The sequence below is a fragment of the Actinoallomurus spadix genome, from assembly GCF_024055725.1.
Lineage (GTDB): Bacteria > Actinomycetota > Actinomycetes > Streptosporangiales > Streptosporangiaceae > Actinoallomurus > Actinoallomurus spadix.
This window is the reverse complement of record NZ_JAMXMX010000006.1, coordinates 56327-166987: the sequence shown is the minus strand read 5'-3', so window position 1 is coordinate 166987 and position 110661 is coordinate 56327. Positions and strand designations below refer to the sequence as shown.

Genomic DNA, 110661 nt, shown 5'->3' with positions numbered 1-110661 from the left:
GTTGCGCAGCCGGTCCTCCAGCGTCACCAGCTGCTTCGGCGCGCGGTCGCTGGAGATCACGATCTGCTTGTTCGCGTTGTGGAGGGTGTTGAAGGTGTGGAAGAACTCCTCCTGCGTCTGCTCCTTGTTCTCCAGGAACTGGATGTCATCGACGAGGAGGATGTCGACGTCCCGGTAGCGGCGGCGGAAGTTGTCCGCCTTGCCGTCCCGGATCGCGTTGATGAAGTCGTTGGTGAACTCCTCCGAGCTGACGTACCGCACCCGGGCCCCGTTGAACAGGCTCTGGGCGTAGTGGCCGATCGCGTGCAGCATGTGGGTCTTGCCCAGGCCGGAGTCGCCGTAGATGAACAGCGGGTTGTACGCCTTGGCCGGCGCCTCCGCGACCGCCACCGCCGCCGCGTGCGCGAACCGGTTGGACGAGCCGATCACGAACGTGTCGAAGGTGTACTTCGGGTTCAGCCGCGCCGGCTCGCTCGTCTTCTCCGCCGGGTCCGACGAGGGCCGGGACTGCCACCCGCCGCCGGGCACCGCCCCGGGCGTCGGCACGAAGGGATCGCGCCGGCCGCCCGGGACGTTCGGCATGCCCTGCTGGTCGGGCCGGCGCTGCGGGTCCTGTGGATACGAGCCGCCCGGCCCGCCCTGCCCTCCGGGGCCTCCGTGGCCGCCCGGAATCCCGGGCCCTCCGTGGCCGCCTGATACTCCGGGGCCTCCGGGGCCGGCCGGCGGGCCGTACTGGTCGCGGTAGGCGTCGCCGCGGTACGGGCCGCCGCCGTACTGCTGATCCGCGCGGTACCGGTCGGAGCCGTACCGCTCGCCGCCGTACTGGTCACCGCCGCCGTACGGGCCGGCTCCCCGCTCCGCGTAGCCGCCGGCACCCGGCCCGGCACCGCCCGGGTCGCCGTATCCGCCGGTGTTCGGGCCGGCGGGGGCCTGCCCGTCACCGTACGAGGCGGCGTCGGTGTAGGAGGCGGGGGCGGAGTCGCCGTACGAGGTGGCGCCGGGGTCGCCGTACGAGGCGGGGCCCGGTTCACCGTAGGGCCCGGGGTCGCCGGCCGGTCCGCGCTGCGGCCCTGTGGAGAACCGCGGGCCCTCGAGGCGGTAGCCGCCGGGACCGTGGGCCGGCTGCTCGTGATCGGTCTCCGGCTCGGCGGGGACCTGGCGCTCGGCGGACGGCGCCGGGTCCGGCTGCACCGTGACCACCACGCGGATGTCCCGGCCGAGCTGCGCCGACAGCACCTCCGTGATGAACGGATGCAGGCGGTTCTCCAGGACCTCCTTGGCGAACTCGTTCGGCGTCGCGAGCAGCGCCGTGTCCTCCACCAGGGCCAGCGGCCGGGTCATGGAGAGCCAGGCGCGATGCTGTGGGGGCAGATCGGTGGGCAGGGCCTCCAGGGCTCTCGTCCACACGAGCGCAAGATCCAGCCCGTCCATATCCTGGTTCCCTCCCTCGAAGCGGCCGGCGCCCGGCAGTGGGCGTTGTCCTCCCGCGAAGCGTCAGACGAACACTCTCTCACGCGTCATCCACAGGGTTGTCCACAACTTGTGCACAAGCCCCGGCGTTATTGGGGATATGTGTGTTCGGTTTGACCGGAGGGCGGCGCAGACCGTAACGTACGACGGTCGAGTCGCATCGACGGCGGTGCTGCGCGCCCGCAGGTCGCCGATTCCCCTCACCGGGGTCACGGCGCCCGATGCGACATGTGCACGTTGACCGCAGCACCCCACTGGAGTCTCGAGTGAGCAAGCGTACGTACCAGCCGAACAACCGCCGCCGGCACAAGAAGCACGGCTTCCGGCTTCGTATGCGCACCCGCGCGGGGCGGGCGATCCTGTCGTCGCGCCGCCGCAAGGGCCGCGCCAGCGTCGCGGTCTGAGCAGCGGCGGCTGTGCTGCCGTCCGGACACCGGATGCGGCGGCGAGAAGAGTTCACCTCGGCCGTTCGGCGCGGCGATCGTGCCGGACGGCCTAATCTCGTTCTTCACCTGCAGTTCCGGGATGACGTCGACGAACCCGCCCGGGTCGGCTTCACCGTCGGCCGCCAGGTCGGTGCCGCCGTCGTACGGAACAAGGTCCGTCGCAGGCTCCGGCATATCGCGCGAGAACACCTGCATCGCCTCGCACCGGGTAGCCTGCTTGTCGTGCGGGCCAACGCCAAGGCGGCGACCGCACGCCACGAGGAACTCGCCGCGGATCTCGACGCGGCACTCGACCGGCTCCTGCGGCGACAGGTCAAGAGGCGGACATGACGGACAAGCCGACGCTCGCGGCCCGGGCCCTGATGGTGCCCATCGTCTTCTATCGTCGGTTCATCAGTCCGCTCCTCGGCCCGGTCTGCCGCTACCAGCCGACCTGCAGCGCCTATGCCCTGGAGGCGCTTCGCACCCACGGCGCCCTCCGCGGTGGCTGGCTCGCGGTGCGTCGCATCGCCCGCTGCCACCCCTTCCACGCCGGCGGATACGACCCCGTCCCGCCGCAGAAGGACCGAGCACCACAAGACCTCACGCCGCGTCAGAGCGGCACTGTTTCGGAGAGCACATAGGAGCCAGCCGGTGAGTCTCAGCTTCCTCGATCCGCTGTTCAAGGCCGTCGCGTGGGTGATCGTACAGATCCACGCCGGCCTGAGCCTGATCTTCCCGGCGGACAGCGGATGGGCGTGGGGCCTGTCGATCTTCCTGCTGACCGTCCTCATGCGGGTCATCATCTTCCCGCTGTTCGTGAAGCAGATCCACGCGTCCCGCAAGATGCAGGACCTGCAGCCGCAGGTGCAGGCGCTGCGCAAGAAGTACAAGAAGGACAAGCAGCGCCTCAACCAGGAGATGATGAAGCTCTACCAGGAGGCGGGCGCCAACCCGCTGTCCGGGTGCCTTCCGCTGCTGGTGCAGTTCCCCATTTTCATCTCGCTGTACAACGTGCTGCGCGCCATCTCCACGGCGAAGCCGGGCGAGTCCAAGTACGGCATCTCGGCCAAGCTGATCTACAGCGCTCAGCACGCCCACATCTTCGGCGCGCACATCCCCTCGACGTTCAAGGACGCCTTCTCCGACGGGCACGTCGGCGCGATGATCGTCACCGGTCTCGCCGTCGTGATCAGCTCCACGACGACGTTCTTCACGATGAAGTCGAGCGTCGGCCGGTCGATGCAGAGCATGACGGCCGACAACCCGATGATGCAGTCGCAGAAGTACCTCGTGTACCTCTCGCCGCTGTTCGGCCTCTTCGGCCTCACGCTGCCGCTGGGCGTGCTGATCTACTGGGTCACCACCAACTCCTGGACCCTGGCCCAGTCCCACTACGTCTACAAGAAGTACCCGATGCCGAAGCCCGGCGAAGAGGGCAACGGCGCCGCCGCCACCGCCAAGCCGGGAGCCAAGCCGGCCGCCGGCGCCAAGGCCGGCGCGGCGAAGGCCGGTACGAAGACCACCCGCACCGCGGTGCGGAACGGTGCCGCGAAGCCCGCGACGGGCAGCGCCCTCGTGGGTAAGGCGAAGAAGAAGGAGCCCGAGGCGGAAGCGCCGGTGGACGAGGTGGACGACGACACGCCGAAGGCCGTACGGCACCAGCCGACACGCCAGTCGCGGAGCAAGAGGAAGCGATAGCGTGACTTCTCAGTCCAGCCGCAGCACGCAAGAGGAGCCCGGAGTGAGCCAAGCCGAAGCCGAGACCGCGGAGACCGCGGAGGCCGTGAAGGTCGACATCAAGGCGCTCGAGCAGGAAGGCGAGATCGCGGCGGACTACATCGAGGGCCTGCTGGACATCGCCGACCTCGACGGCGACATCGACATGGACGTCGAAGGCGAGCGGGCGCTGGTGTCCGTCGTCGGCGCCACGCTGGACGAGCTCGTCGGCCGTAAGGGCGAGGTGCTGGAGGCCCTCCAGGAGCTGACCCGTCTCGCGGTGCACCGCCAGACCGGGGAGCGCAGCCGGCTCATGCTCGACGTCGGCGGCTTCCGGGAGCGCCGTCGGTCGGAGCTGTCCAAGCTCGGCACCGAGGTCGGGGAAGAGGTCAAGCGCACCGGCGAGCCGAAGGCCCTGTCGCCGATGACGCCGTTCGAGCGCAAGGTCGTCCACGACGCGATCGCCGCCATGGGGCTGCGCAGCGAGTCGGAGGGCGAGGAGCCCAACCGGTACGTCGTCGTCTACGCCGAGTAGCCGACCGGCCGCGCCCATCAGCATCAGCTAGAAGGCCCCGCCACTCACGATGGAGTGGCGGGGCCTTCGTCTGTTCTGACTGGTGTGGCCGGTCAGCCCACGGCGGGTCGTGTCGGCTTATTCCGGCTCGTACCTCGTAACGTCGCGGCGGCTCCCCGAAATGGGGCGGGGGCGGACCGGCGACTCCGCGCGGTTGGCAGGCTCCTGGACGATGACCGTGGGGCTCTCCTCCCGGGTGACGTACAGCGGATCGTCCTCGACGATCTGCGCCACCTGCCGGCGGCGGCGCGGGCGCGTGTAGGCGAACGTGATGGCCAGCCACGCGGCGCCGACGAACATCAGGATCCATCCGATCATCTGGATGTCGATCCCGCTGACGTGGAAATTGAAGGCGAAGGCGAGGATCGCTCCGATCGCGATGAACGCCAGGCCCGTTCCGATGCCCATCTGAGACGGCTCCTTCCGGGGATGGATCGGCCAGCGGGAGACGTACCCGGTCCACGCGAGATATGCACAGGGCCGTGTTTTCCTTGCGGGGCGGGAGAGCCGATGGAGGAAGGACCGGCCCCTCCGACGACGACCAGGCGATGGGTGACGGCCCCTCTGGCGCGTCAATGCCGTCCGCGCCGCCACGGAACCGTCGCCGATGCCCGGACCGGCCGGCGGGATTCTTGCCGGCACTTCGGGAGTCGCCGTCACGGCTGCACCGATCCCGCCATTTCCTCTTGTTTCACGCGTCAGTGCACACGGCACCCACGGATCCTGTCCTCCTCCGCCACCGGCCCATGGCCTCCGGGCACCTCCCGGGCGACGGCCATCGCGGTGGACGGGCCGGGTCGCGCGGGTCGGCGTTCCCGCGAGGCCATGCGATGTGGAAGCATTCCAAAACTGTGGGGACCCATACGACGTTTCTGAGCCGCTGAGCCATGCCACTACTTCCTGCGCCGTCGATCGCCCGCGAGATCTTCGCCGACGCGCTGCCTTCCGCCGAGAGATACGCCGAGTTCCTCGCCGGTCCCGGAGTCGAACGCGGACTCATCGGCCCGCGTGAGGTCGATCGCCTGTGGGAGCGGCACCTGCTCAACTGCGCCGTGATGGCGGAGGTGATCCCGGCCGATGCGACCGTCATCGACATCGGCTCGGGCGCCGGGTTGCCCGGACTCGTGCTCGCCATCGCGCGCCCGGATCTGTCGGTGACACTCCTCGAGCCGCTCCTCCGCCGGACCGTGTTCCTGCAGGAATGCGTCGACCTCCTCGGGCTGTCGAACGTGGAGGTCCGCCGGGCGCGGGCAGAGGAGGTCGCCGGCGAGTTCGCCGCCGACGTCGTCACGGCGCGGGCGGTCGCGCCGCTGGAGCGGCTGGCGGGCTGGGCGCTCCCCCTGCTGCGGCCGGGCGGTGAGCTCCTGGCGCTGAAGGGCGAGCGCGCGGCGGCCGAACTCGAACAGGCGAGCGCGATCCTGAGTGAATTCGGCGTTCGCGACACGGAAGTCCTTCAGGTGGGTCACGGTAAAGTCGAGCCCCCGGCGACGGTCGTCCGTGTCGTCGCCGGCAAGGCTCCGCGACCTTCGGGGAGACGGACGAGTTCTCGTCGCGGCGGGCGCCGGCGCGGCGAACGGAAGAGGTGACGAGCCTTGACGACAGCAGAGGGCTTGGGCTGGCCGGACCGTACGGGAGCGTCCGCACGGCAGTCCTCCGGACTCGGCTGGCCGGGTGCGTCGGCGGCCGCACCTCCATCCGCGGCGGTGGCGGCGGACACCAGGCAGTCGACTATTCCTCCTGTGACGACCACTCCCGCGGCGGTGTCTCCTGAGCCGAAGACGTCCACAGAGCCGGAGTCTCCAGTAGCGGCGGCGTCTCCGGCGGTGGCAGAGTCTCCGGCCGTGGTGGAGAGGGCGCCGGTCGCTGAGTCTTCGGGTGGTCCTGCCTCACTTCCGGAGGGGGCCACCACCGCTGAGCCGGAAGAGCCGGTCGTCGTGGCCGCCGCCGCGGAGAGCTCGCCCGCTGTTGATCCTGTCAATGAGACGTCGCAACGTGTCCCGGTCCATGGGGAGTCGAAGTTGGTAAGTGAGGCACTCAAGTCGGCCGATGTTTCACGTGAAACAGCGCAACCGATGGTGCGGGCGACGGCGGCCGCGTTCAAGGCGGTCGCGAAGCGGGATGAGAAAGAGTGGCCGAGGCCGCCCAAGTGCCGCATCATCACGATCGCCAACCAGAAGGGCGGCGTCGGTAAGACGACCAGCACGGTGAACCTGGCGGCCGCTCTGGCGATGCACGGTTCACGGGTTCTCGTGATCGACCTCGACCCTCAGGGGAACGCGTCGACCGCCTTGGGCGTCGAGCACCATGCCGACATCCCATCCGTGTACCACGTCATCCTTGAGGGCGGCCCGTTCGAGGACATCGTCGTCCCGGCCGAAGGGCTGTCGAACCTCTACTGCGCGCCGGCCACGCTGCACCTGGCGGGTGCGGAGGTCGACCTCGTTCCGATGGTGGCGCGAGAGTCCCGCCTCCGCCGGGCGCTGGAGGCGTACGACACCGGCAAGTTCGACTACGTGCTGATCGACTGCCCGCCGTCGTTGGGATTGCTCACCGTCAACGCCCTGACGGGAGCCGAAGAGCTGCTCATCCCCATCCAGACGGAGTACTACGCCCTGGAGGGGCTCACGCAGCTCCTGCACACGGTCGACCTCGTCCGGCAGCACCTGAACCCGAACCTCGCCGTGTCGACGATCCTCCTGACCATGTACGACGCGCGGACCCGCCTGGCCGCGCAGGTGGCCGACGAGGTGCGGAGCCACTTCGGCGACCTGGTGCTCAGCACGGTCATCCCGCGGAGCGTCCGGGTCTCCGAAGCGCCGAGCTACGGTGAGTCGGTCCTGACGTACGACCCGAGTTCCAGCGGTGCGCTGGCCTACACGGAGGCAGCCCGTGAGATGGCCTACCGGGGTGCGGAGACCGGCGCATGACGAGCAGCAGGGCACCGAGGCGCGTCAGTGCCTCGGCCGCGACGGATGACGCTTCACAGGGACGCAGCGCTAGGGAAGGTATGAAGTGAGCCAGCCACGCCGAGGTCTGGGTAAGGGCCTGGGCTCGTTGATCCCGACGGCACCCGCGCAGCCGGCGTCACCGCCGACCGGAGTCGCCGACTCAGGCCCGCTCGACGGAACGCCCCAGCCACAACCGGTGGCGGGCGCGCACTTCGCCGAGCTGCCGATCGAGGAGATCACCCCGAACCCCCGGCAGCCGCGGAGCACCTTCGACGAGGTCGCGCTGGAGGAGCTCGCCGCCTCGATCAAAATCGTCGGCCTCCTCCAGCCGGTCGTCGTCCGCGAGCTCGGCCCGAATCGCTACGAGCTCATCATGGGTGAGCGGCGGTTGCGCGCGTCCAAGCTGGCGGAGCTGGAGAAGATCCCGGCGATCGTCCGGGATACCGGTGACGACGACATGCTCCGTGACGCCCTCATGGAGAACCTCCACCGGCAGCAGCTCAACGCGCTGGAGGAGGCCGCCGCGTACCGGCAGCTGCTCGACGACTTCGGTGCGACGCACGAAGAGTTGGCCGCCCGGATCGGGCGTTCCCGGCCGCACATCACCAACACTCTGCGGCTGCTGAATCTGCCGCCCGTCGTCCAGCGGCGCGTCGCCGCCGGAGTTCTCAGCGCCGGGCATGCTCGGGCGCTCCTCGGCCTGGAGAGTGCCGAGCAGCAGGAGTACCTCGCGAAGCGGATCGTCGAGGAGGGCCTTTCGGTCCGGGCCGTCGAAGAGCTGATCACCCTGGGCGAGGGTGGCGAGACGAAGCAGGCGGCTCGACGGAAGGCGCCGAACCGACCCGATAATCCCCGCATCCGAGAGCTCGCCTCCGAGCTCTCGGAGCTCTACGAGACGAAGGTGCGCGTCGACCTCGGCCAGCGCAAGGGCAAGATCGTGGTCGAGTTCGCCACCCTCGAGGACCTCGAACGGATCGTCGACGCGATGACGCCGGACAGCCGTCCACGCGCCTAGCGCCCCTCGGGCGGATGGTTTCACGTGAAACACCGCCGGCCACCCGCTCGGGGAGAGGTCGATCGAACCAAAGCTCTAAGCTCCCGCTGAGCGGGAATAGGTCTCGGGGAATGAAAGCGCTCCGCCCAAGAAGGGGGCCTGGCCGGTGTCGCGTCGTTTGGTGAACATCACGCTCGACAATCTTGATGATCTGCCGTCACGGTGTCGCAGTTGCGTGTTCTGGGAGCTCGATCCGGTGAGTAAACAGCGGGCCGAGGACTGCGGGAACACGGAGCTGGAGAAGGAGGCGTGGATCTCCGCCACGCTTCTCGAGTGGGGAAGCTGCGGCAAGATCGTCTACGTCGATGGCGTTCCTGCGGGCTACGTCCTGTTCGCGCCGCCGCTGTACGTTCCGCGCTCCGTCGCCTTCCCGACGAGCCCCGCCAGCGCCGACGCCGCTCTCCTCATGACCGCCCACATCCTGCCGGAGTTCCAAGGCGGCGGGCTCGGGCGGATGCTCGTCCAGGGGGTCGCCAAGGATCTGACCCGACGGGGCATCCGGGCGATCGAGGCGTTCGGTGACCTCAAGTGGGAGAAGCCCGGCTGCGTCCTGCCGGCCGAGTACATGCTGGCGGTCGGTTTCAAGACCGTACGGCCGCATCACCGATACCCGCGCCTGCGCCTCGAGCTCAAGTCCGCCATTTCGTGGCGCGAGGACGTCGAGGTCGCTCTGGAACGGCTCCTCGGCTCCATGTCCCCGGAAGGTGCCCTCCGCCCCGTCTGAGGGCGCCTCACGCCCGCCACCGGTCAGCTCCGTCAGCCGGGCCACGCACGCGCCAGAACCGCAGCGGCGACGAGGGCGCGGGACGCTGCCGGCATGGCTGATCGATCCTCTCGGACCAGGAGGCCGCAGCGGAGCGCCGAGGGGTTCGGTGGTCGACACAACCGAAACCCTCGGCGCGTCATTGCCGGCGGCGTTGGCCACGGGCCTTCGATGCCGCCGCGCGCCCAGTTCGATCGGCGCTGTCGCAAGGTCACCGGATGTTCGGTCGGGGGAGAGTGTGGCGTACCGCGCATGCGAGTTCGCTGCGGCCCCGCGTTCGTGCCTCAGCCTCCGATCAGGGTGCGTTCGAGGAGGGGAAGCAGGCGATCCCAGTGGCGTTGCAACCCGGAAGGGTTGAAGGCGTCGGTATCGGACATGGTGAAGCCGTGAACGGTGCCGGGGTAGATCTCGGAGGTGTAGTCGACGCCCGCGGCATCCAGGGCCTGGTTGAGCTCGCCGAGGGCCTCAGGGGTGATGTCGGTTTCGGCGTGGCCGAAGTGGATCTGAGCGGTGAGCGTGGAGAGACCGTCGGGTCCGACGGCCCCCACGGGACCGTGGAATCCCGCGACCGCGGCCACCTCGCCGGGATGGGCTGCGGCCGTGCGCACCGCCAGGAGGGCGCCTATGCAGTAACCGGTCACCGCGACCGGCCCGGCGCTGACCTCGGGCTGGGTGGTGAGGAATCCGAGGTAGGCGTCGGCGTCGCTCAGGACGCGTTCGGTGGTGTGCGCCTCGATCAAGGGCATCACTTGGGCGAGGACCACGGGCCGGGCCTCTTCTCCGATGTACTCGGGAAGCTCGACCACCGGTGCCGGGCCCTCGCGGTAGAAGAAGTTGGGGACGAGCACGTAGTACCCGTGCCCGGCCAGTTCGCGGGCCATCTCCCGCAGTACGGGCCGGATGCCGAAGCCGTCCGCGTACATCAGCACCCCTGGGTGCGGGCCGCCACCGTCGGGGAGAGCGGCGAAGGCGTCGGCCTGGCCGTCGGTGGTGGGGATCTGCAGAGTCTTGATGGGCATGACTTCTCCTGTCGTGGTTGATGTGTCGAGCGTGTGATCAACACGACGGAGGCGGAGCCCGTGCGGCAGCGCAAGTTCCTCGATTGAATGGCGGGCGCGCACCGGCCCGTACGGCGCTCAGGAGGGCACCGGGTCACCAATCCGTGTGTGGCGCAATGCCGTCCCGGTGATCATCGCCGGACAGCGTAGCCCACCGGATAGAGCGGCGCACCCCGGCGTGGTCTCTCTGGACCTGGCCACGCTTGACGAGCTCGGTCGTCAGGGCTGGGAGCGCTTCCGGTGTACAGACGGGTGCGGAGACCTCGGCTGGACGGTAGGTGGCGCGCCCCAGCCATGGCTCCACGCCGATGAGGTACGTGACGAGGACCGCGACCACGATCCAGCCGGCGACGGTGATCTGGCGCTGGGCCGACTGGCGAGGGCACGGAAGGTCATGGCGCAAGGCGACACACCGCGCATTTCCGGATCACCCCTGCTTTCGACTGCTCTGAGGGACGATCGAAGGGGGCCTCGAGCGCCCGAGGAGCCTTCTGGGGTCTGAGAGGGCCATGGGGCGCCCAGACCCCCGGATTGAGCCCATCACACTAGGGCGGCGACGTTCGCCCGCCAGCGGGGCTGTGGCGAGTTTTCGCAGGCCAGGGGCATGAAATGGCGGTGGCCCCCTGTGAGAACACGGGGCCACCGCCGACCGGGCCGCAGGAGGCCGGTAGATCTGATGAGATCAGGCGCCGAGGAGCGGCACGGAGGAGGAGAACTGCTGCGGGGTCAGCTCCGCGAGCCCCTCCTCTTGCAGCCAGTGCTCCGCGTCGAGCGCCGCCGCGGCGCCGGTGCCGGCCGCGGTGATCGCTTGGCGGTAGCGGTGGTCGACGACGTCCCCGGCGCCGAAGACGCCAGGGATGTTGGTGTGGGTCGTCGGCGCCGCGACGCGGAGGTACCCCTCCTCGTCCAGTTCCAGCTGGTCGGCGAACAGCTCGGTGCGCGGCTCGTGGCCGATCGCGATGAACAGGCCCGACAGCTCGAGGGTGCTCTCCTCACCCGTCGTCACGTCGCGCAGCCGGACGCCGGTCAGCTTCTCCTCGCCGAGAATGTCGGCGACCTCGCTGTTCCACGCGAACTTGATCTTCTCGTTGGCGAACGCGCGGTCCTGCATGATCCGGCTGGCGCGGAGCGTGTCGCGCCGGTGGATGATGGTGACCGAGCGGGCGAACCGGGTCAGGAAGATCGCCTCTTCCATGGCGGAGTCGCCGCCGCCGACGACCGCGATGTCCTTGTCGCGGAAGAAGAAGCCGTCACAGGTGGCGCACCAGGAGACGCCGCGGCCGGAGAGCTGCTTCTCCTTCGGCAGCCCGAGTTCGCGGTACTTCGAGCCGGTGGCGATCACCACCGCCTTGGCGTGGTAGACGTCGTCGCCGACCTTGACGACCTTCGGCGAGGCGTTCAGGTCGACCTCGGTGACGTCGTCGGCGACCAGTTCGGCGCCGAAGCGTTCGGCCTGCTTGCGCAGGTTGTCCATGAGGTCGGGACCGATGATGCCGTCGGGGAAGCCCGGGAAGTTCTCCACGTCGGTGGTGTTCATCAGAGCGCCACCGGCGGTCACGGAGCCTTCGAAGACCAGCGGCTTCAGGTCTCCCCGGGCCGCGTAGATCGCTGCGGAGTATCCCGCCGGCCCCGAACCGATGATGATCACGTTCCGGACGTCGCTCACCACAGTGCCTCTCTCTGATCGCGTCCGCGGAACCGTGCCCCGGCCGGGGTGGCCCGGTCGGCTCCGCTCGCAGTGCCCTAAACCGATCCTAGGGCGCGGGCATTCCCGGTCGCGCACGCACGCGGCATCGCGGCGGGACAGGCCGTCCGGGACGGCGGTGCGGCGGGACCGATCGTCGTACGGCCGTACCGCCTTGGGCAGGCGGCACGGCCGTACGACGCCGGGCGATCAGCGGGTGATCTGCCGGTGGGCGATCAGGTCCGGGTCATCGGCGGAGCACTTCGCTCCGACGATCCAGACGTCGGCGTGCCCGGTGTCGGCACCCGGCAGTGCGATCACCGTCGCCGGACGGCCGTCGTAGGTGGCCGAGTCGACGAGCAGTGGCGCCTTGCCGCCGCTCACCCGGCCGACACAGTCCGCCAGCGATCCGGGTGCCACCGCGTTCAGGGCGCGGTTGGCGGCGGTCGACGTGGACAGTGCCGAGGTGACCTGCGACTCCAGGTCCGCCGAGGTGTAGCGCGTCCCGCTCCGTACGGCGGTGAACGGAACGGAGCGTTCCGGCCGTGGCTGCGCCCGGGTGCCTCCCGCCCGCGGGCGGGAGGGATCCTCCACTGGTCGCTGGGAGACCGTCGCGCTGTTGGAATCGCCGTTCTCCAGGACGGTGCGGGCGATGACGCCCCCGCCGCCGACGACCACCACCGCGGCCGCCGCCGCGGCGAGGACTTGAAACCGGCGGGCGTGCCGGTGCATCGGCACGTGGGACGCCGCTTCGGCCGCGATCACCGCGTCGAGTCGCTCGACGAGGTGAGCGGGCATCGGCGGAGTGGGTGCCTCCGCGAGCACGCGGGACACCTCCGCGACCTCTGTGGCCCGATCACGACATTGGGCGCACTCGGTCAGGTGTTGTTCTGCGGATGTGGCCGTGGCTTCGTCGAGAATCCCCTCGGCGAGGTCGGCCAGCGCATCGTAGTCAAGGTGTGCGGCAGTCACGCGGATGTGCCACCTCCTTCCTCCGCAGATTCGACGCCCGAGCCGCGTCCCTGGTTCCTCAGGTGCCCGAGAAGCGGTGCGAGGCGGGCCCGGCCGCGTGCGCACCGGCTCTTGATGGTGCCCGGCGGGACCTCCAGGACCCTGGCGGCCTCGTCGACGGCGTACCCCATCATGTCGACCAGGACGAGCGCCGCCCGCTGTTCGAAGGGTATGCGCTGCAGCGCCTCGCTCACGTCGAGGGACAGTTCGTGTGCGGAGGTGGGATCAGGGTTCTTCGGCGCGACGGAGTCGAGTGTGGCGTCATCGCCCATCGGCACGACGGGCCGGATGGTGCGTCGCCGGATCCGGTCGAGGCAGGCGTTGACGACGATCCGGTGCAGCCAGGTGGTGACGGCGGCGTCGCCGCGGAACCGGCCGGCCGCGCGGTACGCGGACAGGAAGGCGTCCTGGAGGGCGTCGGCGGCCTCCTCATGGTCGCCGAGCGTGCGGAGCGCCACCGCCCACATGCGGTCGCGGTGCCGCTGTACGAGCTCGGAGAACGCGTACGGATCGCCATTCGCGTGCCGTGACAGCAGCTCTTTGTCCGGGACGGTCTCGACTGATTGTCCCCCGCGCATGACCGCCATTTTCGTCAGCCCGCTCCGTAACCGGCGACCCCGCCGATGATGTATCGCCTTCGTCCAGCGTGTCCCCCCGAGTCCCCCTTCCGGTGCTGCCACCGTGGCCGGCGCACAGGTGTTCTCCCGGTGCGGGGGGCCTCGACACGTTCACGATGGTAGCCGTCTCGGTACCGTCGCGTCCCCTCTGAGGGAATCATCCCCGTCCGCTCCATTCGGCGGTGCTTTCACCGGGGATATGCGGTGACGGTCACGTCCTTCCGGAAGCGCGCTCGGCACCGAGCCGGACCAGCCTGATCAGGCCGTTCCATACACGGTGACGTCTTTCACCTTGACCTGGAAAACGCCGATGGATGGCAGCTTGCTGAACCAAAGGGTGACGTATTGGCCCTTGACATGCTTCCCCGTCAAGTCGAAGTTGCCGACCGCGTCACCGGTGTCCTGAGTCTGGGACGCGGAGGACTTCCGGGAGTCTCCGACCCGGAGCTCGACCCGGCCGGGCGTCCCGTCCGGCATGCTCACGGCGACTTTGTCGACGGTCACGGTCCTGCCCATGTCGAGGACGAGGCCGATGCCCTTGCGCTGCCCGCCGAAGTCGGCGCCGTAGTAGTGCTGGGTCGTCCAGTAGCTCGACTTGCTGGAGTCGGTGGCCTTGTCGAGATCTCTCGGCGCGGTCGTGTCCACGTGCGGCGGGTCATTGTCCAAGAGGACACGGTCCACCTTGAGCTCGCCGACCTTGGGCGTCGGAGACGCGGCGGCGCTGGACTGCGTCCCGCCCTTGGCGTTCTTGTTGTCGTCGTCGCCGCCCATCTGGGACACGGCCCAGCCGCCCACGGCGACCACGACGAGCACGACGACGACCACGACGGCCAGGAGGGCCTTGTTGGAGGACCCCTGGCCGCCTCCGCCGCGTGAGCCGCCCGAGGAGCGCATCTCCGCTCTGGAGTGCTGCGGCGGCTGGGGCGGCTGCGGAGGGCGCATCCGGGCGCTGTCGGGCACCGTCTGCACGGGAGGGATCGGCTGGGACGCCGCGGGGGACATCTTCGCCGTGCCGTCCGGGTTGCTGTCGGGCCGCGGCATGACCGCCGGGGGCGTCGAGCCGACGAGGGGCACGAAGGGCAGTGGCGACCGGGGGACCTTGGCGAGGGCGTCGGCGAAGGCTCCGGGGGAGTCGAACCGCTCGGGGGCGCCCCGGACGGCGAGGCCCAGCGCCCGGCCGGTGATCGCGTCGAGGTTATGCGGGATGCCCGCGCGGACCTGGCTCGGCAGGAGCGGCAGCCCGTCGGCCCCGCTCGGCGCGGGCGGCAGGACGGTGCCCTCTCCCCCCGGCCAGTGGCCGGTGAGCGCGGCGTACAGCATGGCGCCGAGGCCCTGGACGTCGTCCAGCGCGGGAGTGTCGGACTCCGCCCCGGACAGGACGGCCTCGACTCCCAGGCCGGTGATCTTCACCGTGCCGCCGCTGGTCCAGACGAGGTTGTGCGGGGTGAGGCAGAGGTGGGCGAGGCCGGCGGCGTGCGCGGAGGTCAGCGCCTCGGCGGCCTCGAGCAGGAACGCGGCGGCCCGGTCGGCCTCCATGGGGCCCTGGGCGAGGAGGTCCTCGAGGGTCTCACCGGTGACCCACTCGCTGACGACGTACGCGCGCTCGCCGCTGTCGTCGGCGTCGAAGACCTGGGTGAGCCGCGGGTCGGTGAGGCGGCTCGCGGCGCGGGCCGCGGTCACGACGTCGTTCACCCGGGGGAAACCCGGGGCGAAGGTGAGCACCGCCACCGAGCGGGCGAGGATCTCGTCCGTCGCCTTCCAGAATGTGGAGCCGCCCGCTTCGCTGACGCGGTCGTCCAAGCGGTATCGACCGGCCAGGCGGGTTCCAGGTTCGATGACGGACGTGCTCAACGCGGCGTCCGGCGTAGGTGGTCGCATCCCATCATCAGTGCCGTGGCTCCCTTACGCCTTCGACCCTCCCTCGTTCCCTTATGGACGGAGGAAGACTTCATCACAATCCCGCCCGATCGTAGGACGCTCGAGGAGCGTCGCTGGATTACTACCCGGCGCGAGTCGCGCTCTCCCACCTTACGGGCAGTGCCTCCTAACTCGCCCCACGACCGGGCAATCTGGCCATCACGGTTCGCTGCAGCGATTGCAACTCCGGAATGCGCAGAAGGCGCGCGACCAGGAAGTACAGCACCATGGCCCCGCCACCGCCGACCACCAGAACGCCCAGCGACGAGATGAGGTGGTAGTAGAACAGCTTGTAACCGAGCAGATGAACGGCGAGCGCGAACCCCAGCGCCGGAACCGTCGCGACCGCGATCTTCACGTGCGACGTGACGATGTGCCGGGCGCCGAGTCCGTTCAGCCGGCGGCGCAAGATGAGGGCGGCGACGACACAGCCGAACGTCCAGGACACGCCCAGGGCGATCGAGATGCCCTCCACGATCTGGTCCGTGGGCAGCGTCTTGTAGCCGATCACCCCGAGCGTGATGCTGATCGCGACGTTGAAGACGGCCATGAACGCCGGCGTACGGGTGTCGGCGAGCGCGTAGAAGACCCGCAGCAGCAGCTGGTAGATCGCGAAGGGCACCAGCGCGAACGTGAACGCCTGCAGCACGTTCGCGATCATCAGCGCGTCGGAGACCTTCGTGTGGCCGTGCGCGAAGAACACCGTGGTCATCTCCGGCGCCAGCGCGAACAGCAGCGCGGCGGCCGGCACGATGACCACCGAGGACAGGTTCAGCGCCGACGACATGTCCTCCCGGACCAGGTCGAAGCGCCGCTCGGAGGCATGCCGGCTCATCTGCGGCAGCAGCGCCGTGACCACCGAGACGCCGACGATCGCGTACGGGAGCTGGAACAGCAGGTACGCGTTGCTCCACGGCGTGAGCCCGACGCCGTACGAGATGCCCTCGCGGGCGCCCTTGTCACCGGCGCCGTTGGCGATGTTGGTGTTGACGACGAAGCCGATCTGCTGGATCGCGACGTACAGCAGCGTCCACAGTGCCATGCCGCCGACCGGTGCCAGCTCCTCGCGGCGGAAGTCGAACCGCGGGCGGTACCGGAAGCCGACCTTGCGGAGGGACGGCCACATGGCGATCGTCTGGATCACGATGCCGAGAGTGGTGCCGCCCGCCAGGAGCACGATCTCGGTGTGGCTGATGTTCCCCGGGCCGACGTCCTGGCCGGCCACGAAGAGGAACGCGATGCCGACGACGATCACGACGATGTTGTTGAGCACCGGCGTCCACATGGGCGCGGCGAAGCTGCCGCGGGCGTTCAGCGACGCGCCGGCCAGCGCCCCGACGCCGTAGAAGAAGATCTGCGGCAGGAAGAACAGCGCGAAGATGACCGCCAGGTCGTGCTTCTGCTTGTCGTACGAGCCGGCGTACAGGTCGACGAGGAGCGGCGCGCACACCATCGCGATCGCCGTCAGCGCCAGGAGCGCGCCGAGGACGAGCGTCAGCAGGCGCGCTTCGTACTCCTCACCGTACTTGCGGTCCTTCTCCAGGGCGCGCACCAGCATCGGGACGTGCACGGCGGTGAGCACGCCGCCGAGGAGCAGGTCGTAGATGACGTTGGGGAAGGTGTTCGCCGTGTTGTAGACGTCACCGAGCGCGAGGGTGCCCAGCGCCATGACGAGCACGGCCGTGCGGACGAAGCCGGTGAGGCGGGACGCGATCGTGCCCAGGGCCATGACGGCGCTGGACTTGAGCAGTCCGCTGACGCCGCCGCGGCGGCCGGGCTCCTCGGCGGGCTCCTCGGGGGAGATCGCCGGGAGATCGACCCGGGTCACCGCGGCCTCGGGGCCTGGTTGTGCCTCAGTCACCGGTCGTGCCCTCCGCTTCGTCGCCTCGGCGCCGTATCACGCGATATCCGACGCCGACGAAGAGTACGGCAAGTGAGATGCCCGTGATGAGCAGCGCGGTTCGCCCGTACGCGGTCGCGCGGACCTGGAGCACCCTGGTCGTCGTGAACGGCTGGTCGTCCGGGCCGAGCAACTGGAGGTAGACCTGAGCGGGGCCGTTGGCCGCCGCCTTCATGTAGAGGTTGACCGTCTCCTTGTGGCCGGCCTCGAGGGTGATCTCGCTCTGCTTCGACCCGGGGCCCTCGACATGGAGCCGGGTGTCGTTCTGTGAGACGGCGCGCAGCCTGATCTTCACGGTGCCCTGCTCGAGCTCGTTGGAGACCGTGATCGGCACCTGCCCGGACTTGCCCGCCAGGTCGAAGTGGTCGTTGAGCACCTTGATCTTGTTCTGGGCGGTGCTGAGCCGGCTCTCCATCGTCTGCCGCAGCCTCAGGCCCGTCCGGGTCTGGTCGCCCCAGGCCGACGACTCGAGCCGCAGGGCGCCGAGGGTGAACCCGCTCGCCGGTGGCTGGAAGATCATGTCGAACCGCCAGGCCTCCCGCCTGAGGTCGTGCACCGGCTTCAGGTAGCGCTTCGACAGGCCGGTCTGGCCCTTCTGCGGCAGGAAGGTGCGCGGCTCCGGCTTCTGCTTGAGGGCGGTGCGGAGCTGGACGGGGCGCATCCAGGGCGCGTGCTGGGTGAGCTGGAGCAGGTCCTTGGCGAAGGTCGCGCCCGGGCTCCAGCGGCGCGGCGGCACGACGACCACGGTGCGCGGGTTGTACGGCTGCTCGTTGGTGATCATGGCGGTCTCGGCGAGGAACCGCTGCTCGGCGAGCGCGACTCCGCCCGGCTCGTCGGTCTCCGCGGCGAGGACCTTGTTGATCGTGTCGTCGTACGCGACGAGCTTGACGTTCTTGCCGTCGATCCGCTTCTGCGCGACGGGGTCGGGGGTGTGGTTCTGGGCCTGCAGGTTCGGCAGGACGGTGCTGTTCAGCAGGATGGTGCCGGCCCCCGCCTTGACGAGGTCGGTCAGGGTCCGCTGGTCGACGGGGCCCTCCGGCGGCACCGCCACCGAGGTGTTTTGCAGCGGCAGGTTGGCCCGGCCGAGGGCGGACCCCACGGCGGTCACGGCGGTCTTGAGGTCCTGGCCCATGCCGGCGCGCGACAGGGCGACGACGTCCGGGTCGGCGTACGGCGTGGCGATGGCGGTCTTGCCGGCGAGGGCGGTTCGCAGGGACGCGAGCCATGTCTCCGCGGGGGCGCTCTTCGGCTTGCGGGCGTCCTTGACGGTGTAGCCGTCCTTGCCGGCCATCTGCGCGGCGTCGTCAGCCAGCGCGGGGTCGACGAGCCAGCTGACCCACTTGTACCGATTGGCCGCCGCGACGAGGTCGTTCAACCGGCCTCCGGCGGCCAGCGCGCGTTCCAGGCGGTCGTCCGTGAACGTCGAGTCGTCGGCGCGGTGCGGCTGGTCGACCACGGGCCAGACCCACGAGACACGGGTCTTCTGGGCCGAGGTGGTCCGCGGGAAGTAGGTGATGAACGTGCGCTGCCGGGTGACGACCTGGTTGACGGAGTTCAGCACCTCGACGGCGAGCGGGTAGACGCCGAACCCGGGCAGGCGCATCCGGCTGACGGGCACCTTGAGGGACCACGGCTGCTTGCCGCCCGGTTGTGCGGCCGCCGGCACCGACTGTACGGCGCCGGCGGTGTACGGGTCGGGGCCCTTCCCGTCGGCGTACAACTGGAGCGCGCCGCGGCTCAGCTCGGGCTGCGCGGAGTAGACGAGGCGCACGGTGAGCCGCTGGTAGGCGTTGTCGGACTGGTTCTGCACCTGCCCCCAGAGTTTCAGGGTCTGGGAGGACTGCCGCAGGTAGCTCGGGGTGATCCCGTCGATGACGAGGTTGACCGGCGACTTGGTCGCGGGCTGTCTCTCGCGGGACGCCCGTTCGGAGGTCGCGGCGCGGGTGGTGTGCGCGGCGTGGGTGCCAGGGTGGGGCGGGGGGCTCGCGGCGAACGCCGGGCCTCCGGTGAGCGCCAGCGGGACGACGAGGGCGAGCAGCCGCTTCATACGGTGCCCGCGAGCAGCTCGGGCACCTTGACGACGAGGGCTCGTTCGTCGGCGTAGGCGAGACGGTCGGTGACCTCGTCGAGCGGGACCCAGGCGACCTCGGCGACCTCCGCGTCACCGTCCGAGAGGGTCCCTCCGACGGCGATCAGCAGATGATGGTGCACGGTCTTGTGCACCCGTCTCCGGTGGGCGGAGAACCAGTAGTCCACGCTGCCGAGTGGGGCGAGGATCCGGCCTCGGATGCCGGTCTCCTCCTCGACCTCGCGCACGGCCGCCTCCTCGATCGTCTCGTCGGCCTCGAGATGCCCTTTCGGCAGCGACCACAGAAGCCTGCCGTCTCGGTCGTACCTGGCGATCAACGCGGCTCGCGGGGTGCCCGCCGTGTCGACGACCAGTCCGCCCGCCGACGTCTCCTCGCGGTGACGGCCCGAGGGGCCGGCGGTCCGACGAGTTGGTCTGCGCGGGCGGGACACGGCCGCAATCGTAGTAGCCGTAGGTGCGTCCTCGGTCAATGATCGGTGGGACGCGGGGCGTCGTTCGCGCCCGTGCAGGGGATCGGTGTGGGTTTCGCCTCGCAGAGCGCGACCAGGTCGACGGTGTGAATCCCGAGGGCGGTCCACGGCTCTCCCGTGGTGGTGTAGACGACCTCGTCGGTGTACGTCGTCCGCTGGTCCACCAGCATGGTGACCTCGGAGGGCAGCAGGAGGGGCGCCACCAGGTCCGCCGCGTAGTCGGTGACCGCGTTCACCAGATCGACCGGTGCCGGGCGGATCTCCGGAACGCCGACGACGTCGGCGACGACGGACGGCGCGGGCCGGCTCCCCGCGGGAACGATCACCGCGATGAGGGGATGGTGCTCGGTGTAGAGCCGGCCGGGCTCGTACGGGAGGTAGATCCGCGTGCACAGGCAGCGGGAGGAGGGGAGGCCGAGCACCTCTGGGAGATCGTCCGCGCAGCTGATGTGTCTCGGCAGGCGTACGATCTCGTGTGCCGTCTGGCGCTCCAGCAGGAGCCGATGGATGGAGAGTGCGTCCTTCATCGTGGTCCCCGTGCCCGTTCAGGTGGTTTACCCCGATTCAGGGGTCTTAGCGGATCACCCGAGGGGTGATTCGCGTTTTGCCCGGCACCTGCGAGGACTTAGGCTCGATTGCCGTGCCGAACGACCATGACGTGACCTCCGACCAGCACGTGGCAGTCAGCGAGCTGCTGCGGCGTGTGACGCCCCTCGCCGACGAGCTCGGCCGGCGCTTCGCGGACGCGGGCCACCAGCTCGCGCTCGTCGGCGGCCCCGTACGCGACGCCCTGCTCGGGCGCCCGGTCAACGACCTCGATTTCGCCACGGACGCCCATCCCGACCGGGTCCTGCGGATCGTCGAGCGCTGGGCGGACGCCGTCTGGACGATCGGCATCGAGTACGGCACGATCGGGCTCCGCAAGGGCGACCTCCAGCTCGAGATCACCACCTACCGCAGCGAGTCCTACGACCCCGGCTCCCGCAAGCCGGAGGTGACGTACGGCACCTCCCTGGAAGGCGACCTCGCCCGCCGCGACTTCGCGGTGAACGCCATGGCGGCCCGCCTGCCCGGACACGAGTTCGTGGACCTCTTCGGCGGCCTGCGCGACCTGAAGCAGAAGATCATCCGGACGCCCGGGCGCCCCGAGGACTCCTTCGACGACGACCCGCTCCGGATGATGCGCGCCGCCCGGTTCGCCGCCCAGCTGGGCTTCACCGTCGCCCCCGAGACAGTCGCCGCGATGAAGGCGATGGCCGACCGCATCGACATCGTCTCGGCCGAGCGCGTCCGCGACGAGCTGTCCAAGCTGATCCTCGGCGCGCACCCGCGCGCCGGCCTCACCCTGCTGGTCGACACCGGGCTGGCCGAGCGGGTGCTGCCCGAGCTTCCCAAGCTCCGGCTGGAGATCGACGAGCACCACCGGCACAAGGACGTCTACGACCACACCCTGATCGTGCTCGAACAGGCCATCGCCCAGGAGGAGGACGGCCCGGACCTCGTGCTGCGGCTGGCCGCACTGCTGCATGACATCGGCAAGCCGAAGACACGCTCCTTCGTCGACGGCGGCCGCGTGACCTTCCACCACCACGAGGTCGTGGGCGCGGCGATGGCCAAGAGCCGCCTCACCGCGCTGCGCTACCCCAAGGACGTCGTCGCCGACGTCTCCCGCCTCGTCGAGCTGCACCTGCGCTTCCACGGGTACGGAACGGGCGAGTGGACCGACTCGGCGGTGCGCCGCTACGTCCGCGACGCCGGGCACCTGCTGCCGCGGCTGCACAAGCTCACCCGCGCCGACTGCACGACCCGCAACCGGCGCAAGGCCACCGCGCTGGCCCGCACCTACGACCGGCTCGAAGAGCGGATCGCCCGGTTGCAGCAGGAGGAGGAGCTCGCGAAGATCCGTCCCGAGCTGGACGGCAACGAGATCCAGCAGATCCTCGGCATCGGGCCGGGCCCGGCCGTCGGCAAGGCGTACAAGTTCCTGCTCGATGTGCGGCTCGACCGCGGCCCGATCGGCAAGGAGGCCGCCGCCGAGGCCCTCCGCGAGTGGGCCCGCGAACAGGGCTGACGAGCGGAGCGGAGATCCCCGCCCCGGGCCGTCGTCGTTCCCCGCCCGGGGCCGTCGCCGAGATCGGCGCCTGAGACCGTCACGGCTGCCATCATGGGGTCGCATGGGCCCTGAGGAACTCCTCGCGTACGACCGGGAGCACATCTGGCACCCGTACGCCCCGATGCCGGCGACCACGCCGGTGCATCCGGTCGTCGCCGCCGAGGGAGTCCGGCTGACCCTCGCCGACGGCCGCGAGCTGATCGACGGAATGTCGTCGTGGTGGGCGGCGATCCACGGGTACGCCCACCCCGTCCTCGACGCGGCCATCACCCGGCAGCTCGGCGCGATGGCCCACGTGATGTTCGGCGGCCTCACCCACCCGCCGGCCGTACGCCTCGCGGAGCTCCTGGTCGACTGCACGCCGGACCCGCTCACGAAGGTGTTCTTCGCCGACTCGGGGTCGGTGTCCGTCGAGGTCGCGATCAAGATGGCGCTGCAGTACCAGCGGTCGCGGGGGCGTACGGACAAGACCCGGCTGTGCACCGTGCGCGGCGGGTACCACGGTGACACGTTCGGCGCGATGGCCGTCTGCGACCCGGTCGGCGGCATGCACCACCTGTTCACGGACCTGCTGCCCGCCCATGTCTTCGCGCCCATGCCCCCGGCGACGTACGAGCCCGCGTACGCCGCGGAGCTGGAGAGCCTCGTCGCCGCCCACGCCCACGAACTGGCCGCCATCATCGTCGAACCCGTCGTCCAGGGCGCGGGCGGCATGCGCTTCCACGACCCGGCGTACGTCCGCCTGCTGCGCGAACTCGCGGACCGGCACGACGTCCTGCTGATCCTCGACGAGATCGCCACCGGGTTCGGCCGCACCGGCACGCTGTTCGCGTGCGAGCGGGCCGGGATCAGCCCGGACATCATGTGCGTCGGCAAGGCGCTCACCGGCGGCTACCTCACGATGGCCGCGACGCTGTGCACCGACCGGGTCGCCCGCGGCATCGGCGACGGCGAGGCCGGCGTGCTGATGCACGGCCCGACGTACATGGCCAACCCGCTCGCCTGCGCGGTCGCCACCGCGTCCATCGGGCTGCTGCGGGAGCGCGACTGGCGGGCCGAGGTCGCCGGGATCGAGAAGCTCCTCACGGCCGGTCTGGAGCCCGCCCGTGGCATGGCCGGCGTGTCCGACGTCCGGGTGCTCGGCGCGATCGGCGTGATCGAGCTGACCGACCCCGTCGACGTCGGCACCGTGCAGGACGCCGTCATGGCCGAGGGGGTGTGGCTCCGGCCGTTCCGCAACCTGATCTACACGATGCCGCCGTACGTCTGCGCGCCCGACGACGTCGACCGGATCACGCGGGCGATGCTCGCCGGGGCACGCGCGGCGGCGCGCTGATCATCGACGGCGCGGGAAGGGCCGGTCCGCCGGCATAGCCGTGAGCATCCGGACGCGTCTCAGGGGCTGACGCACTTCGGAGGTGGACATGGTCGCCGTGACCGCCGCAGCCCCGACCGGGCCGCGACCCGACCCAGCAGGACCCGACCCGGCAGGACCCGACCGGCCGGACGTTCCGGAGGCCGGCCGCCCCGGATTCCTCCGTGGCCTCCTCGACCTGATCACGCTGCTCCTCGCGCCCGAGCCGGACCTGCACGCCGGCGACGACGGGCACGCCCTCGACGAGGAGGGCGAGCCGGACGCCCTCTGAGCCCCCAGCTTCCGGCACCGATTTCGCCTGGCGCGGCATAGCCACCGCGCCCCGGAGGCGTCTAACGAGATCGACGCACTTCGGAGGTGACGATGGATGCCGCGGCGGAGCGACATTTTCACGAGTTCGTGGTAGCGCGATCACCGGCGCTGATGCGTCTCGCCTACCTGCTCACCGGCGGTGACCAGCAGACGGCCGAGGACCTGCTCCAGGTCGCGCTCGTGAAGACGGCGGCCCGCTGGCGCACGATCGAGGACCCCGACGCCTACGTGCGGCGCGTGATGTACCACCAGCAGGTCAGCTGGTGGCGGCTCCGGTGGCCGCGCCGGGAGACGCAGGTGGCGACCCTCCCGGAGACGGCGCGGGACGACGACACCGCCGTCGTCGACCTGAGGATCACCGTACGGCGGGCGATGGCGCGGCTCACCGCCCGGCAGCGCGCGGTCCTCATCCTCCGCTATTTCGAGGACCTGTCCGAGTCCGAGGTGGCCCGGATCCTCGACTGCAGCGTCGGCACCGTACGCAGCACGACGCACCGGTCCCTGGCCCGCCTACGCCGGCTCGCCCCCGAGCTGGCCACGCTGGAAACCCTGACGGAGGTCCACCAGTGAAGCTCGAGACGCTGCTACGGCGATCACTGACGGAATGGTCGGCGGAGGCCACGGTGCCGGCCGGGCTGGCCGAGCGTGCGCTGCGCCGCCGCGTCCGGCGGCGCGTCCGTACGGTCGCGCTGGCGACCGGCGGGGCGGCACTGGCCGCGGCGGTGGCGGTGACGGCGGGCCTAGAACGGAAACCGGCGTCGCCGCCGGCGCCACGACCGGCGACCCGGCCGACTCCGGCGGACACCAGCCTGCACGCCGACCCGGCGCACTCTCCGCCCGTACGGCTCGTCGCCGCCGGCCGGATCGCGATGTCGGCCTACTACGTGACGCACCGGGCGAAGAACGGCGTGACGGCCTCGTCGCAGCGCACCTGGTACGTGTACGACCCGGCGGTCGGCCGCTACCGGGAGACGCCCTGGGCGTATCTGACCGTCGCACCCGGCCTGCGGCAGGCGGCCGTGCTCGAAGGCCCGTTGCCGGTCGCGCGGGTCGGCCTGCTGGACACGCGCACGCGGAAGGTGACCCGGTGGATCCCGCTCGATCACCGGGCCGGCGGTCTGTCCTGGTCCGCGGACGGGCGGCGGCTCCTCGTGACGGCGTACGCCCAGAACCCGGACCTGGCCAACGGGCCGAGATCCAGCACACGGACCGGCTTCTCCGTGGTCGACGCGAAGACCGGCCGTCCGGGCCCCTTCCGTGCCCTCCCCCCGGTTACGAACAATCCCAACACCAGGCAGGATCTCGGATGGAGCCGGACGGGCACGCTGATCTGGTCACCGACCGGCACGGTACCCAACAGGATCTTCTACGACCTGCAGGGGAGGCCGCAGGCGGCACCGCCCCACGAGGCGGAGGGCGACCAGGAGGCCGGGTTGTCGCCGAACGGCCGGTACGTCGCCAACCGCAACCCCGGTTCCGGCCCCGGGCCCCTGACCGCCGTCAAGGACGTCACGACCGGGCGTACGGCCGGCCTCCAGCCCGTCGAGCAGCTGCGCGCGTGGGCCGACGACGGCCATCTGATCGCGCTGGCCTGCGAGCCGAAGGCATGCATGGGCAAGGGTGAGTTCCACAACCGGCTGGTCCTGGTGAGCGTCAACGGCAGGAAGATCACGCCGCTCACCGGCTATCAGCATTCGGACCGGTCCGGCGCCTGGGTCCCGGTCTTCACGCCCCGCTGACCGCAGCCCAGACTGCGGGACGCACGTTGGTCCCTGGCGGGTGCTGCCGGTAGAGCGCGGTATCCGCCAGGGATCAAGCTCTCGGCCGCACGCCGTCGGCTGTGGTGACGCTCGAAGGAGTACCCGCCGCCAGGCGGTAGCACAGGGCCGACAGGGCGTAGCCGACGCCGATGAGGGCGAGGACGCCGTAGGACTTGCCGTCGGCGGGGAGGAGGGCGGCGGCGACGGCGAAACCGGCCACGTACATCCCGTTGAAGAGCATGTCGTAGACGGCGAAGATCCTGCCGCGGAAGGCGTCGGCCACGGTCGTCTGGACGATCGTGTCCACGCAGAGCTTCACGCCCTGCGCCACCAGGCCGAGCACGAAGGCGCCGAGGACGAACGGCACCGGCGAGAACGGCGCGGCGAGTATCACCTCGGCCACGGCGGCGAACGCCAGCTGGATCGCGATCCACACCTCCTTGCGGATCCGCTCGGTGACGAGCGGGGTGGTCACGGCCGCCAGGAAGTAGCCGATCCCGGACACGACGAGGACGACCGCGAACCCGCCGAGACCGGCCTCCGCGCTGCTCGCGAAGTAGTTGCGGAAGAGCAGCACCGTCATGATCGTGGTGATGCCGTACAGGAAGCGGTGGGCGCCGATCGCGCCGAGCGCCGCGGCGGCCGGCCGCCGGTCCCGTACGTGCCGGACGCCCTCGATCAGGCCGTGCAGCACCTGCCCGAGCGCCTCGCGGGTGCCGGCCCGCACCTCGCTCTGGTCGGGTCCGAGCCGGTCGCGGCCCAGCCGCGTGGCGACGAGCGCGGTGACGGCGTAGAGGACCGCGGAGGCGGACAGGACGGCGGCGGTGCCGGAGTGGCCGGCGCCGAACAGCACGCGCAGGACGTACCCCACGCCGGCGCCGGCGAAGGTCATCATCGTCCCGGAGGTGACCGACACGGCGTTGGCGGTGATGAGCTCCTCGGCTCCGACCACGCGCGGCAGAGCCGCCGACAGCGCGGACAGGAAGAACCGGTTCACCGCGAACACGACGAGCGCGGCGAGGAAGAACGGGACGCCGTCGTCGCCGCGCGTCAGCAGCAGCGCGGTCACGGCGACGGCCACGGCCCGGATCAGCGGGGCGTGGACGAGGATCTGCCGGCGCCGCCAGCGGTCGATGAAGACGCCGGCGAACGGGCCGAGCACGGAGTACGGCAGGAGCAGCACGGCGGCCGTGACGGCGGCCTCCGTCGCGGTGGCCTGCTGCTCGGGGGAGAACAGGACGTACCCCGCGAGGCCCACCTGGAAGACGCCGTCGGACAGGGCCGAGACGACCCGCGTGGCGAACAGGCGGCGGAAGTCCTGACCCCGGATGACCAGGCGCAGGTCGGCGGCGTAGGACACCGCCCAAGCGTAGAACAGCGGAACGGCCGGTCGTCCCCGGGGGGACGACCGGCCGTTCGGACCGCCGGAGCTCCGTCAGTCGACCCGGACACGCGGGTCGAGGAAGGAGTAGCCGATGTCGACGATCAGGTTCGCGACGACCACGAACAGCGCCGTCAGCAGCGTGACGCCCAGGATGACCGGGGTGTCGCCCTTGACGATCGAGTTGTAGACGAGCTGGCCGATGCCCTGCAGACCGAACACCTTCTCGGTGACGATCGTGGACCCGATCAGCGCGCCGATGTCCACGCCGAACTGGGTGACGATCGGCGTGAGCGCCGCCCGCAGGCCGTGGCGGTAGATGACGCGCCGTTCGGACAGGCCCTTGGCCCGGGCCGTACGGATGTAGTCCTCACCGAGGACGTCCATCATCGAGCCGCGGGTGAGCCGCGTGTAGGTGGCCACGATGAGGAACGCCAGCGCGAGCCACGGCAGGATCATCCGCTGCAGGAATAGCGTCGGGTCCTCGAACGGCGAGACGTACTGCCCCGTCTGGAACCAGGTGATGCCGATCTCGTGGATGAACAGGAACGGCAGGAGCAGCGCCATCAGGAACGGCGGGATCGACAGGCCCAGCAGGACGAACCCGGTCGAGGTGCGGTCCAGCAGGCTGCGGGCCTTGGTGGCGCTGAGCACGCCGGTGGTGATGCCGCCGACGAACCACAGGACCGCCGCGCCCAGGACCAGCCAGAGGGTGGCCGGGAGCCGGTCCGCGATGATCGAGGAGACCTTCGCCTGGGTGACGTAGGAGTAGCCGAGGTCACCGGTGAAGGTGTCCTTGAGGAAGCTCCAGTACTGGACGAGGAACGGCCGGTCCAGGCCGAGGTTGTGCCGGATCAGGGCGACCGTCGCGGCGGACGCCCGCGGCCCCGCGATCATCTTCTCGACCGGGGTCGGGGAGATGTGCAGCAGGCAGAAGACGGTCGTCGTCACCAGCCACAGGACGAGGATCCCGAAGAGCAGCCGCCGGATGATGAATCGAAACATCGTCAGGTCCTACTTTCGGGTGATGAGTCGCTCGCTGCGCGGGTCGAACGCGTCGCGGATGCCGTCGCCGAGCAGGTTGAACGCCAGGGTGGTCAGGAGCAGCAGGCCGCCGGGCACGAACAGGAGCCACAGTGAGCTCCGGTAGTCGGCGTCGTTGAGCATGCTCCCCCAGCTGGGCATCGGCGGCTGGATGCCGACCCCGAGGAAGGACAGCGTCGCCTCGAACACGATGGAGGTCGGGACGAGCAGCGAGGAGAGCACCGTGACCGGCGCGACGAGGTTCGGCAGGATGTCGACGAACATGATCCGCATCCGGCCGGCGCCCAGGGACCGGGCCGCCTCGATGAACTCCTTCTCCTTCAGCGAGATGACCTGGCCGCGGACGATGCGGGCCATCGCGGCGAACGAGAAGATCGCGATCACGGTGATGGTCAGCAGCAGGCTGAGCCAGGTGGAGTGCGGGCGGAACGTCGTGGCGATGACGATCGCGACCAGCAGGTACGGGAAGGACAGCACGACGTCCATGAACCGCGCCAGGATGGCGTCCACGGCCCCGCCGATGTAGCCGGCGAGGACGCCGATCACCACGCCGATGAGGGTGGCGAGGACGGTCGCCGCGATCCCGACGAACAGCGAGATCCGCGCGCCGTACGCCGCCCGGACGAGCACGTCGCGGCCCAGCGGGTCGGCGCCGAGCCAGAACTGCTTGCTCGGGCCCTTCGGCAGGCCCCAGGAGTCGCGGGCGATGTCGGGGTACTGCGCGCCGTACGGGTGGCCCGTCCACGAGGCGAGCAGCGGCGCGCCGATCGCGAACAGGATGATCAGGACCAGCACGACGATGGACGCGACCGCCATCTTGTCGTGCATCAGCCGCGACATGGCGAGCCGGAACGGGCTCCGCCCCTGGATCTTCCGGCCGCTCGGTTCGGCGTCGGCCGGAACGGCGTCGGCGGCGAGCTCCGTGAGACTCATTCGGACACCCCCAGAGTGGGCTCGGTGGACTCCTGGGCGATGCCGGCCCGCGCCTGGGTGAGATGCTCACCGAGCTGTACGGGGAAGTGGCACGCGGTCAGATGGTCGGGCAGGTCGCCCTCACGCGGAACCAGGGGCGGCTCCTCGGTGGAGCAGATCGCCTGCGCCTTCGGGCAGCGGGGGTGGAACCGGCACGCGGGCGGGGGGTTGATCGGCGACGGGACGTCACCGGTCAGGATGATCCGCTCGCGCTTCTCCGCCTCGTCCGGGTCGGCGACGGAGGCCGCCGACAGCAGGGCGTTGGTGTACGGGTGGCGGGGCTTGGCGTACAGCTCCTCGGCCTCGGCGTTCTCGGTCACCTTGCCGAGGTACATGACCGCGACCCGGTCGGAGACGTACTCCACCACCGACAGGTCGTGCGCGATGAAGATGTAGGTGAGGCCGAGCTCGTCCTGCAGGTCCTTCAGGAGGTTGATCACCTGGGCCTGGATCGACACGTCCAGCGCGGAGACCGGCTCGTCGCAGACGATCAGCTTCGGCTTGAGCGCGAGGGCACGTGCGACGCCGATGCGCTGCCGCTGACCGCCGGAGAACTCCGCCGGGAACCGGTTGTAGTGCTCGGGGTTGAGGCCCACGAGCTCCATGAGCTCCTGGACGCGCCGCTTGCGCTCGGCGCCGTCCGCGATGCCGTGGATGTCGAAGGGGTCACCGATGATCGACCCGACGCGGCGGCGCGGGTTCAGCGAGCCGTACGGGTCCTGGAAGATCATCTGCACTTCGCGCCGGAACGCCTTGTCCGGCGTGGGGCCGACCTCCTTGCCCTCGAAGAGGATGCGCCCCTTCGTCAGCGGGTGCAGGCCGGTGATGCAGCGGGCCAGCGTCGACTTGCCGCAGCCGCTCTCCCCGACGATGCCGAGGGTCTCGCCGCGGCGTACCTCCAGGTCGACGCCGTCGACCGCGTGGACCCGCGCGACCTCGTGCTTGAAGATGATCCCCTGCTTGATGGGGAAGTGCTTGTAGGCACCTTCGACCTTGACCAGCACGTCCTCACTCATGCGCCCACCTCCGTACGGCCCTCTGCCACGGCACTCTCGCGCAGCTGCTCGGCCTCGGGACCGAGACCGAGCGCGTCCTTCGGCAGCCAGCAGGCGGACCCGTGGCCCGCGGCCACCTCCCGCAACGGTGGCTCGTCGACCCGGCACGTGTCCATGACGTACGGGCAACGAGGATGGAACGAGCATCCCGAAGGCGGGCTGATGAGGCTCGGCGGCTGCCCGGGGATGGGGATCAGCCGGCCGCCGCGGCCGCCGGCGCCGCTCGGGATCGAGCGGAGCAGACCGGCGCTGTACGGGTGGTGGGACCGGTAGTACAGCGACCGCCGGTCGGTCTGCTCGACCGGTTTGCCGGCGTACATCACGAGGACGTCGTCGGCGAGGTCGGCGATGACCCCGAGGTCGTGCGTGATCATGATGAGAGCGGTGTCGAACTCGCGCTGCAGGCGCAGCATGAGGTCCAGGATCTGGGCCTGCACGGTGGCGTCGAGCGCGGTGGTCGGCTCGTCGGCGATGATGAGCTTCGGGTTCAGCGCGAGCGCCATGGCGATCATCGCGCGCTGGCGCATGCCGCCGGAGAACTGGTGGGGGTAGTCGTCCACGCGGCGGTCCGGCTGCGGGATGCCGACCATGCCGAGCAGCTCGACGGCGCGCTTGCGGGCGTCGGCCTTGGAGACGTTCGGCTCGTGCGCGCGGATCATCTCGACGATCTGCCAGCCCACCTTGTACAGCGGGTGCAGGCTGGACAGCGGGTCCTGGAAGATCATGGAGATCTGCGGGCCGCGGATCCGGCGAAGCTGGTCGGGGGTCATCGAGAGCAGGTCCTGGCCTTCGAAGAGGGCCTGGCCGCTGACCTTCGCACCCGGCGTGAGGCCCATGAGGGTCTGGGTGCTGACGCTCTTGCCGGAACCGGATTCGCCGACGATGCCGAGCGTCTTGCCGCGGTCGATGCTGAAGGTCATTCCGCGAACCGCTTGTACGACGCCGTCCGAGGTGTTGAAGGAGACCTTTAGGTCTGTGACCTCGAGAAGGCTCATGTCCTCCCCTTCGAGAACTGAGTTAGGGGTTACGCGCCAGGGCGAGTTCCATCGAAGATTACCCAGGGTGAGTGTGTGATAGGGACATCGTCCCGGCACGATGACGGCCGGGCACGCCTCGTGCGGGGCGCACCCGGCCGTCTCATTGGGGTTCGAGCTACTTCTGGCGGTTCTGGTTACTTCTTGGCCAGCCAGACCAGGCTGTAGTCGTAGGTCTGGAAGGCGGGCAGGAACAGCGTGTCGCGGACCCGCGCCGACTGGTAGGTCGAGAACTTCTGCGTGATCAGCGGAACGATGGCGGCATCGTCCATGACCAGCTTGTTGACCTGCGCCCACGCCGTCTGGGCCTCGGCCTGGGTCTGCGCCTGGTTCGCCTGGTCGATCAGCTTGTTGACCTGGTCGTTGTTGTAACCGCCGTAGTCCGGGGAGTTCGGGCCGTACATGCGGCCGTCGAACAGCGGCTGCAGGCCGGAACGGCCGTTGTTGCCGTACCAGTCCGGGCCCCAGCCCGGAGCGGCGATGTCCCACTTACCGGCCTTGGCGTCCGCCGGCGTGACCAGCGTGGTGCCGTAGAAGTTGCCGTTGGTGTCCGGCGACATCTGGACGGTGATGCCGCACGCCTGCAGGTTCGCCTGGATCGACTGCGCGTTGCGCGGGTGGTTGCTGTTGGTCCGGTACGGGAACTTCAGCGTGAGGCCGTTCGGGTATCCGGCGGCCGAGAGCATCTGCTTGCACTTGGCCGGGTCGCCCGAGTCGTTGTTGGTCGGGTACGGGTTGTAGTTGGCGTCGTAGCCGACGTTGCCCGGGGCGACCGCGGAACGGACCGGCTGGGCCACGTTGACGCCGCCGTAGTTCTTGGCGATCGCGACCTTGTCGATCGCGTACTCGATGGCCTGCCGCACGGCCTTCTTGCCCAGCGCGCCCTTGTTGTTGGGGCTCAGGGTGTTAAAGACGATGTACGGGTTGACGCCCGGGTTGTCCTGCAGGCGGAACCGCTTGTCCTTGGCCTGCGCGAGGCGCGGGATCGCGGAGGTCGGCACCGGCTGGTCCCACGCGAGGTCCGCCGTGCCCTGCTCGAGCTGCTGCTCGACCTGGTCGGGGGAGTCCTGGCCGAGGTCGATCTCGATCCGGTCGACGTACGCCTTGCGGAGCTTGTCCGAGGCGGCGTCCCAGTTCGGGTTGCGCTCCAGGACGAACTTCTTGTCGCTGTACGACGTCATCTGGTACGGACCGTCGGAGACCGTGTGCTGACGGAACTCCGGGCTGTCAGGGATGTAGTTGTCGTACTCCTTCGGCGCGGCCGAGGCGAAGGACATCCCGATGATGTTCAGGAAGTCACCGGCCGGCTGCTTCAGCTTGACGACCAGGGTCTTGTCGTCCTTGGCCGTGTAGCCGGAGACGTCGTGGCCCTCCTGGTAGTCACCCATCGCCTTGGCGGACTTGGCGTCGACCTTGCCGTAGCCCTTGCAGAAGTCGTCCATGCCCTCGATGAGGTCCGTGTAGTACGGCGCGCCGGCGGGGCTCGCCGGGTTGCACGTCCGCTTCAGCCCACGCACGAAGTCGGCGGCCGTGACCGGGCGGGCCGGGTTCGTGTTCCACTTCAGACCGTCACGCAGCTTGATCGTGTAGGTCTTGCCATCCGCGCTGATGCCGCCGTTCTCCTTGGTCGGGAGCTCCGCGGCCGCGTCCGGGTAGTTCGGGATGGTCTCGTTGAAGTTGTTCGAGGCCTTGTTCGTGAAGAGCGTGAGCGCCCAGTTCCGGGAGAAGCCCTGGTTGACCGTGCTGTAGGCGCTCGCAGGGTCGATGTGGTCCGGCACCGACGAACCCGCGATCTTCAGGGTCCCGCCTTTTTGGGGCGTTCCCTCATCGGAGCCGCCGTTCGAACCTCCGCCGCCGCAGGCGGCGAGGGCGACGGCGAGCGTGCCGATGGCGGCCGCTGCCTTCAACCCCGTCTTCTCGACTGACATGAACGCCCTCCATCCGGCCCTAGGGCCGTGTTGCGCTAGTTGTGATGCGTTTGTTCGCAGGCGTGCCGGGTTCTCGACACGTCCCCGTGGGAGAACACCTTTGGGTCCAGGTCGCTGTCCAGCTCAGATCGGTAAAGATTCGGACGAGTTACTTAACTGTGCAGTAGGTGAGACAACCTCGTGATGAGACCCTCACTAGGTGTGATACGGGCATCGCGGCACGTATCGCATTGACCGCCAGTCGGCGTCACCTTCCCGCCTCGATGATCTCTTCCTCTTCTTCGCCAGGAGCGCCCGAACCGGCCCTGGGCGGGGGCCGTCGTCCGCCTGCGGCCCAGCCTCGCACCGGGGACTCCCCGCGGCACACCACCGAGCCGACGTAACAGTATGTGCTTACCGTAACCACGACGAAATCCGGGGTCCGGTCCTGAGCAGGCCAAAAGGCGAGGGGCCCGCGCGCCGTAGGCGCACGGACCCCTCACCTGGAGTGAATCGTTCAGCGCTGGATCAGCGCTCGGCTCAGCGCTCGGCTCAGCGCTCGGCTCAGCGCTCCTGCTCCATGGTCGCGTGAGTCTCCTCACTCGCTTCGCGGGCGGCTCGTACCTCACCGCCCACTCCGCTCGCTCGTCGACTAGCGCTCCACCTCACCGCGGATGAAGGACTCCACGGCCTCGCGGGCCTGGTCGTCGCTGTACTGCACCGGCGGGGACTTCATGAAGTAGGAGCTCGCCGACAGGATCGGGCCGCCGATGCCGCGGTCCTTGGCGATCTTCGCGGCGCGGACCGCGTCGATGATGACGCCGGCGGAGTTCGGGGAGTCCCAGACCTCGAGCTTGTACTCCAGGTTCAGCGGGGTGTCACCGAAGGAACGGCCCTCCAGGCGGACGTAGGCCCACTTGCGGTCGTCGAGCCACGGCACGTGGTCGGACGGGCCGATGTGCACGTCGGCCTTGGCCATCTCGTGCGGGATCTGCGAGGTGACCGACTGCGTCTTGGAGATCTTCTTCGACTGGAGGCGCTTGCGCTCCAGCATGTTCATGAAGTCCATGTTGCCGCCGAAGTTGAGCTGGTACGTGCGCAGCAGCTCGACCCCGCGGTCCTCGAACAGCTTGGCCATCACGCGGTGGGTGATGGTGGCGCCGACCTGGGACTTGATGTCGTCACCGACGATCGGGACACCGGCGTCGGTGAACTTCTGCGCCCACTCCGGGTCGCTGGCGATGAAGACCGGCAGCGCGTTCACGAAGGCCACACCGGCGTCGATGGCGCACTGGGCGTAGAAGCGGTCCGCTTCTTCCGAGCCCACCGGCAGGTAGGAGACGAGAACGTCGGCCTGAGTGTCCTTGAGCACCTGGACCACGTCGACCGGCTGGTCGTCCGACTCCTCGATGATCTCGCGGTAGTACTCGCCGAGACCGTCGAAGGTGTGGCCGCGCTGCACGGTGACGCCGGACGGCGGCACGTCGCAGATCTTGATGGTGTTGTTCTCACTGGCGACGATCGCCTCGGACAGGTCGCGGCCGACCTTCTTGGCGTCGACGTCGAAGGCGGCGACGAACTCAAGGTCACCGACGTGGTAGTCGCCGAACTGAACGTGCATCAGACCAGGGACACGAGTCTCAGGCGAGGCGTCCTTGTAGTACTCGACTCCCTGGACGAGCGAGCTCGCGCAGTTGCCGACTCCGACGATGGCCACGCGCACTGAACCCATCCGGATGCTCCTTTGCTCTCTGGTGCGGGGGACGCCTTGCGCCCTCAGCCGTTCTTCTCATCTGCTTGTTGTGCGCGTTCGCGGCCGATGAGCTCGTTGAGCCACCGGACCTCGCGCTCGACCGACTCCAACCCGTGCTGCTGGAGTTCGAGCGTGTAGTTGTCGACACGCTCGCGCGTGCGGGCCAGGGCGGCGCGCACGCTCTCCAGCCGCTCCTCGAGCCGGCTGCGCCGGCCTTCGAGGATCCGCAGCCGTACGTCGGCTCGGGTCTGGGCGAAGAAGGCGAAATGCACTCCGAACCCCTCGTCCTCCCAGGACGCGGGACCGGCTTCGGAGAGGAGCTCCTGGAGGCGCTCCTTCCCGTCGGCCGTGAGCTTGTAGACGATTTTCGAGCGCCGGGTGCCCGCCGGGCGTGCCGGGACGGGCTCCTGGTCGTCCTCCGCGATCAGCCCCTGCTCGAGCAGGTCCTTCAGGCAGGGGTAGAGCGATCCGTAGGAGAACGCGCGGAACATGCCGAGCAGGGTGTTCAGCCGCTTGCGCAGCTCGTACCCGTGCATGGGGGCCTCGTGGAGCAGCCCGAGCACGGCGAGCTCCAGCACGCCGGCCTTGCTTCTCATGGCCCCCTCCTCTCGACCGCTCGACTCGATGTATCGCTCGAATGTATCGACTCGATACATCAGGAAGATACGGTCCCCCTCCCCTCATGGCAAGCCGGGGTGTGAACGGACCGTGAAATGACGGCCGTGTTCAGGAAGGGCGCACGGAGGGTGCCTGGAATGTCACGAATTGGGGATTGCGGGTCGTCGTAGTCTGCAGACATGTGGTCCCAGCGACTGGTCGTCGACTACGGGCTCGCCCGGCGGGCCACGCTGGCCGAGCTGTCATCCGGCGGCCTGACCGTCGCGGACGCCTGCGACGCGCACCCCTACCTCCTGCGAGCCGCGAAGTATCATGGCGAACCCACCGATCGACCCTGCCCCGTATGCCGGAAGGAACGGCTCACGCATGTCACGTACGTGTACGGCGACGAACTGGGCCGGTACGCCGGACGGGTCAAGGCGACGGAGGAGCTCCAGGAGATGGCCCGGGAATTCGGTGAATTCCGGGTCTATGTGGTTGAAGTGTGTCAAGGTTGTTCCTGGAACTACTTGACGCAGTCCTACGTCCTTGGCTATGGAGAAACAACTCCTGACCAGGGCCGTAGCGTCCGAGAGTAGCCGCGCGAAGGCACGGTGTCCCCGGCAGGCGGTCCCCGCTCACTTGCCTACACAGTACTGTCGGACGGATTGAAAAGCCGTACCCGAGTGAACGAGGTCGCGTGAGTTACAGCAGCGATTACGGGCCAGAGTACGGTCGATCGGGGTCTGCCGGACCTGCCCCGACCCGGCCGCAGCCGCAGGTCGACGGGTCTCACCTCCCTGCGCTCCCCAGCCGGCCCCACCCTGGTGGCCCCGGCGGCCCCGGTCGTCCGGGCGGCCCCGGAGGCCCCGGCGGTTCCGGAGGCTCAGGTGGCGGCGGCGGCCCGGGTCGCCGGCGCCCCGGCGACGGCGACGGCACGCGGCGCGGCTCCGGCAAGAAGAAGGCGAAGCGCGCGGGCTGGCGCCGCCTCCTGTCGTGGAAGCTGTGGCTCGCCGTCTTCGGGATCGGCACGCTCGCGAGCATCTGCGGGGTCGGCGTCGCCTACGCGATGGTGAAGGTGCCCGCGGCGCCCAACGCGGACGTCATGAAGCAGGGCACCACCGTCTACTACCGCGACGGCAGCCGGATGGTGCAGATCGGCAGCTCCCGGGTCATCAAGCCGCTCAACGAGATCAGCCCGAACATGCAGTGGGCCGCGATCGCGATCGAAGACCACAACTTCTACAACGAGGCGGCGATCTCGCCGAAGTCGATCGGGCGCGCGGTCTACAACAACCTCACGGGCGGCAGCACCGAGGGTGGCTCGACGATCACCCAGCAGTACGTCAAGAACGCCTACCTGACCCAGCAGCGGACGTTCAGCCGTAAGTTCAAAGAGATCTTCATCGCGATCAAGGTCGGCCAGCAGGAGGACAAGAAGACCATCCTGCAGCACTACCTCAACACGATCTACTTCGGCTACGGCGCGAACGGCGTCGAGGCCGCCGCGCAGACGTACTTCGGTCCGAAGGTGCACGCCGGCAACCTCACCGTCCCGCAGGCGGCGGTGCTCGCGGCCAACATCAAGCAGCCGCAGTACTACGACCCGCGGAGCACGGGCCAGCGGCACGTCGACGCGGTGAACCGCTACAACCTCGTCCTCGACCAGATGCGCAAGATGGGCAAGCTGTCCGAGGCGGACTACGCCAGGTTCAAGGACCACCCGCCCAAGACGATGAAGCAGAAGGACAGCGAGCTGTACCGCGGGCAGCAGGGCTACATGATCCAGCGGGTCAAGAACGCCCTGCACGGCATGGGTTTCAAAGACGAGGACATCGACAACGGTGGTCTGCAGGTCTACACGACCTGGGACAAGAACCTCCTGCAGCAGGCGAAGGAGACGGTCGAGGCCGACCTGCGCGCCCATCGCATGCCGAAGGACACCAACGTCGGCCTGGTCACCATCAACCCGCTCAACGGGGAGATCCTCGCCGCCTACGGCGGTCGTGACTACCTGAAGCGCGCGGTGGACGACGTCTTCTACTCCACGGCGCAGGTGGGATCGTCGATCAAGCCGTTCGTCCTCGCCGCCGCCGAGAAAGAGGGCATCGGGCTGAAGAGCACGATGGACGCGACGGCTCCGGCCTACATCAACACGGACGGCGACCGGGTGTCCCCGAGCGATCCGAGCGGCCACAAGTTCACCAATGACGAGGGCAACCCCCGCCAGCCCGTCGTCAACATGGTCACCAGCCTCGCGCAGTCGTACAACACAATCTTCGTGCCGCTGGGCTACAAGGCCGGGACCTCCAACGTGGTGAAGCTCGAGAAGGACGCCGGTCTTCCGGAGGAGGCCCTCAAGCGCGGTAACCCCGGTGAGGGTGGTTTCTTCCTGGGCCAGTCGGACATGCGCCCGCTCGACCTGATCACCGGATACGCCACGATCGCCAACGACGGGGAGTACGTCACCCCGCACAGCATCCGGAAGGTCATCGACAAGGACCACAAGGTGCACGAGCCCAAGAGCGTCACCGCCCGGCATGCCTTCAACGCGCAGATCGCGCATGACGTGCAGTACGCCATGCAGCAGGTCGTCCGGAGCGGTACCGCGCGGCGAGCCCAACTGGGGAACCACGAGGTGGCGGGCAAGACCGGAACGACCAGTGAGAACAAGGCCGTCTGGTTCTCCGGTTTCACGCCCAAGGTCACCGGTGCCAAGGACCTGCAGTACGTCACGACGGTCGGCATCTGGCGGTTCCACGCGGCGAAGAAACACCAGAAGGCGGAGTACCTGCCGCTGCAGAACATCGGTGACTACACCCACATCAACGGTGGTGACCTGCCCGCGCAGATGTGGCACGACTACATGACCAAGGCGCTGGAGGGCAAGACGACCGAGCAGTTCCCGCCGCCCGCGTACTACGCCCCGCCCAAGGCGTTCGCGACGCCGAGCTCGACGCCCACGACGTCGTCGCCGACGCCGACGCCGCCGTGTCAGGAGGGCCAGATTCCGGCGCGTGACCACTGCAAGGCGCCCAAGACGCCAAACCCGGGCCACAGCGGAATCTGCGACCGGAGGCCGGATCTCCCGCAGTGCCAGAACAACGGGTCGCACAGCCCGGACCCGACCCACACCTGCAGGGCGCCGTGGGACGTGAACTGCACGCCTTCCTCGACGGGGCCGGCCAAGCCGCCCGGCAACGGGAACGGCGGCGCGGGCACGAACGCACAGGATCAGGCCGCACGGCCGCTGAAGGAATAGCCTGCTGGCATGCCGGAGTCACAGTTGGTCGATGGGGCCGGGGGAGCGGCGAACTCCCCCGGCCCCGCCGGTGTCCGTACGGGCCTCCGGCAGGTGCTGCCGATGCTCGTGTCCACGACCGCGGTCGTCTCGGTCCTGGGCTACCTGGAGAAGGTCCCGTGCAAGCGGGCGGGCTTCGACTTCATCCCGACGGTGCGCAACGCCTGCTACACCGACATCTACCCGCTGTACTTCGGCCGGGGCCTGGCCGACGGCAAGGTCCCGTACCTCGACAAGATCCCCGAGCCGGTGGAGTACCCGGTGCTCACCGGCGGCCTCATGCAGGTCGCCGCGACGGCGGCGCGCTGGTTCGGCGGTGACGACGCCGTCTCGCGCGGCATGTGGTTCTTCAACCTGACCGCGGTGGTCCTCGTACTGTGCGCGGCGGTCACCGTGCTGGCGACGGCGCTGGTCGCCGGCGGGCAGAACCGCCGGGTCGGGCTGATGGTCGCCGCGTCGCCCGCGCTGCTCCTCACCGCGTACATCAACTGGGACCTGCTCGCCGTGGCCCTGGCCGCGCTGGCGCTCGCCGCCTGGGCGCGCCGCCGCCCCGGCGTCGCGGGCGTCCTGCTCGGCCTCGCCGTCGCGGCGAAGTTCTATCCCCTCGTCCTCCTCGGGCCGCTGTTCCTGCTGTGCCTGCGCGCGGGCCGGTGGCGGGAGTTCGGCCGGCTGCTGGCCGGCACCGTCGTCGCCTGGCTCGTCGTCAACCTGCCGATCATGGCGGTGGCCTGGGACAGCTGGAGCCGGTTCTACACGTTCAACCAGGAGCGCCCCGTCGACTGGGGCTCGATCTTCTTCCTGGCCGAGCGCAAGGGCCTGTCGTCCGTCGACAAGGTGCCGACCCTGAACCTCATGGGCGAGGCCGGATTCGTGATCCTCGCCCTGGGCATCGCGCTGCTCGTGCTGCTGGCCCCGCGCCGGCCGCGGCTGCCCCAGGTGATGTTCCTGACGCTCGCGGCCTTCCTGCTGACCAACAAGGTCTGGTCGCCGCAGTACGTCCTGTGGCTGCTGCCGCTGGCGGCGCTGGCCCGGCCCAAGCTCCCCGCCTTCCTGCTGTGGCAGGCCGGAGAGATCGTCTACTTCTTCGGCATCTGGTGGTACCTCATGGCCGGGGCCAAGCAGAATCCCGGCGTGGGCCTGTCGGCCACCCTGTCCGCGGTCTTCGCGGGGCACGCCCCCGCCGCCGGCATCGACGACGGCGTGTACTTCATCGCCCTGCTGGCCCGCTTCCTGACGGTGCTGCTGCTGGCCGTCCTCATCGTGGTCGACATCCTGGTGCCCCGCCTCGACACCGTACGGGCCGGCGGCGCCGACGATCCGGCCGGTGGGGTCCTCGACGACGCCGAGGACCGCTTCGTCCTGCTGCGCCGCCGCGCGCCGCGGCCCGCCTGAGCCCATGGCCGCGGAGGACCGCTCGGACGGCGTCGGCGCGGAGCGGCTCCGCCCCGGCGACCGGCTCGCGCTGCGCGCCTGGTTCGGCACCCGGGCGGCGGTGGTGGGGATCTCGCTCCTCGCCTCGGCGCTGTGGTCCCACGGTGACCTGCACGACTCCTTCCTCGGCCGGTGGACCCAGTGGGACGTCGACCACTTCGTGGAGATCGCCCGCTACGGCTACGGGGGAGACCCCGCGCATCCGCCGGACCCGGGGCTGCCCGCGTTCTTCCCCGGACTGCCCCTCGCGCTCCGGATCCTCCATCCGCTGATCCCGAACTGGCAGTTGTCGGCGCTGCTGGTCAGCCTCGTGGCCGGCGCGGGGGCGGTGGTCGCGCTGGCCCGGCTCGCCGAGCACCCCGCGGAGGGAGGCACGGCGCCCGGCGCGCACGCCGCCCGCCCGGGGCTCGGCGCGCACGGCAGCGCCGGCTCGGCAGGACCGCGCGCGGTGTTCGCACTGCTCCTCAGCCCGTACGCCGTGTTCCTGTTCGCCGGCTACTCCGAGACCCTGTTCCTGGCGTTCGCGCTGCCCGCCTGGCTGCTGGCCCGGCAGCGACGGTGGCCGGCCGCCGTCCTGTGCGCCGCGGGCGCGTCCTGCGTACGGGTCACCGGTCTGTTCCTGGCCGCCGCGCTGATCGTCGAGTTCCTGACGGCGGACCGGCGATGGCGGTCGGCGCCGTGGCTGGCCGTGCCGTTCCTCCCCGTGCTGGGCTACACCGTGTACCAGTGGCGGCGCACCGGCGACTGGTCCGCGTGGCAGCACGCGCAGGAGGCGGGCTGGGGCCGCTCGATGGTGTGGCCGTGGACGTCCTTCCAGACGACGTGGCACGCGGCCTTCGGCTCGCACGACCAGTTCACGACGGCCTTCCGCGTCGAGCTGATCGCGGCGGCCGTGGGCGTCGCGCTGACCGTCTGGCTGCTGTGGCGGCGGCAGTGGGCGGAGACCGTGTACGTCGGGCTGCCGCTGATCTCGCTGCTGACCTCGGCGTACTACCTGTCGATCGGCCGGGCGACGCTGCTGTGGTGGCCGTTGTGGCTGGCGATCGGCCGGAGCCGGCGGCCCGCGTACCTCTTCTTGATCGCCCTCTTCGTGCCGCTGATGACGGCCGAGGTGGTGACGTACAACTCCGGAGGATGGGCCGGCTGACCCGAACGGGTGTAGGCGGGATCCTCGACGGTAGGAAGCGAGCGACGGACCGCCCGACGCGCGAACGAGGGTGACGAATGATCGCGGAGATTCTGACCGGACACCGGCCACCGGGCGTGTACACCTGGCCCGTCGGGCGGAAGGAGGCCGTCCGTGGCGCCGCCGAGGCCGAGCGCCGCGGTCGCCGCGTCTTCTGGATCGACGTCCAAGACGTGCGCGACAAGCGGGCGCTGCTCGCGCGCTGCGCCGACGAGTTCGTCCTGCCGTCGTACTTCGGGCACAACTGGGACGCGCTCCAGGACGCCCTCCGTGACCTGTCCTGGGTTCCGGCGAACTGCGGCTACCTGGTGTTGTACGACCACTGGCGGGAACTGGCCGACGCCGATCCGGCGGTCCACCGGACGCTGCTGGACGTCTTCACCGCGGCCGTCGAGCACTGGCGGGACACCACGACGCCGCTGTCCGTCCTCATCCTCGTGACGGAGGAGGATCGGGAGCACGGACCCGTGGGGCTCCCGGACGCCCTCCCGGACGAGTGAGCCGCGTCCCGTTTTCCACAGGCTGTGGACGGCCGGGGGGGTCAACCCGCCGGAAACCAGGGCCCACCCCGGCGTGAGTTCCCCACAGCCTGTGGATAACTCGGGGGTTCAGAGGTGCTCGCGGAGCCAGGCGATGTCGGCGGCCTGACCATCACCGGGCGTCTCCACGATCACCGGGGCGCCGGCCGCGCGGACGACCGCCAGGATCAGCTCCGGATCGATACGGCCGTCCCCGAGGTTGGCGTGCCGGTCGGCGCCGGAGCCGAACGCGTCGCGGCTGTCGTTGCAGTGCACCAGGTCGATCCGGCCGGTGATGGCCTTGATCCGCTCGACCACGTCGACGAGGTCCTCGCCCGCCGCGTGCGCGTGACAGGTGTCCAGGCAGAACCCCACGTCGAAGCCGTCGAGGGCCTCCCACAGCCGGGCGATCCGGTCCAGCCTGCGGGCCATGGCGTTGTCGCCGCCCGCGGTGTTCTCGATGAGGACGGGGACGGGGTGGTCCTCCATGCGCTCGAACACCTTGCGCCAGTTGTCGAAGCCCGTCTGCGGATCGTCGTTCTTCAGCACGTGCCCGCCGTGCACGATCAGACCCTTGGCCCCGATCTTCGCGGCGCCCTCGAGCTGCTGGGTGAGGATCTTGCGGCTCGGGATGCGGATGCGGTTGTTGGACGTCGCGACGTTCACGATGTACGGCGCGTGGATGTACACGTCGACGTCGGAGTCGCGGATCGCCTCGTGGTCCTCGGGCAGCACGGGCGCCTTCCAGCCCTGCGGGTCGCCGAGGAAGAACTGGACCGCCTCGGCCTTCTTCGCCGCCGCGGCGGCGAGCGGGTCCGTGCGGTCGACGTGAGCTCCGATTCGCAGCATGCGACGAGCCTACGCGCGCGGTCGGACGGCCCTGGACCGTTCGGACGACCCTAGACCGTGAAGCCGCCGTGCGACAGTCCCAGGCCGAGCCCGACGAAGGCCATGCCGATGCCCAGGATGTTCAGCCAGCGCTCGGCGGTGGTCGCGGAGACCAACTGGGAGTACAGGCCGAAGAGGAACGTCGCGATGCCCAGGATCGCGGCGATGAGGTGCGTCGCGTGGATGGTCCCGAGGATGAAGGTCGCGAGGCCGGCGGCCACGGTGACGAGGGCGAGGGAGTTCTCCAGGGGATGCGTCTGCCGTGCCCTGAGGCGGCGTGGGATGGCGAGCGGTGACATGACGATCGGTCACCTCCTCCGAGGGACGGTTCTCTCTCCGAGTGTTCCCCGCCGCGGTGCTGGTCAAAGGCGTCGCCGGGGTGTCCGGGGTGACGAGCGTTCTGTCGGTCCCAGGCGGTAGTGTCGAACGTGGTTTCGAACGGAGGACGCCATGACGATGATCACTCGTGACCTGGCCGGCATCGACGACGCCGAGTTGATCGAGGAGTTGTCCATGCTGACGACCCAGACGGCCCGCATGCGGTCGCGGATGGCCGACATCATGTCCGAGCTCGACCGCCGCCGGGGCCGCTGAAGTCCCGCTTCCGGCCGATTGAGCTGCCGGTTGTTGATAGCCTTTGTCGGTCCCGCGCATCCGAGGCGCGGGGCGACGCAAGAGCCCTCCTGTCACGGAGAGACCGTGACCGCACCAGTCCAAAGGAGGTTGGGACCAGCATGCGTCGTTACGAAGTCATGGTCATCCTCGACCCGAACACCGAGGAGCGCACGGTCCAGCCGTCGCTCGACCAGTTCCTCACCGTGGTGAAGGACGGCGGTGGCAGCGTGGAGAAGGTCGACGTCTGGGGCCGCCGGCGCCTGTCGTACGACATCGCCAAGAAGTCCGAAGGCATCTACGCGATCATCGACCTGACGGCAGAGCCCGCCACGGTCAAAGAGCTCGACCGGCAGCTGAACCTGCAGGAGTCCGTCCTGCGCACCAAGGTCATGCGCCCCGAGGCCCACTGACCGTTCCCCGGTCAGCCCCACGACACGTACCGATCTGTAACCGGAGAGCCGCATGGCAGCAGGCGACACCCAGATCACGATCGTCGGCAACCTGGTCGCCGACCCCGAACTGCGCTTCACCCCGAACGGGCAGCCGGTCGCGACCTTCCGCGTGGCCTCCACCCCTCGCTTCCGGGACCAGCAGTCCGGTGAGTGGAAGGACGGCGAGAGCCTCTTTCTCACCTGCAACGTCTGGCGGCAGGCGGCCGAGAACGTCGCCGAGAGCCTCCAGCGCGGCATGCGGGTCATCGTCCAGGGCCGCCTGAAGCAGCGGTCGTACGAGACCCGCGAGGGTGAGAAGCGCACCGTCTTCGAGCTCGAGGCCGACGAGGTCGGCCCGTCGCTGCGGAACGCCACCGCCAAGGTGAACAAGTCCCAGCGCTCGGGCGGCGGAGGCGGCTTCGGCGGCGGTGGAGGCGGCGGCTTCGGCGGCGGCGGTGGCCAGGGCGGCTACGGCGGCGGCCAGGGCGGCAACTTCGGTGGCGGTCAGGGCGGATCGGGCGGCGGCGGCTTCGGCGGAGGCGGCAACGCGCCGGCCGACGACCCCTGGGCGACCGGGGGCGGCGGCTTCTCCGACGACCCGCCGTTCTAGGCCCGTACGGGCATCACTGATCATCCGACCGACCATTCCCGCGTGAGCGGGGCTCTCTTCTAAGGAGCACCACGATGGCGAAACCGGCACCTCGCAAGCCGAAGAAGAAGGTTTGCCTGTTCTGCCAGGAGAAGCTCTCCTACGTCGACTACAAGGACACGGCGCTGCTGCGCAAGTTCATCTCCGACCGCGGCAAGATTCGCGCGCGCCGGGTGACGGGTAACTGCACCCAGCACCAGCGTGACGTCGCCACCGCGATCAAGAACGCCCGCGAGATGGCGCTGCTGCCGTACACCAGCACGGCTCGCTGAGAAAGGAGTCACTCTTCATGAAGCTCATCCTGACTCAGCAGGTCGCCGGTCTCGGCGCCCCGGGCGAGGTCGTCGAGGTCAAGGACGGCTACGGCCGCAACTACCTGATCCCGCGCGGCTTCGCGATCCAGTGGACGCGCGGCGCGGAGAAGCAGATCGACTCGATCCGCAAGGCCCGCGCGGCCCGCGAGATCGCCAGCGTCGAGCAGGCCGAGGCGATCAGCAAGGACCTGCAGAAGCTCAAGGTCCGGCTGCGGACGCGCGCCGGTGACAGCGGCCGGCTGTTCGGTGCGGTCACCCCGGCCGACATCGCCGGCGCCGTGAAGGCGTCCGGCGGTCCGGAGCTCGACAAGCGCCGCATTGAGGTGAAGAACCCGATCAAGACGGTCGGTTCTCACGAGGTCGCGGTCCGCCTCCACCCCGAGGTGAGCGCCAAGATCTCGCTCGAGGTCCTCGCCGGCTGACCCGAGTTCAGCGCACGTGAGAGGCCGGGCCCCCGCGGGGCCCGGCCTTTTCGCGTTCCCGGGCGCGGGCGCGGGAACCTGGCATTTTCGCGTTCCCGGGCGAGCTACGTGAAACGCCCGATCCGGCCTCCTCGCTTTCCGCGTCGCGATCACTACGCTAAGCGATCAGTCGTCCACGGGGGGTGGCCGCGATCGTGCGTGAGGGGACGCTGCGCCGGGATGTGCTGCGGGGGATGCTGGGCGTCGTGGCCGCCGATGTCATGATGGCCGGCGGAATGATGTGGGCGAACGCCGACGCGATGCCGAGGATCTACACGCGCCGGGAATGGGGCGCGGTGCCGTCGAGACGGCCACCGCGGGTGCTCGACCGTCCACCGGACCACATCATCGTGCACCACACCGCCACACCCAACGTGTCCGACCTGTCCCGCCGGCACGCGTTCTCGCTGTCGCGGGCGATCCAGCGCGACCACATGAGGAACCAGGGCTGGGATGACATCGGGGAACAGTTGACGATCAGTCGTGGTGGCCATGTCATGGAGGGCCGGGCGGGCTCCCTGCCGGCGATCCGGCAGGGCCGGCTCGTCGTCGGCGCCCAGTCGCTGCGCCACAACGACCACACGATCGGCATCGAGAACGAGGGCACGTACCTCGAGGATGACGTGCCCGGCAGGTTGTGGGACTCCCTGGTCGACGTCTGCGCGTGGCTGTGCGCGGCCTACCGGCTCGACCCGGCCGTGGCGATCGTCGGTCACCGCGACTACAACGACACCGACTGTCCGGGTGACGTGCTCTACCGGCGGCTGCCGCGCCTGCGGACGGAGGTGGAACGGGTTCTGGAGGACGCGCACCACGGCGGTCCGCCTCCCGGGCGTGACCCGCACCCGCCTCCCGGGGGAGGCCCGCACCTGCCTCCCGGGCTCGACGATGACCCGCCGTCCGACGAGCGCCGCCGCCTCACGTCGCACCGCCACCGCCGGCTGCGTGGCCATGGGAGGTGACCGGGCCGCCAGGTCTTCGTGTGGTGGGCGCCGCGGTGGCGGCGTCCACCACACGGACGTCGTCTAGGACTCCAGAGTGGAATAGCAGGCGCGACGGCGGGCGAGCTCGGGGTCGATGCCCTCGACGAGGGCCCAGATGCCGGCCACTCGCTCCGCCCACGCGTCCGGCGGAAGGCCGCCGAGGCCCTCGGCCGCCAGGTCGTCGATCGCTCGGGTGAGGCGCGCCAGGCGCTCCCCTTGTGTAGAACACATGTTCGAAGTCTAGCGCCCTCGACCGACAGGGGAACGGATTTCCGCCGCATCGATTACTCGCGGTGTCCTGATCACTCGCGCGGTGCTCCGAACCACCGGGCACAAGCCTCCCGCAGGCCACCGACATCCTCACCGGCCCAGGCCACGTACCCGTCGGGCCGTACGAGCATCGCGGCGGCCGGAGCGTCGTCCGACCGCGCCCTCACGACCTCGATGCGGTCGGCCCACGGCCGCACCGCGTCCCGTACGCCGGTGTGGTCATCGAGGTCGAGCAGCAACGGGCGGCCACTCGGCGACAGCGCCGCCACGCTCGTCGCCGTGCCGTGGACCGTCAGGGGCAGGTCCGGGCAGTAGCGTCCGGCGAGGCGGTGTTCGACGTCCACCTCGTACCGGAGGTCGCGGTCGCTCATCAGGTCGGTGAGCAGGCGATTCGCCTCGTCTGTCTCGGCGAGGGCGGCGAAGACGTCGCGCAGCGCGTCGACCCGCGGCCCCGGTGCCATCAGCGCCACCTGGGCGCGCGTGGTGTGCAGGACGCGCGCCGCGGCCGGGTGGCGTTCGGTCAGGTAGGTGTCGAGGAGCCCGTCCGGAGCCCATCCGGCGACCTCGGCGGCGAGCTTCCAGCCGAGGTTGACGGCGTCGCCGAGGCCGAGGGCGAGCCCCTGTCCGCCGAACGGCGGGTGCACATGGGCGGCGTCGCCGGCCAGCAGGACCCGCCCGATGCGGTAGGTATCGGCCTGTCGCGTGTTGTCGGTGAACCTCGTGGCGGTGTGGACGGTGGTGATCGTGACCTCGGTGCCGGACTGCCGTCGCACGGATGCCTGCAGCTCCTCCCGGCTGACCGGCGCGGACCGGTCGACGGGGGGTCCGTCGAACTCGACGGTCAGCACCCGCTCCCGCAGGGGACCGCGAGCCATCATCCCGTGCGCCGTCCGGTGCCAGCCGAACGGGAAGAAGTCGGGGTCGTCGAACTCGGCGAGAGCCTGATAGCCGGTGGTCACCCCGTCGAGACCGGGGAAGGCGATTCCGGTCATCTTTCGGATGGCGCTGCGGCCTCCGTCGCAGCCGACGAGCCAGCCGGCGCGAAGCTCGTACGGGCCTTCGGGCCCCTCGACGGTGAGCACGACGCCGTGGTCGTCCTGGTCGAGGCGGGTGAGGGCGTGGCCGCGCCGTACGACGGCGCCCACCTCGGTGGCGTGCTTCTCCAGAGCGCTCTCGAGCACCTGCTGCGGTACGAGAAGCGGCGCGCCGCCCGAGCGCGCGCCCCCTGAGTGCGCGCCGCCGCGCAGAATCCACAGCCCGGCGAAGTGCCCCACGACAGGCGCCTTGCTCCTGGCGGCCCCTGGGACGCTCCCGTCGCCGACCGGTCTGGGGCGCATCAGACCGGCGTCGGGCAGGTCGCCCAGCAGGTCGACGACGTTCCTGCGGGCGAGGATGTCGGCTCCTCGCCCGGTGACACCGCCCGCCTTGATGGTCTGGTCGATCTCGGTCCGTCGTTCCAGGACGACGGTCCGGACCCCGTGGAGCCGGAGCTCACAGGCGAGGAACAGGCCCACCGGCCCGCCTCCGACGATCGCCACGTCGTACGACATCGGTCTCTCCTTAACGTCGTTAAGTACTTAACGGTGTTAAGCATGACCTTAACGCTGTTAAGTTGTCAACAGGGAAGGAGGTCCCGATGGCGCTCGAACGCGAGACCGTGCTCCGTACGGCCCTGCGCCTGCTCGACGAGGTCGGACTCGACGGCCTGTCGCTGCGGCGGCTGGCCAAGGAGCTCGGCGTCCAGGCACCCGCGCTGTACTGGCATTTCACGAACAAGCAGGACCTGCTGGATCACCTGGCCGTCTTCGCCAGAGAAGAAGCCGGCGTGAGCCTCGAGGGCACGCCCAAGACCGGCCAGGCATGGGACGAGTGGCTCGCCGAGGGGATGCGGACGCTCCGCCGTGGGATGCTCAAGCACCGCGACGGCGCACGGCTCGCCGCGGGCAACCGGCCGGTGCGTGAGGCCTGGCCGGACATCGAACGCACGCTGAGCATGCTGGTGGAGGCCGGATTCGCGCCTGCCGACGCCGTACGGGCGGTTCTCGTCCTCGGGCACTACGTGAGCGGCTTCGTGCTCGACGAGCAGCGTGTCTCCGAACGCGAGGACGACCCGCTGCTCACGTTCGACCCGGCGGACTTCCCCATCCTCGCCGCCGGCGGAGCCGCCGTACTGGATCAGGACGCCCTGTTCGAGTACGGCCTGCAGCGGATGCTGGACGGCATGCGCGCCCACCTGGCCGTGACGAAGGCCGACCCGGACCGCGCGGACTAGATGTACTGACCACGGACGTTGGTAACGCGACACGGCTGGATGGGCTTGAATCAGGGAGGACCTCCTGGCGAGGTGTGCGTCACCACAACGTGCACATCTCGTCCCCGAAGTCCTCGTGTCCCACGCTAATGCGGCTGTGCCTTCCGGCTTGACGGCTTTTTAGCTAACCGTTATCTATTATCCGGTGGTGGCGATCGCGATCGAAGGACTCACCAAGCGGTACCGCGACCGGCGTGTCGTCGACGGACTGGGATTCACCGTCGAGGAGGGCTCACTGGTCGGCTTCCTGGGACCGAACGGAGCAGGCAAGACGACCACTCTCCGGATGCTGCTCGGCCTGGTCAGGCCGACGTCCGGCCAGGCGCTGGTGTACGGCCGCCCGTATCGTGACCTGCCCGACCCGGCGCGCGTGATCGGCGCGGTGATCGAGACGATGACCGCCCACCCCCGCCGCACCGCGCGCCGTCACCTGCGGATGCTGGGCCTGCGCATCGGCGTCGGACCCCGCCGGGTCGACACGGTCCTCGAGCTCGTCGGCCTCACCGGCGCCGCCGACCGGCGCGCCGGAGGCTTCTCTCTCGGCATGCGGCAGCGGCTCGCGCTCGCCGGGGCGCTGCTCGGTGATCCGGGAGTGCTCGTGCTGGACGAGCCGGCCAACGGGCTCGATCCGGAGGGCATCCACTGGCTGCGCGGGTTCCTGCGGGCACAGGCCGCGGAGGGACGTACGGTGCTGGTGTCCAGCCACCAGTTGGCGGAGGTGGAGCACACCGTCGACCAGGTGGTCATCGTCGCCCGGGGGCGCCTGGTCGCCGCCGGTTCGCTCGATGCGTTGCGGGCGCGGGCGTCCGGGCGGCTCCACGTACGCTCGCCGCAGGCCGAACGGCTCGCCGGCCTGATGACCGCGGCCGGAGCGACCGTGCGGATGACCGGGCACGACCGCCTGGAAGGACCGCTGGGGTGGTCGGAGTACGTCGGCCTGCTGTCCGCCGAGCACCGGATCCCGCTGTTCGAGCTACGTGAGGACGCCCCGGGCCTGGAGGAGGTCTTCTTCCGGCTCACCGGCGCGGGCGGCCTCGGGGAGGCACCGTGATCCGGATGATGCGGGCCGAGCTGTACTCCCTGCGGACGACGCCCGGCCCCTGGCTGACACTGCTCGCGGTCGGTCTCGCCCAGTTCTTTGCCCTGCTCGTCATCGGCATGCAGGGTGATCCCGCAGCGGCCTGGGCCGGTCTCGGCCCGTCCGCCGGAGAGCTGACCGGCTATCCGATGCTGCTGCTGGGCGTGATGGCGGCCACCCACGAGCACCGGTTCCGGACGATCGTCCCGGTTGTCTTGACGACGCCTGGACGGTTCCGGGTCCTGACGGCCAAGGCGGCGTCCCTGGCGATGGTGGCCGCGCTCGCCGCAGCCGTGTCGCAGACGTTCTGGCTGGGCACCGCGGTGGCGCGGCACGGCGGACCGGCCATGCGCACCGGGCACCTCGCCGACCTCGCCCGGTTGTACGCGTTCACGATCGGAGGAGTGGTGCTCCTGGGGCTGTTCGGGGTCGCGCTCGGCGCCATCGTGCGCAACGCCGCGACGGCGTTCGTCATCCTGCCGGTCGGTGCCCTCGTCGAGGCGATGGTCCCGCTGACGCGGTACCACGGCCCGTTCACCAGCGGGCTCGCGGCCTTCGGCCCGAATGGCGGACCAGGGACGCCGTTCCTGACCGGCTGGACGGTGGTCGCCCTCGCGTTCGCCGCCATCGCCGTACGGTGGGACATCACGGACTGATCCGGAGGGACGGCGTTCCTCCAGCCTCAGCCGCGCACGGCGCCGGCCACCGACCAGGCGTCCGTACGGGCGCGCAGGCCGAGCGTGACCAGCCGCGCGGCCATCCAGACGCCCATTGCCAGCCACAGCGACACCAGGCCGCCGCCCAGCGCGTACGCGAGCCACGCCACCGGCAGGAACGCCGCCGTCTGGATCACGCCCGCCACCGCGAGGTACGTCATGTCGCCGGCGCCGATCAGCACTCCGTCGAGGACGAAGACCACCCCCGCGATCGGCTGCAGCAACGCGACGACCACCAGGGCGCCGAGGAGCTGGGACCGCACGTCGGCGTCGGCGGTGAACGCGTCCGGCAGCCAGGGCCGTACGGCGAGCAGCACCAGCGCGAACACCACCCCGCACGCGACGCCCCACTCGACCATCCGGCGGGTCGCGGCGCGGGCGGCGGCGACGTCGCCTGCGCCGAGCTGGCGGCCGGTGATGGCCTGGCCGGCGATCGCGATGGCGTCGAGGGCGAACGCCGTGAGCGTCCAGACGTTCGCCGCGATCTGGTGCGCGGCGATCTGCGCGTCCCCGAGGCGGGCGGCGACCATCGTCGCGACGACCAGGACGACGCGCAGTCCGAGCGTACGGATCAGCAGGCCGACGCCGGCCGTCGCCGACGCCCGCAGGCCGCCCAGGTCCGGGCGCAGCGGCGCGCCGTACCTCCGGGCACCGCGCAGGACCATCACCACGTACGCGGCGGCCCCGCCGGTCTGCGCGAGGACGGTGCCCCACGCCGACCCCGCGATGCCGAACCCGAGCGCCAGCACGAACAGCGCGTTCAACCCGGCGTTCACGGCGAACATCCCCACCGAAACGATCAGCGGCGTCCGCGTGTCCTGCATCCCGCGTAGCACCCCGGTGCCCGCGAGCACGATCAGCATGCCGGGGACGCCGAGGAGGCTGACGTGCACGTACGTCTCCGCCTGCGGCGCGACGACCGCCGATGCGCCGAACGCGCGCACGACCACGGGGACGAGCGGCCGCCCGGCGACGATCAGCGCGACGCCGATGAGGGCGGCGAGCCAGATGCCGTCGACGCCCTGGCGTACGGCCGCGCGGTGGTTGCCGGCGCCGACCTGGCGGGAGACGGAGGCGGTCGTTCCGTAGGCGAGGAAGACGCACAGGTTGACCAGCGTGCCGAGGATCTGCCCGGCGACTCCCAGCGCCCCGAGCGAGACGGTGCCGAGGTGGCCGACGATCGCCGAGTCGGTGAGGAGGAACAGCGGCTCGGCGACGAGTGCGCCGAACGCGGGGACCGCCAGGCGGAGGATCTCCCGGTCGTGGGGGTGCCGGAATGTCATGATGTGCCACTGTAACCGGCAAATGTGAGTTGACGCTTACGTGATTCTGTGGGCGACCCTGTGGATGACCGTCGTCCGAACTTTCTCCCGCCCACAGGCGGTGGATGGAATATCCGCAGGTCAACGCGGTTATTCGCGGCCACGATCCGAGTATCCACAGGTTGTCCACAGGCGATGTGCACAGCTGGATCGGCGTGTATGCACAGGTGGTCCACAACGCCTTCCACAGATCGTTTTGCCTTCCTCCCGGACCGGACGCAGACTGTCAGACCCATGGGATAGACGTGGGAGGCGTGAGCGTTTGAGGCGGTTGGAGGTGCCGGAATGAGCGTCACCGAGATGCCGTCACACGAGCGGGAGTTCGAGCGGACCCCGCCGCACGACCTCGCGGCCGAGCAGTGCGTTCTGGGCAGCATGCTGCTGTCCCAGACCGCCATCGCCGAGGTCATCGAGATGGTCCAGAGCCGCGATTTCTACCGTCCGGCGCACCAGACCGTCTTCGACCGGATCCTCGACCTGTACGGCCGGGGCGACCCGGTCGACGCCATCACCGTCAAGGACGAGCTGCTCAAGCGCGGCGAGCTCAGCCGCATCGGCGACGCGCCGTACCTGCACACCCTGGTCGCCTCGGTGCCCACGGCCGCCAACGCCGGCTACTACGCGAAGATCGTCCAGGAGAAGGCCGTCCTGCGGCGGCTGGTCGAGGTCGGCACCCGCATCGCTCAGCTCGGCTACAGCACCGACGGCGCCGACGCCGACGCCCTCCTCGACCGGGCGCAGGCCGAGGTCTACGCCATCGCCGACAAGCGCTCCGGCGAGGACTACGCGCCGCTCAGCGACATCATGCCCGGCGCCCTGGACGAGATCGAGGCGATCGGCAGCCGCGGCGGCCAGATGGTCGGCGTCCCCACCGGCTTCACCGACCTGGACGCCCTCACCAACGGCCTCCATTCCGGACAAATGATTATTGTCGCCGCAAGGCCGGCAATTGGAAAAAGCACCCTCGCACTAGATTTCGCGCGGGCGGCGGCGATCAAGCATCAGCTGGCGACCGTCGTCTTCTCGCTGGAGATGGGGCGCAACGAGATCACGATGCGTCTGCTGTCGGCCGAGGCGCGGGTCGCGCTGCACGCCATGCGGTCCGGCACGATGAACGACGAGGACTGGACGCGGCTGGCCCGGCGGATGAGCGAGGTGGCCGAGGCGCCGCTGTTCATCGACGACTCGCCGAACATGTCGATGATGGAGATCCGCGCCAAGTGCCGGCGGCTCAAGCAGCAGCACGACCTCCGCCTCGTCATCATCGACTACCTGCAGCTCATGCAGTCCGGTAAGCGGGTGGAGAGCCGCCAGGTCGAGGTCTCGGAGTTCTCCCGGTCGCTCAAGCTCCTCGCGAAGGAGCTGGAGGTTCCGGTCATCGCGCTCTCCCAGCTCAACCGTGGCCCGGAACAGCGAACGGACAAGAAGCCCATGGTGTCCGATCTGCGCGAAAGCGGGTCGATCGAGCAGGACGCGGACATGGTCATCCTGCTGCACCGCGAGGACGCCTACGAGAAGGAGTCCCCGCGGGCGGGCGAGGCCGACCTGATCGTGGCCAAGCACCGTAACGGCCCCACCGCCACCGTGACGGTCGCCTTCCAGGGCCACTACAGCCGCTTCGTCGACATGGCCCACTGATCCCGGGCCCGGCTCTTCGTCGACCGAATGGAGCGTGAAGGCGAAGCGGCGGCGGGATCCGGCCGGGACTCGTCACCGGCGGCATCGGACGCAGCGCTCGCCGCTGCTCGATCGGCCCAGCATGGCCCGCCCGTTCCGGACCCCGCAACGTACCTTCCGGGGGGAAGCGTTGAGGGCCGCCGGACCGGTCGGTCCGACGGCCCTGTTCGGCCGGTTCACGGTCAGGCCTTGTTGAAGGTGTTCCTGGCCCAGAGGTAGGAGACGGCGGCGATGCCGGCGCACCAGGCGGTGGCGATGGCGGCGTTGTGGCCGATCGGGGTGCCGAGGAGGAGGCCGCGGACGGTCTCCATGATCGGGGTGAAGGGCTGGTACTCGGCGAACCAGCGGATGGCGGTGGGCATGGAGTCGGTGGGGACGAATCCGCTGCCGAGGAAGGGCAGCACGACCAGGGGCATCGGTGCGTTGCTGGCGGCCTCGGGGCTCGAGGACTTCAGGCCGAGGGCGACCGCGAGCCAGGTGATGGCCACGACGAACAGGGTGAGCATGCCGATGGCGGCCAGCCATTCGACGAAGGTCGCGTTCGGGCGGAAGCCGATCGCCAGGGCGATGCCGACGAGGACGGCCATGCCGAGAAGCTGCTGGATGACGCTGCCGACGACGTGCCCGGTGAGGACGGACGCCCGGGAGATCCGCATCGTGCGGAAGCGGGCGATGATGCCCTCGGTCATGTCGGTGGCGACCATGACGGCGGTTCCCGTCGCGGCGGTGGCGGCGGCCATGAGCAGGATGCCGGGGACGACGTAGTTGACGTAGACGTGGCGGCCGCCGCCGAGGCCGTTGCCGAGGGTGCCGCCGAAGACGTAGACGAACAGGAGCAGCAGGATCACGGGCGTGATGATCAGCTGCACGGTCATGGACGGGTAGCGGATCAGGCGCTTGAGCTGGCGCCGGACCATGGTGGAGGAGTCACGTGCGGCGAGGGTGAGGGCGCTCATCGGATGGTCTCCTTCTGCTGGCCGGTGAGGGTGAGGAAGACGTCGTCGAGGTCGGGGGTGTGCACCCTCATCTCCGCGACGTCGATCGCGTGCTCGTCCAGGAGGGCGAGCAGTTCGCGGATGGCGCGGACGCTGCCGTCACTCGGCACCTGCAGGGTGAGCGCCTCGGGGTCGGCGACTCCGGCCTCGACGAGGCGATCGGCCGACTCGAGCAGGTGTGTGTCGGTGAAGGTGAGCTCGATGTGGCCGCCGGGGATGAGCCGCTTGAGCTCGTCGGCGGTGCCCTCGGCGATCAGCCGGCCGTGGTCGAGCAGGGCGATCCGGTCGGCGAGCTCGTCGGCCTCCTCCAGGTATTGGGTGGTGAGGAAGATGGTGACGCCGTCGGCGACGAGGTCGCGGACGATGCCCCACATGGAGCGGCGGCTGCGCGGGTCGAGGCCGGTGGTGGGCTCGTCCAGGAAGATCAGGCGAGGGTCGCCGACCAGGGTCATCGCCAGGTCGAGCCGGCGCTGCATGCCGCCGGAGTACGTGCTCGCGGGCCTGCCGGCCGCGTCGACCAGGTCGAACCGTTCGAGCAGCTCCTTGGCCTTCCGCCTGCCCTCGCTCTTCGGCAGGTGTTTCAGGTCGGCCATGAGCAGGAGGTTCTCCTCGCCGGTCAGCAGCTTGTCGACGGCCGAGTACTGCCCGGTCACCCCGATCGCGCCGCGTACGTCGTCGGGCTGGCGGTGCAGGTCGTATCCCGCGACCCGCACCTGGCCGTCGTCGGCGCGGAGCAGCGTGGACAGGATCTGGACGGTGGTGGTCTTGCCGGCGCCGTTCGGGCCGAGCAGGGAGAAGATCGTTCCTTCGGGGACGGCCAGGTCGATGCCGTCCAGGACGACCTTGTCGCCGTCCTTGTGGCGGTAGGACTTGCGCAGCCCGTTCGCCTCGATGGCCAGATTCGTCATGGTGCTGCTCCTCAGAAGGCCGGGGGTCAGAGGCTGCGGGCGGTGATGTCGCCGTTGGAGGTGGTCGCTCGGATGTCGAGTTCGGTGCTGCCGTCGTTCTTCAGGGCGTTGGTGATGCGGCCGTGGGCGGTGCCGGCGTCCAGGGCGGCCGAGACGCCGGCGGCGGCGCCGACGGTGATGTCGCCGGACTGGGTGGTCAGTACGACCGTGCCGCGTACCGCCTCGGCGATCCGGATGTCGCCCCGCGCGGTGGTGATCCGGGCGGGGCCGCCCAGCCGGCCGACCTCGACGTCGCCGTCGGTCGCGGTGAGGCGGAGACCGGCGGTCTCGTCGAGCTTGATCTGGCGGTAGGCGCCTTCGAAGGCGACGTCGCCGAGGCGGCCGACGGCCCGGAACTCGGCGGCGGCGGTCTCGCCCTCGACACGGGAGCCGGCGGGCAGCTTGACGGTCACCTCGATGGACCCGGAGGAGCCGAGGATCTGGTTCTTCGCCGAGGCCTCGATCCGCAGAACTCCGTCGGTGTACTCGACGGTGGTCTGCTCGGCCGCCTTCACGTCACGGCTCTTGGCGGGGTCGGCGGGCAGGACCTCGACGGTGGTGTCGGCCCGGTCGGCGGCGATGAGCTGGACGCGCCCGGCGGGGATGTTCAGGACGGCGGTGATCGGGGCGGGGGTGTCGAACGTGTGCATCGTCTTCTCCTGCGACTCGTTGTTTCGAACAACGCAAACGCTACGTTGCTTTCCAGATCTACACAACAAGATCTTTGCCCCACTGAGAGAGAAAAGCAGGTCAGAGTGCATTAATCATTGCAACGGTCTCCCGATCAACGCAACGAAAAGACGTAGTTGCGTTGCAACAGAATGAGAGTGAACGCTATGGCTGAGGGCGTCGGGGACCGCCCGGGACGGCCGCCATCACGTCCTCCTGCGGGCGAGACGCCACGTGGAGCTGCTCGCCGGCGCGAAGGCCGCGCCGGCCGTCCACCCCCGGCGAAGCGGCCTGGTGTCTAGCCCGGCGAGGGAACGGACCGGCGGGTCCCCGTCCGGCGACGAAGGCGGCAGCCGAGGAATCCCGGCGCCGGGGGCCGGTACGGTGTGGACGCCGGACAGGGTCGTTACGCCGGTGAAGAGATCCGATCGTGCACGTCTAGGGATGATCGCGGGATGTCGACGGAGCAGACGCCAGAGCCCGGCCTGCGCGCGGACGAGGCGGTCCGGTCCATGCTGTTGCTGATGCCGCGGCTGGCCGCCCGGCTCAAGCGGACGCCGATCCCCGACCGGCTCCGCTCCTTCACCCTGGCGCCCAGGCACCTGTCGCTGCTGTCGTACCTGCTGTTCGACGGGCCCATGGCGGTCGGCGAGCTGGCCTCCCGGCTGCAGGTCGCCCCGACCACCGTCAGCCTGATGGTCAGCGACCTGACCCGTCAGGGCGTCCTGGTACGGCGGTCGGATCCGAAGGACGCCCGGCGGACGATCGTCGACCTCACCGAGGACCCGGAGACCCGTTCGGCGATCGAGAGCTGGCTCGCGAACGGGGCGAAGGCCTGGCGCGCCGCGTTCGAACCGCTCTCCCCGGAGGAGCGCGCGATGTTCGTCCGGACCATCGAGACGTACGAGCGCCTGGCCGGCGCCGCGGACTGAGCCGGGCTTGACCTTCGAGCCGCTCCAAGGCCCACAGACGGTCGGTCGGTCGGGCGATCACCGCCCTGGCCTGACGGGGCCGCCGGTCGCAGGTCCCTCACCTCCCGCGACCGGCGCCCCCGCGTCCCGAGCCGCAGCGGCCGGGACGTATGTGATCCGTCCGGTGGACGCCCGAGCGCCGAGGACGGCCGCCCGTTGCGCCTCGCTGATCCGCTGCAGGAGCCGGTACGCCGATGGGTCGTCGATGACCAGGCTCTCCGCGGTCACGGCCGAGAAAGCGGTGAACGCCCGGCGCCAGGCCGACCAGATGACGACCCATCCCGGGCATCTCCGCTCCAGGTCGACGGCGATCTGAGAGGCGTCGGCCTCCTGGCGGACGGGAGGTTCGCGCCGCGGTCGGCGCCGGCCCGTCATGGCCGTGTCCTCAGAACCCGCCGGATGACCGCGATCGCCCCGGAGACGTCCGTCGCGCGCCCGATCCGGCCGCCCCAGGACCAGTAGAGCCACCAGTCGCCGGGACTCGACTCCTTGCAACTGATCTCTTCCGAGAGTTGATGGACGTCCGGATTGATCAGGACGAGAACCGGTGGATGCGAACGGGAGGTTTGGACGACGCGCCCGGTCAATCCGTTCTCTTCCGCGCTTTTACGGATATCCTGCAGTAACCGAATCATCGTCCCGGCCGGCGTTTCGCTCCCCATAGGTCTTCTCCGCGATCCCTGGAACTCCGCCGCCGCAGCGGCCTTCCGATTCCCAGGGTCGATCACTGCGCGTGACGTATGAACTGCATTCACGGGACGGAAAGGACGTTCACCGGATACGCTGCAGACATGTCCCAGCCGTCCCACATGTCATAGGTGACGCTCATGCCGAATGAGGCGCTTCGGCGAGCCATGTCCGAGGCAAAGATGACAGAGTCGGACCTGGCCGCAATATGCCGAGTGGACGTGAAGACGGTGAATCGGTGGGTATGTGAGGAGGGCCGCACCCCCCACCCCCGTCATCGCTGGGCCGCCTGCGATGCCCTGGGAGTTGATGAGTCCATGATCTGGCCGGATGCCATCCGAAACGCAGTGAAGACCGGACCGGACCGAGAGATCGTCAGCGTGTACCCTTTCCGATCGGGGTGCCCGAAATCCGTATGGCGGAATCTGATCACTAACGCCATCGGCGAGTTGACCTTCGCCGGCTACACCAACTACTTCCTCTGGCTGGAGCATCCGGGCCTGCGAAACGTCCTGCGTCGGAAGGCCGAACGAGGGTGCTCCGTCCGGTTTTTGCTCGGGGATCCGGACAGTGAGGTGACCCGGCGCCGCGAAGAGGCCGAGGCCGTTCCATTGACGGTCGGCACGCGCATCAGGGTCACGCTTGACGAACTGACCGAGCTGTCCGAAATCCCCGGTATTGAGGCGCGTTTCAGCGATGAGCACATCGCCATGAGCGTCTTCGTCTTCGATGAGGAGATGCTCGTCACTCCGCACCTGGCGTGGCTCGTCGGTCACGACTCACCGATGCTGCATATTCGGCGTTGCCAGGACGACGGGCTGTACGACCGCTTTTCCTATCATGTCGCGGAGCTCTGGAAGTCCGGACGTCCCGTCTCACATGACGCCTTGCCCGCCGAAGGCGGGTGAGGCGTCAGCGGCGGCGGGTGGTGGTCGGCGACGCGAGCCGACGGCCGGCCGTTCGTGCGGTTGACGTTGACGTTACGTCAACTCCTATGGTCGGAGCCGTGGCCGGAACGCCCGGCCGCATCGGTGGATGGGACGGATCATGACGTGGTCGATCGCCCAGGTGGCCCGCATGTCGGGGGTCACCTCGCGGACGCTCCGCCACTACGACGAGATCGGCCTGCTTCCTCCGGCGTACGTCGGGGGCAACGGCTACCGCTACTACGAGCAGGAGCAGTTGCTGCGGCTCCAGCAGATCCTCGTGCTGCGGGAGCTGGGGGTCGGGCTGGCCGAGATCGCCGAGGCGATCGACTCGGAGCCGAGCACGGTCGCGGCACTGCGCCGTCACCACGCCCGGCTGCTGGCCGAGCGTGAGCGGCTCGGCGTGCTCGCCGACACCGTGGCCCGCACCATCGCCGAACTCGAAGGAGGAGGTGACGAGGTGGCACCGAAGATCAACCGGCCGGAGAACCTCTTCGCGGGGTTCGACTCCTCGCAGTACGACGAGGAGGCCCGCGAGCGGTGGCCGGAGCAGTACGCGCAGAGCCGGCAGGTCGTCGCGGAGACCACGCCGGAGCAGATGGAGACCTGGCAGCGGGACGCGACCGCGCACATGATCCGGATGGCCGAGCTGAAGGTCGCCGGCGCGGCGCCCGACGACCCGGCCGTCCTGGACGAGGTGGAGTGGAACTACCGCTCCGTGAGCCGGTTCTGGCAGCCGGACGCGTGCGCGTACACCAAGCTCGGGGAGATGTACGTCGACGACCCGAGGTTCCGCGAGAACTACGAGAAGATCACCGAGGGTCTGGCCGAGTTCCAGCGTGACGCGATGGCCGCGTACGCCCGTGCCCGGCTGAGCTGACGGCCGGCACGTCCGGTCGCCCGGAGGAGCTGCAGATCCTCCGGGACGGCTCGTCGGGTCGTAGGCGCGCCGCCTCCGGAAGCCCGGCTCCCGTCAGTGGGTGATCGGGCGGCGGCTCCGGGACCGCTTCAGTTCGAAGAAGCCGTCGGTGCCCGCCACCAGGAGCACGCCGTCCCACAGCCGCCCGGCGGCCTCGCCGCGCGGGATGGGGCTGACGACCGGCCCGAAGAAGGCGATCCGCTCGCCGTCCGGCCCGGGCACGTGGATCGCCGGCGTGCCGAGGTCCTCCCCGACCGGGTCCAGTCCCGCGTGCTGGCTCGCGCGCAGGGCCTCGTCGTAGTCGGTCACGTCGGCCGCGTCGGCGAGCTCCGCGGGCAGGCCCACCTCGGCGAGCGCGTCGAGGTACAGCGGGCGCCCGATGGCCGCCCTGTCATGGTGGATCCGGGTGCCGAGCGCCGTGTACAGGTCGCGCAGCACCTCGTCGCCGTACTTCTGCCGGGCCGCGATCGCCACGCGCACCGGGCCCCACGTGTCCCGCAGCCACTCCACGTACCACTCCTCAAGGCCCTCGCGGCCGTCGTTGAGCATCGCCAGGCTCATGACGTGGAAGCGCACGCGGACGTCGCGCACCTTCTCGACTTCGAGCAGCCACCGGGAGGCGATCCACGCCCACGGGCATTTGGGGTCGAACCACATCTCAGCTTCGATCACGCCGCCAGCGTAGGGAGCGCAATGGCGGCCCGTAAGGACCAATCCGGCGCGAATCGATCGGGCCAATCGGGGAGTCGAAAGGGGAAAGACGCTGGGCCTGTGGCCGGTCGGCTCCCTAGGATTGGTCGCGATGGACAACGATGAGCCGAAGCGGCCCGATGTCACGGTCATCGAGGTGCCGCAGTGGCAGGGATCGTCCTCGCCGGCGGCACACCGGCTCCGCGCCGGAGCCCGCCTCCTGGCCGGCCTGCTGCCCACCGCCGACCGCAGGACCGTCGACGTCGCGGACGAGGCGGGCGCGGCGGCACTCGCCGGCAACGCGCGGCGGATCCGCGCCGTCCTGGAACGTGCCGACGGCCGGTTCACCGTCACCCTCGGCGGCGACTGCGGTGTCGAGCTCGAGCCGATCGCCGCGGCGGCACGCCGGTACGGCGACCGGCTCACCGTCGTCTGGTTCGACGCGCACGGCGACCTGAACACCCCCGCCTCCTCGCCCTCCGGCGCCTTCCACGGCATGGTGCTGCGTACTCTGCTGGGCGACGGACCGGTCGGGCTCGTGCCCGACCGCCCGCTGAAGCCGAGCCAGGTGGTGCTCGCCGGCGTCCGGGATCTCGACCCCGCCGAACACGACTACGCGGCCGCCGCCGGCATCCCCACCGCCGGCGACCCGGACGCGCTCGTCGAGGCGGTCGGCGACGCGTCGGCGGTGTACGTGCACATCGATCTCGACGTCCTCGACCCGTCGGTCTTCCGTTCCGTCGGCCTGCCCACCCCCGGGGGCCTGACCCCCGACCGGCTGCTCGCGATGGTGACCGCCCTCGCCCGGCGGTTCGAGGTCGCCGGTCTCGGCATCACCGAGTACGAGCCCGCACGGCCGGAGGATCAGGACCTCCTCGCCGGCCTGGTCCGCCCGATCGTGGACGTCTGCCGCTCCTCCGTCGCCGGCCTGGTCGAGCCCCGGGCCCGCGCCGCCTGGCCCGCCGAGGTCACCGAGGAGCGCGGGGGCTGGCTGCTCCGGCACACCGCGGGCGTACGGCGGCGCCGCTCGAACTCGGCGGTGCCGCCGCCGGCCGGGGCCGAGAAGGCCGTCCGCGAGGTCGAGCACTTCTACCGGGAACGTTCCCGGCCGGTCATCGTGCAGATCCCCGACGGTGTCGACGACGGGTTCGACCGCCTCGACGCGCTGCTGGACCGCCGGGGGTACCGGCTGGACGCGCCGACGGCCGTGCTCACGGCGTTCACCGAGGACGTGGTGGCCGCGACCGAGGACGCCGCGGCCCCGGTCGAGGTCGCCGCGACTCCCGAGACCTGGCTGCCGGTCTTCGGCGAGCTCAGCCCCTCCGCCGACGCCGAGGCGGTCGGCTCCCAGGTGATCTCCCGGATCGCCGCCCCGGCCGGGTTCGCCACCACGACCCGGGACGGCGGCCCCGCCGGCCTGGGACTCTTCGTCGCCGACACCGGCTGGGCCGGCGTCTTCTGCATGGCCGTCCGGCCGGAACACCGGCGTCAGGGCCTCGCCGCCGCCGTCCTCGGCGCCGGCGCCCGCTGGGCCGCCCGCCAGGGCGCGCACCGGATGTACCTTCAGGTCGAGACGGACAACGACGCGGCCTGGCGGCTGTACGCGAAGACCGGCTTCACCCGGTCGTACGCCTACCACTACCGCATCGCGCCCTGACCGATCAGCGGCCCGCGCGGTCGGGAGAGCCGTCCGCCACCCAGCGGTAGACCGCCGCGACGCCGTCCGCGACCGTGGTGCGGGGGGTCCATCCCAGGTCACGCGCGGCGCCGTCGTTCGCCAGCGCGCTGCGCTGCAGCTCGCCGGGGCGGGCCGGGGCGAACTCCGGGTCCAGCGTCCGGCCCGAGGCGCGGCCCAGCAGGTCGAGCAGCTCGCGCACGCTCGTCTCGTGGCCCGTCCCGATGTTCCACACGCCCGGCCGGTCGGCGCGCGCGGCGGCGACGAACGCCTCGGCGACGTCACCGACGTACACGTAGTCGCGGGTCTGATGGCCGTCGCCGAAGACCGTCGGCCGCTCTCCCCGGAACGCGTGCCCGCAGAAGATGCCGACCACCCCCGCCTCACCCGCCGGGTCCTGGCGGGGGCCGTACACGTTGGCGAGCCGCAGGGCCGCGTGCCGGGTGCCGTACAGCCGGTTGTACAGGCCGAGGTACTGCTCGGCGCAGTACTTCGCGGTGCCGTACGGCGCCTGCGGCCCCGGCAGGACGTCTTCGGGCGTCGGCACCGGCGCGTCCACGCCATAGATCGCGCCGCCGGTGCTGGCGAACAGCACGCGGGCGCCGGCCGCCCGGGCGGCCTCCAGCACGTTGACGGTGCCGACGACGTTGACGGCGGCGTCCTCGGCGGGGGACTCCACCGAGACCCGTACGTCGATCTGCGCGGCGAGATGGCAGATCAGCGCGGGCCGTACCTGCTCGACGACCGCGTTCAGCGCCGCGACGTCCGTGATGCTCGCCTTGTGGACGACGACCGAGGGGTCGAGGCGCTCCGGCCGGCCCCGGGACAGGTCGTCGAGGACGGCGACCTCGTCACCGTTGCCGAGGAAGGCGTCCGTCAGGTGCGAGCCGATGAAGCCGGCGCCGCCGGTCACGAGGATGCGCATGCTCGGCAAGCGTAGTGCCGATGTCACGCCGTCCTCGCCCGGCGGCGCTGAGGGCCTGTCTCATCGGGCACCGGTCAGGCTCCGGCGGGAACCTTGTCCAGGAAGCCGTGGACGTTCCGGATGCGGCCGTCCTCGGCGAGCACCATCACGTCGAAGCCGACGACGATCGCCTCGCCGCCCTCCGGGCCGAGCTCCCAGGTGAAGCGCGCCAGGTCGTGGTGGGCGTCGACCGCCGAGCCGAGCCGGAAGACGAAGTCGGGGAACTGCGCCTGCACCGCCCCGATGACCGCGTCGATGCCGTCGTGCCCCGCGACGTCCGCCAGCGGGTCGACGTAGGTGCCGTCCGCCGTCCAGAGGGCCTCGACCGCGGCGCGGCGGGCAGCGGGGTCCTTCTCGTTCCAGGTGTCGATGTAGCGGCCGGCCAGCTCGTTGACGTCGCTCATGGTGTTCCTCCTGTAAGAGACCCGGCCGGAGGTCCGGCGCGGTGATCCGATGCCCTCACGATGCCGGTGTTCCAGCGGAAGATCGATTACGTGGGACGTAACGGCCCTGCCCCGGGTGCGGTGCCGTCCGGGCGCGTCGCCCGGCGTCGAATCCGCGCGTCCCGGGTATATCGAGACTCCCTCGCCCGACGCGGCCGTCCCGCGCGGGAGGCCGTGGCCTGAGCCCAGGAAGGGATCCGGGATGAGGAGATTCGCGGACCGCCATGTGGGCGCGGTCGGGCTCGGCTGCCGGGGGATGAGCCGGGCGGATCCCGGCTCCTCGCGGGACGATCGCCGGCCGGTCGCGCTGATCAGGGAGGCCGTGGACCTGGGCGTGACGTTCCTGGACACCGGTGACGTCGACGGCGCCGGGCACGATGAGACGCTCGTCGGCCGGGCCGTGCGCGGGATCCGGGATCTCGTCGTCGTGGGCACGGGAGTGGGGCGCGTCGTTGATCCGGAGACGGGGCGGACTCGCGGCGACGGCAGGCCCGAACACGTGCGCGCGGCCGTGGTGGCGAGCCTGCGCCGCCTGGAGACCGAGGTCATCGACCTGTGCTATCTGGAGGGCGCCGACCCGGAGGTGCCGGCGGCCGAGACGTGGGGCGCCCTGGCCGACCTGGTCGCCGAGGGCAGGCTCCGGCACCTCGGCCTGTCGGAGGTGACCGTCGCGCAGGCCGAGGAGGCGCACCGCGTCCACCCCGTGGCGGCGATCCGGTCGGAGCTGTCCCTGTGGAACCGCGACGCGCTCGACGGGGACGGGAACGTCGTCGGCTGGTGCGCCGCGAACGGCGCGGCGTTCGTGTCGTACGCCCCGCTCGGCCGGGGGACCCCGCGCGCCGGCGACGCCGTACGGAGGGTCGCCGAGCGGCACGCCGTCACGCCGGCGCAGGTCGCGATCGCCTGGACGCTCGCCCAGGGCGGCCACGTCATCCCCGTTCCGGGCACCACGCGGCAGTGTCACCTGTATGAGAACACCCGGGCGGCCGGCGTGGACCTCACCGAGGAGGACCTGGCCGAGCTCGACGCCGTGCCGCCACCGGCCCAGGACTCGGCCGGGCGCGTCACAGGTCCATGACGGCGAGGACGAAGCGGACGTCCTCCTGACTCTCATTGGCGTACGAGTGCGGCCGGTCGCCGTGGAAGACGGCCGCGTCGCCCGCCCCGATCTCCGTACGGCCGGCGCCGACGGTCAGGGAGAGCCGCCCGGACTCCACCGTGACGATCTCGCGGGTGCCCGGGGTGTGCGCCTCGCTGTCGCGGCACTCGCCCGGGCGCAGCACCCAGCGCCAGAGCTCGACCGAGGGGCGCGGGTCGCTCCCGCCGAGCAGCGTGCCGGTGCCGCCGGACGGCCCGTGCCACAGGACGACGTGACGGGCCGCGGGGAAGAACTGGATCGGTGGCTCCTCCTCGACCTGGACGAGCCGGGTGAGGGGGACTCCGAGCGCCTCGGACACGCGGATGAGCGTGCCGAGGTTGGGGTTGCCGCGGGCCTGTTCCAGGGCGACGAGGACGCCCTTGCTCACCCCGGCCCGCGCGGCGAGCTGGTCGAGGCTCCAGCCGTGGGCCGCGCGCAGGGAGCGTACGGTGCGGGCGACCGCGTCGCCGACCTTGTCCGTCACGCAGGACACCCTAAGGGGTCATTTCATTGCACCGCTCGGTATGCTCTAACGACCGAAGCCGAGAGGGAGTTGTCCGATGCTCGACCAGATCGCCATCGATGAGGCGGTTCAGGCCCTGCGTCCCGATTTCGCGGTCCTGCTGATGACCGCGGAGGGGCTCGCGAACGGGCCCTCGGACGGCCGTACCGGTGACGTCACGCCGTCCGAGGGCGTGGACGGCGGCCACGTGGAGGCGTGGCGCGAGGCGTACCGCGGCTTCGGCGTCAACCCCAAGCGGGCCCGGCCGTCGGTGGACGCGCTGCTCCGCCGGGGCGACCTCCCGGAGATCAACCGGGTCGTCGACGCCTACAACATGGTCAGCGTCCGGTTCGAGCTGCCCATCGGCGGCGAGGACCTCGACGCGTACGACGGGCCCGCCCGTCTCGTCCGCGCCGCCGGGGACGAGCCCTTCGACACGGTGAAGAACGGCGAGGCCGTCGTCGAGCACCCCGAGCCCGGCGAGGTCGTCTGGCGCGACGACACCGGAGTGACCTGCCGCCGCTGGAACTGGCGCCAGTGCACCCGCACGCGCATCACCGAGCAGACGAGAAACGCCCTGTTCATCCTGGAGCGGCTGGAGCCGTACCCGCTCGACCGGCTGCGCGCCGCGGGCGAGGCGCTGGCCGGCATGCTCGCCGAGATCTCCCCCGACGTCGTCATCCGTACGCGCCTGCTCGAACCGTGACGATCCTCCTGGCCCTCGCCTCCGCGATCGCGTTCGGCGCCGGTGACTTCTGCGGAGGCGCGGCGACACGGCGTTCCGACGACCTGAGGGTCCTGCTGGTCAGCCTCCCCGCCGGGCTCTGCGTGCTGCTGCCCGTGGCCGTCTTCACCGGGCACTGGCACGCCGCGCAGCTCGCCTGGGGAGCGATCGCCGGCGTCGCCGGCGGCGGCGGCCTGCTGGTCTTCTACCGGGCGCTGGCCATGGGACCGATGAGCGTCGTCGCGCCGGTGTCCGGGCTGATGGCCGCCGTCGTGCCCGCGGCCGTCGGCATCGCCCACGGTGACCGGATCGGCCTCACGACGGTCGCCGGGATCGTCCTGTGCCTCATCGCCATCTGCTTCGTCAGCATCGAGCGCGGGTCCGGGCCGGTGCGGCTTTCCGGCGGGCCGGTCCTCGCCGCCCTCGCCGGGACGTCCTTCGGTCTCTTCTTCGTGATCCTCAAGCTGGGCGACGACGGCACCCTGTGGCCGCTGGCCGCCTCCAAGGTGTCGGGGTTCGCGGTCGTGGTCGTCGTCGCCGTGGCGAGACGCCGCGGCCCCCTCGCGCTGGTGCGGGACCGCGCGACGCTCGGCATCGCGCTGCTGGCCGGCAGCCTCGACATGCTCGGCAACACGCTGTACGTCCTCGCCGCCCGCCTCGGCGTGCTCAGCGTCGCGGGCGTCCTCAGTTCGCTCTACCCGGCCAGCACCGTGCTGCTCGCCCGTCTCGTGTACGGGGAGCGGCTGCGGCCGGTGCAGCGCGTCGGTCTCCTCATCGCGGTCGTCGGCGTCGGCCTCGTCACGACCGGCTGAGCAGCGCGCAGGGTCAGCGGCTGCCGAGGTTGGCGACGATGCTGGAGTGCTGCGGGCTGGAACGCAGCCCGGCGGACTCCAGCGCCTTGCGGTAGGAGTCCATCATCGCCTCGGTGTCGCCGGCGGCGCCGAACAGGTCGCCGAGCTCCCGCCACACCCGCGCCGTGGCGCGTGAGGGGGGAAGCACGCCGAGCTGGTCTCCGGTGGCGCGCAGCGCGGTCAGCGCCTCCTCGCGCTCACCGGTGGCCACGAGTGCCTGGGCGAGCATGAGCCGGGCCCGGATGGTGGTCACCGAACCACCGGGGTGGGAGCTCAGCTCGGTCAGGACCCGCTGGGCGATCGTGACCGCGGCGCCCGGCTCGCCGAGCACCATCTTGGACCGTGCCGTCTCGATCAGGCACTCGGCCGCGTCGACGCCGCTCAGCGACTCCTCGGCCGCACGCAGCAGCTCCAGCGCCTTGGTGGCGGACTCCGCCGAGGCGTCGCCGGGCAGGAGGCTGCGCGCCGACGCCACCCGGAGCCGGGCCTGCGCCCTGGCCAGGGTCTCGCCCGCGTGCAGCGCGAGCGCCTGCTCGGCTAGGTAGAGGGCCTCACCGCCCGCGCCCTCGTCCAGCGCCCGCTGGCTGGCCTTCCGGTACGCGGTGATCATCGCGGCGGAGGTGGACTCGGACGCGGCGAGGAGCCGCTCGGCGAGCGTCCGCGCCTGCGCGGTGTCGCCGCGGTCGAGGTAGGTGGCGATGAGCGTGCGCCCGACCTCGGCCGCCTCCTCCCCGCCGAGCAACCCCAGCTGCGCGAGGCGCTCCAGCGCGGACTCGCCGAGCGCGATCGTACGGCCGAGGTCACCGGCGGCGCGGTAGCAGCGGGCGAGCACGACGATCACCGGGAGCCAGCCCGCACGGCCGCGGTCGCGCGAGGCCTCCTCGCGCAGCTCCTCCAGCGCCTTGATCGCGTCCTCCCCGTCGCCCCGGGCCTCCAGCGCGCGTGCCTGTCCCCAGCGGGCACGCTTGGCCAGGTCGGGGTCGTTGTCGATGGCGGAAAGGATGTCCGTGAACAACCGGAGGGCCTGGTCGGCGTCGCCGGCCAGCAGGGCGAGCTCCGCATGGCGGACGCGCACCTGCAGATGGAGGCGCTCCTCCGGCTCGATGCCCTCGGACAGGTACTCGGGTAGGCAGCCCAGTCGGCTAGCGAGCAGCCGGACCACCGCGGGCGTCGGGGTGCGCTTCCCCGACTCGATCAATGAGATGTAACTGTCGGACAGCTCAGTCCCGGCAAGCTGCGCCTGAGACAGATGTTTACTCAGGCGTAGGTTACGGACTCGCTCACCGACGCTTCCTTGACCGGGCATCTCGACTCACTTACCGAAGGGCTTCACCCGAAACGGGTTACGTCTTGTTCGTAGGGTGCACTACCTCACACATGGAGAGTAACCCAAACAACAAGGACAACATGGATAAGTTTTGGTCAAGACGTGGGTCGAATCAGTCGTCAGCGTCGTCCTTGCTCGGAAAGATCATGCTGCAGACCTCGAGGTAGAGCTGTTCGGGGTACGGAAGGAAGCTGACGACGCGGAACGCCTGGTCCTGCCCCGCGGACTCCAGGACGAACTCCCCGTAGCCGAGCATCCGCCCGGTGATGGACCGCTGGAAGCTCATGTCCGTGACCTTGGACAGCGGCATCATCGCCACCTTGCGGGTCAGCAGGCCCGTGGTCAGGAGCATGCGCTGGTTCGTGATGACGAAGTAGTCGACGGACCACTCGGCGACCTTCCAGACGAACCAGGCGAGCAGCACAAGCCACGCCCACCAGATCCAGCTGACGATCGCCCCGCCCTGCTTGGCCAGCAGGTTGCTGAGCACTCCGGCGATGATCAGGCCGCCGAGCACGAAACCGATCGGGGTCATCAGCACCGCGGGATGGCGCCGAACGGTGATCACCTGGTGCTCGTGCGGCAGCAGGTATCGGTGGATGGAGGCCGGCGCCGAATCGCCGGGCGTCACCAGCCTCATAGCACGGTCACGAATTGAGCCGCCGAAACGCGCGCCGGAGTGGGGCCACCGCCGGCGCCCCGGGTGTCGTGCGTCGCGTCACGGGACTTCGGCGAGGCGAAGCCCGTCAAGGCCCCGCCCGTCCGAGTGAGGTACTTCTTCAAGGAAACCCCGCCTCCCGAAGGCCGACCCACTGACCCATTAAATTTGTACACCACGCAGCGATGCAGTAGCAAAGAGCCGCTGTCAGACGACGCCGTACAGACGGTCCCCCGCGTCCCCGAGCCCCGGCACGATGAAGCCGCTCTCGTTCAGGTGGGAGTCGATCGCGGCGGTGACGACCCGGACCGGAACCGGACAGTCCGCGAGCTCCTCCTCCACACGGGAGATGCCCTCCGGGGCCGCCAGCAGGCAGATGGCGGTGACGTCGTCGGCGCCCCGGTCCATCAGGAGCCGGATCGCCGCGGCCAGCGTGCCGCCCGTCGCCAGCATCGGGTCCAGGACGTAGCACTGCCGGCCCGACAGGTCGTCCGGCAGCCGCGTGGCGTACGTCGTCGCCTGAAGCGTGCCCTCGTTCCGCACCATGCCGAGGAACCCGACCTCGGCGGTCGGCAGCAGCCGCGTCATCCCGTCCAGCATCCCGAGACCGGCGCGCAGGATCGGCACGACCAGAGGCTGCGGCCGCGTCAGCCGTACGCCCTCGGCCTGGGCCACCGGTGTGGCGACCGTCACAGGGGCGACCCGGACGTCACGGGTCGCCTCGTACGCCAGCAGGGCGACCAGCTCGTCGGCGAGCCGGCGGAAGGTGGGGGAATCGGTGGTCGCGTCGCGGAGCGTGGTGAGCTTGTGCGCGACGAGGGGGTGGTCGACGACGAGGGTCTTCATGTCCGAAAAGGTATCTGAATGGATGTCTGAGCATGGGGAACGTACCCGGCCATGAGCGATGGGACGAACCCCGACGACCACATGAGCCCCGAGGAGGTCCGTGACCGACTGCGACGCAGGGCCGTCTTCCTCCGGGAGCTGGCCGAGGCGAGAGAGCTCCGCAAGCGCGTGACCCCACGCCGATCGCGTCACGAACGCGTCCGTGAGGCGGTCCGCATGCGCACCTTCCGAGCCAACTGACCGGACCCGGGTTTTCCCGTGCCGCGAAACTTGACCCCCGGCATCTGCCAAGATGCCCGAGCAGGACGCGCGCGCGGGTGGGGTGGAGATGACTGAACTGGACACGGCGGACTTCGCTGTCGTGGTCTATCGCGAAGACGACGCGTGGGAGGTGGAGCAGCTTCCCATCGCACTGACGGAAGACCTCGAGGGGCTGATCCACGCTCTCCGGCAACAACCGAGCCTGGGCGGCGCCATCGGGCTCGTCGCGGTCGGCGACGACTTCTTCGTGGCGCTCCGGGTGCTCGGCGAGGAGGTCATCGTCTTCCTCTCCGACGTCACCGCGTCCGTGGACTGGGTGCTGGCCCGGCAGATCGTCGAGTACCTCGAGCTCGACATCCCCGACGACGAGGAACTCGACCAGGTGCTCCCGGCGGGCGACATGTCGATCTTCGCGGACCTCGGCCTGGACGAGATGGAGCTCGGCGCCCTCTCCGGAGACCTCGACCTCTATCCGGACGAGATGCTGGCGAGCATCGCCAAACGACTCGGCTTCGCCATCGCCTTCGAGCGCGCGATCGAGTAACGCCCGGTTTCGGGAGAGAATGGAACAGTGCCGTACTACTGCGGGGTGTTCGCACGCAGCGACGCCGGATGGATCGGGACCGAGCCGGACCTCACCGAGGTCACCGGCCTTGACGACATCGCCGACATCATGCGGGAGGCCGCCGTCGAGACGGCGGGCGACACCGTCGTCCTCCTCGTCGAGCAGGAGGACGAATGGTTCGCCGTGGTCCGCCTGGACGACGGCGAGGACCCCCGTGTCTTCCTCTCCGACGGCAGGGCGCCCCAGAGCAGCGAGCTGGCCGAGATGCTCAGCGAGCAGCTCGACGCCCCCGCCGAGACGTCGGACGAGAACCCCATCGGCGACCCGGAGCTCCTCGCCGGCCTCGGGACCACCCCGGAGGCCCTGACCGCACTCGGCGAACGCACCCTCCCCGGCGATGCGCTGTCCGTCATCGCCGAGGGCGCCGGGTTCGCCGAGGAGTACGACCGGCTCCGATAGCCCCGGCCGTGACGGACGCCCCAGGCCCCACGACGGACGAGGCCATGCGGCTCGCGCTGCGCGAGGCGCGGCGGGCCGCCGCCGACGTGCCCGTCGGCGCGATCATCCTCGCGCCCGACGGTCAGATCATCGGCTCCGGCCACAACGAGCGCGAGCGTACGGGCGACCCGACCGCGCACGCGGAGATCATCGCCATCCGCCAGGCCGCCGCGCGCCGGGGCGAGTGGCGCCTGTCCGGCTGCACCCTCGTCGTCACGCTCGAGCCCTGCACCATGTGCGCCGGAGCCGCCGTCCTCGCCCGGCTCGACCGGATCGTCTTCGGCGCCCACGACCCCAAGGCCGGCGCCGTCGGCTCCCTGTGGGACGTCGTACGCGACCGGAGACTCAACCACCGCCCCGAGGTGATCTCCGGCGTCCTCGCCGACGAGTGCGCCGCACCGCTCACCGAGTTCTTCACCGCCCGACGTGACCGAGGACCGTCCGAGTTCCGGTAGGCTGCCCTCTTGGTGGAGTCGCCTAGTGGCCGAGGGCGCACGCCTCGAAAGCGTGTGATGGGGCAACTCATCCGTGGGTTCAAATCCCACCTCCACCGCCATGTTCGGTGGCCCCCCTTCGGGGGCCACCTTCCCGTTTTCTGGCTTTCTTTCGGGGGGACGACCCCCCGGGCCCCCCGGTGCGCGGCTTCGCCGCGCCTCGTGACGCGATCGTGATCACGGATCCTGAAACCGGCGTGGTCCCTCTGGGAATCTCATTGCGGGATATCCCAACGGTTCAGGGGGGATCGTGCGCCTCATCCGGTTTTGGCTTGCGGCGTTCGTGGCGGTGGCCGTCGTGCTGTGTGGTGGCTGTAAGGGCGATCGGTCCGGGCATCGGTCTGAGGGGCGTCCGTCGGCTGTCCGCAGCACGCCCGTGGCGAGTCCGTCGGTGCGGCCGAAGAGTTTCACCGGGGTGATGGTGCGGGCGGAGGGTACGCGGGTGACGTACCGGCCGGCGAAGGTGAAGCATGTCGTCGACGAGTACAGCGAGTTCATCAGGGTCGCGGTCACCGGTCCGCAGGCGACCCTGGAGCTGAGCCCCGACGCCCGGATCCTGCTGCGGGTGCCGCTGGCCGGGGACGATCCGGCGGCCAAGTCGGTGACCCCGGCGACCTTCGCGGCGGCCCTGGCGCGGAACCGGGACCAGCTTCCGCGGATCGGCTTCACCGTGCGGGTCGGCGCGGACGGCCGGATCACCTATCTCGAGCAGATCTATCAGCCGTAGAGCCGTCCGGCGGCGCGTACGTGAGCGGTGCCTTCCTCTGCTGTACCTACTAGTATGTATGTTATGGACACCAGGGAGCGGCTGATCGAGAGCACGCGTGAGCTGCTGTGGGAGCGGGGGTACGTGGGGACGAGCCCACGGGCGATCCAGCAGCGGGCCGGGGTCGGCCAGGGCAGCATGTACCACCACTTCACCGGAAAGCCGGACCTGGCGCTGGCGGCTCTTCGCCGCAGCGCCGAGGACATGCGGGCCAAGGCGGAGGGCGAGCTGTCCGGGCCGGGCACCGCGTACGAGCGCATCGAGGCTTACCTGCTGCGCGAGCGCGCGGTCCTGCGCGGGTGCCCGGTCGGGCGGCTGACCCAGGATCCGGACGTCATCGCCGACGATGTGCTCCGGCAGCCGCTGGAGGAGACCTTCGACTGGCTGCGGCAGCGGCTGTCCCGGGTCCTCGCGGAGGGGCGGGAGCGCGGCGAGCTGGCGGCCGAGCTCGATCCCGTGGCCACGGCGGCGACGATCGTCGCCACGCTGCAGGGCGGCTACGTGCTCGCCCGGGCAGCCGCGTCCGCCGAACCGTTCGAGCATGCCATCAGGGGTGTGCTGGGCCTGCTCGCGACCGCTGTGAAGGGACGGCGCGGATGACCGAGGGGGCAGGGAGGTTCGCGCGGACCGTCCTCGGGGACGTGCCGGCGGACGAGCTCGGGATCGTGGACGCGCACGACCACCTGTTCTTCCGGAGCCGGCAGTTGCCCGGGCACGAGCTCGATGACGCCGACGCGGCGGTGTCGGAGCTGCGGGGGTTCCGCGCGCTCGGCGGTCGTACGGTCGCGCAGTGGACGCCGTACGGGCTGGGGCGGCGCGCGGAGGCGCTGGCCGCGGTGGCGAAGGCGGGCGACGTCCACGTGATCGCCGCGACGGGCATGCACCAGGCGGCGCACTACGAGCCCGGGGTCGTCGAGAACGTGTACGGGCGGCTGGACGAGCTCTTCGTCGAGGAGCTGACCGTGGGCATGGACGGCGGCACGCTGCCCCGCGCCGGCATGATCAAGGTGGCGGGCGGCTTCCACGGGCTGGACGACCACGCCCGTACGGTGATGGCCGCGGCGGCGCGGGCGCACCACGCGACCGGCGCCCCCATCGGCGTGCACCACGAGCTCGGCACGGCCTCGCTGGACGTGCTCGACCTGCTGTGCGGCCGGCACGGCGTGCCGCCGGAGCGCGTCATCCTCGGTCACCTGAACCGGTTCCCGGACCCGAGCGTGCACGCGGAGGCGGGCCGGGCGGGCGCGTTCCTGGCGTTCGACGGGCCGTCCCGGGCCAACCACGCGACCGACTGGCGGCTGTTCGACCTGCTCGCGGCGCTGGTCGAGGCGGGCCACGCCGACCGGCTGCTGCTGGGGGGTGACACGACCACCGCCGCCGCGCGGGCGTCGACCGGTGGCGGGCCCGGCATCCCGTACCTCCTGCGGGTGATGCGGCCGAGGATCGTACGGGACCTGGGCGAGGCCGTCGCGGAGCAGATCTTCGTCGCGAACCCGGCACGGGCGTTCGCCGTCGACTGGCGCGGCGGCGACCGGCCACGTGCTGCCGGGCCGGGAGCGGCCGGGTAAAGGAAACTTGGTGTTCCGCCCGCCCGTAGCGGGATCTATCGCGTCGCCGCGGACGTCATGCTTACTGACCGGAGTCGTCAGGCCTGGCGAGGTGGCGGCGGGTAGGGAGTGTCGTGTTCGGTCCGCAGGGCTTAGTGACCTTCACCGTGCTCATGCTCGGCTTCATGGGCGCGCTGTACTGGCTGGTCAAGACCCGGATGCTCGCGGTGCGGATGGTCGCCGGGGTGGTCGCGTTCGCCCCGGCCATGCTGTTCGGTGTGGCCCTGGTGAACCGGTTCTACGGCTACTACCAGAGCTGGGGCGACGCGTGGCGGGACCTGACGAACCAGGCCCCGGCGAGCGTGGCGCGGGTGCCCGACCTCGGTGACCGCCTCGACCAGGTGCTCGGCGAGGCGGTCAAGAAGCGGCAGGCGCGCAAGAACGGCTTCGCCATGGAGACCGTGCTGAACGGCGCGAAGAGCCACATCGTCCGCCAGGGCATCATCTACCTGCCGCCGCAGTACTTCCAGCCGCAGTACGCCGCGCAGCGGTTCCCGGTGATCGAGCTGATCCACGGTGCCCCGGGGAACCCGGGTGACTACGAGGGCCGGTTGAAGATCTCCGGCATGTTCCGCAGGCTGATGTCCGCAGGGAAGGCCAGGCCGGCGGTGCTGGTCATCCCCGACGTCGGCGGCGGGCGGGACCGGGCCACCCAGTGCCTGGACACGGTCCACGGCGAGCAGGACGAGACGTACACCGCGTTCGACGTGCCCGACCTCGTCGCCGCCCGGCTGCGCGTGCGACCGCCCGGTCCCGCCTGGGCGATCGCCGGGTTCTCCGAGGGCGGGTACTGCGCGGCGAACCTGGGGATACGCCATCCCGACCGGTACGGGATCGCGGCGTCGCTGAGCGGCTTCTACGAGCCGGTCAAGCGGAACCGGCTGCCGCAGCCGGTCGATCCGTTCGGTGGCGACAAGACGCTGCATGACGCGAGCTCTCCGCTGAAGGTGCTGGCCAAGCCCGGGTACACCGGCCGGCTGCCGCACTTCTGGGTGATGACCGGCAGCGGCGTCCAGGTCGACCTGGTGCAGGCACAGGCGTTCGTCGACCTGGTCCGGCGGTACCAGCCGGACGTCCCGTTCATGATCGTGAAGGGTGGTCAGCACAACTACGGCGCCTGGCGGGAGGCGTTCCCGAAGCTGTTCACGTGGGCGACGCCGAGGCTGTGGAGCGCGGCGCAGTGCACGCGGTCCGCCGGTAGTACGGCGTGTTAGCGGGAGCCGTTCTCGTCCAGGTCGAGGACGCGGGCGTGGAGGACGAGGCGCTGGTGCAGGGCGGCCCGCAGCGCGCGGTGCAGGCCGTCCTCGAGGTAGAGCTGGCCGCGCCACTGGACGACGTGGGGGAACAGGTCGCCGTAGAAGGTGGAGTCCTCCGCCAGCAGGGAGTTCAGGTCCAGTCCGGCCTTGGTGGTGATCAGCTGGTCGAGGCGGACCTGGCGTGGCGGGACGCTCGCCCAGTCCCGGGAGCTCAGCCGATGCTCCGGGTAAGGGCGCCCCTCGCCTACCGCCTTGAAGATCACCCCATGCAGTTTAATGCCGCGCCGGCCGGCCTCGCCTCGTTTGTGCGGCGAGGCCGGGGAGCCGTGCCGTACGCCCGTCGCGGGACCCGCCCGGCACGGCGCCGTGGGCGCCGTGCCGGAGACGGATCTCACACCGGGGAGGGCCTCGCCGCCCGAGGACGATCTCAGCGGCGCCGGCCGCGCCAGGACCGGCCGCGGGCCCGCCAGTCGTACCCGGCGCCGAATCCGGCGAAGTGCAGCGCGAGGAGCAGCAGTCCGATCGTGTCCAGCGTGGGGTAGTTGAAGAAGTCCGAGCCGGCGTTGATCCAGTCGGTGAGGAGCGCGACCGCGAAGCAGATCGCCGCGATGATGGCCAGCATGAGTGCCTCCTGAGGTTGATCCGCGTCCCCCCGAGACGCTGAAGGGATCTCCAGGAGGGCGAAGGTCAAACCTCGGAATCGGCGGGTCGGTGGACGCGCTGACGCGTGGTGCGGCAGCCACGGGTATTTTTTGAAGAATCCCCAGCCCAGACCCCCTATGCGAGGTTTCGTGCCCTCCCGCCCCTCTCCGACTACCAAGGCGTCCCCCGCCCGCCCGGCACCGGAAGCCGGACCGCCGGGCTGGCTGGTGCTCCTGCTCGCGGTGTCCTGCGGGCTGACCGTCGCGAACCTCTACTACGCCCAGCCCCTCCTGGCCGAGCTCACCCGCACGTTCCACGTCGGCGGCGTCGCCGCCGGCGCGCTGATCACCGTGACCCAGCTCGGGTACGCGGCCGGCATGCTGTTCCTCGTCCCGCTCGGTGACCGCGTCGAGAACCGGCGGCTCGTCGCGACCCTCCTCGGGATCACCTGCGCGGCCCTGCTCGTCGCCGCGACCGCCCCGGTGTTCCCCGTCCTCCTCGTCGCCTCGCTCGTCAGCGGGGCGACCTCGGTCGTCGTCCAGATCCTCGTGCCGTTCGCCGCCGACCTCGCGCCGGACGCCACGCGCGGGCGCATCGTGGGCCGGGTGGTGAGCGGTCTCCTCACCGGCATCCTGCTGTCCCGCGCGCTGAGCAGCCTGCTGGCCGACCTCGCGGGCTGGCGCGTCATCTACTTCACGTCCGCCGTTCTCATGGCCGTGCTGGGGCTCGTCCTCCGTACGACCCTGCCGCCGCATCCCCCGAAGACGGGACTGTCGTACGGCCGGCTGCTGCGCACCACCGTCGGGCTGGCGCGCGTTCACCCGGCGCTGCGGCGGCGGGCGCTGTACCAGGCGGCGATGTTCGGCGCGTTCAGCGCTTTCTGGACGACGATCGCCTTCGTCCTCACCGGCCCGCCGTTCCACTACTCCCAGCTCGGCGTCGGGCTGTTCGCCCTGGTCGGCGCGGGGGGCGCGCTGATCGCCCCCTGGGCGGGCCGCTGGGCCGACCGTGGGCTGACCCGCCCGATGACGGCCGTCGGCCTGGCCGGCGCGGCCCTGTCCTTCGGCGTCGCGGCGCTCGGCCGGCACAACGTGATCCTGCTCGGCGTCGCCGCGGTCCTCATCGACATGGCCGTGCAGACGACGCTGGTCCTCGGCCAGCACACGATCTACGCACTCGACGCCACCGCCCGCGCCCGGCTGAACAGCGCGTACATCGCGACGTTCTTCGTGGGCGGGGCGCTGGGGTCGCAGCTCGGCTCGGTCGCCTACCACGACTGGGGCTGGGGCGCGCTGACCGCCTTCGGCGCGGCCCTTCCCGTCCTGGCGCTCCTCGGCTGGTGCACCGAACGCCGCGCCTAGCCCGTACGGCGCGGTCGTCGGGAGCGCGGTCGTCGTGGAGGAGCGGTGACGCGGCCGGCGGCCGTCGCCGTCAGCCGTGGCCGATGATCACCTTGCCGAACCCGCCACCCGCCTCGCAGTAGGCGAGGGCCTCCGGGACCTGGTCGAACGGGAAGACCCGGTCGATGACCGGGCGCAGCCGATGCGCCGCGACCGCGCGGTTCAGCTCGAGGAAGTGCGCCCGGCTGCCCGTGGCGACCGGGCGCAGCACCGCGCCCGCCGTGAACAGCGTCCCCGGGTCGACGGGCCTGGCCCCCGCGGCGCCGGACAGCCGGTAGCCGACGAAGGCGACCTCGCCGCGGACCGCGACCGACTTCAGCGACTGCTCCAGCGGGCCCGCCGGGTCGACGACGCGATCGGCCCCCCGGCCGCCGGTCAGGCTGCGTACCTCCTCCGACCACGCGGGATTCCGCCGGTAGTCGATCACCTCGTCGGCCCCGAGCGCCCGCAGCCGCTCGGCCTTGGCGGCACTCGACGTGGTAACGATCACCCGCGCCCCGGCGAGTTTCGCGAACTGCAGGACGAACAGCGACACCCCTCCCGACCCCAGCGTGAGCACCGTATCGCCGGGCAGGGGGACGCCTCCCGTCGTCAGGGCGTTCCACGCGGTCACGGCCGCCAGCGGCAGGGCCGCGGCCTCCTCGTACGACAGGTGTTCCGCAACGGGCACCAGGGCGTCCTCGCCCAGCACCGTGTACTCGGTCAGCATGCCGTCGATCGTGGTGCCGAGCTGCGCGGCGTCCTCGCGCCGGAACGGCCCGTCGAGCCAGCGCGGGAAGACGGTCGCCGCCACCCGGTCGCCCGGCGCGACCCGTACGACGTCCTCTCCGACGGCCACGACCTCGCCGGCCCCCTCGCAGCCGGGCACCACACCCGGCCGGATCGGCAGCGGGTAGTCGCCGGCCAGCACCATCAGGTCGCGGTAACCGAGCGCGCTCGCCCGCAGCCTGACCAGCACCTGGCCCCGCCCGGGTTCGGGTCGCGCGTGGTCCCGGACGGTCAGCCCGGCGATGCCCCGGCCCGGTGTGTCGAGGTGATAGCTCTTCATCGAACGCCTCTCAGAGTCTCCTGCCGCGCGGTGGCACGGCGGCGCGGTGTGCGCCCACGCCGGGTGATCCTGCGAGGCGGCCACGACGCCCGGCAATTCCCCCGGAGGAATCGCCGGGCGTACGGAGCGCCGGTACAACTGGCGTGTGACCATGACGACCGAGCGGCCGAGCGTCGGTACGGAGCTGCGGCGCTGGAGACGCCTCCGCCGGCTCAGCCAGCTCGAACTCGCCCTCCTGGCGGAGACGACCCAGCGGCACCTGAGCTTCATCGAGAGCGGCCGGTCACAGCCGGGACGCGGGATCCTCATCCGGCTGGCCGAGTCGCTCCGCCTCTCGCTGCGCGAGCGCAACGCCCTGCTCGCGGCCGCCGGTTACGCGCCGGTGTTCAGCGAGTCCGGCCTCGACGAGGCGGCGCTGCGCCCGGTCCGTACGGCGCTGGAGCAGATCCTCCACGGCCACCTGCCGTACCCGGCGCTCGTCATCGCGCCGTACGGTCGGGTGGTCGCGGCCAACGACGCCGTCGAGGTGTTCCTGGAGGGCGCCGCGCCCGAGCTGCTCACGCCGCCGGTCAACATGATCCGGCTCATGCTCCACCCGGACGGGATGGCCCCCCGGGTGCGCAACCTCCCCGAGTGGGGACGGCACGTCACCGAGAACCTCCGCGCCCTGGCCCACCGCAGCCCGGACTCGCGTCTCGACGCGTTCGTCGACGAACTGACCGGATACCTGCCGGACACGCCGGTCGGCGCGGACCACCTCGGCTTCGCCGTGCCGATGCGCCTGGCGTCGGCGGACGGCGAACTCCGCCTGATCACCACGCTGACGTCGTTCGCCACCGCCACGGACGTCACGCTCGCCGAACTCCGCCTGGAGGCGTTCCTGCCCGCGGACCAGGCCACCGCCGACCTCCTCCGCCGCCGCGCCGAGCGCCGCGCGGCGACCCGCGGCTGAGCATCTACCATTCCGGCGTGCGCACTCTCGTCCTGTGGGACGTCGATCACACGCTGGTCCGCATCCGGGGGCTGAGCGCGGAGATCTACGCGGCGGTGTTCCGGCAGGTCACCGGCCGTGCCCTGGAATACCTCGCCGACATGGCGGGCAGGACCGACCGTGCGATCATCACCGAGACGCTGCGCCTGCACCGGATCGCCCCGACCGAGAGCCTCCTGACCGCCTTCGGCGACGCGCTCACGGCCGCCTTCGCCGACCGCGAGGACGAGATCGGCCGCCGGGGAAAACCTCTGTCGGGCGCCCGCGAGGCGCTGTCCGCGCTCGCGGCCCGTCCGGAGGTCGTCCAGTCCGTGCTGACGGGCAACCTGGAGCCGATCGCCCGCGGCAAGCTGGCCGCCTTCGGCCTGCACACGTTCGTGGACTTCGAGGTCGGGGCGTTCGGCTTCGACGACCTGCGACGGCCCCCGATGGTCGGGCTCGCCCGCGAACGCGCGACCGGCAAGTACGGAGATCCGTTCGACCCCGCGCACACGGTCGTCGTCGGCGACACGCCGCACGACGTGCTGGCCGGTCACCAGGGCGGCGCCCGGGTCGTCGCCGTGGCGACCGGCGCGAGCGACGAGGCCGCCCTCAGAGACGCCGGAGCCGAACTGGTCCTCGCCGACCTGTCCGACACCGAGGCCGTCGTCAGGTCGGTGCTGGGCGTGAGCGCCCCCTGACTCCCCGGTCGCGCAGCACCGCCGGTCACCGGCATCGTCCGGAGGTCAGCGCACCTGGAGGACGGTCTTGCCGCGCATTCCGGTGGCCTTGATACCGCCGGTGAGGGCGAGCGGTGCCTCCTCCAGGGGGGAGCCTCGCGCCGATGACGGGCCGGATGGTGCCCGCGGTGACGAGTGCCGTGAGCTCGGCGAGCCGCTCGGGCTTGCGATCGAGCCGGTAGTCGGCGGCACGGATGCGCTCGTCGGCGAGGAGTCTCTCCTCCAGGCCGGAGCCGATCGACAGCAGTGCCCCGCCGTCCCGTACGGCACCGGCCACGCTGCTCGTGAGGGAGCGGTCGCCGACGGCGTCGAGGATCGCGTCGACGCCCTCCGGCGCGAGCCTCCGCAGCGCCTCGTCGAGGGGCTCCGCACCGCGTACGACGATCTCCGTGGCGCCCAGCCTCCGTACCTCCTCCGCGAGCCGGGCGGACGCCGTGGCGATGACGCGGATTCCGCGGGCGGCGGCGGCCTGGATCGTGAAGGTGCCGACGCCTCCCGTCGCGCCGAGGACGACCAGGGTGCCGCCCTCGGGCACTCCCATGACGTCGATCGCACCGAGCGCGGTCATACCGGCGGTCGGCAGCGCGCCGTCCATGCCGAGTGTCAGCGGGAACCGGTACCCCCCGAGCGCCGCCAGCGCCCCGGAGGCGATGGCCAGGTCCAGGGGGTTGATCGACGCCGCCTCGATCGCGACCCGCACCTCGCCGCCGCCGGGCTCGGGGACGGGCACCTCCCTGAGGGCCGGCGTCTCTCCGAAATGCGCGATCCCGATCGCTCGCATGCTTTTCTCCGTTCCGCGGTTGGCCTGCCGTCGCATCAGCCTGGGGGAGCGGCGAGGGCCCGGGAAGGACCGATCCGGCACCGACCATGAACGAAAAGGCATCGATCACGATGCCGATCGGGCAATAGTGTGAGAGGCATGCCGGCGGAGTCCCGGGCCCTGCGGTACTTCGTCGCGGTCGCGGAGGAACGCAACTTCACGCGCGCCGCGGCACGGCTCGGCATCGCCGGGCCCGCGCTGTCACGGGCGATCCGCAACCTCGAGGCAGAGCTCGGCGTGCGACTGTTCGAGCGCTCCACGCGCGTGGTCGAGCTGACCGAGCCCGGCGCCGTACTGCTGACTCACGCGCGGCCCGCCCTGGAGGCCCTCGACGCGGCGGTCCGCCGTGCCGTACGGGCGTCGGCGCCGCATCAAAGCGTGCTGCTCGCCGTCAAGGCGGACGCCGACGGCGGCCTGCTGGAGGACATCCTCGCCGCGGCGGTCGCCGAGCCCGGCGCCGGGCCCGTCGCCGTACGGCTGTGCGGGTGGCGGGAGCACCCGCACCTGTTGCGGACGGGTGAGGCCGATCGGTCGCCGCGCGCTATCCCCGGCGCGCCGTGGCGTACGTCCCCGTCGAGGACTGTCCGCCCGCCGCACTGGTGATCGCCTGGCCGGAGCGGTCCCGCAGCCGTGCTGGTGCGCGCGGCGGTGGCCGTCGCCGCGTCGCGGGGGATGGGCGCGGCCGTCGAGGGCGCGGGGTGAGCGCGGTACGCCGGTGGTTCAGGGCGACGGGTCCGCCGGCCGGGTCAGTCCGTACCGGACCAGCTGGGTACGGGAGGCGATCCCGAGCTTGGTGAAGACCTTGTGCAGGTGGTAGTCGATGGTCCGGGGGCTGAGGAACAACTGGTCCGCGATCTCGGGGTTGGTCAGGCCCTGCGTGGCCAGGGTGGCGATCTGCAGTTCCTGAGGGGTCAGCCGGTCGATGGCCCCCGGGGCGGTGCGGGCCGCGGTCTCCCCGGTGGCGCGGAGCTCCGCGGCGGCGCGTTCGGCGAGGGGCCGTGCGCCGATGCCGGTGAGCAGTTCGTGCGCGGCCCGCAGATGCGGCCGTGCCTCCCGGCGGCGGCGTCGGCGGCGCAGCCACTCCCCGTACAGCAGTTCGGAGCGGGCACGTTCCCACGGTGACAGGGCGGCGGCGAGCCTGACGGCGTTCTCGTAGTGCTCCTGCGCCGACCGTTCGTCGAGCAGGGCCTGACAGCGGGCGAGGAGCGCCCGCCGCGCGTCGGTGGGCGCCGCGGCGACCCAGGCGGCGAAGGTCCGGGTCAGGCGCTCGGCCTCGTCGCGGCGGCCGGAGCGGATCGTGGCCTCGATCGCGTCGGGCATGGCGGCGAATCCGACGACGGGGTTGAAACCGGGGTTCCCGACCGCCGTCACGGGCAGGAGCCGTTCGGCGGCCTCCGCCGGCCGCCCGGCGCCGAGTTCCGCGCAGCCGACGGCCCACCGGGCGAGCGCGGCGTGATAGGCGGACCCGTTGCGCTGGGCCAGCACGAGCACCTCGTCGGCATGCGCGCGGGCCTCGTCGTACCGGCCGCGCACCGCCTCGACCATCGCCAGGTGATCGAGGTGCGTCGCCCTGCCCTGGCCGAGTTCCGCCGCCAGCCGTTCGCCCTCCTCGGCGGCGGCGTAGGCCAGGTCGTAGCCGCCGGCACCGATGAGGTCGGCGGACTGCTGGGCCAGGGCGATCGGCAGGAGGCTGATCAGACCCTGACGGCGTGCCAGCCGGACGGCTCGTTCGGCGTGGGCCAGGCCGGCTCCCATCCCGTGGGCGATGGACTCCGCGCGGGCGGCCCAGACGAGCGCCCGGGGGTCGTCCGCGCGCCCGGCCTGCTCGGCGGCGGCGCCGAGCAGGTCCTGTGCCTGCTCGTACGCTCCCGCGAGCAGCTTCGCGTGCCCCCGTACCAGGAAGGCGATCAAGCGGTCGCGGTCGGTACGTGGCGTGATCGCGGCGGCGTGCTCGGCCAGCACGCCGAGTCGGCCGGCGTCGCCCAGGAAGAACGCCGAACCCGCGGCCTCGATCAGCGTCTCCAGCGCGCCGGACGGGTCCCTGCTCGCCTGCGCCGCCTCCAGCAGCTGGTCACAGGCGTTGCGGAGATGGCCCGCGCGGGCCTCGATGATGCCGCCGAGGCGGAGCAGCCGCGCGGACGGCTCGCCGTCGGCGTTCGCGAGCGCGCGGGAGGCCACCGCCCGGGCGCGGTCGGCCCGGCCGGCCGCCCACAGGGCCTCGGCCGCGGCGGCCAGGCGGAGGGTCCGGCGGCCCTCGCCGGTGCTCAGCTCGGCCGCCCGCAGCAGTGCCGCGGCCGCCGGCGCGTGGGCCGCCCGGCGCGTGGCGCGGTGGGCCGACTCCTCCAGGGCCGCGGCGATCTGCTCGTCGTTCTCCACGGCCGCCAGCGCCTGGTGCCAGACGCGGCGGTCGGTGTTCTCCTCGCCGCGCAGGACCCGCGCGAGCGCGGCGTGGGCGCCCCGGCGCCGGCTGAGGGTCGCGCCGTCGTAGATGGCGGCGCGCACCAGGGGGTGGCGGAAGGTGATGCGGCCGCCCCGAGTGTGGATCAGGGCGGCGTGCTCGGCCGCGTCGAGGGCGTCGTCGGGCAGGTTCAGCACGGCCGCGGCCCGCAGCACCACCGCCGCGTCACCGGTGTTGTCCGCGGCGGCCAGGACCAGGGCGGTCCGGGTGGCCTCGGGCAGCCGCCCGATGCGCTCGTGGAACATGCGCCGGATCCGCGGCGTCAGCGGAATCGTCTCCGGCAGCGGTTCGTCGCCGCGCAGTTGCGCCTCGGACAGGCTGCCGGGAATCTCGATGAGGGCCAGGGGATTGCCGTGCGCCTCGGCCAGGAGCCGTGCCCGGACCGCCGGCGCCACGTCCTTGCCGGTGACCGTGAGCAGGGCGGCGGCGTCGGGTTCGGGCAGGCCCTCGACGAGGATCTCCTCCAGACCCGGCGTGGTGAAGTCGCCCGGCTCGCCGTCGCGGACGGCGATCAGCACGGCCACCGGTTCCGCCCGGAACCGGCGGGCGGCGAACAGCACGGCATCGCTCGACGGGCGGTCCAGCCACTGCGCGTCGTCGACGAGGATCAGCAGCGGCCGCCGCTCGGCGGCCGAGGCCAGCAGCATCATCAGCTGCGCGGCGACGCGGAACCGGTCGGACACCGCCTCACCGGTCGCCCCGGACAGCCCGATCGCCGCGGCCAGCGTGCCGGAACGCTCCGGAGGCATCGCGAGCAGCGTGTCGGTGAGGGGGCTGACGAGACCGTACAGGCCGGCGAAGGCCAGCGCGGACTCGTGCTCGAATCCGGTCGTCCGGAGCACCAGCGCCCCCGGTGCCCGGGCCGCGGCGTACTCCAGCAGCGCCGTCTTCCCGATGCCGGGCTGCCCCCGCAGGACGAGGGCGCCGCCCTCGCCCTCAGCCGTACGGGCCAACAGGCCGTCGATCTGCGCGCGCTCCCGCTCTCGGCCGACGAGGGCAGGGGGCATGGGGGGTCGTGGCATCGCGCGATCAGGATATCCGCGCTGGTCCCGGGGGTCGTCCATCGTGCCCGGGCGGTACGGGCACCCCACTGGTGACCGGACTGGTGACGTCGCAGATGTCCTGGTGGGCGCCTCGGACGGAGCATGGACGACGTCGGGCCGAACGGCCCGCTCTCTACTGTGAGGAGCAGGACATGACCGGACAGACGTGGCTGATCACCGGTGTGAGTAGTGGCTTCGGCCGCCGCATGACCGAGCGGCTGCTCGCGGACGGCGCCCGGGTCGCGGGCACGGTCCGCGACCCGGACTCGGTGGCCGACCTGAGGTCCGCCTACGGCGACCGGCTGTGGCTCGCCGAGCTGGACGTCACCGACCTCCCCAGGGTCCGCCGGGTCGTCGACCGAGCGTTCGAGGAGCTGGGCAGGATCGACGTCGTGGTGAACAACGCCGGGTACGGCCTGTTCGGCGCGGCGGAGGAACTCACCGACGAGCAGGTACGGCACCAGATCGACACGAACCTGACCGGCTCGATCCAGGTGGCCCGGGCGGCGCTGCCGCACCTGCGGGAACAGGGCGGCGGCCGCATCATCCAGATCTCGACGTACGGCGGCCAGGCCACGCACCCGGGAGCCACCCTGTACCACGCGAGCAAGTGGGGCATCGAGGGCTTCATGGAGTCGCTGGCCAAGGAGGTCGCGACCTTCGGCGTCGAGGTGACGATCGTCGAGCCCGGCGGCGCCCGCACCGGCTTCCGCTCCGGCGGCGCCCGCCTGGCCGAGCCCCTGGCGGCCTACGACGGGACCCCCGCTGCCATGGTCCGCGGCATCAGGACTGCCCCGCCGTCCGCCGGCGACCCCGCGAAGATGGCCGCCGCGATCATCGCGAGCGCCGGGCGGACCCCCGCGCCGCGGCGCCTGGTGCTCGGCAGTGACGCCTACCGGTTCATGCACGACGCCCTGACCGAGCGGCTGGCCGAACTGGAGGCGCAGAAGGAGAGCGCCGCCACGACCGGCGGTTGCACAGCGGCCTGGACCAGGAGTGATCGGGGATAGCCGACCCGCCGGGGATCAGCCGACAGCTCCTGGTGATGGTCGGTGATGGCGCGCGACATCTGACCCACGTGCTCGGCGCCCACATCGTCGCGTCGGCCCGGGTGGGACTCAGTCGCCTTCGACGGGGATGACGTACAGCAGCTCGTACCGATCGGCGGGCACGACGATGTTCGCTGTCTCCACCGGCCGCTCATCGGTCCAGTACGTTCGCTGAATCACCATCACGATGGTGCCCGCGCTCACGTTCATGGCGGCCGACTCGTTCTGCGTGACGGGGCGGGCCGTCACCACCTCGGTCGCCGTCACAATGCGCTGCCCGATCGCCGACATCCGGTCCCGAACGCCCCGGCCGGCGTACGGGCCGCGTTCGGGCAGCATCACCGGTGTGCCGCGCGTCAGCTCCAACGGCTCGTAGGACGTGCTCATCATGACCGGTTCGCCATCGGAGGTGAACACGTAGTCGGTGCGCATCACCGGTGCGTCGGCTGCGATGCGGAGCCGCTCGGCGATGGTCGGCGGGGCGGTCGTGGTCTTGGATTCGCAGGTCCAGTCGGCTTCGTGGCCTTGGGCCTGGATGTCGGCGCGGAAGGGTGAGCCTTCGCGCTGTTCGCGGTACCAGGAGCGAGTAAGCCGGCGGAGCTGTGGACGCTGCCGGACGGTGGGCCGGGCGCCGGTGCGGGTCTCGATGAGTCCTTCGGCCATGAGGACGTCGATCGCTCGGCGTACGACGTTCTCGCTGACATGAAACTGTTCGGCGAGTTGGGCACGTGAGGGAAGCCGTGATCCGGCGACCAGTTCACCGTCGATGATCTGGCGGCGCAAATCGTCCGCAACCCGCAGGTAGAGCAGGTTTTCAGCCGGCACTCCGGTGGCCCCCTCGAAAGTCATCTTTCGATCAAGGCCCATCGTAGGCGAGCCCTTGACATCCTGGAATCCAGCTATGAACCTGGGTTCCAGGTTGGTGACGGAGGGTGAGTCGGGGTGCGCCATGAGTGAGTGGGTGATGGAGGTCGCAGGTTCACCGTCTGTGGTGCCCGGCGTCCGGCACTGGGTGCGTAAGGTCCTCGGCGATCTCTCGGGGGACATCTGCGACCGAATGGAGATCATCGCCAGCGAGTACGCGACGAACTGCGTACGCCATTCGACGGCGGCCGAGGGTGGCAACATCCATCTGCGACTGACCGCCGAAGGGGAGCGGATCCGCCTAGAAGTCCGAGATGAGGGCCCTCGACGGGAGGCTCCAGACCTCTGGGCGGCGGATGAAGCCGCCGACTTCGGTCGCGGCCTGCACATCGTGGCCCAACTCGCCGACGACATGGGCGACGAGGCGTCCAGCGAAGGCCGCTTGGCCTGGGCAGAGGTGAAGGCGTGGCCAACCGAGAGCCGAAGTACTCCGGGATGCATGAGTCCGTCCGCGCTCCCTTGGGTGATGCTCGAGCGCGCCGGCGAGGCCGTACATATCCGAGCGGCGTCGGACGTCACTCTGGCAACGGTCCATCAAGAACAGAATTAAGAGGCGTGAGAATCGGTGCATTCCTTGCAGGATTCGTCAGGCTATTCCGACCCGCACCGGCCCGTGCTTTGGTCGTCGGAGGAACGGCCACCAACCTCCCTGTGGCCCGCTGTGACCCAAGTCCTGCTCAACTTGGCGAGCTGCAGGGTCTGTGCCGTCAGTGGTTAGTGATGTGGTGCTGGTACCGGCGTGAGTACATGGCCATCGCCCGTTTCGACACTCGCGACCCGATCCTGTTCGCCGTGACTCCGCAGCAGTTGGTGTACGCCTGTCGCGCAGCCGAACTGGCGGTGGTGTGAGCTCCTACCTCACATGGTGGGGGCATTCCTCGTCCTGGCCACCGGGAGCATGGCGCTGAATGAGACGGGAACTGAGATGAACGGCGGGTGCAAGGCCGGTCTCTCCACTGTCGGAAGGGAGATACGGCAAGCATGCCGCTGGTTCAGCCGCTGGCTGTGGGAGGTCGCCGTTAGGATTCGGGGCGACCAGACAGGGCGGCGGACGGAAACCATGGCATGCGCTACAACAACGAAGCTGAGATCATGCAGGCGCTTGAGATCGAGTCCTGGAGGAACCTCTCCAAAGACAAGATGATCAGGTTCGCGGCCATGATGCCTGACATGGACACTGAGGTGGCTCTAAAGATCGTTGAGCAGTTCCCCACATTCAAGGAGTTCGCTCGCGACACTGTGGACGCGATGGAGAGAGCCCATGAGTCCACGCTTTCGGCCAACAAGCAAAGCCAGGAGTATGTCCATCAGGCTCTTCAGGAGATCAGGGCGATCCTCAAGGGCGAACTCGACAAAGACGATCTAACTTGGGAACAGCGGAAGTTCATCATCGAGCGCATCCAGGAAACTGGGAGGATGGATTTTCAGAAGGACAGCGAGAACAAGAAGTTCTTGGATGCCGTGTTCAACAAAGCGCTAATCGGTGCTGGTGTCGCGATTGCGCTAGGCGTGGCTTTCGTTGGCGGAAGGCTGGTGGCTGAAAGCAAGGACGGCTCCGAAGATTCCCAAGACCATTAGCTGATGGGCGACGGGCGCCGGCCAGGTTGGTGCGGGGCGGAGACATAGAGCGCGGCCGGGAGCCGTGCCGTGCCGGCGGCCGTCGTCCACATACGGAGCCCGCGCATCGCTGAAGATGGCCTTCGAGCGCATGCACGAAGAGAGACCCTCGCGCACGGCATACCCCCGCGTCCGTTGGCCGTCAGACACGCTGGTGGTCAGGTTGTGCGCTGTCCCGGTGCGCTGACGATCGCGGCGGCGGTGCGAATCGTGAGGTCCTGCAAGACGCCCTTCTTGATGTACCCGGCATCCAGGTTGAGGCTATCGCCAGCCCCTCGGAAGGCGTGGCGTCTGATCGAGATTGCTCTTCCCCCCAGGTAGGCGTAGGACTTCGGGTCGAGCATTGGAGCGGCCGTGCGTGGTGTTCGGCCTCGCGGCTGACCGCGGCCGGTTGGTAGCCGTCGACGACATCTTCTCGCCCAGCCTCTCGGAGTACGGGATGTCCGTGCTGCGATAGACCGGCGAGCGCTGGACCGCCGACGCGGTACCAGCCACGGGCACCGCGTCGCTCTTTAGGGCGGCAGCCATCCCCAGTGGCGGGACCTGGGCCACCGGCGCCGTCGGTGACTCCTAGACCATGCGCCCACTCATCGCTCGCCGAGACTGACAAACGGTGACCGAGGGCGAGGAAGACAAGCGAACTGAGGCGGGCGAATTGGTGCCCCGCTCACGCCCTGCGCCAGGCGCTGAGTAGTTGCTCAGGTCCATAGGCAGCCTGGAGGCCAGAACAGTCGACCCCGTTACGGGAGACCGCCACCAACGCCGCATGGTGAGTCTCCTGCTGGCGATGGTATCGACGTAGATACAATCGCTAGCGATACTATCTCAACGTGATTTCAGGGTGACGCTCTGACACCACGGATCGGGAGAAGCTGAGCCGCCTCGATGCGTGCCGGCGCTGGCTGTACGGAGCCAGCCCAGTCCTGCCGTTTCGCGGCATCGTCGAGTGAGTGGGTACCGCGTCTGGCGCCCAACTAAGACTAGGAAGCGCGTCGGGCCGGTACCCGTGGGGCACCGGCCCGACGTCTTGCCTGGTCAAGCTGGCGGAGGATGCGAGATTCGAACTCGCGAGGGGTTGCCCCCAACACGCTTTCCAAGCGTGCGCCCTAGGCCACTAGGCGAATCCTCCGCCGCAGAGCCTACCGGTTCTTCGGCAGTGCGCGAACCTCGATGACCGCTTCGAGCGGGATCGGGCCGTAGACGTGGGGAAAGACGTCGTCGCCGACGGGCTCGTGGCGGACGTCCAGGCCCGCCGGGTCGATCACGAGGAGGACGAGGTCGTCGAGGTCGGCGTAGAAGGCGCGCCGGACCTTGCGGACCTGCTCGTCGTCGCGGGAGGCGTGGATGAAGCCTTCCTCGGCCAGCGTACGGCCGCGGGTCGACACGTCGTACGGGCGGCCGGCGTCCCGTGCGGCCTCCCAGTCGGCCCGTTCGGCGATGTGGAAGATGGGTGCGGGCGTGTCCTCGGAATCGCTCGACATGAAGCCGAGCGTACGGGCCGAACCCGTGCGCCGGATGCCATAGACTCGGAGCAGACCCCTCGCACGGCGTCCATCCTGTGAACCTCCCCAGGGCCGGAAGGCAGCAAGGATAAGCAGGCTCTGACGGGTGTGCGGGGGGTCCTCTGCTTTTCGACGAGGACGGACCCCCATGAGTCTGGCTCTGTACCGCAAGTACCGGCCAGCGACGTTCGCCGAGCTCAAGGGGCAGGAGCACGTCGCCGAGCCGCTGCAGCAGGCGTTGCGCAACGGGCGCATCCACCACGCGTACCTCTTCAGCGGGCCGCGGGGCTGTGGCAAGACGTCGAGCGCGCGCATCCTCGCCCGCTCGCTGAACTGCGAGAAGGGCCCGACTCCCGAGCCGTGCGGCGAGTGTGAGTCCTGTGCGGCGCTGGGACCGTCCGGAGCCGGCCACATCGACGTGATCGAGATCGACGCCGCGTCGCACGGTGGTGTGGACGACGCCCGTGACCTGCGGGAGCGCGCGTTCTTCGCGCCCGTGGCGGCGCGCTACAAGATCTACATCATCGACGAGGCGCACATGGTGACCCGTGAGGGGTTCAACGCGCTGCTGAAGCTCGTCGAGGAGCCGCCTCCGCACCTGAAGTTCATCTTCGCGACGACCGAGCCCGAGAAGGTGATCGGGACGATCCGGTCGCGTACGCATCACTACCCGTTCCGGCTGATCCCGCCGGGCACCCTCCGCGAGCTGCTCGAGGACATCCTTCAGAAGGAGGGCGTGCCGTACGAGCCGGCCGCGATTCCGCTGGTCGTTCGGGCCGGTGCCGGGTCCGCGCGTGACTCCGAGTCGATCCTGGACCAGTTGCTGGCGGGCGCGGGCGAGGAGGGCATCACGTACGCCCGCGCGGTGTCCCTGCTGGGCTACACCGACTCGTCGCTGCTCGACCAGGTCGTCGACGCGGTGGCGTCCCGGGACGGGGCGGCGGTGTTCGCGGCGATCGACCGGGTGATGGAGGGCGGGCAGGACCCGCGGCGGTTCGCCGCCGACCTGCTGGAGCGCTTCCGTGATCTCGTCATCCTGTCGAACGTCCCCGACTCCGGTGCGACGGGCCTGCTGAACGTGCCGCCGGACGAGCTCGAGCGGATGCAGGCGCAGGCGTCCCGGCTCGGCCCGGCGGAGCTGACGCGCGCCGCCGACCTGCTGCACACCGGCCTTACGGAGATGCGCGGGGCGACGTCGCCGCGGCTGCTGCTCGAGCTGATCGGTGCCCGGATCCTGCTGCCGGCGGCGTACGAGGACGAAGCCTCGCTGCTGACCCGCCTGGAGCGGCTGGAGCGCCGCGTCGCCCTCGGCGGTGGCCAGGCGGCGGCCCCGGCTCCGGCCGTCTCGGCGCCGCCGCCCTCCGTCGCCCAGCACGCGCAGCCGGCCGCGCCGCACAGTCCTGCGCCGCGGGCGGAGGTTCCGGAGCCCGCCCGGCCGCAGCCGCCGGCCCCGTCCGCCGCCCAGGCGCCGTCCGCCCCTCAGGCGAGGGCCGCGCAGCGGGAGGAGCCGTCCGGCGGCGCTCCCGGTGGGGACTGGCCCGTACCGGCGCGTACGTCCGGGGCGGCTCCGGCCCCGGGCCGGGCGTCCGCCGCCGACTGGCCGACGCCGTCCACCGCGCAGTCGTCCGGCTCCTCCGTGCCGTCGTCCTCCTCCGTACCGTCGTCCGGCCCTACGCCGTCTCCCGCCGTGTCGGCGGGCGGGGGGTCCGGGGCGGGTGCGCCGGCCGGTGGGGTGGACGTGGGCGCGATCCGGCGGATGTGGGTGGACATCCTGGAGGCGGTCAAGCAGCGGAGCAAGGTCGCGTGGATCCTCATGGAGGGCGTGGAGGTCGCGTCGCTCGAAGGCCAGGTGCTCACGCTCGCGTTCGCCAACGACGGTAAGCGGCGGGGGTTCACGACCGGGGGCAAGGACGCCGTCCTGCGGGACGCGCTGAAGGAGGTCCTCGGCGTCGACTGGCGCATCGACGCGGTCCTCGCCGGGGGGTCGGGTCAGGCCGCGCGGTCCGCGTCGCCGCCCCCGGACCCGGGCGGCTGGGGTGCTCCGGCGGCTCCGGCCCGCGAGCCTCGTACGACGCCGTCGCCGCAGTCGGCACCGGTCCCCGCGCCGCCGCCGAGCCCGGTTCCGCCGCCGCCCGAGCCCGTGGACGAGGCGGACGAGGTCGATCCGGAAGGGGACGCGGACGCGGGGAGCGAGGCCGCGCTGACCGGGATGGCCCTGATCGAGCAGGTTCTGGGCGGAAAGGTGATCCAGGAGTTCGACAACACCTGACGTCCCGGCGAAAAGCTCGGTAACGGCAGGGTCATCCCGCCGGAAACAGGGCATACTCCTGCGCCGATCGGCGGCGTCACCGAGTGCTCCGTACGCGGCTCGCCGCCCGGTCAGGGGTGTTATGGGACGGCGGTACCGGTTGCCCGGAGCCGCATACCGGATCGGGGACGAACCCCGTAGTCTCGTCTCAACGGACGATCGAATAAGGAGAGCACCGTGGAACCCGGTGGCCAGCCGAATATCCAGCAGATGCTGCAGCAGGCGCAGCGCATGCAGGAACAGTTCATCAGCCTGCAGCGCGAACTCGCCGAGACGGAGATCCAGGGGACCGCCGGCGGCGGATTGGTCACCGCGACCCTCAACGGACAGAACGAGGTCGTCAAGATCGTCATCGATCCGGCCGCCATCGACCCGGGAGACCCGGCGGAGACCGCGGAGACCCTCGCGGACCTGGTCGTCGCGGCGATCAACAACGCGTCGCAAGAGGCCCAGAACCTCGCGCAGCAGAAGATGGGACCATTGGCCGAGGGGCTGGGCGGCGGCCTGGGCCTGCCCGGTATGTGACCTGAGGCGGCGGATCCACCCCACGATCGTGGACCCGCCCTGTGCCGTCGTGCGGGCGCGCTTCGATCGGGAGGTCTCGGAGTGCGCCTGGGACGTCACTCCTGGCGGCCTGTGCCGCGTCGAGGAGCGTCCACCCGCTGTGAGCGGCCTCCACGAGAACGTCCAGTCATGATGGCGCTCCCGGTGCCGGTGAGCGCGTCGACGAGGAGAAGGGAGGGGCCGTGTACGAAGGGGTTGTCCAGAACCTCATCGACGAGCTGGGCAGGCTGCCCGGCGTCGGGCCGAAGAGCGCACAGCGGATCGCCTTCCACCTGCTCGCCGCGGATCCCGCCGACGTCACGCGGTTGACCGAGGCGCTGCGGGAGGTCAAGGACAAGGTCCGCTTCTGCAGCGTCTGCGGGAACGTCGCCGAGGCCGAGCAGTGCCGGATCTGCCGCGACGCCCGCCGCGACACCCACGTGATCTGCGTGGTCGAGGAGCCGAAGGACGTCGTCGCGATCGAGAAGACGCGGGAATTCCGCGGGCGCTACCACGTGCTCGGCGGAGCGATCAGCCCCATCGAGGGTGTCGGCCCGGACGACCTGCGTATCCGGGAGCTCATGCAGCGCCTCGCCGACGGTGAGGTGACCGAGCTGATCCTGGCGACCGACCCGAACCTGGAGGGCGAGGCGACCGCCACCTATCTCGCCCGGCTTGTGAAACCGATGGGTCTCACCGTCACCCGGTTGGCCAGCGGGCTGCCGGTGGGAGGCGACCTGGAATACGCCGACGAGGTCACGCTCGGTCGCGCGTTCGAAGGACGGAGACTGCTCGATGTCTGAGAACAGCATCGCTGAGAACAGCAATTCTGAACACAGCTGGCTGACGCTCGCCGACCGTGTGGCGAAGCACGCCCACAACTACCTGACCGGCCTGAACGCCGTGGCGACGGGTGAGGCCGGTGGGCACACGGTGCCGCTGTTGCTGCTCGAGGTGTCGCAGATCGCGGTGGCCGGGGCCCAGCTCGGTGCCAGCACCGACGTGATCCTGCCGGACAACTGGGAGCCGGACGTCGGGGAGGACCCGGATCTGGACATGATCCGGCAGGGGCTGGCCGAGCGACTGACCGCCGTTGACGAGTACGCCGAGGTCTTCGACCCGTACAAGGACGCCGAGCCCACCGTTTACCGCCTGTCGGACGACCTGGTGGACGTGGCGAGCGACCTGGTGCACGGGCTTCGTCACTACGACGCGGACCGTAAGCTCGAGGCGCTGTGGTGGTGGCAGTACAGCTACTTCAACCACTGGGGCAACCATGCCGGGGCGGCGCTGCGCGCGCTGTACGCCGTCTCGGCGAGCGCCCGGCTGGACGTCATGGAGGAGCCCGTCGAGCCCGTCGCGGGCTGAGCCCCGGGTCCGGCGGCCGGCCGCCGGGGCTCCATGGTGAGCCTCCCGGGGCCGGCGGCCGGTCGTCGGGTCGCCGGCTCTCGTGAAGGGTCTTCCGGGGCGGTTTCGCGCCGGAGGCGAGGGGCGGGCCGTCCAGGTCCGTCCCGGATCTCGCGGCGACGGGGGCGTTCCGCGCAAGGTTTCCCGGGCGTTACACGACTTTCCGGAAATCTCGCATAGCGGGACAATTCTCTCGGAGTATCGCGTTGACCTCGGTAGACTCGGCGTTCGACTGCCTGATCCCGATCCGAGGAGTGCACACGCGTGGCCCTAGTCGTGCAGAAGTACGGTGGCTCCTCCGTCGCCGACGCTGAGAGCATCAAGCGCGTCGCCCAGCGCATCGTCTCCACCAAGCAGGAGGGACACCACGTCGTCGTGGTGGTGTCCGCCATGGGCGACACGACGGACGAGCTCGTCGATCTCGCCAACCAGGTCAGCCCCCTTCCGCCCGCGCGTGAGCTCGACATGCTGCTCACCTCCGGCGAGCGGATCTCCATGGCGCTGCTCGCCATGGCCATCGCCAACCTCGGACACGAGGCGCGGTCCTTCACCGGCTCCCAGGCCGGGGTGATCACGGACGGCACGCACGGCAAGGCGCGCATCATCGACGTGACGCCCAGCCGTCTCCGCGACGCGATCGACGAGGGCTCGATCGCGATCGTCGCCGGCTTCCAGGGCGTCTCCCAGGATTCCAAGGACATCACGACGCTCGGCCGGGGCGGGTCCGACACGACGGCGGTGGCGCTGGCCGCCGCCCTCGACGCGGACGTCTGCGAGATCTACACGGACGTCGACGGGATCTTCACCGCCGACCCGCGGATCGTCCCGGCGGCGCGCCGCATCCCGGACATCTCCTACGAGGAGATGATGGAGATGGCGGCGTGCGGCGCGAAGATCCTGCACCTGCGCTGCGTGGAGTACGCCCGGCGGTACGGCATGCCGATCCACGTGCGGTCGTCGTTCAGCAACAAGACCGGCACCTGGGTCAAGACCAGCATCGAGGGAAACCAGATGGAACAAGCGATCATCTCCGGCGTCGCACACGACCGGAGCGAAGCCAAGATCACCGTGGTCGGGGTGCCCGACAAGGTCGGCGAGGCCGCGACGATCTTCTCGACGCTGGCCGACGCCGAGATCAACATCGACATGATCGTGCAGAACATCTCGGCCGCGGCGACGAACCGTACGGACATCTCCTTCACGCTGCCGCGCGCGGACGGCCAGGCCGCGATCAAGGCCCTCAACAAGATCAAGGACCAGATCGGGTTCGACTCGCTCCGCTACGACGACCAGATCGGCAAGGTCTCGCTGATCGGCGCGGGCATGCGCTCCCACCCGGGCGTCACCGCCAAGTTCTTCGGCTCGATCGCCGACGCGGGCGTCAACATTGAGATGATCTCCACCTCGGAGATCCGCATCTCGGTGGTCGTCGACCAGGACGACGTGGACGCCGCCGTCACCGCCGCCCACCGCGCGTTCGACCTGGACGCGGACCAGGTGGAGGCCGTCGTCTACGGAGGTACCGGCCGATGAGCCGCAAGCCCACCCTCGCCCTCGTCGGGGCCACCGGTGCCGTCGGCACCGTCATGCGGGAGATCGTGTCGTCCCGTGAGGACGTCTACGGCGAGATCCGCCTCGTCGCCTCCGCGCGGTCCGCCGGGAAGCGGCTGCCCGTACGCGGCGAGGAGCTCGTCGTGCAGGAGCTGACCGCCGAGGTGTTCGACGGCGTCGACATCGCCATGTTCGACGTGCCGGACGAGGTGTCGAAGGTCTGGGTGCCGATCGCGGCCGAGCGCGGCGCGATCGTCGTGGACAAGTCCGGCGCGTTCCGCATGGAGCCGGACGTCCCGCTCGTCGTCCCCGAGGTGAACCCCGAGGCCGTACGGAACCGGCCGCGGAACATCATCTCGACGCCGAACTGCACCACCCTGTCGATGATGGCCGCGATGGGCGCGCTGCACGCGGAGTACGGCCTGGACTCCCTCGTCGTCGCCTCGTACCAGGCGGTGTCCGGGGCGGGCGTGGCCGGTTCGGAGCGCCTGTACGCGGAGATCGAGGCGGTCGCCGGCGACCGTACGCTCGGCCAGACCGCGGGCGACGTGCGCAAGGCGATCCAGAACCGCCTCGGCGAGGCCGAGTCGCCGTTCCCGGCGCCGATGGCGCTCAACGTCGTGCCCTGGGCCGGGTCGCTCAAGGAGGGCGGCTGGGCGTCGGAGGAGCTCAAGCTCCGCAACGAGTCCCGCAAGATCCTGGGCATCCCCGACCTGAAGGTCTCCGCCACCTGCGTACGGGTGCCGGTGATCACGACGCACTCGCTGGCCGTGCACGCGACGTTCCAGCGGCCGGTCACGGTGGAGGGCGCGCGCTCGATCCTGGACGCCGCCCCGACCGTCGTCGTCATGGACGACCCGGCGAACGGCGTGTTCCCGACGCCCGCCGACGTGGTCGGCACGGACCCGACGTACGTCGGCCGGATCCGCCAGGCGATCGATTTCCCGAACACCCTCGACCTGTTCGTCTGCGGCGACAACCTGCGCAAGGGCGCCGCGCTGAACGCCGCGGAGATCGCCGAGCTGGTCGCCGCCGAGTTCTGATCGACCCGAGACGTCCCGGCGGTGCGGCGCACCGCCGGGACGCTCATGTTTCACGGGAAACCTAGTCGTCCGCGTCGTCGTCATCCATCCCGGGAACGCCCGGAACGCCGGGGGCGCCGCGGTCCGAGACGTCCGGCCCGGGCGCACCCGGCAGGCGGCCGGGTGCGTGGCCGGCTCCCGGCCTCTCCAGGTCCGTCCCGGGCCTGTCCTCGCCCCGTACGGGATCCCGGCCGGGTGACGGTCTGGTGTCCTTGCGGCCGGCCAGGGAGTCCGGTACGCCGCCGAACGTGATGTCCCAGTGCGACCGCTCACGGGCGAACGTCACCGGCCCCGGCGCCCGGTACTGCGCCGCACCGTCGCCCCGCGTGGGGAGGCGATCGAAGTGCTGCGGGATGTACCTGTCGAGGCACCGGTTGGGCAGCAGGTCGAGCTTGTAGCCCGCGCCGTGGCTGTAGCGTCCCGCCGCGTGTCCCGCCTCGGTGCCGCCGGAGACGGTCAGGTGGCAGTGGCTGGCCTCCTTCAGCGCCAGCAGCCCGGCGAACGTCGACGCCCGCAGCCCCTCGAACGAGGTGCAGCGCGAGTCACGCCGCCGGGAGCAGTGCCCGCTGGAGACCCAGCGGACTCCCACCGCCCGCAGCAGCGCCCCGGCCAGCCGCTGGTGCAGCAGGCCGGGTTCCGACGTCGGCGTGTGGGTGCGCGCCACGGCCGTACCGGTCATTAACGTGCAGAACCCCGCGGCGCAGCCGGCAATGACGGCGGTGCGTATCGACATGTAGCCCTCCCGTACTGTCGCATGCGCCAGTCGCAGCATTGATCGCGCCGGCCGCGACACTCCGGCAAGGGACGCGCCACTTGCCGGAATCCACACCCAGTTCTGGCCTGTGGATGACGGACCCGGATGGTCCTCGGAGGGTCGTACAGTGTCGCGTGTGGCCACTCCGACCAAGTCCGAGCAGACGAGAGATCTGATCGCGAAGACCGCTCTGCGGCTGTTCCGCGAGCGTGGCTACGAGGCGACGACGATGCGGGCGATCGCCGCCGAGGCCGGCGTGTCCGTCGGCAACGCCTACTACTACTTCTCCTCGAAGGAAGAGCTGATCCAGCTCTACTACGAGCACTCCCAGGACGACCATACCGAGGCGTGCCGGGCCGTGCTGGCGCGGGAGCGGGAGTTCCGCGCGCGGTTGCTCGGAGTGATGCGGGCCCGCATCGACACGCTCCAGCCGTACAAGGAGTTCGCGGGGAAGTTCTTCAAGTACGCGGCGGAGCCGACCAGCCCGCTCAGCCCGTTCAGCAAGGAGTCGGCGCCGATCCGCGAGGCCGCGGTCGCCGTCTACCGCGAGGTCGTGGACGGCTCCACGCTCAAGGCCGACGCGGAGATCCGCGCCGACCTGCCCGAGCTGCTGTGGCTCTACTCCATGGGCGTGATCCTGCACTGGGTGTACGACGGCTCGCCGGACGCGGCCAAGACCTACCGGCTGATCGAGCGCACGGTCCCGCTGATCGACCGCCTCGTCGGCCTCGCCCGGGTGCCCGGCATGCGGGGCGTCGTGCGGGACGCCCTGGCGACCTACCGCGACCTGCGGCGGTGACGTCGGCTGCCCATCGCGACCTGCGGCGGCGTGGGCGGCCGCCCACGCCACCGCCTCGCTCCGCGGCTCGGGGCCGGGTCGCGTGACGTGGGCCCGCAGGGTTCCCGGGCGGGCCCGGGGCTCAGGTCAGGTCGAGGTGCTTGCGGGCGAAGTCGATGGTCGCGGCGACCTGGCGGATGCGCTCCTCCACCACCAGGGAGCCGTGCCCGGCGTCGTACCGGTAGACCTCGTGCTCCTTGCCCAGCTCCCGGAGACGGGCCAGGTAGTTGTCGATCTGGCGGATCGGGCAGCGCGGGTCGTTCTCCCCGGCCATGACCAGCACCGGGGCGGTGACCCGGTCGACGTACGTGATCGGGGAGGACGCCTCGTACCGCTCGGGCACCTCGGCCGGTGAGCCGCCGAACAGCGACCGGTCGAACGCCTGCAGCGCCTCCATCTCGTCCTCGTACGCCGCGACGTAGTCGGCGACCGGGACGATGCCGATCGCGGCCGTCCAGTCGCCGGGCTGGACCCCGATGCCGAGCAGGGTGATGAACCCGCCCCACGAGCCGCCGGTGAGCACGAGCCTCGCCGGGTCGGCGAGACCGGAGGAGACCGCCCAGTCGCGGACGGCCTTGATGTCCTCCAGCTCGGTCAGCCCGGGGCGGCCCTCGATGGCGTCGCGCCAGGCGCTGCCGTAGCCGGTGGACCCGCGGTAGTTGACGCGGACGACGGCGAACCCGTGGTCCACCCACGCCGCGGCGTCCGGCGAGAACGAGTCGGCGTCGTAGGCGGTCGGTCCGCCGTGGACGTCGAAGACCGTCGGGTACGGGCCCGGCCCCTCCGGCTTGCAGATCAGGGCGTGGATGTCCCCGCCCGGGCCGGGCACCCAGGCGTCCTCGACCGGGACGGACCCGGGCGCGGGCGGGCCCGGCGGGGTCAGCACGACCTCGCCGCTCGTGGACCGGATCACCGGCGGCGACGCCGACGACGACCAGGAGAACTCGACGGTGCCGTCCGGGCGCGCGGTGGCGCCGCCGATCACGCCGCGCGGCGTGTCGATCCTGGTCAGCTCGCCGCTCGCCAGGTCGTACCGGTAGAGCTCGTCGCGAGCGTGGTGGGAGTGCGAGATCAGCAGCGCGGACCCGTCGGGGTACCAGTCCGCGCCGATCTCACCGGGCAGGTCCAGGGTGATCTCCTGGACACCGCCGCTCACCGGGTCCCACAGCAGCGGCTCGGGCTTGCCACGGCGCTCATGCTCGACGAGCAGCCGCTGGTCGCCGGGGACGGGCGAGAACGCCAGCCCGCCGAGCCCCTTGCCCGGGCCGTCCCACAGGTCGGCGACGGTCTCCCCGTCGGTCCGGACGATCCGCAGCGCCATGTGCCGGCTGTCGCCGTGCTCGCTGTGGTTGATCGCGATGAGCGACTCGTCCTTGGACAGGCCGACGGCGTACGCGTCCTCGGCGTGCGAGTACAGGACGTACGGGTCGGCCCCCGGGCGGGACACGTGGATGGTCGTGCCGCCGTCCGTGGACCGACCGACGACGGCGAGGCCGCTGGAGCCCACCGACAGCCCGGCGGGGTAGGACGGCTCCAGGCCGGGAACGGCGGGCTCGTCCGGCCCGCCGCCGAACGGCAGGCGCCGCCACACCCCGAACTCGTCGCCGTCGGTGTCGGAGAACCACCAGATCCACTCGCCGGTCGGATCGACGCCGCCCATCCAGGTGCCGTTCGGCCGGTCGGTGACCTGCCGGCGGTCGCCCGTCGTGCGGTCCCAGGCGTAGATCTCCCACGTGCCCGTGGCGTTCGAGCGGTACACCGAGCGGTGCGGCGCGTCGTGCGCCCAGCCGGGCAGGCTCACCCGAGCGGCCCGGAAGCGGGCCTTCCAGCGTTCGTCGTCACCCATGGGTCAAGTGTGTCAGTCCGTCTGCGGTCCCGGTCGTACGGACTGCAGGCGAAGCCGCGCGGCGGACTTGGTGCCGTACGCCCAGTCGAGCATCTTCGCGGCGTCCTTGAAGCGACGGTTCGGGTCGGTGGTCGTGCTGTTCAGGACGAGGCCGTAGATCGTACGGCCGCCGCGCTTGGCCGCGAACAGCAGGCAGTACCCGGCGCCGTCGGTGTGGCCGGTCTTGATGCCGATCGTGCCGCTGTAGGAGCCGAGGAGCAGGTTGGTGTTGGTCCAGGTGTAGGCGTGGTGGTGGCTGGTCTTGGACAGCTTGTACGTCTTCGCGGCCACGACCGACCGGAACGTCGAGCTCGCCATCGCCTTCTTCGCCAGCTTGATGACGTTGCTCGGCGTGGAGTACCCCTCCTTGTGGGAGGAGGTCGGCAGCCCGTCGGCCGTCCGGAAGTAGGTGCTCGTCATGCCGAGCGACTTGGCGGTCTTGTTCATCTTGGCGATGAACTTCGTCTGCCCGGGGCCGTACACGTCGGCGAGGGCGTACGCCGCGTCGCAGCCGGAGGGCAGCATCATGGCGGTCAGCAGCTGCCGGACGGTCACCTTGTCGCCGGCCTTCAGGTAGGCGGACGAGGCGTCGTTGTTCTTGACGTGGTCGACGTAGGACTTCTTGATGGTGACCGTGCGGTCGAGGTGGCCGGCGCGGATCACGACGAGCGCGGTCATGACCTTGGTCATGCTGCCGATGGGGCGCTTCGTCGTCGTCGCGCGGCCCCAGAGCTTCTTGCCCTTGGACGCGTCGTAGATGTAGGCGCCCTTCGCCGAGACGCCGGACGGCGCGGAGGCGGCGGCCGTGACGGCGGGTGCGGTCCCGGGCGACGGCGTGGCCGCGAAGGCGCCCGGGGCGGTGAGGGGAAGGGAGGAGATCAGGGCCCCCGCGGCGGTGGCGGCGGCCAGGCGCGCGCTGAAATGCATGCGGACTCCTGGTGTGATTGGGGGGAAAGGAGCATGCTCGCAGTCGCTGCACTCAAGCCGCAAATGGGACGCAGGGGACTCGAAGGCCGGATCCGGTCAGTCGTTACGGTAGGCGACACCTGTTCCGCCCCTCATCGGGATGTTCGGGGCGTCGCGTCGTACCGTTGAGGAGTGACGCCGAGATCCTCGACAGAGCTCGCGCTGAGGCCCGAGGGCACCGGCGACGAGGAGGTCACTCACGGCTACCCGCCGCCCGCCCGGCCCGCCGGGACCACGGTGGTCGCCTACTGCGGCGCGGTCATGACCGTGCGCGGAGAGTCCACGTCCGCGCCTCCCCCGGACACCTGCGCCGAGTGCGCGAAGATCTGGCGACGCCGTCGCCGTCGCCGTTCCCGCTGACCGCACGGCACGCGGGCGTGCATGCTGGGGATCATGAATCCCGAACTCACACTGATGGCCGTGCACGCCCACCCGGATGACGAGGTGCTCGGCACGGGCGGTGTCTTCGCGCGGTACGCCGAGGAGGGCGTCCGTACGGTCCTCGTGACCTGTACGAACGGGGAGCAGGGCGACGGACCCGGCGGGGTCAAGCCCGGCGAGTCGGGGCACGACCTGGCCGAGGTGAGCCGTCTGCGGCTCGAGGAGCTCAGGGAGTCCGTCACCCACCTGGCCATCGACCACGTCGAACTGCTCGGCTACCCCGACTCGGGAATGGCGGGCTGGGAGGCCAACGCCGACGCCCGGGTGTTCGCCAACGTCCCCCTGGAGGAGTCGGCCGGCCGGCTCGCCGAACTGATGGAGAGGTACCGCCCCCAGGTCGTGGTGACCTACGACGAGAACGGCAACTACGGGCACCCCGACCACATCCAGGCCCACCGGATCGCGGTCGCCGCCGCGGAAAGGACGGGCATCCCCCGCAAGTTCTATTACAGCGCCGTCCCCCGGTCCTTCCTCACCGAGATGATGGACCACCTGCGCGGCACCGGTGTCGACATGGGTGAGTTCGAGGTCCCGGAGGACTTCGGGACGCCGGACGAGGAGATCACCACCGTCGTGGAGGTCTCCGCGTACTTCGAGCGCAAGATCAAGGCGCTGAAGGCCCATGCCAGCCAGGCCGACACCGGCTTCACGCTGGGCCTGCCCGACGAGGTGCAGCGCCGGATGCTCGGCCGCGAGACCTTCCTGCGCCGCTTCAGCACCGTTCCCGCCCCCGATCTGGAGGACGACCTGTTCGTCGGCCTCCGCTGACCACGGGCCCGGACCTCGCCGGTGGCGCTGATCCGGCACCGGACCGCGCCGGTGCCGCGGACCCGGCGCCGGACCGCGCCCGTGACGCGGAGCCGGCGCCGGACGCCGCCGGTGCCGGGGCCCGGTGCCGGATGCCGCCGGCGGCCGGGCCCTGACACCGAGATCAGGTCACTTGCCGAGGATCGGCACCCGCGCGCCGTGCTTCTTGCCCTGCCAGACCTGCACGGAAAGCTTCTTGAGCGGTGCCGGGTACGCGAACTGCCCGGAGCGCGAGGCCTTCACCGTGTACTCCCTGATCATTTTCTGATTTCCGGTCGGGGTGAAGGCGGTGAAGACCACCTTGATGCTCCCCTTGCCGGTCTTCGAATTGAAGGTCTTGTTGGTCGCCTTCCACTTCACCGACGTGTACGACGTGACCCTGACCGTTCCGGTCACCTTCTGCTTCGCCTTGACCGGGCCGTAGGCCTTGAAGGGCTTGACGACCGGCGGCTTGGACGCCGCCGCCTCGGCGGTGCCCGCCATGCAGGACAGTGCGGTGCCCGCGACCGCGGCGGCAACGATGGACCTGCGCAGATGCATGACGAATTCTCCTTGGAATGGGGGGAGATGCCGCTCCGAAAGAGATCGGCGGCCGCAGAGAAATTACCAACGCCGAGCCGTCGTGGAAAAGACACGGCGCAGAAATTGAGTCCCCGTACCCTCCTCCGGGGACGGGAATTGGTCCTCGTGTCCCTATGGCCGCCCCTGCCGATGTGCTAGTGCCGCGAACCGGACATGTAGGGTTCTGCTGGCCGTCGTCTGACCACAGGAGCATGCCGGATTGTCGCTGCACAGCCTGCTGGGGCCGCTGCTGGAACCCGCCGTCACCCTCGGCGGCACGCCGACGAGCTGGGCCGAGGTCCTCGGGTTCGTCACCGGAGCGATCAACGTCTGGCTCGTCGTCCGCCAGCACATCGCCAACTGGCCGGTCGGCATCGCGAACGTCGTCCTGCTCGGCCTGATCTTCCTGGACGGCGGCCTGTACGCCGACGCCGGCCTGCAGGCCGTCTACGTCGTCCTGCAGGTGTGGGGCTGGTGGGAGTGGCTGTACGGCGGGCAGGGACACGCTGAACGCGTCGTCCAGCGCACCTCACGTGCCGAGTGGGCCGGGATCGCCGCCGCCGGCCTCGCGGCCACCGGCCTGCTGACGTGGGTGCTGAGCACCTACACCGACTCGACCGTCCCCTTCTGGGACGCGCTGACCACCGCCATCTCGCTGGCGGCGACGTACGGCCAGAGCCGCAAGCTGCTGGAGTCCTGGTGGCTGTGGATCAGCGCGGACCTGATCTACATTCCGCTGTACGCCTACAAGCACCTCTACCTGACCAGCGCCCTCTACGTCGTCTTCCTCGCGCTGTGCGTCGCCGGGCTGCTCGCCTGGCGGAAGGACTGGACGCGGCGGCGGACCGCGGCCACTCCGGTGGCCCCATGACGTACCACCACGGGCTGGTCATCGGAAAGTTCTATCCACCGCACGCGGGTCACCACCACCTCATCGACACGGCCGCGGTCGCCTGCGCCCGCGTCACCGTCGTGGTGGCCGCCTCGACCGCGGAGAGCATCCCCCTGGCCCTGCGCGCGGCCTGGCTCCGGGAACGCCACCCTCAGCCCCACGTCGAGATCGTCCCGGTCATGGACGACGTCGAGGTCGACTACGACTCCGACGAGATCTGGGCGGCGCACGTGGCCGCGTTCCGTACGGCGCTGGACGCGGCGTCCGGGCACGGCGTCGGCGCGCTCGGCCTGCCGCCGGTCGACGCGGTGTTCAGCTCCGAGGAGTACGGCCCCGAACTCGCCCGCCGGTTCTCCGCCGCGCACGTCCCCGTCGACCCGCCGCGCGACCGGTTCCCCGTGAGCGGCACCGCCGTGCGCCGTGACCCCGTCGCCTGCTGGGAGTGGCTCACGCCCGCCGTGCGCGCGTACCTCGCCCGGCGCGTCGTCGTCCTCGGCGCCGAGTCCTCCGGCACCACGACGCTCAGCCGGGCCCTGGCCGCGCACTACTCCGCGCGCGGCGGCGTGTGGGCGGCGACCCGGTGGGTGCCGGAGTACGGGCGCCTGTACTGCGAGGAGAAGCTGGCCGCTGCCCGGCGGACCGACCCGGAGCTGTGGATCGGCGACCTCGGCTGGTCACCGGAGGAGTTCACCCTGATCGCCGAGCGGCATCTCGCCCTGGAGGACGCGGCCGCCCGTTCGGGCTCGCCGTTGCTCATCTGCGACACCGACGCGTTCGCCACGTCCTTGTGGCACGAGCGCTACCTCGGCGCGCCGTCTCCCGACGTCGAACGCCTGCACGAGCGCGCCCGCCACGACCTGTGGATCCTCACGGACACCGCCGGCGTGCCGTTCGAACAGGACGGCTGGCGTGACGGCGAGTCGATCCGGGAGGCGATGGCGGCACGGTTCCGCGAGGAGCTCGACCGGCGTGGCCTGCCGTACGTCGTCGCGACCGGGCCCCACGAGGACCGCCTCGCCACCGCCGTCGCCGCCGTCGACGCCCTTCTCGACAAGGGCTGGACCTTCACCGACCCCCTCTGACTTCATCCACCTGCAACCTGACCGATTGCGGTCAGTGGTGGATCAGTCACTCACCGACTATCGGTGCTAAGAACGTGTCCTGGGCGTTGGCCCTGCGGTGAGGGCTGAGCAACCCCTGAGCCGGGTACGTACACTCAAGCGACGGGTGCGGGAGGAGTCATGAGCGCGAGGCGAGCTACTTTCCTCTCCCTCCTGTTCACGCTGGACCTGGCGCCAGGGACCGGCCAGGACGAGTTGCACGCCCATGGGGAGCAGTTGATGGGAGCGCTGCTCGATCTGGAGCAGTGCAACGCTGACTTCACCGACTCGACCGTCAGCACCGACGCGACGGCGGGCACCCTCACAGTCGACCTGCTCATCCTGGACGCGGTTGAGCCGGCGAAGGTGCTGCAGCGTGCGTTGGACATCACCCGCACCGCGATCCATGCTGCCGGTGGGGCCACGCCAGGGTGGCCGACCGTCAACGAGCAGCCTGACCACGTGGAGATGACCAAAGCGCGTGATCTGGTCATCGTGTGACGCCCCGTAGCGCCATCTGGGTGCGGAATGTCCTTTTTTCCGGCGGGTGGAAACTCCGGTGTTGACGCTGTGAGCTGGGCCGTACACGATCGGTCGTACGGTGTTTCCCCACAGTCACGGAGGTGCTGCACCATGCCGAAGGTGCTGATCGTCACAGGCGACGCGGCCGAGGACCTCGAGGTCATGTACCCCTACCAGCGGCTGCTGGAGGAGGGGTACGACGTGCACATCGCCGCCCCGACGGCGAAGAAGCTGCAGTTCGTCGTGCACGACTTCGTCGACGGCTTCGACACCTACACCGAGAAGTTCGGTCGCATGTGGCCGGCCGACGTGGCGTTCGCGGACGTCGACCCGGCGGACTACGTCGCGCTCGTGATCCCCGGCGGTCGTGCGCCCGAGTACATCCGCGGCGACGCCGAGTGCCTCCGGATCGTCCGGCACTTCGCCGACGAGGGCAAGCCGATCGCGGCGCTGTGCCACGGGCCGCTCATCCTCGCCGCGGCGGGTGTCCTGGGCAACCGATCCTCCAGCGCCTACCCGGCGCTCGCGCCCGACGTCGAGGCGGCCGGTGGTTCGTTCGTGGACAGCGAGGCGCACATCGACGGCTCGATCGTCACCGGCCGCGCCTGGCCGGATCACCCCGCCTGGATGCGCGAGTTCCTCAAGATCCTGCGGGTCGCCGCCCCCGCCGGCTGACGGGACACCCCTCCCGGACCGCGCGCCGTACGGCACCGGCGCGGTGCGCGGCCGGGGAGATGACGCCGCCGCTCGGGTGCCCTACGCTGCGGACACGCCCGAAGGGGAGGTGCCGCGATGACCGTGGAGACCGATGAGTGCCGGCCGGTGCCCGGCGGCCTGGTGGGCTCGGTGCAACGCGCCCTCCGCGTCCTCGAAGCGGTCGCGTCGGCCGGCGACGGCGTCACCGCCAAGGCGGTCGCCCGCCGGTGCGGTTTCAAGCTGTCGACGACGTACCACCTCCTGGGCACGCTCGTCCACGAGGGCTATCTCGTCCGGCTGCCGAACGCCCGCGGGTACGGCCTGGGCTACCAGGTGGCCGGCCTCCACCAGCGGCTGCACGAGCAGTTGCTGCCGAGCCCCGGCGTGACCGACGCGCTCCGCCACGCGCACCGGGTCGGCGGCACGGCGGTGTACTTCAGCGTGCTGCGCGACGCGCACCTCGTGGTCGCCGACGTCGTCGACTCACCGCGTGCACCCCGGGTCCGGCCGCTGGACGTGGGATTCCACGAGGCGGCACACGCGACGGCGTTCGGCAAGGTCCTGCTGGCCTTCCTCCCGGCCGACCGGCGCCGTGACTACCTGGCGGGCGCCGGACTGCACCGGCTGACGGGCCGGACCATCACCCGGCTCGCGGACCTGGAGGAGCAGCTGGCGCGGGTCCGCGCCACCGGAGTCGCCGACGAGATCGAGGAGTTCCGCCCGGACCTGGCCTGCGTGGCGGCGCCGGTCCGCGACGATCGCGGCACGGTCGTCGGGGCGGTGGCCGCGTCGGCTCCGGCACCGTACTTCAGTGCCCATCGCGACCGGATGATCGAGGCCGTGCGGCAGGGCGCCGACCTGCTCGGCCCCTGCTGAGCCGCCGCCCCGGCCGGGGCGGCGGCGGCCTCGTCCAGACGGCCGCAGGGGACCATGGTCCCGTGAGCAGGGACTTTGGTCCCTTGAGGGAGCAGGTGCGCCGAGGCAGTGTGGGAAGTGGCCTACGAGACGTGCGAGGGAGCTCGACCGAACGGACCGCCTGGACGGGATCCGCAAGGAAGGGCTGAGAGGCCGGAAGAGACCGATGGGCCTCTACAGGAGCCGAAAGGCACCTGGACGGCGACCCCCACGACCTGACCCGGACAATGCCGGCGAAGGGAAATCGCCTCGTAGGTCCTTTCGCGCGGGCGGGCGTCTCAGGTCTCGGCGAAGCGGTGGTGCCCCAGCACCCCGAGGAGCCGCAGCTTCTCATACCCCTCGGTGTTCGGGGCGGCGGTGAGCACGAGCAGCGCCTGCGACTGATCCTCGGTGAACAGCACTTGGCAGTCCACCTCGATCTCGCCGAGCTCGGGATGGATGAGCGTCTTGTGATCCTCGAAGCGCTTGGCCACCTCGTGCCGCTCCCAGAGTTCGGCGAACTCCGTGCTCTCCTTCTGCAGCGCCCGTACGAGGTCGCCCGCGGGTGAGTGCGGGCCCATCGAGCCGTACGCCGCGCGCAGGTTCGCGACGTGGGCGCGGCTCTGCCGGTCACGGTCGTCTTCGGGGTAGTGCAGCCGCTCCGCGGGATCGGTGAACCACCGATAGGTCTCGCTGCGGGCGAGGCCCGTGTAGCCCGATCTGTCGCCGAACAGCGCCTCGGCCATCCGGTTCTGCACGAGCGTCTCGCCCAGGTTCGACAGGATGAGCGCCGGGGTGTCGGAGAGGCGGTCCAGCACTCTCAGCAGCGCGGGCGCGACATGCGTCGCGGCCGACATCGCGGCCGGCGGGTTCTGCCCCGCCACCTGGAAGAGATAGTCGCGTTCGTCGCTCGTCAGCCGTAGCGCCCGGGCGAGCGACGCGAGCATCTGCTCGCTCGGCTGCGGACCGCGTTGCTGCTCCAGCCGCGTGTAATAGTCGGTCGACATCACGGCGAGGGCCGCGACCTCCTCCCGCCGCAGGCCCGGGGCCCGGCGGCGCGTGCCCTCGGGGAGCCCGACGTCCCCGGGCCGCAGGGCGTCGCGGCGGCGCCGCAGGAAGTCCGCGAGTGCTGCACGATCCATGCGTTCAATTATTCGGCCCACGCCCCCGGCGAACCAGGGATCGCCGATCCCCCGATGAGCGGTCTCTGCACCTCCGCGGGGCGATGGGCGAGGCTGAAGCCATGGACATCACCGGAAACACCATCTTCATCCCCGGCTCCACCAGCGGCATCGGCCTTGCTCTCGCCCTGGAACTTCAGGCCAAGGGCAACACCGTGATCGTCGGCGGCCGCCGTACGGAACTCCTCGACCAGATCGCCGCCGAGCATCCCGGCATCGACACCGTGCAGATCGACACGGCGGACGCCGCGAGCATCGAGGCCGCCGCCAAGCAGGTCCTGGCCAGGCACCCGGACCTCAACGTCCTGATCACGATGGCCGGCATCATGCGCGTCGAGGACTGGCACCGGCCCGAGTCGTTCCTGGCCTCGGCCGAGTCCATCGTGACGACCAACGTGCTCGGCCCGATCCGGCTCATCGCCGCGTTCATCGAGCACCTGCGGGCGCAGCCGGACGCCACGATCGTCACCGTCTCCTCGGGCCTGGCGTTCATACCGCTCAAGGTCACGCCGAGCTACAACGCGTCGAAGGCCGCCATCCACATGCTGAGCGAGTCGATCCGGCTGCAGCTCGCCGACACGAACGTGAAGATCGTGGAGCTCGAGCCGCCGGCGGTCCGCACGTCGCTGCTGCCCGGACAGGAGGAGAGCGAGTTCGCCATGCCGCTCGACGAATACGTCGCGGAGGTCATGGAGCTGTTCGAGACCCGGCCGGACGCGAAGGAGATCCAGGTCGAGCGGGTCAAGTTCCTGCGCTACGCCGAGGCCCGCGGGGAGTACGACCAGGTCGTCGCCACCGTCAACGCCTCCGACCCGCACGGGAAGTGACCGGAGGGAACACCGTCGGCGCCGAGTTCCGGTGCCGACGGTGGCCTTCTCGCGATGACGCGCCGGTCGCGCGGACGACGGCAACACGATCACCACGGCAGCGTCGTGCCATGCCCTTCGAATTCGAAGCAGTAGACTCCGGTCATGCCTGATTCACCGCCGTCGCTCGACCCCGTGCAGCTCGGCGCCTACTTCGACCTCATCGAGGTGACCAGCCTGCTCCGGCACGCGGTCGAGCAACAGCTGCGCGAGGCCGGTGATCTCAGCTATGTGCAGTTCCAGCTGCTGGCCCGGCTCGGAGACTCCCCGACGGGCAGCCACCGCATGACCGACCTGGCCGACGGCGTCGTCTACAGCCGCAGCGGTCTGACCTACCAGGCGGGTCTGCTGGAGAAGGCGGGCCTGGTCGTGCGCGCTCCCTCTCCGGACGACGAGCGGAGCATCACGGTCACCATCACCGACGCCGGACGCGCGCTGCTCGCGAAGGTGCTGCCCGGTCATATCGAGGTCGTCCGCGGCCTGCTCTTCGAGCCGCTCTCGCGCGATGACGTGAAGGCCCTCGCCGGCCTGCTGGCGCCGGTACGCGACCACATGCGCGCCACACCGCCTCGCTCGGCCGCGCCTCGCCGCCGCAAAGGCGGAGCGTGACGACGTAGCCCGGCTCGCGCCGGACGGCCGGCCGCAGCGGGTGCGCGGCGGACCGGGCCGGGCGCCGCCAAGGTCGTGTCCGCGGTCCGCGACCTCACCCCTCCGGTGACGAGCGCGGCGGGGACGGCACGGGCGCCGTGGCCGCCTGCCGCAGCAGCTGTTCGATGAGCCGCTCCTTGGCCAGGGTGAGATGGCGCCGGTAGGTGCCGTACGGCACCCCCAGCCGTCGAGCGGCGGCCTTGTGGGTGCGCGAGGCCGCGATGTACGTGGCGGTGAGCGCGTCGTGCGCCTTCACGCCCGCGGGGTCGACCTGCAGCGCGTCGAGGGCGGTCGTGATCGCGCCGCGCAGGTCCGCCACGGGGTCGGCGGAACCCCGCGGCACGAGGCGCGAGTGCAGCAGGACGCTGGTGGCGAACTCCCGGGGAGCGCGCCACGTCCGCAGCGCCTCGAGCACGCCCTCCTCGAACGCGGCGCGCGGCAGGTCGCCGCCGCGCTCGTCGTCCGAGCCGGCGGCGGACGGAGAACCGGTCTCCCCGGCCACGGGCACGGCCACGGCGCGGGCCCTGTCCTCCACCCACTGGTCCACCGACTGCCGCCGCCAGTCCCTGCCGAAGAGGTGCTGTACCCGCCCTCCGACGTCCACGGCCGTGACCTCCAGCATCCCGGCCTTGGCGAGATAGCCCTTCCACCGGTCGGTGTCCTCGAAGACGGTGAAGGTCAGCGCGCGCCCGCGGGCCCTCATCTCGTCCGCGATGGCGCGCCGGCTCATGAGGTCCATGAGGGGCGAGGGTCGCTGGTGCCAGCCGGGCTGCATCGCGAAACGGCGGACGCCCAGGTGCTCGCCCTCCCGCAAGGGGGCGGTCGCCTCTACATGGTCCCAGAGCGCCGCGATCACCGGATCCCCGGCCCGGTCCTCGGGCAGCGGTGCCTCCAGCCGCAGGATGGCCATGAACGCGACGGGCGCGGAGGAGCCCGCGTAGCGGTGGACACGGAAGGCCTCCGGACGGCGGCGCACCCAGTACGCGACCGTGGCGGCGGACTCGCGGCCCTCCGCCTCCTCCGCCATGCGCAGCACCTCGGGCACGTCGGCGGGCCGGAGGGGAGCGTCCTCGACGTGGGGGTGCGCCTGCCAGTCATGCAGGTCGTCCATGCCGTCCTGGTCGCGGAAGAGGAACATCCACTCCGCGACGCGCAGCGGGGCGTCGTCCTCGGAGGCGCCGCGCACCGCCTGCAGGCCCGCGGTCGAGACGCGGGCGCGTACGTCGTCGTAGCGCTCGGGATCCCGCCAGCGCAGGTCGGCCTCGAGCGTCGCCCGCACCGCGTCGTGCGGATGCAGCCCTTCGGGCGTGGCCTCGACGTAGGGCAGCTGACGCAGCCAGGAGAACACCGTCGCGGTGTCCTCGTCACCCAGCACCGCGCGCAGCAGCGGTTCGCGCGTGACGTAGGCCTGCGCGACGACCTCGAGGGCGCGTCGGTGCGCGGCGCTCGGCAGGTCGCCCACCAGCCGCTCGACCAGGGTCGTCAGCACGTCGCCGGTGGGCTCCCACGGCGCGCCCGGCGCCGCGGCGGGCAGGGAGGCGGCGAGCGAGAGGGCGAGGGGGCTGCCCCCGGCGAAGGCGATGAAGGGGCTGCGCTGCTCGGCGGGGACGCCGCGCGCGGCGAGCAGGGCGTCGGACTGGGCGGCGTCGAGCGGTCGTACGGCCAGTTCGGCGAAGAGCTGCGCCCAGCCTGGATCCAGTGACCACTCGACGTCCGGGGCGACTCTGCTCGCGACCACGACGAGGGCGTCCTCCGCGAGCCGGAGCAGGAAGGTGTCGCGCAGCCACGGCTCGAGCGGCTGGCAGCGCTCGAAGGTGTCGAGGAGCAGGACGGTGCCGGGCTCGGAGCACGCCAGGGCCGCGGCCTCCTCGAGACGACGCGGATCCACGTCGAGGAACCGCGCGTCGATGTGCACCACACCGCGGCCGGCGAGCTCCGCCTGGCGGCCTGCGTAGCGCAACAGCGAGGACTTGC

At 70.6% G+C, this 110661-nt stretch carries 117 protein-coding genes, 2 tRNA genes and 1 other RNA gene (2 of these 120 only partly in view); 69 read left to right on the top strand and 51 right to left on the bottom strand.

Annotation, left to right across the window (positions count from 1 at the left end):
- Positions 1–1431 carry the 5' portion of a chromosomal replication initiator protein DnaA gene (dnaA, locus tag NE235_RS10530; RefSeq protein ID WP_252801256.1) on the bottom strand. Its footprint begins 576 nt before the window's first position, so 1431 of the gene's 2007 nt are visible here — the first part of the coding sequence; the start codon lies at positions 1429–1431; its stop codon lies off the left edge, out of view.
- 305 nt (positions 1432–1736) lie between these two features.
- Between dnaA and rpmH the strand changes: the two genes are divergently transcribed.
- From rpmH to NE235_RS10505, 5 genes are read left to right on the top strand one after another with little or no spacing between them, the layout of a single operon-like run.
- Positions 1737–1874: a 50S ribosomal protein L34 gene (gene rpmH, locus NE235_RS10525; RefSeq protein WP_252801254.1), complete on the top strand. Its 138-nt coding sequence runs from the start codon at positions 1737–1739 to the stop codon at positions 1872–1874.
- 33 nt (positions 1875–1907) lie between these two features.
- Positions 1908–2246 carry a ribonuclease P protein component gene (gene rnpA, locus NE235_RS10520; RefSeq protein WP_252801252.1) on the top strand — a complete coding sequence of 113 codons (339 nt, stop codon included), beginning with the start codon at positions 1908–1910 and terminating at the stop codon, positions 2244–2246.
- Positions 2243–2539: a membrane protein insertion efficiency factor YidD gene (gene yidD, locus NE235_RS10515; protein WP_252801249.1), complete on the top strand. Its 297-nt coding sequence runs from the start codon at positions 2243–2245 to the stop codon at positions 2537–2539. The genes rnpA and yidD overlap by 4 nt, the downstream gene beginning before the upstream one ends.
- 10 nt (positions 2540–2549) lie before the next feature.
- Positions 2550–3596 carry a membrane protein insertase YidC gene (yidC, locus tag NE235_RS10510; protein WP_252801247.1) on the top strand — a complete coding sequence of 349 codons (1047 nt, stop codon included), beginning with the start codon at positions 2550–2552 and terminating at the stop codon, positions 3594–3596.
- Positions 3597–3639: 43 nt separating this feature from the next.
- Positions 3640–4149, top strand: coding sequence for a Jag family protein (locus tag NE235_RS10505; RefSeq protein ID WP_252801245.1), 510 nt, complete (start codon positions 3640–3642; stop codon positions 4147–4149).
- Between the two features lie 117 nt (positions 4150–4266).
- On the opposite strand, the gene NE235_RS10500 is transcribed toward NE235_RS10505, so the two are convergent.
- Positions 4267–4596: a DUF6458 family protein gene (locus tag NE235_RS10500; RefSeq protein WP_252801243.1), complete on the bottom strand. Its 330-nt coding sequence runs from the start codon at positions 4594–4596 to the stop codon at positions 4267–4269.
- Between the two features lie 479 nt (positions 4597–5075).
- Here NE235_RS10500 and rsmG point away from each other — a divergent pair, with 479 nt between their 5' ends.
- The 4 genes from rsmG (at position 5076) to NE235_RS10480 (ending at position 8914) form a co-directional block, all read left to right on the top strand.
- Positions 5076–5774 carry a 16S rRNA (guanine(527)-N(7))-methyltransferase RsmG gene (gene rsmG / locus NE235_RS10495; RefSeq protein ID WP_252801241.1) on the top strand — a complete coding sequence of 233 codons (699 nt, stop codon included), beginning with the start codon at positions 5076–5078 and terminating at the stop codon, positions 5772–5774.
- A 486-nt stretch (positions 5775–6260) separates the two neighbouring features.
- Positions 6261–7115 carry a ParA family protein gene (locus NE235_RS10490; RefSeq protein WP_252801239.1) on the top strand — a complete coding sequence of 285 codons (855 nt, stop codon included), beginning with the start codon at positions 6261–6263 and terminating at the stop codon, positions 7113–7115.
- 85 nt (positions 7116–7200) lie between these two features.
- Complete coding sequence (locus tag NE235_RS10485) at positions 7201–8151, top strand: ParB/RepB/Spo0J family partition protein (protein WP_252801237.1); 951 nt, start codon at positions 7201–7203, stop codon at positions 8149–8151.
- Positions 8152–8386: 235 nt separating this feature from the next.
- Complete coding sequence (locus NE235_RS10480; RefSeq protein ID WP_252801235.1) at positions 8387–8914, top strand: GNAT family N-acetyltransferase; 528 nt, start codon at positions 8387–8389, stop codon at positions 8912–8914.
- A 323-nt stretch (positions 8915–9237) separates the two neighbouring features.
- Here NE235_RS10480 and NE235_RS10475 read toward each other — a convergent pair whose 3' ends face one another.
- The 9 genes from NE235_RS10475 to NE235_RS10435 all read right to left on the bottom strand — a co-directional run bounded on the left by NE235_RS10475 (position 9238) and on the right by NE235_RS10435 (position 20226).
- Positions 9238–9972 (bottom strand): dienelactone hydrolase family protein, encoded by a 735-nt coding sequence (locus tag NE235_RS10475; RefSeq protein ID WP_252801232.1) that lies wholly within the window; start codon positions 9970–9972, stop codon positions 9238–9240.
- A 721-nt stretch (positions 9973–10693) separates the two neighbouring features.
- A complete protein-coding gene (gene trxB / locus NE235_RS10470) occupies positions 10694–11677 on the bottom strand; it encodes a thioredoxin-disulfide reductase (RefSeq protein ID WP_252801230.1) in 984 nt (327 codons plus the stop codon).
- Positions 11678–11905: 228 nt separating this feature from the next.
- Positions 11906–12667: a cupin domain-containing protein gene (locus NE235_RS10465; protein WP_252801229.1), complete on the bottom strand. Its 762-nt coding sequence runs from the start codon at positions 12665–12667 to the stop codon at positions 11906–11908.
- Complete coding sequence (gene sigM / locus NE235_RS10460) at positions 12664–13284, bottom strand: RNA polymerase sigma factor SigM (RefSeq protein WP_252801227.1); 621 nt, start codon at positions 13282–13284, stop codon at positions 12664–12666. Before sigM ends, NE235_RS10465 begins: the two co-directional genes overlap by 4 nt.
- Before the next feature lie 297 nt (positions 13285–13581).
- Positions 13582–15123 (bottom strand): protein kinase family protein, encoded by a 1542-nt coding sequence (locus NE235_RS10455; protein ID WP_252801224.1) that lies wholly within the window; start codon positions 15121–15123, stop codon positions 13582–13584.
- Positions 15124–15367: 244 nt separating this feature from the next.
- Positions 15368–17101, bottom strand: a complete 1734-nt coding sequence (gene murJ, locus NE235_RS10450; protein ID WP_252801223.1) for a murein biosynthesis integral membrane protein MurJ — start codon at positions 17099–17101, stop codon at positions 15368–15370.
- Positions 17094–19187 (bottom strand): DUF6049 family protein, encoded by a 2094-nt coding sequence (locus NE235_RS10445; protein WP_252801221.1) that lies wholly within the window; start codon positions 19185–19187, stop codon positions 17094–17096. Before NE235_RS10445 ends, murJ begins: the two co-directional genes overlap by 8 nt.
- Positions 19184–19660, bottom strand: a complete 477-nt coding sequence (locus tag NE235_RS10440) for an NUDIX domain-containing protein (RefSeq protein WP_252801219.1) — start codon at positions 19658–19660, stop codon at positions 19184–19186. The genes NE235_RS10445 and NE235_RS10440 overlap by 4 nt, the downstream gene beginning before the upstream one ends.
- A 35-nt stretch (positions 19661–19695) precedes the next feature.
- A complete protein-coding gene (locus NE235_RS10435) occupies positions 19696–20226 on the bottom strand; it encodes an aminoacyl-tRNA deacylase (protein WP_252801217.1) in 531 nt (176 codons plus the stop codon).
- 113 nt (positions 20227–20339) lie between these two features.
- On the opposite strand from NE235_RS10435, the gene NE235_RS10430 reads away from it, so the two are divergent.
- The 5 genes from NE235_RS10430 to NE235_RS10410 all read left to right on the top strand — a co-directional run bounded on the left by NE235_RS10430 (position 20340) and on the right by NE235_RS10410 (position 25238).
- On the top strand, positions 20340–21770 hold the full coding sequence (locus NE235_RS10430; RefSeq protein ID WP_406567559.1) for a CCA tRNA nucleotidyltransferase: 1431 nt from the start codon (positions 20340–20342) through the stop codon (positions 21768–21770).
- Between the two features lie 103 nt (positions 21771–21873).
- On the top strand, positions 21874–23148 hold the full coding sequence (locus tag NE235_RS10425; RefSeq protein WP_252801215.1) for an adenosylmethionine--8-amino-7-oxononanoate transaminase: 1275 nt from the start codon (positions 21874–21876) through the stop codon (positions 23146–23148).
- Positions 23149–23236: 88 nt separating this feature from the next.
- Entirely contained in the window at positions 23237–23458 is a 222-nt protein-coding gene (locus NE235_RS10420; RefSeq protein ID WP_252801212.1) for a hypothetical protein, read from the top strand.
- A gap of 92 nt (positions 23459–23550) precedes the next feature.
- Positions 23551–24069 carry a SigE family RNA polymerase sigma factor gene (locus NE235_RS10415; RefSeq protein WP_289848437.1) on the top strand — a complete coding sequence of 173 codons (519 nt, stop codon included), beginning with the start codon at positions 23551–23553 and terminating at the stop codon, positions 24067–24069.
- Positions 24066–25238 (top strand): TolB-like translocation protein, encoded by a 1173-nt coding sequence (locus NE235_RS10410; RefSeq protein WP_252801208.1) that lies wholly within the window; start codon positions 24066–24068, stop codon positions 25236–25238. The genes NE235_RS10415 and NE235_RS10410 overlap by 4 nt, the downstream gene beginning before the upstream one ends.
- Positions 25239–25311: 73 nt before the next feature.
- On the opposite strand, the gene NE235_RS10405 is transcribed toward NE235_RS10410, so the two are convergent.
- From NE235_RS10405 to NE235_RS10370, 8 genes are all read right to left on the bottom strand, one after another.
- The gene (locus tag NE235_RS10405) at positions 25312–26619 is read right to left on the bottom strand and encodes an MFS transporter (protein WP_252801206.1); all 1308 of its coding nucleotides are present in this window, start codon (positions 26617–26619) and stop codon (positions 25312–25314) included.
- A gap of 75 nt (positions 26620–26694) precedes the next feature.
- A complete protein-coding gene (locus tag NE235_RS10400) occupies positions 26695–27645 on the bottom strand; it encodes an ABC transporter permease (RefSeq protein ID WP_252801191.1) in 951 nt (316 codons plus the stop codon).
- A gap of 9 nt (positions 27646–27654) precedes the next feature.
- Positions 27655–28617 carry an ABC transporter permease gene (locus tag NE235_RS10395; protein ID WP_252801189.1) on the bottom strand — a complete coding sequence of 321 codons (963 nt, stop codon included), beginning with the start codon at positions 28615–28617 and terminating at the stop codon, positions 27655–27657.
- The gene (locus NE235_RS10390) at positions 28614–29672 is read right to left on the bottom strand and encodes an ABC transporter ATP-binding protein (RefSeq protein ID WP_252801187.1); all 1059 of its coding nucleotides are present in this window, start codon (positions 29670–29672) and stop codon (positions 28614–28616) included. The genes NE235_RS10395 and NE235_RS10390 overlap by 4 nt, the downstream gene beginning before the upstream one ends.
- Complete coding sequence (locus tag NE235_RS10385; RefSeq protein WP_252801184.1) at positions 29669–30706, bottom strand: ABC transporter ATP-binding protein; 1038 nt, start codon at positions 30704–30706, stop codon at positions 29669–29671. The genes NE235_RS10390 and NE235_RS10385 overlap by 4 nt, the downstream gene beginning before the upstream one ends.
- A gap of 176 nt (positions 30707–30882) precedes the next feature.
- On the bottom strand, positions 30883–32673 hold the full coding sequence (locus NE235_RS10380) for an ABC transporter substrate-binding protein (RefSeq protein ID WP_252801182.1): 1791 nt from the start codon (positions 32671–32673) through the stop codon (positions 30883–30885).
- Positions 32674–33304: 631 nt separating this feature from the next.
- The gene (locus NE235_RS10375) at positions 33305–34384 is read right to left on the bottom strand and encodes an inositol-3-phosphate synthase (protein ID WP_252801180.1); all 1080 of its coding nucleotides are present in this window, start codon (positions 34382–34384) and stop codon (positions 33305–33307) included.
- 44 nt (positions 34385–34428) lie between these two features.
- Entirely contained in the window at positions 34429–35001 is a 573-nt protein-coding gene (locus tag NE235_RS10370; protein ID WP_252801178.1) for a PadR family transcriptional regulator, read from the bottom strand.
- 201 nt (positions 35002–35202) lie between these two features.
- Between NE235_RS10370 and NE235_RS10365 the strand changes: the two genes are divergently transcribed.
- The 5 genes from NE235_RS10365 to NE235_RS10345 all read left to right on the top strand — a co-directional run bounded on the left by NE235_RS10365 (position 35203) and on the right by NE235_RS10345 (position 41420).
- Positions 35203–35601 (top strand): DUF5318 family protein, encoded by a 399-nt coding sequence (locus NE235_RS10365; protein ID WP_252801176.1) that lies wholly within the window; start codon positions 35203–35205, stop codon positions 35599–35601.
- A 101-nt stretch (positions 35602–35702) separates the two neighbouring features.
- A complete protein-coding gene (locus NE235_RS10360; protein WP_252801175.1) occupies positions 35703–38264 on the top strand; it encodes a transglycosylase domain-containing protein in 2562 nt (853 codons plus the stop codon).
- A gap of 9 nt (positions 38265–38273) precedes the next feature.
- Positions 38274–39695, top strand: a complete 1422-nt coding sequence (locus NE235_RS10355; RefSeq protein ID WP_252801173.1) for a glycosyltransferase family 87 protein — start codon at positions 38274–38276, stop codon at positions 39693–39695.
- A gap of 4 nt (positions 39696–39699) precedes the next feature.
- Positions 39700–40881 (top strand): glycosyltransferase family protein, encoded by a 1182-nt coding sequence (locus NE235_RS10350; RefSeq protein WP_252801171.1) that lies wholly within the window; start codon positions 39700–39702, stop codon positions 40879–40881.
- A 77-nt stretch (positions 40882–40958) separates the two neighbouring features.
- Entirely contained in the window at positions 40959–41420 is a 462-nt protein-coding gene (locus NE235_RS10345) for a barstar family protein (RefSeq protein WP_252801170.1), read from the top strand.
- A gap of 108 nt (positions 41421–41528) precedes the next feature.
- Here the strand turns inward: NE235_RS10345 and NE235_RS10340 are convergent, their stop codons facing one another.
- Together NE235_RS10340 and NE235_RS10335 are read right to left on the bottom strand one after the other, a co-directional pair.
- Positions 41529–42287 carry a deoxyribonuclease IV gene (locus NE235_RS10340; protein ID WP_252801168.1) on the bottom strand — a complete coding sequence of 253 codons (759 nt, stop codon included), beginning with the start codon at positions 42285–42287 and terminating at the stop codon, positions 41529–41531.
- A gap of 50 nt (positions 42288–42337) precedes the next feature.
- Positions 42338–42625, bottom strand: coding sequence for a hypothetical protein (locus NE235_RS10335; protein WP_252801166.1), 288 nt, complete (start codon positions 42623–42625; stop codon positions 42338–42340).
- Between the two features lie 151 nt (positions 42626–42776).
- On the opposite strand from NE235_RS10335, the gene NE235_RS10330 reads away from it, so the two are divergent.
- The 6 genes from NE235_RS10330 (at position 42777) to NE235_RS10305 (ending at position 45758) form a co-directional block, all read left to right on the top strand.
- Complete coding sequence (locus tag NE235_RS10330) at positions 42777–42920, top strand: hypothetical protein (protein WP_252781268.1); 144 nt, start codon at positions 42777–42779, stop codon at positions 42918–42920.
- Positions 42921–43060: 140 nt separating this feature from the next.
- Positions 43061–43351: a 30S ribosomal protein S6 gene (rpsF, locus tag NE235_RS10325; RefSeq protein WP_252801164.1), complete on the top strand. Its 291-nt coding sequence runs from the start codon at positions 43061–43063 to the stop codon at positions 43349–43351.
- Positions 43352–43403: 52 nt separating this feature from the next.
- Entirely contained in the window at positions 43404–43982 is a 579-nt protein-coding gene (locus NE235_RS10320) for a single-stranded DNA-binding protein (RefSeq protein ID WP_252801162.1), read from the top strand.
- A 74-nt stretch (positions 43983–44056) separates the two neighbouring features.
- Positions 44057–44293 carry a 30S ribosomal protein S18 gene (gene rpsR, locus NE235_RS10315; protein WP_252781265.1) on the top strand — a complete coding sequence of 79 codons (237 nt, stop codon included), beginning with the start codon at positions 44057–44059 and terminating at the stop codon, positions 44291–44293.
- Positions 44294–44310: 17 nt separating this feature from the next.
- Positions 44311–44757, top strand: coding sequence for a 50S ribosomal protein L9 (gene rplI / locus NE235_RS10310; protein ID WP_252801160.1), 447 nt, complete (start codon positions 44311–44313; stop codon positions 44755–44757).
- Positions 44758–44951: 194 nt separating this feature from the next.
- The gene (locus NE235_RS10305) at positions 44952–45758 is read left to right on the top strand and encodes a peptidoglycan recognition protein family protein (protein WP_308206051.1); all 807 of its coding nucleotides are present in this window, start codon (positions 44952–44954) and stop codon (positions 45756–45758) included.
- Between the two features lie 63 nt (positions 45759–45821).
- Here NE235_RS10305 and NE235_RS10300 read toward each other — a convergent pair whose 3' ends face one another.
- Positions 45822–46010: a hypothetical protein gene (locus tag NE235_RS10300; protein WP_252781262.1), complete on the bottom strand. Its 189-nt coding sequence runs from the start codon at positions 46008–46010 to the stop codon at positions 45822–45824.
- A 71-nt stretch (positions 46011–46081) separates the two neighbouring features.
- Positions 46082–47599, bottom strand: a complete 1518-nt coding sequence (locus tag NE235_RS10295) for an FAD-dependent monooxygenase (RefSeq protein ID WP_252801158.1) — start codon at positions 47597–47599, stop codon at positions 46082–46084.
- A gap of 86 nt (positions 47600–47685) precedes the next feature.
- Between NE235_RS10295 and NE235_RS10290 the strand changes: the two genes are divergently transcribed.
- From NE235_RS10290 to NE235_RS10280, 3 genes are all read left to right on the top strand, one after another.
- Positions 47686–48321, top strand: coding sequence for a TetR/AcrR family transcriptional regulator C-terminal domain-containing protein (locus NE235_RS10290; RefSeq protein WP_252801156.1), 636 nt, complete (start codon positions 47686–47688; stop codon positions 48319–48321).
- 187 nt (positions 48322–48508) lie between these two features.
- Positions 48509–49411 carry an ABC transporter ATP-binding protein gene (locus NE235_RS10285; RefSeq protein WP_252801153.1) on the top strand — a complete coding sequence of 301 codons (903 nt, stop codon included), beginning with the start codon at positions 48509–48511 and terminating at the stop codon, positions 49409–49411.
- Complete coding sequence (locus NE235_RS10280; RefSeq protein WP_252801150.1) at positions 49408–50094, top strand: hypothetical protein; 687 nt, start codon at positions 49408–49410, stop codon at positions 50092–50094. The genes NE235_RS10285 and NE235_RS10280 overlap by 4 nt, the downstream gene beginning before the upstream one ends.
- Before the next feature lie 26 nt (positions 50095–50120).
- Here the strand turns inward: NE235_RS10280 and NE235_RS10275 are convergent, their stop codons facing one another.
- The gene (locus NE235_RS10275; RefSeq protein WP_252801148.1) at positions 50121–51437 is read right to left on the bottom strand and encodes an MATE family efflux transporter; all 1317 of its coding nucleotides are present in this window, start codon (positions 51435–51437) and stop codon (positions 50121–50123) included.
- Between the two features lie 324 nt (positions 51438–51761).
- Here NE235_RS10275 and dnaB point away from each other — a divergent pair, with 324 nt between their 5' ends.
- On the top strand, positions 51762–53114 hold the full coding sequence (dnaB, locus tag NE235_RS10270) for a replicative DNA helicase (RefSeq protein WP_252801145.1): 1353 nt from the start codon (positions 51762–51764) through the stop codon (positions 53112–53114).
- 221 nt (positions 53115–53335) lie between these two features.
- Here the strand turns inward: dnaB and NE235_RS10265 are convergent, their stop codons facing one another.
- From NE235_RS10265 to NE235_RS10255, 3 genes are read right to left on the bottom strand one after another with little or no spacing between them, the layout of a single operon-like run.
- Positions 53336–54109 carry an ABC transporter permease gene (locus NE235_RS10265; protein ID WP_252801143.1) on the bottom strand — a complete coding sequence of 258 codons (774 nt, stop codon included), beginning with the start codon at positions 54107–54109 and terminating at the stop codon, positions 53336–53338.
- Positions 54106–55056 (bottom strand): ATP-binding cassette domain-containing protein, encoded by a 951-nt coding sequence (locus NE235_RS10260; protein WP_252801141.1) that lies wholly within the window; start codon positions 55054–55056, stop codon positions 54106–54108. Before NE235_RS10260 ends, NE235_RS10265 begins: the two co-directional genes overlap by 4 nt.
- Positions 55057–55082: 26 nt before the next feature.
- Positions 55083–55745 carry a DUF4097 family beta strand repeat-containing protein gene (locus tag NE235_RS10255; protein ID WP_252801139.1) on the bottom strand — a complete coding sequence of 221 codons (663 nt, stop codon included), beginning with the start codon at positions 55743–55745 and terminating at the stop codon, positions 55083–55085.
- Positions 55746–56219: 474 nt separating this feature from the next.
- On the opposite strand from NE235_RS10255, the gene NE235_RS10250 reads away from it, so the two are divergent.
- A complete protein-coding gene (locus tag NE235_RS10250) occupies positions 56220–56696 on the top strand; it encodes a MarR family winged helix-turn-helix transcriptional regulator (RefSeq protein ID WP_252801138.1) in 477 nt (158 codons plus the stop codon).
- Positions 56697–56753: 57 nt separating this feature from the next.
- Here NE235_RS10250 and NE235_RS10245 read toward each other — a convergent pair whose 3' ends face one another.
- Positions 56754–57110, bottom strand: coding sequence for a hypothetical protein (locus NE235_RS10245; RefSeq protein ID WP_252801135.1), 357 nt, complete (start codon positions 57108–57110; stop codon positions 56754–56756).
- Positions 57107–57397, bottom strand: coding sequence for a hypothetical protein (locus tag NE235_RS10240; RefSeq protein ID WP_252801133.1), 291 nt, complete (start codon positions 57395–57397; stop codon positions 57107–57109). The genes NE235_RS10245 and NE235_RS10240 overlap by 4 nt, the downstream gene beginning before the upstream one ends.
- A gap of 342 nt (positions 57398–57739) precedes the next feature.
- Between NE235_RS10240 and NE235_RS10235 the strand changes: the two genes are divergently transcribed.
- On the top strand, positions 57740–58330 hold the full coding sequence (locus NE235_RS10235) for a hypothetical protein (protein ID WP_252801131.1): 591 nt from the start codon (positions 57740–57742) through the stop codon (positions 58328–58330).
- 139 nt (positions 58331–58469) lie between these two features.
- On the top strand, positions 58470–59228 hold the full coding sequence (locus NE235_RS10230) for a MerR family transcriptional regulator (RefSeq protein WP_252801130.1): 759 nt from the start codon (positions 58470–58472) through the stop codon (positions 59226–59228).
- Positions 59229–59321: 93 nt separating this feature from the next.
- Here the strand turns inward: NE235_RS10230 and NE235_RS10225 are convergent, their stop codons facing one another.
- Positions 59322–59924 (bottom strand): DsbA family protein, encoded by a 603-nt coding sequence (locus NE235_RS10225; RefSeq protein WP_252801733.1) that lies wholly within the window; start codon positions 59922–59924, stop codon positions 59322–59324.
- Positions 59925–60069: 145 nt separating this feature from the next.
- On the opposite strand from NE235_RS10225, the gene NE235_RS10220 reads away from it, so the two are divergent.
- Complete coding sequence (locus NE235_RS10220; protein ID WP_252801129.1) at positions 60070–61614, top strand: GNAT family N-acetyltransferase; 1545 nt, start codon at positions 60070–60072, stop codon at positions 61612–61614.
- Between the two features lie 4 nt (positions 61615–61618).
- Here the strand turns inward: NE235_RS10220 and NE235_RS10215 are convergent, their stop codons facing one another.
- Together NE235_RS10215 and NE235_RS10210 are read right to left on the bottom strand one after the other, a co-directional pair.
- Positions 61619–62557, bottom strand: a complete 939-nt coding sequence (locus tag NE235_RS10215) for an NAD-dependent epimerase/dehydratase family protein (protein ID WP_252801127.1) — start codon at positions 62555–62557, stop codon at positions 61619–61621.
- A gap of 74 nt (positions 62558–62631) precedes the next feature.
- On the bottom strand, positions 62632–63000 hold the full coding sequence (locus NE235_RS10210) for a nuclear transport factor 2 family protein (protein ID WP_252801125.1): 369 nt from the start codon (positions 62998–63000) through the stop codon (positions 62632–62634).
- Positions 63001–63241: 241 nt separating this feature from the next.
- On the opposite strand from NE235_RS10210, the gene NE235_RS10205 reads away from it, so the two are divergent.
- Positions 63242–64117 carry an aldo/keto reductase gene (locus tag NE235_RS10205; protein ID WP_252801122.1) on the top strand — a complete coding sequence of 292 codons (876 nt, stop codon included), beginning with the start codon at positions 63242–63244 and terminating at the stop codon, positions 64115–64117.
- Here NE235_RS10205 and NE235_RS38120 read toward each other — a convergent pair.
- Complete coding sequence (locus NE235_RS38120) at positions 64104–64661, bottom strand: helix-turn-helix domain-containing protein (RefSeq protein WP_252801121.1); 558 nt, start codon at positions 64659–64661, stop codon at positions 64104–64106. The genes NE235_RS10205 and NE235_RS38120 overlap by 14 nt on opposite strands.
- A 76-nt stretch (positions 64662–64737) precedes the next feature.
- Here NE235_RS38120 and NE235_RS10195 point away from each other — a divergent pair, with 76 nt between their 5' ends.
- Positions 64738–65385, top strand: a complete 648-nt coding sequence (locus NE235_RS10195) for a B3/B4 domain-containing protein (RefSeq protein WP_252801119.1) — start codon at positions 64738–64740, stop codon at positions 65383–65385.
- Positions 65382–66215 carry an EamA family transporter gene (locus NE235_RS10190; protein ID WP_252801117.1) on the top strand — a complete coding sequence of 278 codons (834 nt, stop codon included), beginning with the start codon at positions 65382–65384 and terminating at the stop codon, positions 66213–66215. Before NE235_RS10195 ends, NE235_RS10190 begins: the two co-directional genes overlap by 4 nt.
- Positions 66216–66228: 13 nt before the next feature.
- Here the strand turns inward: NE235_RS10190 and NE235_RS10185 are convergent, their stop codons facing one another.
- The 3 genes from NE235_RS10185 to upp form a co-directional block, all read right to left on the bottom strand.
- Positions 66229–67560: a helix-turn-helix domain-containing protein gene (locus NE235_RS10185; RefSeq protein WP_289848436.1), complete on the bottom strand. Its 1332-nt coding sequence runs from the start codon at positions 67558–67560 to the stop codon at positions 66229–66231.
- Between the two features lie 133 nt (positions 67561–67693).
- Entirely contained in the window at positions 67694–68221 is a 528-nt protein-coding gene (locus NE235_RS10175) for a PH domain-containing protein (RefSeq protein WP_252801115.1), read from the bottom strand.
- Positions 68222–68446: 225 nt separating this feature from the next.
- Positions 68447–69085 (bottom strand): uracil phosphoribosyltransferase, encoded by a 639-nt coding sequence (gene upp / locus NE235_RS10170; protein ID WP_252801113.1) that lies wholly within the window; start codon positions 69083–69085, stop codon positions 68447–68449.
- Between the two features lie 51 nt (positions 69086–69136).
- On the opposite strand from upp, the gene NE235_RS10165 reads away from it, so the two are divergent.
- The 9 genes from NE235_RS10165 (at position 69137) to NE235_RS10125 (ending at position 74490) form a co-directional block, all read left to right on the top strand.
- Positions 69137–69325 carry a hypothetical protein gene (locus NE235_RS10165; protein ID WP_252801111.1) on the top strand — a complete coding sequence of 63 codons (189 nt, stop codon included), beginning with the start codon at positions 69137–69139 and terminating at the stop codon, positions 69323–69325.
- Positions 69326–69413: 88 nt separating this feature from the next.
- Positions 69414–69890: a tRNA adenosine deaminase-associated protein gene (locus tag NE235_RS10160; protein ID WP_252801109.1), complete on the top strand. Its 477-nt coding sequence runs from the start codon at positions 69414–69416 to the stop codon at positions 69888–69890.
- Positions 69891–69917: 27 nt separating this feature from the next.
- Entirely contained in the window at positions 69918–70370 is a 453-nt protein-coding gene (locus NE235_RS10155) for a tRNA adenosine deaminase-associated protein (RefSeq protein WP_252801107.1), read from the top strand.
- Positions 70371–70414: 44 nt separating this feature from the next.
- Positions 70415–70864, top strand: coding sequence for a tRNA adenosine(34) deaminase TadA (tadA, locus tag NE235_RS10150; RefSeq protein ID WP_252801732.1), 450 nt, complete (start codon positions 70415–70417; stop codon positions 70862–70864).
- A gap of 11 nt (positions 70865–70875) precedes the next feature.
- Positions 70876–70965: transfer RNA gene (locus tag NE235_RS10145), tRNA-Ser, on the top strand.
- Positions 70966–71294: 329 nt separating this feature from the next.
- Positions 71295–71630 (top strand): hypothetical protein, encoded by a 336-nt coding sequence (locus NE235_RS10140; protein ID WP_252801105.1) that lies wholly within the window; start codon positions 71295–71297, stop codon positions 71628–71630.
- A gap of 63 nt (positions 71631–71693) precedes the next feature.
- The gene (locus tag NE235_RS10135) at positions 71694–72269 is read left to right on the top strand and encodes a TetR/AcrR family transcriptional regulator (protein ID WP_252801103.1); all 576 of its coding nucleotides are present in this window, start codon (positions 71694–71696) and stop codon (positions 72267–72269) included.
- On the top strand, positions 72266–73237 hold the full coding sequence (locus NE235_RS10130; protein WP_252801101.1) for a phosphotriesterase family protein: 972 nt from the start codon (positions 72266–72268) through the stop codon (positions 73235–73237). The genes NE235_RS10135 and NE235_RS10130 overlap by 4 nt, the downstream gene beginning before the upstream one ends.
- A 134-nt stretch (positions 73238–73371) precedes the next feature.
- A complete protein-coding gene (locus tag NE235_RS10125) occupies positions 73372–74490 on the top strand; it encodes an alpha/beta hydrolase (RefSeq protein ID WP_252801099.1) in 1119 nt (372 codons plus the stop codon).
- Here NE235_RS10125 and NE235_RS10120 read toward each other — a convergent pair.
- Together NE235_RS10120 and NE235_RS10115 are read right to left on the bottom strand one after the other, a co-directional pair.
- A complete protein-coding gene (locus NE235_RS10120) occupies positions 74487–74795 on the bottom strand; it encodes a type II toxin-antitoxin system VapB family antitoxin (RefSeq protein ID WP_252801098.1) in 309 nt (102 codons plus the stop codon). The two genes, NE235_RS10125 and NE235_RS10120, sit on opposite strands and share 4 nt — an antisense overlap.
- Before the next feature lie 164 nt (positions 74796–74959).
- Positions 74960–75154: a hypothetical protein gene (locus NE235_RS10115; protein ID WP_252801096.1), complete on the bottom strand. Its 195-nt coding sequence runs from the start codon at positions 75152–75154 to the stop codon at positions 74960–74962.
- Between the two features lie 169 nt (positions 75155–75323).
- Here NE235_RS10115 and NE235_RS10110 point away from each other — a divergent pair, with 169 nt between their 5' ends.
- The gene (locus NE235_RS10110; protein WP_252801093.1) at positions 75324–76535 is read left to right on the top strand and encodes an MFS transporter; all 1212 of its coding nucleotides are present in this window, start codon (positions 75324–75326) and stop codon (positions 76533–76535) included.
- Between the two features lie 70 nt (positions 76536–76605).
- Here NE235_RS10110 and NE235_RS10105 read toward each other — a convergent pair whose 3' ends face one another.
- A complete protein-coding gene (locus NE235_RS10105) occupies positions 76606–77622 on the bottom strand; it encodes a zinc-dependent alcohol dehydrogenase family protein (RefSeq protein ID WP_252801091.1) in 1017 nt (338 codons plus the stop codon).
- Positions 77623–77773: 151 nt separating this feature from the next.
- On the opposite strand from NE235_RS10105, the gene NE235_RS10100 reads away from it, so the two are divergent.
- The gene (locus tag NE235_RS10100) at positions 77774–78574 is read left to right on the top strand and encodes an MmyB family transcriptional regulator (RefSeq protein ID WP_252801731.1); all 801 of its coding nucleotides are present in this window, start codon (positions 77774–77776) and stop codon (positions 78572–78574) included.
- A gap of 17 nt (positions 78575–78591) precedes the next feature.
- Complete coding sequence (locus NE235_RS10095; RefSeq protein WP_252801088.1) at positions 78592–79293, top strand: HAD family hydrolase; 702 nt, start codon at positions 78592–78594, stop codon at positions 79291–79293.
- A 25-nt stretch (positions 79294–79318) separates the two neighbouring features.
- Here the strand turns inward: NE235_RS10095 and NE235_RS10090 are convergent, their stop codons facing one another.
- The gene (locus NE235_RS10090; protein ID WP_252801086.1) at positions 79319–80113 is read right to left on the bottom strand and encodes a zinc-binding dehydrogenase; all 795 of its coding nucleotides are present in this window, start codon (positions 80111–80113) and stop codon (positions 79319–79321) included.
- Between the two features lie 138 nt (positions 80114–80251).
- Between NE235_RS10090 and NE235_RS37275 the strand changes: the two genes are divergently transcribed.
- Positions 80252–80755: a LysR family transcriptional regulator gene (locus NE235_RS37275; protein WP_289848434.1), complete on the top strand. Its 504-nt coding sequence runs from the start codon at positions 80252–80254 to the stop codon at positions 80753–80755.
- A gap of 117 nt (positions 80756–80872) precedes the next feature.
- On the opposite strand, the gene NE235_RS10080 is transcribed toward NE235_RS37275, so the two are convergent.
- Positions 80873–83632: a helix-turn-helix transcriptional regulator gene (locus NE235_RS10080; RefSeq protein ID WP_252801084.1), complete on the bottom strand. Its 2760-nt coding sequence runs from the start codon at positions 83630–83632 to the stop codon at positions 80873–80875.
- 173 nt (positions 83633–83805) lie between these two features.
- Between NE235_RS10080 and NE235_RS10075 the strand changes: the two genes are divergently transcribed.
- Positions 83806–84663, top strand: coding sequence for an SDR family oxidoreductase (locus NE235_RS10075; protein WP_252801082.1), 858 nt, complete (start codon positions 83806–83808; stop codon positions 84661–84663).
- A gap of 108 nt (positions 84664–84771) precedes the next feature.
- Here NE235_RS10075 and NE235_RS10070 read toward each other — a convergent pair whose 3' ends face one another.
- Positions 84772–85653, bottom strand: a complete 882-nt coding sequence (locus tag NE235_RS10070; RefSeq protein ID WP_252801080.1) for a GntR family transcriptional regulator — start codon at positions 85651–85653, stop codon at positions 84772–84774.
- Between NE235_RS10070 and NE235_RS10065 the strand changes: the two genes are divergently transcribed.
- Positions 85652–86176: an ATP-binding protein gene (locus NE235_RS10065; RefSeq protein WP_252801078.1), complete on the top strand. Its 525-nt coding sequence runs from the start codon at positions 85652–85654 to the stop codon at positions 86174–86176. The two genes, NE235_RS10070 and NE235_RS10065, sit on opposite strands and share 2 nt — an antisense overlap.
- Positions 86177–86691: 515 nt before the next feature.
- The gene (locus NE235_RS10060) at positions 86692–87204 is read left to right on the top strand and encodes a hypothetical protein (RefSeq protein ID WP_252801076.1); all 513 of its coding nucleotides are present in this window, start codon (positions 86692–86694) and stop codon (positions 87202–87204) included.
- Positions 87205–87401: 197 nt separating this feature from the next.
- On the opposite strand, the gene NE235_RS10055 is transcribed toward NE235_RS10060, so the two are convergent.
- From NE235_RS10055 to NE235_RS10045, 3 genes are all read right to left on the bottom strand, one after another.
- Positions 87402–87587 (bottom strand): hypothetical protein, encoded by a 186-nt coding sequence (locus NE235_RS10055; RefSeq protein WP_252801074.1) that lies wholly within the window; start codon positions 87585–87587, stop codon positions 87402–87404.
- A 697-nt stretch (positions 87588–88284) separates the two neighbouring features.
- Positions 88285–88372, bottom strand: a tRNA-Ser gene (locus NE235_RS10050).
- A 10-nt stretch (positions 88373–88382) separates the two neighbouring features.
- Complete coding sequence (locus NE235_RS10045; RefSeq protein ID WP_252801072.1) at positions 88383–88724, bottom strand: DUF952 domain-containing protein; 342 nt, start codon at positions 88722–88724, stop codon at positions 88383–88385.
- A 50-nt stretch (positions 88725–88774) separates the two neighbouring features.
- Here NE235_RS10045 and ffs point away from each other — a divergent pair.
- From ffs to NE235_RS10010, 7 genes are all read left to right on the top strand, one after another.
- An RNA gene (ffs, locus tag NE235_RS10040) (signal recognition particle sRNA small type) lies at positions 88775–88871 on the top strand.
- A 22-nt stretch (positions 88872–88893) separates the two neighbouring features.
- The gene (locus NE235_RS10035; protein ID WP_252801070.1) at positions 88894–91014 is read left to right on the top strand and encodes a DNA polymerase III subunit gamma and tau; all 2121 of its coding nucleotides are present in this window, start codon (positions 88894–88896) and stop codon (positions 91012–91014) included.
- A 216-nt stretch (positions 91015–91230) separates the two neighbouring features.
- Entirely contained in the window at positions 91231–91578 is a 348-nt protein-coding gene (locus tag NE235_RS10030; RefSeq protein WP_252801069.1) for a YbaB/EbfC family nucleoid-associated protein, read from the top strand.
- 221 nt (positions 91579–91799) lie between these two features.
- On the top strand, positions 91800–92399 hold the full coding sequence (recR, locus tag NE235_RS10025) for a recombination mediator RecR (RefSeq protein ID WP_252781197.1): 600 nt from the start codon (positions 91800–91802) through the stop codon (positions 92397–92399).
- Complete coding sequence (locus NE235_RS10020) at positions 92392–92964, top strand: DUF5063 domain-containing protein (protein WP_252801066.1); 573 nt, start codon at positions 92392–92394, stop codon at positions 92962–92964. Before recR ends, NE235_RS10020 begins: the two co-directional genes overlap by 8 nt.
- Before the next feature lie 303 nt (positions 92965–93267).
- Positions 93268–94536 (top strand): aspartate kinase, encoded by a 1269-nt coding sequence (locus NE235_RS10015; RefSeq protein ID WP_252801064.1) that lies wholly within the window; start codon positions 93268–93270, stop codon positions 94534–94536.
- On the top strand, positions 94533–95597 hold the full coding sequence (locus tag NE235_RS10010) for an aspartate-semialdehyde dehydrogenase (protein ID WP_252801062.1): 1065 nt from the start codon (positions 94533–94535) through the stop codon (positions 95595–95597). The genes NE235_RS10015 and NE235_RS10010 overlap by 4 nt, the downstream gene beginning before the upstream one ends.
- A 61-nt stretch (positions 95598–95658) precedes the next feature.
- On the opposite strand, the gene NE235_RS10005 is transcribed toward NE235_RS10010, so the two are convergent.
- Positions 95659–96369 (bottom strand): hypothetical protein, encoded by a 711-nt coding sequence (locus NE235_RS10005; protein ID WP_252801060.1) that lies wholly within the window; start codon positions 96367–96369, stop codon positions 95659–95661.
- 157 nt (positions 96370–96526) lie between these two features.
- Here NE235_RS10005 and NE235_RS10000 point away from each other — a divergent pair, with 157 nt between their 5' ends.
- Positions 96527–97189, top strand: a complete 663-nt coding sequence (locus tag NE235_RS10000; RefSeq protein WP_252801059.1) for a TetR/AcrR family transcriptional regulator — start codon at positions 96527–96529, stop codon at positions 97187–97189.
- 121 nt (positions 97190–97310) lie between these two features.
- Here the strand turns inward: NE235_RS10000 and NE235_RS09995 are convergent, their stop codons facing one another.
- Complete coding sequence (locus NE235_RS09995; RefSeq protein WP_252801057.1) at positions 97311–99074, bottom strand: S9 family peptidase; 1764 nt, start codon at positions 99072–99074, stop codon at positions 97311–97313.
- A gap of 12 nt (positions 99075–99086) precedes the next feature.
- Complete coding sequence (locus tag NE235_RS09990) at positions 99087–100040, bottom strand: D-alanyl-D-alanine carboxypeptidase family protein (RefSeq protein WP_252801053.1); 954 nt, start codon at positions 100038–100040, stop codon at positions 99087–99089.
- Between the two features lie 171 nt (positions 100041–100211).
- Between NE235_RS09990 and NE235_RS09985 the strand changes: the two genes are divergently transcribed.
- Positions 100212–100439, top strand: coding sequence for a hypothetical protein (locus tag NE235_RS09985; RefSeq protein WP_252801051.1), 228 nt, complete (start codon positions 100212–100214; stop codon positions 100437–100439).
- 33 nt (positions 100440–100472) lie between these two features.
- A complete protein-coding gene (locus NE235_RS09980; RefSeq protein ID WP_252801050.1) occupies positions 100473–101288 on the top strand; it encodes a PIG-L family deacetylase in 816 nt (271 codons plus the stop codon).
- Between the two features lie 168 nt (positions 101289–101456).
- Here NE235_RS09980 and NE235_RS09975 read toward each other — a convergent pair whose 3' ends face one another.
- Complete coding sequence (locus tag NE235_RS09975) at positions 101457–101867, bottom strand: hypothetical protein (RefSeq protein WP_252801049.1); 411 nt, start codon at positions 101865–101867, stop codon at positions 101457–101459.
- A 241-nt stretch (positions 101868–102108) separates the two neighbouring features.
- Between NE235_RS09975 and pnuC the strand changes: the two genes are divergently transcribed.
- The 5 genes from pnuC (at position 102109) to NE235_RS09950 (ending at position 105974) form a co-directional block, all read left to right on the top strand.
- Complete coding sequence (gene pnuC / locus NE235_RS09970; protein ID WP_252801047.1) at positions 102109–102759, top strand: nicotinamide riboside transporter PnuC; 651 nt, start codon at positions 102109–102111, stop codon at positions 102757–102759.
- Positions 102756–103862 (top strand): AAA family ATPase, encoded by a 1107-nt coding sequence (locus tag NE235_RS09965; protein WP_252801045.1) that lies wholly within the window; start codon positions 102756–102758, stop codon positions 103860–103862. The genes pnuC and NE235_RS09965 overlap by 4 nt, the downstream gene beginning before the upstream one ends.
- A 159-nt stretch (positions 103863–104021) precedes the next feature.
- Complete coding sequence (locus NE235_RS09960) at positions 104022–104381, top strand: hypothetical protein (protein ID WP_252801043.1); 360 nt, start codon at positions 104022–104024, stop codon at positions 104379–104381.
- A 132-nt stretch (positions 104382–104513) separates the two neighbouring features.
- Positions 104514–105077 carry a DJ-1/PfpI family protein gene (locus NE235_RS09955; RefSeq protein WP_252801041.1) on the top strand — a complete coding sequence of 188 codons (564 nt, stop codon included), beginning with the start codon at positions 104514–104516 and terminating at the stop codon, positions 105075–105077.
- Positions 105078–105194: 117 nt separating this feature from the next.
- Complete coding sequence (locus NE235_RS09950) at positions 105195–105974, top strand: IclR family transcriptional regulator (RefSeq protein WP_252801039.1); 780 nt, start codon at positions 105195–105197, stop codon at positions 105972–105974.
- A gap of 317 nt (positions 105975–106291) precedes the next feature.
- On the opposite strand, the gene NE235_RS09945 is transcribed toward NE235_RS09950, so the two are convergent.
- Positions 106292–107134, bottom strand: a complete 843-nt coding sequence (locus NE235_RS09945; RefSeq protein WP_252801038.1) for a helix-turn-helix transcriptional regulator — start codon at positions 107132–107134, stop codon at positions 106292–106294.
- 101 nt (positions 107135–107235) lie between these two features.
- Between NE235_RS09945 and NE235_RS09940 the strand changes: the two genes are divergently transcribed.
- Both NE235_RS09940 and NE235_RS09935 read left to right on the top strand, forming a co-directional pair.
- Entirely contained in the window at positions 107236–108000 is a 765-nt protein-coding gene (locus NE235_RS09940; protein WP_252801035.1) for an SDR family oxidoreductase, read from the top strand.
- A 144-nt stretch (positions 108001–108144) separates the two neighbouring features.
- Positions 108145–108648: a MarR family winged helix-turn-helix transcriptional regulator gene (locus tag NE235_RS09935; protein WP_252801033.1), complete on the top strand. Its 504-nt coding sequence runs from the start codon at positions 108145–108147 to the stop codon at positions 108646–108648.
- Positions 108649–108742: 94 nt separating this feature from the next.
- On the opposite strand, the gene NE235_RS09930 is transcribed toward NE235_RS09935, so the two are convergent.
- Positions 108743–110661 carry the 3' portion of an ATP-binding protein gene (locus NE235_RS09930; protein WP_252801032.1) on the bottom strand. 151 nt of this gene lie beyond the right edge of the window, so 1919 of the gene's 2070 nt are visible here — the last part of the coding sequence; its start codon lies beyond the right edge, outside the window — the gene reads right to left on this strand; its stop codon occupies positions 108743–108745.

Bases quoted from the DNA above. Each gene is read 5' to 3' on its own strand.
- NE235_RS10210 (WP_252801125.1), bottom strand. From the start codon at position 63,000: ATGAGCGACGTCAACGAGCTGGCCGGCCGCTACATCGACACCTGGAAC.
- NE235_RS10500 (WP_252801243.1), bottom strand. From the start codon at position 4,596: ATGGGCATCGGAACGGGCCTGGCGTTCATCGCGATCGGAGCGATCCTC.
- NE235_RS09980 (WP_252801050.1), top strand. From the start codon at position 100,473: ATGAATCCCGAACTCACACTGATGGCCGTGCACGCCCACCCGGATGAC.
- dnaB (WP_252801145.1), top strand. From the start codon at position 51,762: ATGAGCGTCACCGAGATGCCGTCACACGAGCGGGAGTTCGAGCGGACC.
- NE235_RS10005 (WP_252801060.1), bottom strand. From the start codon at position 96,369: ATGTCGATACGCACCGCCGTCATTGCCGGCTGCGCCGCGGGGTTCTGC.
- NE235_RS10335 (WP_252801166.1), bottom strand. From the start codon at position 42,625: ATGTCACCGCTCGCCATCCCACGCCGCCTCAGGGCACGGCAGACGCAT.
- NE235_RS10345 (WP_252801170.1), top strand. From the start codon at position 40,959: ATGATCGCGGAGATTCTGACCGGACACCGGCCACCGGGCGTGTACACC.
- NE235_RS10385 (WP_252801184.1), bottom strand. From the start codon at position 30,706: ATGAGCCTTCTCGAGGTCACAGACCTAAAGGTCTCCTTCAACACCTCG.
- NE235_RS10380 (WP_252801182.1), bottom strand. From the start codon at position 32,673: ATGTCAGTCGAGAAGACGGGGTTGAAGGCAGCGGCCGCCATCGGCACG.
- NE235_RS10020 (WP_252801066.1), top strand. From the start codon at position 92,392: ATGTCTGAGAACAGCATCGCTGAGAACAGCAATTCTGAACACAGCTGG.
- NE235_RS10135 (WP_252801103.1), top strand. From the start codon at position 71,694: ATGGACACCAGGGAGCGGCTGATCGAGAGCACGCGTGAGCTGCTGTGG.
- NE235_RS10160 (WP_252801109.1), top strand. From the start codon at position 69,414: ATGACTGAACTGGACACGGCGGACTTCGCTGTCGTGGTCTATCGCGAA.
- NE235_RS09945 (WP_252801038.1), bottom strand. From the start codon at position 107,134: ATGGATCGTGCAGCACTCGCGGACTTCCTGCGGCGCCGCCGCGACGCC.
- NE235_RS10275 (WP_252801148.1), bottom strand. From the start codon at position 51,437: ATGACATTCCGGCACCCCCACGACCGGGAGATCCTCCGCCTGGCGGTC.
- NE235_RS10400 (WP_252801191.1), bottom strand. From the start codon at position 27,645: ATGTTTCGATTCATCATCCGGCGGCTGCTCTTCGGGATCCTCGTCCTG.
- NE235_RS10035 (WP_252801070.1), top strand. From the start codon at position 88,894: ATGAGTCTGGCTCTGTACCGCAAGTACCGGCCAGCGACGTTCGCCGAG.
- NE235_RS09940 (WP_252801035.1), top strand. From the start codon at position 107,236: ATGGACATCACCGGAAACACCATCTTCATCCCCGGCTCCACCAGCGGC.
- NE235_RS10390 (WP_252801187.1), bottom strand. From the start codon at position 29,672: ATGAGTGAGGACGTGCTGGTCAAGGTCGAAGGTGCCTACAAGCACTTC.
- NE235_RS10320 (WP_252801162.1), top strand. From the start codon at position 43,404: ATGGCAGCAGGCGACACCCAGATCACGATCGTCGGCAACCTGGTCGCC.
- NE235_RS10185 (WP_289848436.1), bottom strand. From the start codon at position 67,560: ATGCCCGGTCAAGGAAGCGTCGGTGAGCGAGTCCGTAACCTACGCCTG.
- NE235_RS10165 (WP_252801111.1), top strand. From the start codon at position 69,137: ATGAGCGATGGGACGAACCCCGACGACCACATGAGCCCCGAGGAGGTC.
- upp (WP_252801113.1), bottom strand. From the start codon at position 69,085: ATGAAGACCCTCGTCGTCGACCACCCCCTCGTCGCGCACAAGCTCACC.
- yidD (WP_252801249.1), top strand. From the start codon at position 2,243: ATGACGGACAAGCCGACGCTCGCGGCCCGGGCCCTGATGGTGCCCATC.
- NE235_RS10175 (WP_252801115.1), bottom strand. From the start codon at position 68,221: ATGAGGCTGGTGACGCCCGGCGATTCGGCGCCGGCCTCCATCCACCGA.
- NE235_RS09950 (WP_252801039.1), top strand. From the start codon at position 105,195: ATGACCGTGGAGACCGATGAGTGCCGGCCGGTGCCCGGCGGCCTGGTG.
- NE235_RS10230 (WP_252801130.1), top strand. From the start codon at position 58,470: ATGACGTGGTCGATCGCCCAGGTGGCCCGCATGTCGGGGGTCACCTCG.
- NE235_RS10420 (WP_252801212.1), top strand. From the start codon at position 23,237: ATGGTCGCCGTGACCGCCGCAGCCCCGACCGGGCCGCGACCCGACCCA.
- NE235_RS10265 (WP_252801143.1), bottom strand. From the start codon at position 54,109: ATGAGCGCCCTCACCCTCGCCGCACGTGACTCCTCCACCATGGTCCGG.
- NE235_RS10330 (WP_252781268.1), top strand. From the start codon at position 42,777: ATGACGATGATCACTCGTGACCTGGCCGGCATCGACGACGCCGAGTTG.
- NE235_RS10080 (WP_252801084.1), bottom strand. From the start codon at position 83,632: ATGCCACGACCCCCCATGCCCCCTGCCCTCGTCGGCCGAGAGCGGGAG.
- NE235_RS09995 (WP_252801057.1), bottom strand. From the start codon at position 99,074: ATGGGTGACGACGAACGCTGGAAGGCCCGCTTCCGGGCCGCTCGGGTG.
- NE235_RS10060 (WP_252801076.1), top strand. From the start codon at position 86,692: ATGCGCTACAACAACGAAGCTGAGATCATGCAGGCGCTTGAGATCGAG.
- NE235_RS10105 (WP_252801091.1), bottom strand. From the start codon at position 77,622: ATGAAGAGCTATCACCTCGACACACCGGGCCGGGGCATCGCCGGGCTG.
- NE235_RS10065 (WP_252801078.1), top strand. From the start codon at position 85,652: ATGAGTGAGTGGGTGATGGAGGTCGCAGGTTCACCGTCTGTGGTGCCC.
- NE235_RS10290 (WP_252801156.1), top strand. From the start codon at position 47,686: ATGGCGCTCGAACGCGAGACCGTGCTCCGTACGGCCCTGCGCCTGCTC.
- NE235_RS10115 (WP_252801096.1), bottom strand. From the start codon at position 75,154: ATGCTGGCCATCATCGCGGCGATCTGCTTCGCGGTCGCGCTCCTCACC.
- NE235_RS10375 (WP_252801180.1), bottom strand. From the start codon at position 34,384: ATGGGTTCAGTGCGCGTGGCCATCGTCGGAGTCGGCAACTGCGCGAGC.
- NE235_RS09935 (WP_252801033.1), top strand. From the start codon at position 108,145: ATGCCTGATTCACCGCCGTCGCTCGACCCCGTGCAGCTCGGCGCCTAC.
- NE235_RS10195 (WP_252801119.1), top strand. From the start codon at position 64,738: ATGCTCGACCAGATCGCCATCGATGAGGCGGTTCAGGCCCTGCGTCCC.
- NE235_RS10240 (WP_252801133.1), bottom strand. From the start codon at position 57,397: ATGGGGAGCGAAACGCCGGCCGGGACGATGATTCGGTTACTGCAGGAT.
- NE235_RS10340 (WP_252801168.1), bottom strand. From the start codon at position 42,287: ATGCTGCGAATCGGAGCTCACGTCGACCGCACGGACCCGCTCGCCGCC.
- NE235_RS10475 (WP_252801232.1), bottom strand. From the start codon at position 9,972: ATGCCCATCAAGACTCTGCAGATCCCCACCACCGACGGCCAGGCCGAC.
- NE235_RS10100 (WP_252801731.1), top strand. From the start codon at position 77,774: ATGACGACCGAGCGGCCGAGCGTCGGTACGGAGCTGCGGCGCTGGAGA.
- NE235_RS10255 (WP_252801139.1), bottom strand. From the start codon at position 55,745: ATGCACACGTTCGACACCCCCGCCCCGATCACCGCCGTCCTGAACATC.
- NE235_RS10425 (WP_252801215.1), top strand. From the start codon at position 21,874: ATGGGCCCTGAGGAACTCCTCGCGTACGACCGGGAGCACATCTGGCAC.
- NE235_RS09960 (WP_252801043.1), top strand. From the start codon at position 104,022: ATGAGCGCGAGGCGAGCTACTTTCCTCTCCCTCCTGTTCACGCTGGAC.
- NE235_RS10010 (WP_252801062.1), top strand. From the start codon at position 94,533: ATGAGCCGCAAGCCCACCCTCGCCCTCGTCGGGGCCACCGGTGCCGTC.
- NE235_RS10045 (WP_252801072.1), bottom strand. From the start codon at position 88,724: ATGTCGAGCGATTCCGAGGACACGCCCGCACCCATCTTCCACATCGCC.
- NE235_RS10215 (WP_252801127.1), bottom strand. From the start codon at position 62,557: ATGCGCATCCTCGTGACCGGCGGCGCCGGCTTCATCGGCTCGCACCTG.
- NE235_RS10365 (WP_252801176.1), top strand. From the start codon at position 35,203: ATGTGGTCCCAGCGACTGGTCGTCGACTACGGGCTCGCCCGGCGGGCC.
- rsmG (WP_252801241.1), top strand. From the start codon at position 5,076: ATGCCACTACTTCCTGCGCCGTCGATCGCCCGCGAGATCTTCGCCGAC.
- NE235_RS10235 (WP_252801131.1), top strand. From the start codon at position 57,740: ATGATCTGGCCGGATGCCATCCGAAACGCAGTGAAGACCGGACCGGAC.
- NE235_RS10415 (WP_289848437.1), top strand. From the start codon at position 23,551: ATGGATGCCGCGGCGGAGCGACATTTTCACGAGTTCGTGGTAGCGCGA.
- NE235_RS10245 (WP_252801135.1), bottom strand. From the start codon at position 57,110: ATGACGGGCCGGCGCCGACCGCGGCGCGAACCTCCCGTCCGCCAGGAG.
- NE235_RS10225 (WP_252801733.1), bottom strand. From the start codon at position 59,924: ATGTGGTTCGACCCCAAATGCCCGTGGGCGTGGATCGCCTCCCGGTGG.
- NE235_RS10090 (WP_252801086.1), bottom strand. From the start codon at position 80,113: ATGCGAGCGATCGGGATCGCGCATTTCGGAGAGACGCCGGCCCTCAGG.
- NE235_RS37275 (WP_289848434.1), top strand. From the start codon at position 80,252: ATGCCGGCGGAGTCCCGGGCCCTGCGGTACTTCGTCGCGGTCGCGGAG.
- rpsF (WP_252801164.1), top strand. From the start codon at position 43,061: ATGCGTCGTTACGAAGTCATGGTCATCCTCGACCCGAACACCGAGGAG.
- NE235_RS10395 (WP_252801189.1), bottom strand. From the start codon at position 28,617: ATGAGTCTCACGGAGCTCGCCGCCGACGCCGTTCCGGCCGACGCCGAA.
- NE235_RS10490 (WP_252801239.1), top strand. From the start codon at position 6,261: ATGGTGCGGGCGACGGCGGCCGCGTTCAAGGCGGTCGCGAAGCGGGAT.
- NE235_RS10130 (WP_252801101.1), top strand. From the start codon at position 72,266: ATGACCGAGGGGGCAGGGAGGTTCGCGCGGACCGTCCTCGGGGACGTG.
- NE235_RS10435 (WP_252801217.1), bottom strand. From the start codon at position 20,226: ATGAAGGACGCACTCTCCATCCATCGGCTCCTGCTGGAGCGCCAGACG.
- NE235_RS09990 (WP_252801053.1), bottom strand. From the start codon at position 100,040: ATGCATTTCAGCGCGCGCCTGGCCGCCGCCACCGCCGCGGGGGCCCTG.
- NE235_RS10445 (WP_252801221.1), bottom strand. From the start codon at position 19,187: ATGAAGCGGCTGCTCGCCCTCGTCGTCCCGCTGGCGCTCACCGGAGGC.
- NE235_RS10370 (WP_252801178.1), bottom strand. From the start codon at position 35,001: ATGAGAAGCAAGGCCGGCGTGCTGGAGCTCGCCGTGCTCGGGCTGCTC.
- NE235_RS09965 (WP_252801045.1), top strand. From the start codon at position 102,756: ATGACGTACCACCACGGGCTGGTCATCGGAAAGTTCTATCCACCGCAC.
- NE235_RS10205 (WP_252801122.1), top strand. From the start codon at position 63,242: ATGAGGAGATTCGCGGACCGCCATGTGGGCGCGGTCGGGCTCGGCTGC.
- NE235_RS10350 (WP_252801171.1), top strand. From the start codon at position 39,700: ATGGCCGCGGAGGACCGCTCGGACGGCGTCGGCGCGGAGCGGCTCCGC.
- NE235_RS09975 (WP_252801049.1), bottom strand. From the start codon at position 101,867: ATGCATCTGCGCAGGTCCATCGTTGCCGCCGCGGTCGCGGGCACCGCA.
- NE235_RS10055 (WP_252801074.1), bottom strand. From the start codon at position 87,587: ATGCTCGACCCGAAGTCCTACGCCTACCTGGGGGGAAGAGCAATCTCG.
- NE235_RS10070 (WP_252801080.1), bottom strand. From the start codon at position 85,653: ATGGCGCACCCCGACTCACCCTCCGTCACCAACCTGGAACCCAGGTTC.
- NE235_RS10355 (WP_252801173.1), top strand. From the start codon at position 38,274: ATGCCGGAGTCACAGTTGGTCGATGGGGCCGGGGGAGCGGCGAACTCC.
- NE235_RS10300 (WP_252781262.1), bottom strand. From the start codon at position 46,010: ATGTGTTCTACACAAGGGGAGCGCCTGGCGCGCCTCACCCGAGCGATC.
- NE235_RS10250 (WP_252801138.1), top strand. From the start codon at position 56,220: ATGTCGACGGAGCAGACGCCAGAGCCCGGCCTGCGCGCGGACGAGGCG.
- NE235_RS10295 (WP_252801158.1), bottom strand. From the start codon at position 47,599: ATGTCGTACGACGTGGCGATCGTCGGAGGCGGGCCGGTGGGCCTGTTC.
- NE235_RS10075 (WP_252801082.1), top strand. From the start codon at position 83,806: ATGACCGGACAGACGTGGCTGATCACCGGTGTGAGTAGTGGCTTCGGC.
- NE235_RS10260 (WP_252801141.1), bottom strand. From the start codon at position 55,056: ATGACGAATCTGGCCATCGAGGCGAACGGGCTGCGCAAGTCCTACCGC.
- NE235_RS09955 (WP_252801041.1), top strand. From the start codon at position 104,514: ATGCCGAAGGTGCTGATCGTCACAGGCGACGCGGCCGAGGACCTCGAG.
- tadA (WP_252801732.1), top strand. From the start codon at position 70,415: ATGCGGCTCGCGCTGCGCGAGGCGCGGCGGGCCGCCGCCGACGTGCCC.
- rplI (WP_252801160.1), top strand. From the start codon at position 44,311: ATGAAGCTCATCCTGACTCAGCAGGTCGCCGGTCTCGGCGCCCCGGGC.
- sigM (WP_252801227.1), bottom strand. From the start codon at position 13,284: ATGCGCGGGGGACAATCAGTCGAGACCGTCCCGGACAAAGAGCTGCTG.
- NE235_RS10220 (WP_252801129.1), top strand. From the start codon at position 60,070: ATGGACAACGATGAGCCGAAGCGGCCCGATGTCACGGTCATCGAGGTG.
- rnpA (WP_252801252.1), top strand. From the start codon at position 1,908: ATGCGGCGGCGAGAAGAGTTCACCTCGGCCGTTCGGCGCGGCGATCGT.
- rpsR (WP_252781265.1), top strand. From the start codon at position 44,057: ATGGCGAAACCGGCACCTCGCAAGCCGAAGAAGAAGGTTTGCCTGTTC.